General features: G+C 61.3%; 102 protein-coding genes, 1 tRNA gene and 1 riboswitch (2 of these 104 only partly in view). Of the genes, 33 read left to right on the forward strand and 70 right to left on the reverse strand.

Annotated features, from left to right (window positions below; all coding sequences use genetic code 11):
• Window positions 1–574, reverse strand: the 5' portion of a protein-coding gene (locus JOE65_RS03630) for a Cof-type HAD-IIB family hydrolase (protein ID WP_239536606.1). The gene continues 323 nt to the left of window position 1, outside the view; only the first 574 of its 897 coding nucleotides appear in the window; its start codon is at window positions 572–574; its stop codon lies off the left edge, out of view.
• Window positions 575–675: 101 nt separating this feature from the next.
• On the opposite strand from JOE65_RS03630, the gene JOE65_RS03635 reads away from it, so the two are divergent.
• Both JOE65_RS03635 and JOE65_RS03640 read left to right on the forward strand, forming a co-directional pair.
• Window positions 676–975 carry a type II toxin-antitoxin system VapB family antitoxin gene (locus tag JOE65_RS03635; RefSeq protein ID WP_205161958.1) on the forward strand — a complete coding sequence of 100 codons (300 nt, stop codon included), beginning with the start codon at window positions 676–678 and terminating at the stop codon, window positions 973–975.
• Complete coding sequence (locus tag JOE65_RS03640) at window positions 968–1,663, forward strand: LytR C-terminal domain-containing protein (RefSeq protein ID WP_205161959.1); 696 nt, start codon at window positions 968–970, stop codon at window positions 1,661–1,663. Before JOE65_RS03635 ends, JOE65_RS03640 begins: the two co-directional genes overlap by 8 nt.
• Before the next feature lie 117 nt (window positions 1,664–1,780).
• Here JOE65_RS03640 and aceB read toward each other — a convergent pair whose 3' ends face one another.
• Window positions 1,781–3,403, reverse strand: a complete 1,623-nt coding sequence (aceB, locus tag JOE65_RS03645; protein WP_205161960.1) for a malate synthase A — start codon at window positions 3,401–3,403, stop codon at window positions 1,781–1,783.
• A 44-nt stretch (window positions 3,404–3,447) separates the two neighbouring features.
• Window positions 3,448–4,752: an isocitrate lyase gene (aceA, locus tag JOE65_RS03650; RefSeq protein ID WP_205161961.1), complete on the reverse strand. Its 1,305-nt coding sequence runs from the start codon at window positions 4,750–4,752 to the stop codon at window positions 3,448–3,450.
• Window positions 4,753–4,860: 108 nt separating this feature from the next.
• Here aceA and JOE65_RS03655 point away from each other — a divergent pair, with 108 nt between their 5' ends.
• A complete protein-coding gene (locus tag JOE65_RS03655; RefSeq protein WP_205161962.1) occupies window positions 4,861–6,384 on the forward strand; it encodes a helix-turn-helix domain-containing protein in 1,524 nt (507 codons plus the stop codon).
• A 3-nt stretch (window positions 6,385–6,387) separates the two neighbouring features.
• Here JOE65_RS03655 and JOE65_RS03660 read toward each other — a convergent pair whose 3' ends face one another.
• The 6 genes from JOE65_RS03660 to JOE65_RS03685 all read right to left on the reverse strand — a co-directional run bounded on the left by JOE65_RS03660 (window position 6,388) and on the right by JOE65_RS03685 (window position 12,231).
• Window positions 6,388–7,308 (reverse strand): universal stress protein, encoded by a 921-nt coding sequence (locus JOE65_RS03660; RefSeq protein ID WP_205161963.1) that lies wholly within the window; start codon window positions 7,306–7,308, stop codon window positions 6,388–6,390.
• A 264-nt stretch (window positions 7,309–7,572) separates the two neighbouring features.
• Window positions 7,573–8,757, reverse strand: a complete 1,185-nt coding sequence (locus JOE65_RS03665) for a dihydrolipoamide acetyltransferase family protein (RefSeq protein WP_205161964.1) — start codon at window positions 8,755–8,757, stop codon at window positions 7,573–7,575.
• Window positions 8,758–8,768: 11 nt separating this feature from the next.
• Entirely contained in the window at window positions 8,769–9,761 is a 993-nt protein-coding gene (locus tag JOE65_RS03670) for an alpha-ketoacid dehydrogenase subunit beta (protein WP_205161965.1), read from the reverse strand.
• A 34-nt stretch (window positions 9,762–9,795) separates the two neighbouring features.
• A complete protein-coding gene (gene pdhA / locus JOE65_RS03675; RefSeq protein ID WP_420827483.1) occupies window positions 9,796–10,890 on the reverse strand; it encodes a pyruvate dehydrogenase (acetyl-transferring) E1 component subunit alpha in 1,095 nt (364 codons plus the stop codon).
• Window positions 10,891–10,937: 47 nt separating this feature from the next.
• Window positions 10,938–11,477: a CBS domain-containing protein gene (locus JOE65_RS03680; RefSeq protein ID WP_205161966.1), complete on the reverse strand. Its 540-nt coding sequence runs from the start codon at window positions 11,475–11,477 to the stop codon at window positions 10,938–10,940.
• A 181-nt stretch (window positions 11,478–11,658) separates the two neighbouring features.
• The gene (locus JOE65_RS03685; protein WP_205161967.1) at window positions 11,659–12,231 is read right to left on the reverse strand and encodes a class I SAM-dependent methyltransferase; all 573 of its coding nucleotides are present in this window, start codon (window positions 12,229–12,231) and stop codon (window positions 11,659–11,661) included.
• A gap of 286 nt (window positions 12,232–12,517) precedes the next feature.
• Here JOE65_RS03685 and JOE65_RS03690 point away from each other — a divergent pair, with 286 nt between their 5' ends.
• The gene (locus JOE65_RS03690) at window positions 12,518–12,745 is read left to right on the forward strand and encodes a hypothetical protein (protein ID WP_205161968.1); all 228 of its coding nucleotides are present in this window, start codon (window positions 12,518–12,520) and stop codon (window positions 12,743–12,745) included.
• Between the two features lie 523 nt (window positions 12,746–13,268).
• Here JOE65_RS03690 and JOE65_RS03695 read toward each other — a convergent pair.
• Window positions 13,269–13,658: a hypothetical protein gene (locus tag JOE65_RS03695; RefSeq protein ID WP_205161969.1), complete on the reverse strand. Its 390-nt coding sequence runs from the start codon at window positions 13,656–13,658 to the stop codon at window positions 13,269–13,271.
• Window positions 13,659–13,862: 204 nt separating this feature from the next.
• Here JOE65_RS03695 and JOE65_RS03700 point away from each other — a divergent pair, with 204 nt between their 5' ends.
• A complete protein-coding gene (locus JOE65_RS03700; RefSeq protein WP_205161970.1) occupies window positions 13,863–14,195 on the forward strand; it encodes a cupin domain-containing protein in 333 nt (110 codons plus the stop codon).
• An 818-nt stretch (window positions 14,196–15,013) separates the two neighbouring features.
• Here the strand turns inward: JOE65_RS03700 and JOE65_RS03705 are convergent.
• From JOE65_RS03705 to thiD, 5 genes are all read right to left on the reverse strand, one after another.
• Window positions 15,014–17,734: a cation-translocating P-type ATPase gene (locus JOE65_RS03705; protein WP_205161971.1), complete on the reverse strand. Its 2,721-nt coding sequence runs from the start codon at window positions 17,732–17,734 to the stop codon at window positions 15,014–15,016.
• A gap of 452 nt (window positions 17,735–18,186) precedes the next feature.
• Complete coding sequence (locus JOE65_RS03710) at window positions 18,187–22,095, reverse strand: S8 family serine peptidase (RefSeq protein WP_205161972.1); 3,909 nt, start codon at window positions 22,093–22,095, stop codon at window positions 18,187–18,189.
• Window positions 22,096–22,340: 245 nt separating this feature from the next.
• A complete protein-coding gene (locus JOE65_RS03715) occupies window positions 22,341–23,330 on the reverse strand; it encodes a glycosyltransferase (RefSeq protein WP_205161973.1) in 990 nt (329 codons plus the stop codon).
• Window positions 23,327–24,778 carry a polysaccharide pyruvyl transferase family protein gene (locus JOE65_RS03720; protein ID WP_205161974.1) on the reverse strand — a complete coding sequence of 484 codons (1,452 nt, stop codon included), beginning with the start codon at window positions 24,776–24,778 and terminating at the stop codon, window positions 23,327–23,329. The genes JOE65_RS03715 and JOE65_RS03720 overlap by 4 nt, the downstream gene beginning before the upstream one ends.
• Before the next feature lie 33 nt (window positions 24,779–24,811).
• Window positions 24,812–25,642 (reverse strand): bifunctional hydroxymethylpyrimidine kinase/phosphomethylpyrimidine kinase, encoded by an 831-nt coding sequence (thiD, locus tag JOE65_RS03725; RefSeq protein WP_205161975.1) that lies wholly within the window; start codon window positions 25,640–25,642, stop codon window positions 24,812–24,814.
• A 179-nt stretch (window positions 25,643–25,821) separates the two neighbouring features.
• Here thiD and JOE65_RS03730 point away from each other — a divergent pair, with 179 nt between their 5' ends.
• On the forward strand, window positions 25,822–26,418 hold the full coding sequence (locus JOE65_RS03730; protein ID WP_205161976.1) for a TetR/AcrR family transcriptional regulator: 597 nt from the start codon (window positions 25,822–25,824) through the stop codon (window positions 26,416–26,418).
• Here the strand turns inward: JOE65_RS03730 and JOE65_RS03735 are convergent.
• From JOE65_RS03735 to JOE65_RS03780, 10 genes are all read right to left on the reverse strand, one after another.
• Window positions 26,415–27,338 carry an aminoglycoside phosphotransferase family protein gene (locus JOE65_RS03735; RefSeq protein WP_239536609.1) on the reverse strand — a complete coding sequence of 308 codons (924 nt, stop codon included), beginning with the start codon at window positions 27,336–27,338 and terminating at the stop codon, window positions 26,415–26,417. The two genes, JOE65_RS03730 and JOE65_RS03735, sit on opposite strands and share 4 nt — an antisense overlap.
• An 81-nt stretch (window positions 27,339–27,419) precedes the next feature.
• Window positions 27,420–28,379 (reverse strand): DNA-3-methyladenine glycosylase 2 family protein, encoded by a 960-nt coding sequence (locus JOE65_RS03740; protein WP_205161977.1) that lies wholly within the window; start codon window positions 28,377–28,379, stop codon window positions 27,420–27,422.
• Between the two features lie 30 nt (window positions 28,380–28,409).
• Window positions 28,410–28,850, reverse strand: coding sequence for a VOC family protein (locus JOE65_RS03745; protein ID WP_205161978.1), 441 nt, complete (start codon window positions 28,848–28,850; stop codon window positions 28,410–28,412).
• Window positions 28,851–29,012: 162 nt separating this feature from the next.
• On the reverse strand, window positions 29,013–29,399 hold the full coding sequence (locus tag JOE65_RS03750; RefSeq protein WP_205161979.1) for a VOC family protein: 387 nt from the start codon (window positions 29,397–29,399) through the stop codon (window positions 29,013–29,015).
• A 162-nt stretch (window positions 29,400–29,561) separates the two neighbouring features.
• Window positions 29,562–30,239 carry a GntR family transcriptional regulator gene (locus JOE65_RS03755; protein WP_205161980.1) on the reverse strand — a complete coding sequence of 226 codons (678 nt, stop codon included), beginning with the start codon at window positions 30,237–30,239 and terminating at the stop codon, window positions 29,562–29,564.
• A 9-nt stretch (window positions 30,240–30,248) separates the two neighbouring features.
• Entirely contained in the window at window positions 30,249–32,000 is a 1,752-nt protein-coding gene (locus JOE65_RS03760) for an acetyl/propionyl/methylcrotonyl-CoA carboxylase subunit alpha (protein WP_205161981.1), read from the reverse strand.
• Window positions 31,997–33,607, reverse strand: a complete 1,611-nt coding sequence (locus JOE65_RS03765; protein WP_205161982.1) for a 5-oxoprolinase subunit B/C family protein — start codon at window positions 33,605–33,607, stop codon at window positions 31,997–31,999. The genes JOE65_RS03760 and JOE65_RS03765 overlap by 4 nt, the downstream gene beginning before the upstream one ends.
• The gene (locus JOE65_RS03770) at window positions 33,604–34,362 is read right to left on the reverse strand and encodes a LamB/YcsF family protein (RefSeq protein WP_205164004.1); all 759 of its coding nucleotides are present in this window, start codon (window positions 34,360–34,362) and stop codon (window positions 33,604–33,606) included. The genes JOE65_RS03765 and JOE65_RS03770 overlap by 4 nt, the downstream gene beginning before the upstream one ends.
• Window positions 34,363–34,433: 71 nt before the next feature.
• Window positions 34,434–35,342: a TIGR01777 family oxidoreductase gene (locus JOE65_RS03775; protein WP_205161983.1), complete on the reverse strand. Its 909-nt coding sequence runs from the start codon at window positions 35,340–35,342 to the stop codon at window positions 34,434–34,436.
• Complete coding sequence (locus tag JOE65_RS03780) at window positions 35,339–35,995, reverse strand: TetR/AcrR family transcriptional regulator (protein WP_205161984.1); 657 nt, start codon at window positions 35,993–35,995, stop codon at window positions 35,339–35,341. Before JOE65_RS03780 ends, JOE65_RS03775 begins: the two co-directional genes overlap by 4 nt.
• 177 nt (window positions 35,996–36,172) lie before the next feature.
• Between JOE65_RS03780 and JOE65_RS03785 the strand changes: the two genes are divergently transcribed.
• Window positions 36,173–36,871 (forward strand): queuosine precursor transporter, encoded by a 699-nt coding sequence (locus tag JOE65_RS03785; RefSeq protein WP_205161985.1) that lies wholly within the window; start codon window positions 36,173–36,175, stop codon window positions 36,869–36,871.
• A gap of 123 nt (window positions 36,872–36,994) precedes the next feature.
• On the opposite strand, the gene JOE65_RS03790 is transcribed toward JOE65_RS03785, so the two are convergent.
• The 8 genes from JOE65_RS03790 to JOE65_RS03825 all read right to left on the reverse strand — a co-directional run bounded on the left by JOE65_RS03790 (window position 36,995) and on the right by JOE65_RS03825 (window position 45,264).
• On the reverse strand, window positions 36,995–37,843 hold the full coding sequence (locus JOE65_RS03790; RefSeq protein ID WP_205161986.1) for a hypothetical protein: 849 nt from the start codon (window positions 37,841–37,843) through the stop codon (window positions 36,995–36,997).
• A gap of 86 nt (window positions 37,844–37,929) precedes the next feature.
• Window positions 37,930–39,183, reverse strand: coding sequence for a tRNA guanosine(34) transglycosylase Tgt (gene tgt, locus JOE65_RS03795; RefSeq protein ID WP_205161987.1), 1,254 nt, complete (start codon window positions 39,181–39,183; stop codon window positions 37,930–37,932).
• Window positions 39,184–39,222: 39 nt separating this feature from the next.
• Window positions 39,223–39,942 (reverse strand): SRPBCC domain-containing protein, encoded by a 720-nt coding sequence (locus tag JOE65_RS03800; RefSeq protein WP_205161988.1) that lies wholly within the window; start codon window positions 39,940–39,942, stop codon window positions 39,223–39,225.
• A gap of 44 nt (window positions 39,943–39,986) precedes the next feature.
• Window positions 39,987–40,841, reverse strand: a complete 855-nt coding sequence (locus tag JOE65_RS03805) for a DUF6707 family protein (protein WP_205161989.1) — start codon at window positions 40,839–40,841, stop codon at window positions 39,987–39,989.
• Window positions 40,842–40,843: 2 nt separating this feature from the next.
• Complete coding sequence (locus JOE65_RS03810) at window positions 40,844–41,383, reverse strand: NUDIX hydrolase family protein (RefSeq protein WP_205161990.1); 540 nt, start codon at window positions 41,381–41,383, stop codon at window positions 40,844–40,846.
• Between the two features lie 98 nt (window positions 41,384–41,481).
• Window positions 41,482–42,570 carry an ATP-binding cassette domain-containing protein gene (locus JOE65_RS03815; protein WP_205161991.1) on the reverse strand — a complete coding sequence of 363 codons (1,089 nt, stop codon included), beginning with the start codon at window positions 42,568–42,570 and terminating at the stop codon, window positions 41,482–41,484.
• Window positions 42,571–42,586: 16 nt separating this feature from the next.
• The gene (locus JOE65_RS03820) at window positions 42,587–44,170 is read right to left on the reverse strand and encodes an ABC transporter permease (RefSeq protein ID WP_420827484.1); all 1,584 of its coding nucleotides are present in this window, start codon (window positions 44,168–44,170) and stop codon (window positions 42,587–42,589) included.
• A 44-nt stretch (window positions 44,171–44,214) separates the two neighbouring features.
• Window positions 44,215–45,264 carry an iron ABC transporter substrate-binding protein gene (locus JOE65_RS03825; protein WP_205164006.1) on the reverse strand — a complete coding sequence of 350 codons (1,050 nt, stop codon included), beginning with the start codon at window positions 45,262–45,264 and terminating at the stop codon, window positions 44,215–44,217.
• 227 nt (window positions 45,265–45,491) lie between these two features.
• On the opposite strand from JOE65_RS03825, the gene JOE65_RS03830 reads away from it, so the two are divergent.
• The gene (locus JOE65_RS03830) at window positions 45,492–46,682 is read left to right on the forward strand and encodes an aminotransferase class V-fold PLP-dependent enzyme (protein WP_205161992.1); all 1,191 of its coding nucleotides are present in this window, start codon (window positions 45,492–45,494) and stop codon (window positions 46,680–46,682) included.
• On the opposite strand, the gene JOE65_RS03835 is transcribed toward JOE65_RS03830, so the two are convergent.
• Window positions 46,675–47,832, reverse strand: a complete 1,158-nt coding sequence (locus tag JOE65_RS03835) for a glycoside hydrolase family 76 protein (RefSeq protein WP_205161993.1) — start codon at window positions 47,830–47,832, stop codon at window positions 46,675–46,677. The genes JOE65_RS03830 and JOE65_RS03835 overlap by 8 nt on opposite strands.
• Window positions 47,833–47,962: 130 nt before the next feature.
• Between JOE65_RS03835 and JOE65_RS03840 the strand changes: the two genes are divergently transcribed.
• The 3 genes from JOE65_RS03840 (at window position 47,963) to JOE65_RS03850 (ending at window position 50,827) form a co-directional block, all read left to right on the forward strand.
• Window positions 47,963–48,736, forward strand: a complete 774-nt coding sequence (locus tag JOE65_RS03840; RefSeq protein ID WP_205161994.1) for a 3-hydroxyacyl-CoA dehydrogenase — start codon at window positions 47,963–47,965, stop codon at window positions 48,734–48,736.
• A 20-nt stretch (window positions 48,737–48,756) separates the two neighbouring features.
• A complete protein-coding gene (locus JOE65_RS03845; protein WP_205161995.1) occupies window positions 48,757–49,971 on the forward strand; it encodes an acyl-CoA dehydrogenase family protein in 1,215 nt (404 codons plus the stop codon).
• Window positions 49,972–50,215: 244 nt separating this feature from the next.
• Window positions 50,216–50,827: a hypothetical protein gene (locus JOE65_RS03850; RefSeq protein ID WP_205161996.1), complete on the forward strand. Its 612-nt coding sequence runs from the start codon at window positions 50,216–50,218 to the stop codon at window positions 50,825–50,827.
• Here JOE65_RS03850 and JOE65_RS03855 read toward each other — a convergent pair.
• From JOE65_RS03855 to JOE65_RS03870, 4 genes are all read right to left on the reverse strand, one after another.
• Window positions 50,807–51,670 carry a F510_1955 family glycosylhydrolase gene (locus JOE65_RS03855; RefSeq protein WP_239536610.1) on the reverse strand — a complete coding sequence of 288 codons (864 nt, stop codon included), beginning with the start codon at window positions 51,668–51,670 and terminating at the stop codon, window positions 50,807–50,809. The two genes, JOE65_RS03850 and JOE65_RS03855, sit on opposite strands and share 21 nt — an antisense overlap.
• A gap of 90 nt (window positions 51,671–51,760) precedes the next feature.
• The gene (locus tag JOE65_RS03860; RefSeq protein WP_205161997.1) at window positions 51,761–52,387 is read right to left on the reverse strand and encodes a DUF305 domain-containing protein; all 627 of its coding nucleotides are present in this window, start codon (window positions 52,385–52,387) and stop codon (window positions 51,761–51,763) included.
• Window positions 52,388–52,444: 57 nt separating this feature from the next.
• Complete coding sequence (locus tag JOE65_RS03865; protein ID WP_205161998.1) at window positions 52,445–52,894, reverse strand: DUF6153 family protein; 450 nt, start codon at window positions 52,892–52,894, stop codon at window positions 52,445–52,447.
• Window positions 52,869–54,926, reverse strand: a complete 2,058-nt coding sequence (locus JOE65_RS03870) for a copper-translocating P-type ATPase (protein ID WP_205161999.1) — start codon at window positions 54,924–54,926, stop codon at window positions 52,869–52,871. The genes JOE65_RS03865 and JOE65_RS03870 overlap by 26 nt, the downstream gene beginning before the upstream one ends.
• Before the next feature lie 329 nt (window positions 54,927–55,255).
• Between JOE65_RS03870 and JOE65_RS03875 the strand changes: the two genes are divergently transcribed.
• Window positions 55,256–56,545, forward strand: a complete 1,290-nt coding sequence (locus JOE65_RS03875; protein ID WP_205162000.1) for an AI-2E family transporter — start codon at window positions 55,256–55,258, stop codon at window positions 56,543–56,545.
• Window positions 56,546–56,584: 39 nt separating this feature from the next.
• Here JOE65_RS03875 and JOE65_RS03880 read toward each other — a convergent pair whose 3' ends face one another.
• From JOE65_RS03880 to JOE65_RS03895, 4 genes are read right to left on the reverse strand one after another with little or no spacing between them, the layout of a single operon-like run.
• Window positions 56,585–57,895, reverse strand: coding sequence for a guanine deaminase (locus JOE65_RS03880; RefSeq protein WP_205162001.1), 1,311 nt, complete (start codon window positions 57,893–57,895; stop codon window positions 56,585–56,587).
• Window positions 57,892–58,695, reverse strand: a complete 804-nt coding sequence (gene xdhC / locus JOE65_RS03885; protein WP_205162002.1) for a xanthine dehydrogenase accessory protein XdhC — start codon at window positions 58,693–58,695, stop codon at window positions 57,892–57,894. The genes JOE65_RS03880 and xdhC overlap by 4 nt, the downstream gene beginning before the upstream one ends.
• Window positions 58,696–58,710: 15 nt before the next feature.
• Window positions 58,711–61,080 carry a xanthine dehydrogenase molybdopterin binding subunit gene (gene xdhB / locus JOE65_RS03890; RefSeq protein ID WP_205162003.1) on the reverse strand — a complete coding sequence of 790 codons (2,370 nt, stop codon included), beginning with the start codon at window positions 61,078–61,080 and terminating at the stop codon, window positions 58,711–58,713.
• Window positions 61,077–62,732 carry a xanthine dehydrogenase small subunit gene (locus tag JOE65_RS03895; RefSeq protein WP_205162004.1) on the reverse strand — a complete coding sequence of 552 codons (1,656 nt, stop codon included), beginning with the start codon at window positions 62,730–62,732 and terminating at the stop codon, window positions 61,077–61,079. Before JOE65_RS03895 ends, xdhB begins: the two co-directional genes overlap by 4 nt.
• Window positions 62,733–63,010: 278 nt before the next feature.
• Between JOE65_RS03895 and JOE65_RS03900 the strand changes: the two genes are divergently transcribed.
• Window positions 63,011–63,295: a helix-turn-helix domain-containing protein gene (locus JOE65_RS03900; protein WP_205162005.1), complete on the forward strand. Its 285-nt coding sequence runs from the start codon at window positions 63,011–63,013 to the stop codon at window positions 63,293–63,295.
• Entirely contained in the window at window positions 63,292–64,662 is a 1,371-nt protein-coding gene (locus JOE65_RS03905) for a type II toxin-antitoxin system HipA family toxin (RefSeq protein WP_205162006.1), read from the forward strand. Before JOE65_RS03900 ends, JOE65_RS03905 begins: the two co-directional genes overlap by 4 nt.
• An 11-nt stretch (window positions 64,663–64,673) precedes the next feature.
• Here JOE65_RS03905 and JOE65_RS03910 read toward each other — a convergent pair whose 3' ends face one another.
• The 6 genes from JOE65_RS03910 to JOE65_RS03935 all read right to left on the reverse strand — a co-directional run bounded on the left by JOE65_RS03910 (window position 64,674) and on the right by JOE65_RS03935 (window position 73,914).
• A complete protein-coding gene (locus JOE65_RS03910; protein ID WP_205162007.1) occupies window positions 64,674–65,093 on the reverse strand; it encodes a VOC family protein in 420 nt (139 codons plus the stop codon).
• Window positions 65,094–65,161: 68 nt separating this feature from the next.
• Window positions 65,162–65,944 (reverse strand): DUF1684 domain-containing protein, encoded by a 783-nt coding sequence (locus JOE65_RS03915; protein ID WP_205162008.1) that lies wholly within the window; start codon window positions 65,942–65,944, stop codon window positions 65,162–65,164.
• Between the two features lie 83 nt (window positions 65,945–66,027).
• Window positions 66,028–67,353: a tryptophan-rich sensory protein gene (locus JOE65_RS03920; RefSeq protein WP_205162009.1), complete on the reverse strand. Its 1,326-nt coding sequence runs from the start codon at window positions 67,351–67,353 to the stop codon at window positions 66,028–66,030.
• 122 nt (window positions 67,354–67,475) lie between these two features.
• The gene (locus JOE65_RS03925; protein ID WP_205164008.1) at window positions 67,476–68,387 is read right to left on the reverse strand and encodes an RluA family pseudouridine synthase; all 912 of its coding nucleotides are present in this window, start codon (window positions 68,385–68,387) and stop codon (window positions 67,476–67,478) included.
• A 39-nt stretch (window positions 68,388–68,426) separates the two neighbouring features.
• Complete coding sequence (locus tag JOE65_RS03930; protein WP_205162010.1) at window positions 68,427–69,224, reverse strand: DNA-formamidopyrimidine glycosylase family protein; 798 nt, start codon at window positions 69,222–69,224, stop codon at window positions 68,427–68,429.
• A complete protein-coding gene (locus JOE65_RS03935; protein WP_205162011.1) occupies window positions 69,217–73,914 on the reverse strand; it encodes an ATP-dependent helicase in 4,698 nt (1,565 codons plus the stop codon). The genes JOE65_RS03930 and JOE65_RS03935 overlap by 8 nt, the downstream gene beginning before the upstream one ends.
• A 138-nt stretch (window positions 73,915–74,052) precedes the next feature.
• Between JOE65_RS03935 and nhaA the strand changes: the two genes are divergently transcribed.
• Together nhaA and JOE65_RS03945 are read left to right on the forward strand one after the other, a co-directional pair.
• Window positions 74,053–75,399 (forward strand): Na+/H+ antiporter NhaA, encoded by a 1,347-nt coding sequence (nhaA, locus tag JOE65_RS03940; RefSeq protein ID WP_205162012.1) that lies wholly within the window; start codon window positions 74,053–74,055, stop codon window positions 75,397–75,399.
• 24 nt (window positions 75,400–75,423) lie between these two features.
• Window positions 75,424–76,284 (forward strand): uracil-DNA glycosylase, encoded by an 861-nt coding sequence (locus tag JOE65_RS03945; protein WP_205162013.1) that lies wholly within the window; start codon window positions 75,424–75,426, stop codon window positions 76,282–76,284.
• Here the strand turns inward: JOE65_RS03945 and JOE65_RS03950 are convergent, their stop codons facing one another.
• From JOE65_RS03950 to JOE65_RS03980, 7 genes are all read right to left on the reverse strand, one after another.
• Window positions 76,285–76,962, reverse strand: a complete 678-nt coding sequence (locus tag JOE65_RS03950; RefSeq protein WP_205162014.1) for a DUF4232 domain-containing protein — start codon at window positions 76,960–76,962, stop codon at window positions 76,285–76,287.
• A 63-nt stretch (window positions 76,963–77,025) separates the two neighbouring features.
• Window positions 77,026–77,742, reverse strand: a complete 717-nt coding sequence (locus tag JOE65_RS03955; RefSeq protein ID WP_205162015.1) for a YcnI family copper-binding membrane protein — start codon at window positions 77,740–77,742, stop codon at window positions 77,026–77,028.
• A 58-nt stretch (window positions 77,743–77,800) separates the two neighbouring features.
• Window positions 77,801–78,388: a hypothetical protein gene (locus JOE65_RS03960; protein WP_205162016.1), complete on the reverse strand. Its 588-nt coding sequence runs from the start codon at window positions 78,386–78,388 to the stop codon at window positions 77,801–77,803.
• A 112-nt stretch (window positions 78,389–78,500) separates the two neighbouring features.
• Entirely contained in the window at window positions 78,501–78,956 is a 456-nt protein-coding gene (rlmH, locus tag JOE65_RS03965; protein ID WP_205162017.1) for a 23S rRNA (pseudouridine(1915)-N(3))-methyltransferase RlmH, read from the reverse strand.
• Window positions 78,957–79,070: 114 nt separating this feature from the next.
• A complete protein-coding gene (locus JOE65_RS03970) occupies window positions 79,071–79,811 on the reverse strand; it encodes a PKD domain-containing protein (RefSeq protein ID WP_239536611.1) in 741 nt (246 codons plus the stop codon).
• Window positions 79,812–80,035: 224 nt separating this feature from the next.
• Window positions 80,036–80,686: a DUF6318 family protein gene (locus JOE65_RS03975; RefSeq protein ID WP_205162018.1), complete on the reverse strand. Its 651-nt coding sequence runs from the start codon at window positions 80,684–80,686 to the stop codon at window positions 80,036–80,038.
• A gap of 140 nt (window positions 80,687–80,826) precedes the next feature.
• On the reverse strand, window positions 80,827–81,231 hold the full coding sequence (locus JOE65_RS03980) for an ester cyclase (RefSeq protein WP_205162019.1): 405 nt from the start codon (window positions 81,229–81,231) through the stop codon (window positions 80,827–80,829).
• Window positions 81,232–81,384: 153 nt separating this feature from the next.
• Between JOE65_RS03980 and JOE65_RS03985 the strand changes: the two genes are divergently transcribed.
• The 4 genes from JOE65_RS03985 to JOE65_RS04000 all read left to right on the forward strand — a co-directional run bounded on the left by JOE65_RS03985 (window position 81,385) and on the right by JOE65_RS04000 (window position 84,686).
• Window positions 81,385–81,846, forward strand: a complete 462-nt coding sequence (locus JOE65_RS03985) for a DUF3817 domain-containing protein (protein ID WP_205162020.1) — start codon at window positions 81,385–81,387, stop codon at window positions 81,844–81,846.
• 69 nt (window positions 81,847–81,915) lie between these two features.
• Window positions 81,916–82,566, forward strand: coding sequence for an SDR family oxidoreductase (locus tag JOE65_RS03990; protein WP_205162021.1), 651 nt, complete (start codon window positions 81,916–81,918; stop codon window positions 82,564–82,566).
• A 71-nt stretch (window positions 82,567–82,637) separates the two neighbouring features.
• Window positions 82,638–82,736: riboswitch (SAM riboswitch) on the forward strand.
• 10 nt (window positions 82,737–82,746) lie between these two features.
• Window positions 82,747–84,156, forward strand: coding sequence for an LLM class flavin-dependent oxidoreductase (locus JOE65_RS03995; RefSeq protein ID WP_338021541.1), 1,410 nt, complete (start codon window positions 82,747–82,749; stop codon window positions 84,154–84,156).
• A gap of 17 nt (window positions 84,157–84,173) precedes the next feature.
• Window positions 84,174–84,686 (forward strand): flavin reductase family protein, encoded by a 513-nt coding sequence (locus JOE65_RS04000; RefSeq protein ID WP_205162022.1) that lies wholly within the window; start codon window positions 84,174–84,176, stop codon window positions 84,684–84,686.
• Between the two features lie 17 nt (window positions 84,687–84,703).
• Here JOE65_RS04000 and JOE65_RS04005 read toward each other — a convergent pair whose 3' ends face one another.
• Entirely contained in the window at window positions 84,704–85,231 is a 528-nt protein-coding gene (locus JOE65_RS04005; protein ID WP_205162023.1) for a DUF427 domain-containing protein, read from the reverse strand.
• 647 nt (window positions 85,232–85,878) lie between these two features.
• Between JOE65_RS04005 and JOE65_RS04010 the strand changes: the two genes are divergently transcribed.
• Window positions 85,879–86,664 carry a hypothetical protein gene (locus JOE65_RS04010; RefSeq protein WP_205162024.1) on the forward strand — a complete coding sequence of 262 codons (786 nt, stop codon included), beginning with the start codon at window positions 85,879–85,881 and terminating at the stop codon, window positions 86,662–86,664.
• Between the two features lie 674 nt (window positions 86,665–87,338).
• On the opposite strand, the gene JOE65_RS04015 is transcribed toward JOE65_RS04010, so the two are convergent.
• The 3 genes from JOE65_RS04015 to JOE65_RS04025 form a co-directional block, all read right to left on the reverse strand.
• Window positions 87,339–87,734 carry a hypothetical protein gene (locus JOE65_RS04015; RefSeq protein WP_205162025.1) on the reverse strand — a complete coding sequence of 132 codons (396 nt, stop codon included), beginning with the start codon at window positions 87,732–87,734 and terminating at the stop codon, window positions 87,339–87,341.
• A 160-nt stretch (window positions 87,735–87,894) separates the two neighbouring features.
• On the reverse strand, window positions 87,895–88,071 hold the full coding sequence (locus JOE65_RS04020; protein ID WP_205162026.1) for a hypothetical protein: 177 nt from the start codon (window positions 88,069–88,071) through the stop codon (window positions 87,895–87,897).
• A 127-nt stretch (window positions 88,072–88,198) separates the two neighbouring features.
• A complete protein-coding gene (locus tag JOE65_RS04025) occupies window positions 88,199–88,738 on the reverse strand; it encodes a uracil-DNA glycosylase family protein (RefSeq protein WP_205162027.1) in 540 nt (179 codons plus the stop codon).
• An 860-nt stretch (window positions 88,739–89,598) separates the two neighbouring features.
• On the opposite strand from JOE65_RS04025, the gene JOE65_RS15055 reads away from it, so the two are divergent.
• The 9 genes from JOE65_RS15055 to brxL all read left to right on the forward strand — a co-directional run bounded on the left by JOE65_RS15055 (window position 89,599) and on the right by brxL (window position 104,207).
• Complete coding sequence (locus JOE65_RS15055; RefSeq protein WP_239536612.1) at window positions 89,599–89,883, forward strand: hypothetical protein; 285 nt, start codon at window positions 89,599–89,601, stop codon at window positions 89,881–89,883.
• A 178-nt stretch (window positions 89,884–90,061) separates the two neighbouring features.
• Entirely contained in the window at window positions 90,062–90,934 is an 873-nt protein-coding gene (locus JOE65_RS04035; protein ID WP_205162028.1) for a hypothetical protein, read from the forward strand.
• 75 nt (window positions 90,935–91,009) lie between these two features.
• Complete coding sequence (locus JOE65_RS04040) at window positions 91,010–91,198, forward strand: hypothetical protein (RefSeq protein WP_205162029.1); 189 nt, start codon at window positions 91,010–91,012, stop codon at window positions 91,196–91,198.
• A gap of 684 nt (window positions 91,199–91,882) precedes the next feature.
• Window positions 91,883–92,641 carry a hypothetical protein gene (locus tag JOE65_RS04045; RefSeq protein WP_205162030.1) on the forward strand — a complete coding sequence of 253 codons (759 nt, stop codon included), beginning with the start codon at window positions 91,883–91,885 and terminating at the stop codon, window positions 92,639–92,641.
• Complete coding sequence (locus JOE65_RS04050) at window positions 92,638–93,195, forward strand: BREX protein BrxB domain-containing protein (RefSeq protein WP_205162031.1); 558 nt, start codon at window positions 92,638–92,640, stop codon at window positions 93,193–93,195. Before JOE65_RS04045 ends, JOE65_RS04050 begins: the two co-directional genes overlap by 4 nt.
• Window positions 93,192–96,641, forward strand: a complete 3,450-nt coding sequence (brxC, locus tag JOE65_RS04055) for a BREX system P-loop protein BrxC (RefSeq protein ID WP_205162032.1) — start codon at window positions 93,192–93,194, stop codon at window positions 96,639–96,641. Before JOE65_RS04050 ends, brxC begins: the two co-directional genes overlap by 4 nt.
• Entirely contained in the window at window positions 96,641–99,817 is a 3,177-nt protein-coding gene (locus tag JOE65_RS04060) for an Eco57I restriction-modification methylase domain-containing protein (RefSeq protein ID WP_205162033.1), read from the forward strand. Before brxC ends, JOE65_RS04060 begins: the two co-directional genes overlap by 1 nt.
• Window positions 99,814–102,153, forward strand: coding sequence for a BREX-1 system phosphatase PglZ type B (pglZ, locus tag JOE65_RS04065; RefSeq protein ID WP_205162034.1), 2,340 nt, complete (start codon window positions 99,814–99,816; stop codon window positions 102,151–102,153). Before JOE65_RS04060 ends, pglZ begins: the two co-directional genes overlap by 4 nt.
• Window positions 102,150–104,207, forward strand: a complete 2,058-nt coding sequence (gene brxL / locus JOE65_RS04070; protein ID WP_205162035.1) for a protease Lon-related BREX system protein BrxL — start codon at window positions 102,150–102,152, stop codon at window positions 104,205–104,207. Before pglZ ends, brxL begins: the two co-directional genes overlap by 4 nt.
• Window positions 104,208–104,354: 147 nt before the next feature.
• Here the strand turns inward: brxL and JOE65_RS04075 are convergent, their stop codons facing one another.
• The gene (locus JOE65_RS04075) at window positions 104,355–105,227 is read right to left on the reverse strand and encodes a GIY-YIG nuclease family protein (RefSeq protein WP_205162036.1); all 873 of its coding nucleotides are present in this window, start codon (window positions 105,225–105,227) and stop codon (window positions 104,355–104,357) included.
• A gap of 357 nt (window positions 105,228–105,584) precedes the next feature.
• Here JOE65_RS04075 and JOE65_RS15430 point away from each other — a divergent pair, with 357 nt between their 5' ends.
• Window positions 105,585–105,857, forward strand: a complete 273-nt coding sequence (locus JOE65_RS15430) for a hypothetical protein (protein WP_338021542.1) — start codon at window positions 105,585–105,587, stop codon at window positions 105,855–105,857.
• Window positions 105,858–106,391: 534 nt separating this feature from the next.
• Here the strand turns inward: JOE65_RS15430 and JOE65_RS04085 are convergent.
• The 9 genes from JOE65_RS04085 to tadA form a co-directional block, all read right to left on the reverse strand.
• The gene (locus JOE65_RS04085) at window positions 106,392–106,949 is read right to left on the reverse strand and encodes a hypothetical protein (protein WP_205162037.1); all 558 of its coding nucleotides are present in this window, start codon (window positions 106,947–106,949) and stop codon (window positions 106,392–106,394) included.
• Window positions 106,950–107,292: 343 nt separating this feature from the next.
• Window positions 107,293–107,565: a hypothetical protein gene (locus JOE65_RS04090; protein ID WP_205162038.1), complete on the reverse strand. Its 273-nt coding sequence runs from the start codon at window positions 107,563–107,565 to the stop codon at window positions 107,293–107,295.
• Window positions 107,552–108,292, reverse strand: coding sequence for a hypothetical protein (locus tag JOE65_RS04095; RefSeq protein ID WP_205162039.1), 741 nt, complete (start codon window positions 108,290–108,292; stop codon window positions 107,552–107,554). The genes JOE65_RS04090 and JOE65_RS04095 overlap by 14 nt, the downstream gene beginning before the upstream one ends.
• Window positions 108,292–109,251 (reverse strand): hypothetical protein, encoded by a 960-nt coding sequence (locus JOE65_RS04100; protein ID WP_205162040.1) that lies wholly within the window; start codon window positions 109,249–109,251, stop codon window positions 108,292–108,294. The genes JOE65_RS04095 and JOE65_RS04100 overlap by 1 nt, the downstream gene beginning before the upstream one ends.
• A gap of 85 nt (window positions 109,252–109,336) precedes the next feature.
• The gene (locus JOE65_RS04105; RefSeq protein ID WP_205162041.1) at window positions 109,337–109,804 is read right to left on the reverse strand and encodes a hypothetical protein; all 468 of its coding nucleotides are present in this window, start codon (window positions 109,802–109,804) and stop codon (window positions 109,337–109,339) included.
• Complete coding sequence (locus JOE65_RS04110; RefSeq protein ID WP_205162042.1) at window positions 109,801–110,964, reverse strand: hypothetical protein; 1,164 nt, start codon at window positions 110,962–110,964, stop codon at window positions 109,801–109,803. Before JOE65_RS04110 ends, JOE65_RS04105 begins: the two co-directional genes overlap by 4 nt.
• Window positions 110,965–111,182: 218 nt before the next feature.
• Window positions 111,183–111,270 (reverse strand) — tRNA-Ser (locus tag JOE65_RS04115).
• A gap of 43 nt (window positions 111,271–111,313) precedes the next feature.
• Window positions 111,314–111,805, reverse strand: coding sequence for a pyridoxamine 5'-phosphate oxidase family protein (locus tag JOE65_RS04120; RefSeq protein WP_205162043.1), 492 nt, complete (start codon window positions 111,803–111,805; stop codon window positions 111,314–111,316).
• 46 nt (window positions 111,806–111,851) lie between these two features.
• Window positions 111,852–112,331 (reverse strand): tRNA adenosine(34) deaminase TadA, encoded by a 480-nt coding sequence (gene tadA, locus JOE65_RS04125; RefSeq protein WP_205162044.1) that lies wholly within the window; start codon window positions 112,329–112,331, stop codon window positions 111,852–111,854.
• 23 nt (window positions 112,332–112,354) lie between these two features.
• Here tadA and upp point away from each other — a divergent pair, with 23 nt between their 5' ends.
• Window positions 112,355–112,990 (forward strand): uracil phosphoribosyltransferase, encoded by a 636-nt coding sequence (gene upp, locus JOE65_RS04130; protein ID WP_205162045.1) that lies wholly within the window; start codon window positions 112,355–112,357, stop codon window positions 112,988–112,990.
• Between the two features lie 318 nt (window positions 112,991–113,308).
• Complete coding sequence (locus tag JOE65_RS04135) at window positions 113,309–114,121, forward strand: winged helix-turn-helix domain-containing protein (RefSeq protein WP_205162046.1); 813 nt, start codon at window positions 113,309–113,311, stop codon at window positions 114,119–114,121.
• Here JOE65_RS04135 and JOE65_RS04140 read toward each other — a convergent pair.
• Window positions 114,118–114,511 carry the end of a dihydrolipoyl dehydrogenase family protein gene (locus JOE65_RS04140; RefSeq protein ID WP_205162047.1) on the reverse strand. Its footprint extends 1,016 nt past the window's final position, so only the last 394 of its 1,410 coding nucleotides appear in the window; its start codon lies off the right edge, out of view; it ends in the stop codon at window positions 114,118–114,120. The genes JOE65_RS04135 and JOE65_RS04140 overlap by 4 nt on opposite strands.

Below are 114,511 nucleotides of genomic sequence, written 5' to 3' on the forward strand. Positions count from 1 at the left end.
CGATAATGTTCGGGTCAATCCGGTAGTCGACGGCGTCGTCGGAGCCCGCCTCGTGGTGGTCCAGTCGGGACACGCCGTAACCGTACTGACGCATGAGCTGCAGGACCTCCGCGTCGAACGTTTCCTGCTCCGCACGGTAGTCCACGTTCGAAACGTCGATGCGCTGCTCCACGGAAATCATGGCGCGCTTGGTCTCATCGAAGAACATGTGGGACCCGTACTTGTTCTGAACCAGCTGGCGCACTGAATCGCTGAGTTTCTGCGGCATCTTCAGTTCGTGATCGATGGACAGCGGCCCCTCGCCGTCGGACGTGAAGGAGAACCAGGTGGAACCCTTCTCGCAGATCGCGTGGAACGTCACATTAGCCGGAAGCCCAGTAGTGAGTAACGGGGCCATGATCTGCTCCCTGATGAACGAATCTGAGCGACCCGTATTGAAGATTACTGGCCAACCAGTCACCGCGATGGACCGGAGGCTGGCAATGATTTCCGCTGAAACCTTCCGTGTCTCCGGATTCGCTATGGGACCGTCGACGTCGAGGAGCAGGGCCATGGCCGGTGTTGAAGAAGACATACCCACCATTATCCGGCCCGCGGGTAACCATTTGGCTACGAGGCATCGGGCACGCCGAGACGCAAATACCATTGGCGGCCAAAGTTATCTACGCTTGATGAGTGATCTTCAAAGCTGTAGGCGACGCCCGCCCGTACCCGGACCATGGCCATGTCACGCCCAAAGACTGGGCGGCGGTCGCTCCGCGCCAGATGCGGCTGGACGAATTGGTCACCACCAAGACCACCCTTGATCTTGAGGCGCTGCTCGCCGAGGACTCCACCTTTTTTGGTGACCTGTTCCCGCACGTCGTGAAGTGGAAGGGCGTCCTCTACCTTGAGGACGGGCTCCATCGGGCCGTTCGTACCGCCCTGCACCAGCGCACCATCCTCCACGCTCGTGTGCTGGATCTTGATGACTGACAAGCCGCCACCCCGGCATGAAACAGATCCTGCGCCGGAGCATCCAGAGAACTGGCACGGCCGCAAAATCATTACCGAAACGGATCTGGTCTCGGCCTTCCCAGACGAGGACGCAGCCTCCAGCAGACGCAAGATCACGTGGCGTCGGGTGCGCCACGGAATAGTTCTCATCGTCCTGTTGCTCGCATTGGTCACGGCTGTCTTTGTCGCAATGGGGATTTCGCGCGGAGACATCAAAATCGCGGCGCTTCAAACGGAACCCACGCCAACAAGTACCTGCCCACAGGGCCCGTTCTCCTACACGGAGGCCAAGACCATCACCGTCAACGTGTACAACAGCACGGGTCAGAGCGGTCTGGCGTCCTCGACCGCGGAGATCTTGAAGGAGCGCGGATTCACCATTGGCGCGGTGGATAACAAACGAGCCTTCGTCGATGGGTCTACGGCCGTCGTCGTCGCCGGTTCAGAAGGTCTGGATGAAGCGTTCACCGTCCAACGGAATATCCCGAACACCACTTTCAAGGTGGATGCGCGCACGGACGACAGCGTCTCCGTGATCCTGGGGGTCACTTACACGACGCTCGTGGACGTCGAAGCCCTTTCGCTGGAACCGGGAGCGTTGAGCTGCCCGCATCTTGAGCCGGATCCGGATCCGTCAACCTCAACCAAAGCGCCTGCCAAACCGTAGCGGGTCCTGGCTTGGCAAGGCCCTTAGCCAGATAGTTCGCCGCAGCCGGGCCCGTCCGTCCCGGCTTTCGGGATGCCTGTGGCGAACGGCATGGATGGGTCCCGGGCTGCGGGAAAACTAGCCGACGAGCGCCGGCTCGCGGCTTTCGCACAGGAACCGTGCGTACGCCGGGACGGTGAGGAACGTCGGGAACGCCTCGCCGAGGGCAACTTCCTCGAAAACCTCCCGTGCGTCGTCGAACCTGTCGCCGTCGAAGCGTTCCATCGCGTCGAATTCCTCGTCGAGGAGTTCAGCCACCCAGTTCTCGGTGACGATGTCGCCCTCGTCCGTTACCGCATTGAGGTGGATCCACTGCCAGATCTGGGACCGAGAAATCTCGGCGGTAGCGGCGTCCTCCATGAGGTTGTTGATGGCAACGGCGCCGTTTCCACGCAGCCAGGATTCGATGTAGCGGATCCCGACTTCGAGGTTGTTGCGGATGCCGACTTCTGTGATGACGCCGGGTGTAGCTGCAATGTTCAGCAGGGCCTTGTCATCGGGAATCACGTCCTCACGGGTTCGGTCCAGCTGGTGTGGCTTGTCCCCGAGCCCTGAATCGAAGACTTCCATGGCCACCGGAACCAGGTCCGGGTGCGCCACCCATGAGCCGTCGAAACCGTCTGCGGCTTCACGGGTTTTGTCCGCCCGCACCTTTTCCATGGCGACGGCGTTCGCTGCCTCGTCACGGCGGTTGGGGATGAAAGCGGCCATGCCACCGATTGCGTATGCACCCCGGCGGTGGCACGTGCGCACCAGTTGCTCGGTGTAGGCCCGCATGAATGGCGCGGTCATGGTGACCATGCTGCGGTCCGGCAGGACAAAACGTGGGCCACGAGTACGGAAGTTCTTGATGACCGAGAAGATGTAGTCCCAGCGTCCGGCGTTCAGCCCGGCAGCGTGTTCGCGCAGTTCGTACAGGATCTCTTCCATCTCGAAGGCTGCCGTGATTGTTTCGATCAGAACCGTTGCCCGGATGGTTCCGCGGGGGATGCCCATCAGAGCCTGCGCCTGGACGAAGATGTCGTTCCACAGCCGCGCCTCAAGGTGACTCTCGATCTTCGGCAGGTAGAAGTACGGTCCGTGTCCACGATTGATAAGACGGTGGGCGTTGTGGAAGAAGAACAGTCCAAAGTCCACCAGTCCGCCGGCAATCGGGGTGTTGTTCACCAGCATGTGCTTCTCCGGCAGGTGCCAGCCGCGCGGACGCACCACAATGGTGGGATTGTCCTCGCCGAGCTTGTACTCCTTGCCCTCGGGTGAGGTGAAGTCGATCCTGTCCTCCAGAGCGTCCATCAGGTTCAGCTGACCGTTGATGACGTTGGACCACGACGGCGTCGAGGAGTCCTCCATGTCCGCCAGCCACACCTTCGCGCCAGAATTCATGGCGTTGATGGTCATCTTCCGGTCAACCGGACCCGTGATCTCCACACGGCGGTCCTCCAGCCCGGGAGCGGTTGGGGCAACCCGCCACGAATCGTCCTCGCGGATATGTGCGGTTTCCCGGAGGAAGCGCGGATCCTGACCGTTGGAGATGTGCATGCGCCGATTTTGGCGTTCCTGCAGCAGCTCCTGCCGGCGCGTGTACGTGGCCTTGTGGAGCTGGACCAGGAACTCGAGCGCCTGCGGGGTCAGAACTTCGTCCTGCCGCCGTATTGAGGGTGCGGACAAGGTCACGCCGTTCAAGGTAATCAGGTCATTCATGGTGTTCTCCAAATCATGGTGGGCGGTGCGGGGTGCCCGAATCTTTAGTGGAACTGTCCTTCTTCAGTGGAACCAACGAGGGCAAGGGTGCTGCCGCCCGGGTTCAGAGCGGTGGCGACCTGATCGAAGTAGCCGGTTCCTACTTCGCGCTGGTGCCTGGTGGCGGTGTAGCCACGGTCTTCGGATGCGAACTCGCGCTCCTGCAGTTCCACGTACGCGCTCATGCCATTACGTGCGTAGCCGTGAGCGAGATCAAACATCGAGTAGTTCAGAGCGTGGAATCCGGCCAGGGTGATGAACTGGAACTTAAAGCCCATGGCGCCGAGTTCGCGCTGGAACTTCGCGATCGTGTCATCGTCCAGGTGCTTCTTCCAGTTGAATGACGGCGAGCAGTTGTAGGCGAGCATCTGGTCCGGGTGCTCAGCCTTGACGGCCTCGGCAAACTTCTTCGCGAGCTCCAGGTCCGGGGTGCCCGTTTCCATCCAGATGAGATCCGAATACGGGGCGTAGGCCTTGGCCCGGGCGATGCACGGCTCGATGCCATTGCGCACCTTGTAGAAGCCCTCTGCTGTGCGTTCTCCGGTCACGAACTCCTGGTCCCGCTCGTCGACGTCGGACGTGATGAGCGTGGCCGCTTCGGCGTCCGTCCGGGCAATGATGACCGACGGCGTTCCCGAAACGTCCGCAGCCAGGCGGGCCGCGTTGAGGGTACGGATGTGCTGCTGGGTGGGGATGAGCACTTTGCCGCCCAGGTGACCGCACTTCTTCTCGGAGGCGAGCTGATCTTCCCAGTGCACGCCGGCTGCGCCAGCGGCGATCATGGACTTCATGAGTTCAAAGGCGTTCAGCGGGCCGCCAAAGCCAGCCTCGGCATCGGCGACGATCGGCACCAGGTAGTCATCAACGCTCTGGATGCCTTCGGCGAATTCGATCTGGTCAGCACGCATCAGCGCGTTGTTGATGCGGCGCACCACCAGCGGCACCGAGTTCGCGGGGTAGAGGGACTGATCCGGGTAGGTCTGGCCGGCCGCGTTTGCATCTGCCGCTACCTGCCAACCGGAGAGGTAGATTGCCTTGAGGCCAGCCTTGACCTGCTGCACTGCCTGGTTGCCGGTCAGAGCGCCGAGGGCATTGACGTAGCTGCCGTCTTCACGACCCTTGGTGATGGACTCCCACAGCTTCTCCGAACCGCGGCGGGCGAGCGTGAACTCTTCCTGAACGCGGCCCTTGAGGCGTACGACGTCGGCAGCGGAGTAGTCACGGGTGACGCCATCCCAGCGGACGTCGGCCTGCCACTCAAGTTCGAGCTGCTCTGCGGCGGACTGGTTCGGATTCTCGTGCTGTCCCATGATGTTCTCTCCTTCTCATCGACCTGATCGGCAGGATCGACGTTCGCTTCTGTAAGTACAACTTTTATACATTTCCAAGCGGCTGCCCCCACATATTTGTGGAAAGAAATGCACTTCTTCGCGTATCCTCAAGAAATGACAGAGTCAGCGTGGAATCCGCCCACTGGGCCGTCGTCGTCCACCCCTTCAAGCTCCGCAGACGCGGAAATTGACGTTATTAGCCTCGGAAGGCGGGTCCGTCACCTCCGTAAAGGCCGAAATATGACGTTAGATGACCTCGGAGCGGTGGTGGGGACCGCGCCGTCGCAACTGTCCCTCATCGAAAACGGCAAACGTGAGCCAAGACTGGGAATGTTGCAGAAACTTTCCGCCGCACTGGACGTGACCATCGATCAGCTGCTCGGATCCGAGCCGCCCACCCGGCGGGCCGCCCTCGAAATTGAGTTGGAACGGGCACAGCGCGGACCCCTGTATGAATCGCTCGGGCTACCCAAGGTGCGCATCTCCTCACGGCTGCCCATGGAAGTCCTCGAATCCCTGGTGGGACTGCAGGGCGAACTGGAACGTCGGCTCGATGAGCAAGCGGCGACGCCGGAGGAAGCCCGGCGCGCGAACGCGGCACTGCGCTCGCAGATGAAGGAACGCAACAATTACTTTGTCGAGTATGAGGCTGAGGCGCAAAAGGTCCTCGACGCCGTCGGGCACAAAGGTGGCCCCATGTCTGAGAACGTTGTGGCGTCCATTGCGACGCATCTGGGGTTCACGCTGCACCATGTGAGTGACCTGCCGCATTCCACCCGCTCCGTCACGGATCTGAAGAACCACCGCATCTACCTCACGCACTCGCAGCGGACGGACCACAATCCGCGGACGGTGCTCCTGCAGGCGTTGGGGCACTATGTGCTCGGGCATTCGACACCGGAAAATTATGCAGAGTTTTTGCGCCAGCGGGTGGCAACGAACTATTTTGCGGCCGCGCTGCTGCTGCCTGAGAAGGCCACCGTGGAGTTTCTTCAGCGGGCCAAGGCTGCGAAGGAGATAGCAGTCGAGGATGTCCGGGACGCGTTCTCAGTGTCCTATGAGACGGCGGCGCACCGGTTCACGAACCTGGCCACCGAGCATCTGGGCATTCCCACCCATTTCCAGAAGACCCACAAAAGCGGCATTATCTACAAGGCGTATGAGAACGACGGCGTCACCTATCCCCAGGATCACACCGGCGCCATTGAGGGCCAGCCCTCGTGCAGGCAGTGGACGTCCCGGGCTGTGTTTGACGTCCCCGACCGTTTCAGTGCTTACAGCCAATACACCGATACGCCCAGTGGCACCTTCTGGTGTACGGCGCGAACGGAGCGTAGCGCCAGCGGCGAGTTCTCGCTCAGCGTGGGTGTGCCGTATGCGCATGTGAAGTGGTTCCGGGGGAGGGAGACGACGGCGCGTGCCAAGTCCTTCTGCCCGGACCCGGCCTGCTGCAAGCGTCCGCCAGCCTCACTCGCGGAAGATTGGGCCGGCTTCGCTTGGCCGAGCGCGCGGGCACACTCCCACCTGCTGGCAGCGATGCCACCCGGCGCGTTCCCCGGAGTGGACGAGACCGAGGTGTACTCGTTCCTGGCCGCGCATTCGGGGCGTTAACTGCTAAGCCCGCTGGCGGGTGATGATAGTGGGACAGGTGAGGTTCAGGAGTGCTTTGTGGCTCACTGAGCCGAGGGTCATGCGCTTGAGTGCCCCCCGCCCACGGCTTCCGACGACCAGCAGACGGGCGCTGGCTGCGGCATTGAGCAGTGCTTCCGCGGGAGGATCCTTCGTTTCAAGAACTCCCTGTATTGCCACGTCGGGGTACCTCGCGGTCATAGTGGTTACTACCTGGTTGAGGGTGGTTCTCGCGGCAGCGTCCGTCTTTAGCGGCACGGCACTTGAGGTAAGAATGAGCAGATCCTGGCTCGTTCGTTGTGCCTCTGCTGCGGCAAAATCGGCGGCCTGTAATGATTCTGCTGATCCGTCCACGCCAGCCACCACTCCTGCCCTCGTTCGGTTGTCCTGAGCGGGGATGACCGCTACCGGCGAGAGGCTCATGATGGCCACTTGGTGACTCACCGAACCGATGACCTGGCCTGGGCCGAGGTTGCTTTTGTCCATGCCCAGTACCACCATTTGAGCATTTCTGGAAAGGTCACTGAGAGCCTGCACCACGTCGCCGCTGTGTACCCGGGTGTTCAATAGAACGCCCGGGGCGATCTCGCAGGCATGGCGGACACCGGTTTCCAGGAGTTCACGTGCGGCATTGATGACCGTGTCGTAACGAGCGGCGTCCGGGATCATCGAGGACTCGTACACGGCTCGGATGAGGGTCACGGGGCAGCCGAGCTCGGCAGCCCGGTCAACGGCCCATTCAAGCGCAGCGAAACTGGCAGGGGACCCGTCGAATCCAACGAGGATTGGAGCGTCCGCAGAGGAACTAAGCACGCCGGGCATCGACTTCTCTGACAGTTCTTTCCGGCACGCCGCCACTTCCGGTCTTGCCTGCGGGCACACGTTCTCATCCATGGTGTGATTCATCTGCGTCTCCTCGGTGCGGTCCAGCTCACCCTGATGGTACCGCTAGGCGTTCCCCTCATTCTAGGTCGCGGCTTAACTCATCTATAGTGCTCGCGAGATGGGGCGCGTGCCTCATCTGAGAAACGCTCGACGCACTGAGGCGCTGTATTTCTGCCATGGCTCTTCCTTTTCCCGTGGGTTTCTTCCCGGGACTTGCGGCTCCGTGATTGAGCTATCTCCATGGGTGAGCGGTGCTGCAGGACGCGATGGTCACCTGATGACCTTTCAGATGATGATCCTCAGCGGTTCTTCAAGCATGCGTTTGAGATCGCGCAGGAATGCCGCCGCCACGGCACCGTCGAGTACACGGTGATCAGCGGTGAGGGTGATTTTTAGGACGCGGCGGCTGAGCAGCTGCCCGTCCTTCAGATAGGGTTCCTCCGTGGTGTTGCCGACTGCCAGGATGGCCGCTTCGGGTGGGTTGATGACGGCAGTGAAGTTATCTATGCCGAACATGCCGAGATTGCTGAGCGTGAATGTTCCCCCGCTGAACTCTGCCGGTGTCAGCTTGTTATTCCGGGCCCTCTCCGCAAGTGCGCGGGTCTCGGCCGCGATCACTTCAAGTCCCTTGGTGGCTGCGTCGCGTACGACGGGAACGATGAGTCCGTCATCCAGTGCCACCGCGACGCCGATGTGGGCGTGGCGGTACTGCAGGATTTTGTCCCCGGCCCACGATGAATTAACTTTCGGGTGGTCTTCCAGAGTTCGCGCGCAGGCACGGACCAGCAGATCGGTCACGCTGACCTTGATACCGGATTCTGCGAAGCGTTCATTGACTTCGGCGCGGAAGGCAAAGAGCCGGTCAACCTCCACCACGTTGGTGAGGAAGAAGTGCGGTGCACTGGCACTGTCCGCGAGCCTGGCCGCCATCACTTTGCGCATCGTGGTCAGTGGAATCTCCACTGTATCCTGATCAGTCTTCCCGGATTCAGCGGTCGCGGCGGGGACCGTCGCGTCCGGAGGATCTATCAGCGATGGTTTGTGTTCCTGGGCAGTTACTGCTGCTTCAACATCCGCTCTGACAATCCGCCCGCCGGGCCCAGTTCCGGTGATATCTGCAGGATCAAGGCCATGTTCCACAGCGATTCGGCGGGCGAGTGGTGAGGTGAGCGTACGTCGGGTCGTTGTGGCCGCTCCTGTCTCGGGAGGTGTCCCACTTCCGGGTCCGGTTTCTGCTCCGGAGCTAATGATGGCAATCGGCTTCCCAATGGGCACTGTGGTGCCCTCGGGGACCAGGAGCTTCTCTAAAACGCCGCCGTCGAAGACTTCCAAGTCCATGGTGGCTTTGTCTGTGTCGATTTCTGCGATGACATCGCCCTCGCGGACTGTGTCACCTTCATTTTTGAGCCAGCGGCTCAGGACACCTTCTTCCATTGTGTCGGACAGGCGGGGCATTATTACCTCGGGCATCGCAGTCTCTCCTATCGCGTGAAGCTGGTGGCGGTGAGAATCTCGCGGATGACCCGGATCAGGTCATGGGCGTTCGGCAGTGCCGCGAGTTCGAGCGGTTTTGCATACGGGAGAGGAATTTCGGCGGCGGCGACCCGCCGTACTGGGGCATCGAGGTAGTCGAACGCTCCTTCCATGAGGGTCGCGGAAATTTCCGCACCGATACCGTAGCTAAGCCAATCATCTTCGAGCACCACTGCCCGGCTGGTCTTTCGAACCGAGGCGCACACCGTTTCCCTGTCCAGGGGTCGCAGGCTGCGCAAATCCACCACTTCCACGGAGATTCCTTCTTCTTCCAGCTGCCGAGCCACTTCCAGGGCCACCGTGGTCGCCCTGGAATACGTGATGACGCTTACATCCGTACCCTCCTTTACGACGGCGGCCCTGCCAATCTCGGCGATGTGCTCACCATCCGGCACATCACCTTTAGTGTTGTACAGGGCAAGGTTCTCAAGGAAGATAACGGGGTCGTCGTCGCGGATTGCCGCTGTTAACAGTGCCTTGGCGTCCGCGGGTGAGGATGGTGCCACAACCTTGAGCCCGGGTATGTGTGCGTACCAGACCTCCAGGTTCTGGGAGTGGGTGGCAGCAAGCTGCTGGCCTCCCCCGCCTGGCATCCGGATGACCAGGGGTACGGCCGTTTGGCCGCCGAACATGCCGTAGATCTTAGCGGCGTGATTCACAATCTGGTCGATGGCTATCAGGGAGAAGTTCAGGGTCATGATTTCCACCACTGGCCGCATACCGAGCATGGCGGCGCCGATGGCGGCACCGACAAAGCCTTCTTCGGCGATCGGTGTGTCGCGCACCCGTTCAGCACCGAATTCAGTCAATAGTCCTGCCGTGATTTTGTAGGAGCCTTCGAAGATCCCGATCTCCTCGCCGATCAGGATGACATTTTCGTCTCGGCTCAATTCGGCGCGCAGAGCGTCATTCAATGCCTGCCGGTAGGTTGTGACGGTCATTTGTGTTCCTTTTTCACCAGTCATCGGTCATCGGTCATCGGTTCCCGGTCACGGGCTGGCCCGGCAGTGTGTTGGGTGCATTGGCAACTGGGCTGGCGTAGGCGTAATCGAAGAGCTGATCAGGTGTTGGGTCCGGGCTTGCGTCGGCGAAGACGACGGCGGCCTCGACCAGCTCCAGCGCTTCGGCGTCGATGCGCTGAGCCTGGGATTCCTCCAGCAGGCCAGCCTCCAGCAGCTGATGGCGGAAGGCGGGAATCGGGTCTGCTGCCTGTGCCTGTTCGACGTCCCCGTGGGATCGGTACCGTGCAGGGTCAACCACGGAATGTCCGCGGAGGCGGTAACTGGTCAGCTCCAACAAGGACGGTTCCCGTTCAAGGCGTGCGCGCTCCAGCGCTCGTGCCGCCGCGTCGCGCACAGCGACGACGTCGTTGCCGTCCACGCGTTCACCGGGGATGCGGTAGGAACAGCCGCGTTTGTACAAATCGGGTTCACCGGAGGCGGCTTCGACAGTGGTAGCCATGCCGAGCCCGTTGTTGATGATGACGTACACGATCGGCAGGTGCCAAAGTGCTGCCAGGTTCAGGGATTCATGGAAGGCGCCGATGTTGGTCGTTCCGTCGCCGAGCTGGCACATGACGGCTTCCGCTTCGGGGCCCGGGGCGCCGCGGTAGCTCAGGGCCAACGCGGCCCCGGTGGCGGGTGGGATTTGTCCTCCCACAATTCCGTAGCCGCCGAGCATCCGGGTTTTGGTGTCGAACATGTGCATTGAGCCGCCGCGGCCCTTGGAGACTCCGGTGGTTTTTCCGAAGAGTTCGGCCATGACCGCTCCGGCTGCCATCCCGCGGGCCAGTGCATAACCGTGGTCACGGTAGTTGGTGAAAAGATAATCCCGGGGCTCCAATGCCGCCATCAGGCCGACCACACTGGCTTCTTCGCCCAAATTGAGGTGGCAGTACCCTCCGATTTTGGCCCGCTTATACATTTGGTCAGCCATCAGTTCAAATCTGCGGATGAGTGCCATCTGCCGGTAATACCCGATGAGAGTTTCCGGTGTTTCACTGCCGGGAAACGGCACGCCCGTTTGAGTTGTTCGCCCTGCATTTTCCGGTTCATTCCGACCGACCATCATGTTCCTCCCGCTATGCGCTTTCCTCTGTGTTGACTCCACCACGGCTGCTATGGGCCCGGGGGTTGTTCCTGAAGTTTGAAGGTGCCGGTGCCCCCGCATGTGGGGCAGTTCTCGGGAGGATCCAGCGCGCGGGTAGGTTCACCGCAAATTCCGCACGCCCATTCGGTGGTAAGTAATGCCACGACATCGCGGCGGCTGACAATACCTGCGAGTCGTCCGGCCTCAAGGACAGGCAGACGTCCCATCCGCTGATCCACCAGTAGAGACCGAATATCGGATATCCGCGTGTCGGGAGAAATGCTGACCACCCCGGCGCTCATCACCTCAGAGGCAGTACGTCCGGGCTTGGCCAGCACATCGTATTCACTGACCACACCCAGTACATGTCCGGATTCATCTACTACAGGGACAGCACTGATCTGATGCCGTCCCAGCACTCCGGCGATCTCTTCGACCGAAGCACTTGCCGGAACCGTGAAAACCGGCGTGCTCATAATGTCGGCCGCCACTGCGGGGATGTGCGTCGCAGCTGTGCGCAGACGCGCGGACGTATTCCGGGAAGCACCATCGCCTGTTAGCTCGCTCATACCATAAGTGTGCCCCCTGCGCGGCTGTACAAGCTGTAGAAGGAGAGCGAACACACGAAAAAGAGGGAAATAAAACCATCACTGCAGAACCAGTTCGGCCCACACCAACAGTCTGAGTGCGGACCGTCATTGCACCGTTCCAGCGCAGCGACGTTCCCCTCTGAGTCGACTGCGACAGTGTTCACAGCTTGTGAACGGTGAACGACATGATGTGCTTGAATTTCGAATACTGGACCGATGGCACGTCGACACCCGCTTGCTCGGCTACTTTCTCGAACTCACCTTGGGCGATCAGCCTGTGGGGCGAACGGTCGAGTTTGTGCAACAACGACGACGCCTTCGTGCGGGTCAGGTCGTAACCGCTGAAGGTTCCACCGGGACGCAGAACCCGACTGGCTTCGGTCACCGCAGCCTCCCAGTCGATGACATGGTGAAGCATCAGGAAACTCAACACCGTATCGTAGGCAGCGTCTTCGAACGGCAGCTTCGTGGCATCAGCGCTCTGTACGGATACGTTGGGAAGTGCGGTGAGCCGCTGCCGAGCGGCGGCAACCATCACTGGATCAAAATCGATGACGGTGAGCTGGCAGCCGGGATGATCAAGGACGATCGATTCAGCCATCGCCCCGCTGCCGCCACCTATTTCAAGAACGTCTTTGAATACCTCCGTCCCGCCGAGTGCCGCGTACGCGATCCGGCGGGCAATGACATTCCAGAGACCACTGCGGCACAGGACTTGCTCCATACGAGACATAGTGGGCACTCTCGACCTCCAATCATGAAAAGACTCTCAGGCTATCTATCCACTTTTTTCGGGCCAAGTCCAGGACCGATTTCTAAGTTGCTGTTGACACGACGATCCTCTCGAACCACGAAGAACTGCCGGTGCCACCAGGCCTGCCCTGAAGCGGCAGCCCCTCAAGGTGATTCTGACGACCTTCCGCCTCCGGTGTTTCCTTCAGGTGAGATACTTGAAACAAGCCACCGTCCCCGATGGCTATCTTTGATGCCGGTACCGGCATCATCAGATGGAGGAAACCATGGTTGATCCTAAAACGCTCCCTGAAAGTGACCCATACCGGCACACCATGCAGGTTCGTGCACGCTTAACGGAGCTTGCCGAGCATCTGCGTGAAGACGTGCAGAAGGTCGATGAACCGGGCTTTAAGGCGTTGTTTGAAACTGCGGCCGAGGTCCTCACAGGGTTGGAGACTGCGGTGGCGGGCTACGAGAAGAAAACCGGCCTCGATGCAGGCCTCCTCGAATAGTTCGACTGCCGCGACATTCCAGTGTGGTCTGACCCAGTTCCCCTAGCCAGGGGAGCTGGGTCTAACCACGCGGCGGCGGAACGACTTTTGCCGCGCCGGCACAGAGCGTCAGTAGTAGGTGTAGTAGATACGGCGTGGCTCCAAGACCACCCACCCTTGCTCTCCCAAGAAACTCACCCCGGTCACTGCAACTCCAATACGCAGATAAGGTCGTGGCGGATACTAGGATATTCTTGGCCTGTCAGGATCGATGCTTTTTCCGACGTTTGCCTGCGCGCGCTGATGCTGATGGCAACGACTTCGGACGCCGCGCCTCCGCGAGGTGGCTTTTGCGCCAACCCGACGGCCGCATGGACCTAGCGGACTGTGAAACCCCCGGGGCAACTCGACTGAACCATCAGTGCGGTCTGCGGACAGCTCTGCACGGTGCACGGGAGGCCTTTTACGTCGAACTGGACGACGTAGTCATTTCAAGCCTGTCGAACAACCGGTGGCAGATGAGCCCCGTCTTCGTGACGTTAGCCTAACCAGAAGAACGGCTCCAACAACAGGTGTCACCAGGGTCGAGACGGTGCTTCTCACCGCCAACAATTCCTTCACCGGGGCGGCTGACAAAGCTCAAGACTTGATCGGTGCCCTGACCGAGCTGACCTGCAGCTGTTACCAGATTTGTCGAGGAAATGAGCGTGGCGCCCAGCGATTCAACGAGCCGGCGCTTGCTTTCGCTGCCCGTACCGATCACGTTGAAGCCATGAACCCGCCCAATTTGTGCGGATGTGACACCCACATCGCCGCCAATGCCGAGGATCAGCAGTGTCTGACCTTTCTGTAGGTCCAGCTGGTGTAACCGTCGTACGCCGTTGCCCCAGCAACGGAACCCCAGCGGGGCCGATAGTTCGCGATCTGTGCCCATACATCCGTGTCATGGTGTTGTCCTTTTTGCCGATGACGTTCTCGATCTTCTTGCCGCAGGACGGGCAGGCGAAGTAGGGGCAGGAAAACCCTGTACTCCCTTTACGGATCATCGAGGTCGATGCCGCCTTGACACAGATCAAATAGTGGAGGCCTTGCTACCATGGGCCTCCACAACCCATCGTTCAATGGAAAGAGACTGATCGTGCAAAAAATATCTTTGACTGCACTTGCACGTCATCAGCTGGAGATCGCCCGCAACGCCTCCAGCGGTCGTAGTGCCGATACAGTGTTTGGTGGACACGAACATGTCATGCGCCAGACAATGATCGCTCTGCACGCGGGTTTCATCCTTAACGAACACGAAAACCCTGGCGAGGCCACCATATATGTCCTCAGCGGCCGGGTTTCAATGACCGCGGAAGGTGAAGCGTGGAACGGCTCACCAGGAGACCTACTCGTCGTGCCGGACGCCCGGCACGCACTCGAAGCCGTAGAAGATTCCGTGGTCCTGCTGACAGTAGCCAAACACCAATGAATCTCATACATCAACCATGAACACTCTATGATCGTCGGCAGGCTGCGGAAGATCGCCCATCCTGACGAGGCCGGGCTGCAGAAGAGCCGAGAGCCCGCAATACGTACTGGTAGGGATTCTCTCGTGCGGTTGAAAATGAGCACCAATCCGCTCCAGCAAGACAGCTTCCCGTTTTCTCACTCTTGGAAGTGAGCCAACCATAGATCGGGACCGAAAACTTCGTAGTGAATGTCCCTGACGGGAACGCCCCGTTGACGTCCATGAACCCGGCGAGTTACCCGTTAAACAGCTCTCCGGTCTCCAGCTTCTCGACAAGCCGGGTGGTCATAGACGCATCGGGGAGTTTCCCAACATCTTCTGTTATCTACTCACGAAGGGCGAAGCAAACGAAGGAGTTGCCCGCGTGGAGCGGCATCATTTTTCGTTGTGAACCGGACTGAACTAAATGTGAGAGCATTTCGGCCGTGGGAGTGATACCGATTCCCACGCTGGCGAAAACGACCGGTCGGTCGACATTTCACCGTCAGGTTCGTGGAGGCGGCCGTTGACCGGTTTGACGGAGAACTGACGATGCAGGCCGTCGTCGGCCCGGTTCAGGCTCTACTGTCGTGGCTGATAAAACGTGACGACGTCCGGACACTCAGGGATATTGCCGTGAGATCCTGCCGCTGCCGGCACCAACCGGTGCTGCCCTCACTATCGAAACCCTTGAAGACCTCGTAGAGGAACTGGTGGGCGAAATTTACGCCTGCGCATCGGCCGTGTCCGCGTACTGCCGGTGAACGGGACGAAGGAGAACAGGCCGGCACGGAATCTGGCTAGCGGCGTCGGGACCGCATTATTGCCTTGCGGATCTCCTCAACCCACAGAACGGAGGATCCAACGAGCAACGCCAGTCCCCACTGCGCGGAACTAAGTGCGGTGGTGTCGAAGAACCCCTGCAGCATGTCGAGGTTTACCACCAGGACCTGCAGCACCACCACCGCCAGCAGGGCAACCCAGATGCTGTAGTTGGTGAACGTCTGCAGCGAAAACACAGAACCCAATTCCGAGCGCACGTTGAGCAGATTGAAGACCTGGAAGAAAACGAAGGTGGTGAACGCCAGCGTGGTCGGAAGCAGTGGATCGCTCGAACTTTTAGGGAACAGACCGGGCGCCAGGACGAGAACGGCGGTGGTGCCTGCCGCCATGACGACGCCGAGTCCCAGGATCCGCAGCAGCCGGCCGCGTGTCAGCAACGGCTCATCGGCAGGACGTGGCTTTTGTTTCATGATGTCCGGCTCGGCCGGATCCACACCCAGGGCGAGGGCGGGCGGACCATCCATAATGATGTTCACCCATAGGATCTGCAACGCTGTAAATGGCGCCCCGCCGGCCAGCCCGAGTACACCTGCGGTGACGAATATGAGAACGAAACCCCACGCCGTCGTCAGCTGAAACTTCACGAACTTGATGATGTTCGCGTAGATCCCGCGGCCTTCCTCGACAGCGGAGATGATGGTGGCGAAGTTGTCATCGGTTAAGATCATTTTCGCGGCGCCCTTGGAGACATCCGTGCCCGTGATGCCCATGGCGATTCCAATGTTCGCCTGCTTCAGCGCCGGAGCATCATTCACGCCGTCGCCGGTCATCGCCACAATATTGCCCTCCTGCTGCAGCGCCTTGACTACCCGGATCTTGTGCTCGGGCGCCACTCGCGCGAGCACACCGAATCCTGCCACGCGTCGGTTGAGCTCATCGTCGTCCAGGTCATCCAGCTCCGTACCCGAGGCGGCCTCGCCGGGGATGCCCAGCTGTCTCGCGATGGAGGACGCAGTAACCAGATGGTCGCCGGTGATCATATGCACGGCGATTCCTGCGGCTCGTGCGGTGGCGATGGCGTCTGCGGCCTCGGTCCGCGGCGGGTCCACGATGCCGACGATGGCGTAGATGGTCAGGTTGTCGGCGACAGCGCGGAGTTCATCGCCGTCTGTGGGAAGTTCACTGTCCAGCCGGCGTCCGGCAATCATCAATGTGCGTAGACCTTCGGCCGCCATCGCTTGGATATCGTGATGGACCATCGTCCGGCCCTTTTCGGTCAGCGGCAGGATGCCTTCGGGGGTGAGGATCGAATTCGCCCGTTCCAGAAGCACGCCCGGGGCACCCTTGACGAAGCAGCGGAACCTAGCCGGCGTGCTGTCTCCCTTGGTGAAGTTCTGTTCGTGGAAGGTGACCATGAACTTGTAATCGGAATCGAACGGCACTTCCGCCACCCTAGGGTGGTTGGCACGGACACCTTCGACGTCGATCCCACCTTTTTCTGCCAGCGCCACCAGCGCGCCTTCAGTCGGATCGCCCACGAGCTTGCCGTCCCGGATCCAGGCGTCGTTGCAGAGAGCCATGGATACGAGGGCATCCGACATGGCGGGCACCGGCTCACCGTCACTACTGAGGATTTTCCCGTCCGTGGCGTACCCCTCACCGGTGATGCGGAATGAACGGCCCGTCGCGTGCAGACGACGAGCTGTCATTTCGTTCAGGGTCAATGTGCCGGTCTTGTCCGTCGCAATGTGCGTTGTGCTGCCGAGCGTTTCGACGGCCGAGAGCTGTTTGATGATGGCGCCTCGGCGAGCCATGCGGGAGGCACCCATGGCGAGGGTGAAAGCGACCACGGCCGTCAGACCTTCCGGAATAGTGGCCACGGCGAGGGAAACAGCGGTGATGAGCAGCTCAGACCAGGATTGCCCGCGAAGGAGGCCAAGTATGAATACGACGGCGACTACCGCGAGTGCGACGGCGGTCAGCAGTTGTGCGAGCTGGTCGATTCTTCTTTGCAGCGGAGTTTTCTCATTACCTGCTCCTTCGAGCAGGGTGGCTATGCCTCCGATTTGGGTGTCCATGCCGGTGCCGGTGACCACCATGAGTGCCCGTCCCCGGCTAACATTCGTGTTCATGAAGAGCATGTTCGTGCGGTCGCCGAGTGGTAGGGCAGGATCGTCTAGGGCGTCATTGGTCTTGATCGCAGGCTGCGATTCGCCGGTCAGGGATGCCTCTGCCACCTGCAACCGTGCCGCCTCCAGAATCCGGCCGTCGGCGGGAACGGTCTCGCCTGCTTCGAGCAAGACAATATCCCCGGGCACCAGTTCTTCGTTGGAGACTTCAACTTCTCGGCCGTTTCGGCGGACCCGTGAGGTGTCCACCGACATTTTGCGCAGGGCTGCGAGGCTGTTTTCCGCACGGCTCTCCTGCACATAGTTCAGGACCGTGTTCAGGGTTATCACCGCAAGGATGACTACTGGTGTCTCCCACTCCCGCGACACGATGGCGCTCACGATCGCGGCCATGACGAGCACGAGGATCATCTTGTCCGCGAGTAGGCCCAGGATCTTCTTCCAGGCTGGCGCCTTCGCTTCATCCACCAGAACGTTCGGTCCGGACTTCTCCCGCCGGGCGCCCACTGCCGAGGCGGTGAGCCCGACGGAGGGGTCTACGTCTAGTGCGGCTGCGGTATCGGCAGCTGATTGGGTGTGCCAGTCCATTTCTGTTGTACCAAGAACCATCGGAAGTTCTCCTTCGTTGGGCTAGTCAGCCCGGGTTGCTTGGTCAATTGCCGCAGGGCACCGCCTAGGGCGTCGAGCTTGGGCTCCGGACAGAGCGCCTCCGGTGAACCGGCTCCGCCTTCCAGAAGTAGCCGTTCCAGTTCGTCCAGGTCCGTCAAATGACGATTGCGTCGCAGCCGCTGAGTAGTTGCGTGGTTCACCTTGTTTATCGTCAATGCTCATGCTGTAAGTCTCGCAGGCATCACAGCCATGGTCACAGACTCCAGTGTCCCGGTATGAAGCGGATTAATCGCCATCGGGTTCGCCCGGAAACTGACCGGCTGCAAGCGACCGTTATTAAGTGGTGGCCAGAGATCCAAACACGAGGCATCTTCTGCCATTCCACAGCAAAGAATCGGCGGGCCCCGGTTTCCCTAGGACCCGCCAATTTCTTATGTGGTTACTGCAGTCGGTTAGCGACCGCCGCAGTCACCCGTTACGTCGTCAACCAGTCGGTTGATGAACGCCGCCATAGCATCACGCTTGACGGATTCAACCGGGTGGTAGGAACCATCCGGGTAACCGGTGGAAACGCCGGTCTCCTTCATCCAGGAGATCTCGCGCTGGAACAGGTTGTTCACCTCAACGTCCGTGAACGGCTTGGTGTTCGGCGCCTCATAATCCGCCGCCGCATCAATGGAGCAGATTTCAGCAGCAAACCGGTTCATGAAGGCAGCCATTGCGTCACGATTGACCGGAGCCAACGGACGGTAGGTGCCATTCGGGTAGCCGTCAGACAACCCCGTTGCCTCCATCCAGGCCATCTCCTTGTAGAACTTGGTGTCAAGGGTGATGTCCGTGAACGGTGAGGTGGTCGGTGCATCGAAGGCGGGTTCGCCGGCAAGCCGGTACATGAACGCAGCCATCGCGTCTCGGTTGACCGTGCCGAACGGGCGGTACGTGCCATCCGGGTAACCGGTGGTCAAGCCTTCGTCGGCCATCCAGTTGATGTTCTGAGAGAACTTCAGGCTGTCCGGAACGTCGGAGAAGCGAAGCTTCCCGTCTTCAGCAACAACGATCTCGTCCTTGACGCCCTCGGCGTTGTGGTGGTGCAGGAAGAGAAGCTTGCCCGCGACGTCGTCCGCACTGCGGTGAACCAACAGTGTGGAAGCGTTCAGGTCAGCGAAAAGGGTGCTTTCCGATGAACCTTCTGCGCCCTCAAACCACATGGCAGGCTGGGTCAAGTTGAAACCGATCCAGTCAGTGGCGTCAATCGGAACATTGTTACCTTCGTCGTCAACGTTCAGCGGGTGCTCAGTGATGACGCGGTAGCTGATGTCCTGCGACTTTGTCAGATCCAGGCCAAGCGCGCTGGCGTAGATCGGCATGGTCACAACGTTGGTGTCGAAGGTGTTCGTGTCCACATCGCCAGCGAAATTGTTGACGAAGTTCAAGGAACCTTCAACAGGCTCGCTGGAGCCGTCTTCCTTGAGCTTGACGACCTCGAAGACAGACATATCCAGTCCCGCAATACGGGTTGTCGTAGCACTGAAGTCCGCCTTGTCATCGCCGGTGGTCTCGATCTCAACGGTGACGTAGCTGTTCTCGCCCAGCGAGTTCCAGTTCTGCCACGTGCTGATACCAACATTGAAGAGTCCGTCGTTGACGTCGCCCTCAGCAGCCGCAATGGCGGGAACGGTCGAAGCAGCACCAACCGCACGTAGATCCAGCTGATGTAGCGAGTCAAGCGACAGGCTCTCGGAGCGTGGGCTTTCAGCGCCGAGTACCAGCGGTGAAACCTTCGACAGGTACGCTGTGGAGCCTTCGCCCTGGTTCAGGTCGCGGCCCTTGAACGTTACGGGGACAGAGTCCGCGTTCGGGTCAAAGGTTACCTTCGCGCCAGCGGACATTTCCGACGTCGGCTGGGGGGCCGAGTAAACGGGAACGCGCAGCGCCGGAACGCCCTCGCTGGTGAACTGCACGCGGCCCGAAACATCGGCCAGGTACTGACGCGGCACGCCGAGCTGTGTTTTCTCAGCCGCCGGGTCAATCGTCTTGGCCAGCGCAGTGGGATCAGCGATCGTCAGGGTGACGACCGCTGTTGTGGACGCATTCCCCGGAACCAGAATGGTTGCAGAACCATCCTTCGCGGAACCAACGGTTACCTCAACGCCCGGCATGGTTGTTGCAGCCAGGTATTCGGCGGTGTAGGTGCGCACAGTCTCGGACTTGTTCTCGATCGTGATGTTCTTGGTGATCGAGACGGCTTTACTACCCAGTTCCACGATGCCGAAGTTGACCGAGGTCAGTTCTACGTTGTCCGCGGCAAAGGCAAAGACCGATGTTTCCAAAGCCTGCATGGCATCAACCCGGCCGGAGCCAACGCGGTTGGGCCCGTAAGCGATTTTGTCATCAGTGAGGATGTCGTGCGTTGCCGTATTCATGACAATGCTCTTGACTTCATAGGGGTTGAGCGTTGTTGCGCCGTAAACCAGGGCTGCGATGCCCGCGACGTTTGGCGTGGCCATTGACGTACCGCTCTTGACGGAAGCGCCATTGCCAGTGCCGACCGCGGCGGAACCGATGAGGGTACCGGGAGCAGCAATATCTGGTTTCACCACACCGTTAGAACCGTGGACGCCTCGCGATGAGCTGGCGTTCAGCGTATCCAAGGCACCGGTTTCAGCGGTTCCGGTTGCAATGTAACTGGCATCCAGCTGAACTTCGAGCGTGCCATCCTCAGCGGAAGGACGCAGCTTGTCCGAGAACGTATTGGTGAACTGAATGCCCGGGATGGTTGCGTTGCCGCCGATACCGGACTCGAAGACCGAGCGCGGCGAATCGAGGACTACACCTTCCGCGCCAGCAGCTTCAGCGTTATCAAAACGCTGCTTCGAACCGCAAGGGAAAGCACCGCCTTCTTCCCACTGGATCCAGACCCATTTGCCTGCGAGGGAATCTGCGGCAAATGCATCACAACCGAATTTGTTGGCTGCAGGCGCCATGACAACGGTGCCGTTGAGCTCTTCCTCGGTGGCTTTCGTGTAATCGAAGTTAGCGCTGTACTGGCCTGAAGCGGAACCCGCGACGCCGGACGGAGCAAGAACCTCTGCGCGGTCCAGGGTGACCTGAGAACCGACGGAGTTAGCAACGGTCAGCGCGGAAGCCGCGCTGCCCGGTGTGCCACCGACATCGTAGATGTCGCCGTCGTTACCGGAAGCGACCACGGAGAGCACGCCCTGCGCCGTCAGCGCGTTGACGATGTCCACCTCGGGGTCATCTGGCAGACCGAAGTTGGATCCCAGGGACATGTTGACAACCTGAGCACGGTCGCTGAAGTCGCCGTCCTTGTTGGGGTCCAGCACGTAATCGAGTGCCTGACCGACAACGCTGGAGGAGCCTTCGCAACCAAAGACGCGAATGGCGACCAGCTTGGCGTCCGGCGCGGAGCCTGGGCCGATCTTCATGTCGTTGACTTGCTCAGCTGTCAGGGTTGAGTAGTCACCGTCGAAAGTGGTGCCGTCGGCAGCGACTCCGTAGCCTGCAGCAGAACCGGCAACGTGGCTACCATGGCTCTGGCAGTCCAACGGATTGGCATCCGGCTGAGGGATCCGGTTTGCTGCGACCGCTGAGCCGGCGTCGTAGTCATCACCAACGAGGTCCCAGCCGCCTGCGTACTTCTCGGCGTCGAACAGGCTTGGATCCGGGGCTGTAGCCTCGGCTGCCTGAGCCTTTTCAAAGGCTTCGACCGTACCCGGACCACCGAAATCGGCGTGGGTGTAATCAAGGCCGGTGTCGAGAACGGCGATGGTGACATCTTTACCGGTCTGATCCCGCTCAACCCATGAAGAAAGGGCGTTGGTATCAGCTACCGCGCCCTTGTTTTCATACGTTTTGGGGATGATGCCGCTGATCTTGACGACGTCGCTTCGCTTCGCGATTTCGCGGATTGCTTCTGCATCACCGGTGATAGCAACACCGGGAATGGTGTTGGTGGTGGTGTAGATGTGGGTGGCGGCGGCGGCCTTGGTGACTTCCTGCGCCTTGGCCTCGATGTCAGCCCTGATGGACTTGACCTTAGCTACCTTGTCGACTGGATCTGCGCCCTCAAGGCGAACCTCCAGCGGCTGCGTCTGCTCAAAGGCGCCCTTGCCCTCGAACTGAATAAACACGGAAACAGGACCCTGTTTGGTGCGCAGGTCCTGGGTGATTTTGAGATCCGGACGTTTCTGGTTTTGATTCTGAATGCCTGTGGCCGTAGCTTCGCCCTGCGACGAATTGTCTACAGCCAAAGCAGGCGTCCACATGCTGCCGGCGAGCGCAAGGCCTGTTAGCGATGCCAACACGGCCTTTCCGGCTCCCCGGTGGTGTGACTTGCTCATACTGCTCCTTAAAGAAGGTCAGTCAGGACCGATTTGCCGAGTCTTCTGTTAAGTGTCCCCGAACCGCTGTTGACGTGGCCATGACAGGTGTGAGTGATGTTGCTGCGTTACAAGATGCGTGTCAACAGACAGGTATAGCCCTCCAACCGAATGGTTTACCCAAAGAACAGCTTCATGTGGTTGCCGTCACAAGTCAACAGCTGTCCACCAATTTGAGACACAATAAATGGCGCGTCCGAGGAACGCTATGCGCGCGGCGCCAACCGATCCTTCAACCGGCGGTAACGACGGCGCAGCAAACTCACCAGAGAAGCGTCGCTGACTGCTTCCTCGAGCCGCCCCAGGCGCTCGGACAGCTGGCGGTTCTGCTCCAACGACTGTAGGAGTAGATCCTCCGCGTAGTTCTTGCGCTGATGCAGGTGATCGGCGAGCTGGGACTCGTGTTTGGTCAGGTAGAGCAGCGCACCGAGGCCGTTGTCCTTGACGTGTTCCTTGAGGTGCCGCTCCCTCACCAGCAGGTCCAGCCGTTGATGCTCGTCACTTTTGGCGATGACACTGTTCCCCAGGGCACCGGTAGCCTCCCTGCGGTGATGCCAGAAAGCTAGCGGCTCCTCACCGATGAAACTCATGGTGTGAGCGGACAATACGCGCAGCAGGAACTCCCAGTCGCCCACGGCCGAGAGGTCCTCGTCGAAGTAGCCGACGTCGTCGTGCAGGGTCCTGCGGTACAGCACCGAAATTGGAACGAAACGGTTGACGCGGAGGATGTCGAACAGGGTCACGGAGGTGACGTCGGGCTCGAAAATCTCACGTGCCACTTCCACGATGCGGGTCCCGAGAACCCGCTCGAAGACCATCTCCGTGCGCACTGCAACACCGGCGTCATTACTGCCCCTCAGCCGGTCTACGGTCCGGGTGAGGAAATCCGGGTGCCAGGTGTCATCGTCGTCGTGGACGACGATGAATTCTGATTCGCTGGACCGGATGCCGTGATTCGCGGCGGCCTCCATGCCGACTGACTCGTCGTGGTGGATCACCTGTACCCTGTCACCCAGGGCCGACGAGTGTTGCTCGACGACGTCGTCGACTTCGGCAACCGAACCGCCGTCGTTCACAATGACCAGCGTCCAGTCCTGAAGGGATTGCCCCAGGACATCGCTGACGGCTCGCTCCAGTAGTAGGCCCCGGTCCGTCGTTCTCATAACGATGGCGACGGCGGGTTGGGCCTTGTTCACTGGTGTTCCTTTCGGTGCAGCACACGCGCCTTGGCGGATGCCACAGTTCGGATTGCTTTGAAACTGCGGGAGTTGAACCAGCCTTCGAGTTCGGCACGGGCGTCGTCGGCCCGTCTGCGCTGTCCCTCAAGCTGCGACTCGAGGTGTTCGCGCTCGGCCCGCAGATGGGCGAGCTCGGCGGACTGGGCCAAAAATATGCACGTTCCGACGTCCGAGAACCAAGCACCCTGCGGCGCAAGTTCCGGAATGGTCGGCAGCTGAGGTGGCTCAGGCGCGTTCCCGTTGAGACCGCGCACGACGGCGTCCCACCAGCGATCGTGGTGTTCTCGAAGAGCCGGATGTGCGGCTTTCAAATGATCGCGGATCTCTGTTCGCCGGTTCCACGCCTCGGTGATGGCCTCCTTGAAGGCAGACCCGACGAGGTCGGGAAGCGAGAGCGCGAAGCCGCCCAATCCCCAGTTCGCCAGTGTTCCGCGCAGCCGTATCTCGCTGTAGTCCTCGACGGCGAGGGCGACGCACGGCAAAAGGGCATCCGTTGCGAAAACCGCAGGATGGTAGCGCGAGGTGATGACCATGGAGGCTCCAGCGGTGAGCGCTGCTGTCGATGCTGCGTCAGTGATGGGCCGCAACTCCACGTTCTCCGACTTCATTTCCTGCGCGATCCGGGCGTGCATTGCTTCGTCGCCGTCGCCCGCGCCCTCGATTGCCATGTGAGGCAGGAAAACAATGGGCAGCCCGGTAATGCGCGACGCATGGTCCAGGGACGCGGCCACGTGTTTGATGAACATTTCCGGCGGCATGGACCCCGTGCCGGAGGCAAAAGTTGCAGCGATATACGCTCCGGCAAGCTGACCCTGTACGTTCTGGGACGCAGTTGCATAGAAAGAGGCATCATCCAAGCACGGAACCACGTTGTTGTTGTCCGTCAGTTCCCTGCCCAGAGCCAGAGTCGATGCCTCGCGGGCGCCAAAAACGACGGCGTTGTGCACCAGCTCTGCGGCGACGTCGCGGTCACGGCGTACCAGTGTTGGCCCCAGTGTCTGGCCGGAGATCACCACTGGCAGGCCGAGTTTGCGAGCAGTCGCGGCCACGGCCGCCCGCTCAAACAGCAGCCATCCGTACATGGAGTTCAGGTTGCCACCGCCTGCAATGAGAAGGGCGTCGCAGGTTCGCAGCGTACCGGCAAGCCGTCGTGCGTCCTCCTGGCCGTCGTCGTCGGTCACCACCGCGTCGAAATACGATTCCCGTTCCAGCGGAGACCAGGGGAACGGCAGGCTTGGGGCGGATGCGCATCCGAAACGCTGCTGCGAGTCTGCCGGATTCCGGCTCAGCACAACAACATCGCTCAGGCCTCGCTGCTCCAGTTCGTGGACGGCGGCATGAGTCATGGCTTCATCGCCAACATGGTAAATGGGCTGGCCTACGTCCCCGAGTACTGCAATTCTCATCTGCTTGTGACCTTATTACTCCGCACGTCCCGCCTAGCCAGCCTGAACGGCTGCGCCACCCTGCCAGAGTGCGTCGAAAGGGGCATTGGAGGACACTCGATTGCGGATGCCCTCGGTCACGAATGCTTTCGCTGTCCGCGCGGCATCAAGAGGAGTTGTGCCCTTGGCCAGCTCGGCGGCTACGGCTGCTGCCAGCGAACAGCCAGCTCCGCTGACGGCAACTTCACCGATCTTCGGTGCGCTGAGCACCTCGAGCTGATCGCCATCGTAGTAGATGTCGATGGCGTCCTTGCCTTCTAATCTCACGCCACCCTTGGCCAGGACGATGGCACCGCTCTCGTCGTGAATCTTGCGGGCGGCGGTTTTGAGGTCCTCGACAGTGGTGATTTTCATACCGGACAGGGATTCGGCTTCGAAGTGATTGGGCGTGACAAAAGTGGCCAGCGGAAAGAGATTGGCCTTGAGAGCCTGGTCCGTATCCAGTGCAGCGCCGGGTTCCTGACCCTTGCAGATCAGCACTGGGTCCAGGACCACGTTTTTCCAGTCCTGCTTCTTCAGTGCTGCCGCAACGGTGTCGATGGTGGCAGGGGTGCCCATCATGCCCAGTTTCACGGTGTCCAGCTGCCCGGAGTAGCACTGCTGGATCGCTTCGAGCTGGTCCGAGATGACCTGGGCTTCAACCGGAACGAACCGATGATTCCAGTTATCCTTCGGGTCAAAGGACACAATGCACGTCAGAGCCGTGATGCCGAAAACGCCGAGCTCTTGAAAGGTCTTGAGGTCCGCTTGGGCACCAGCGCCGCCAGTTGCTTCCGAACCGGCGATCGTCAGTGTGATGGCAGGAGACGATGTGTTGTGGGACATACCCCTATCTTGCTACGTCAGGGGCCGTGATGGCGAGCCCGTAATCAGCTTGATAGCAATCTGCCCCCTCCGCCGAGCCCGGGAGGTCATATGGCACAGTGGACCGTGTGAGCCCAGCAAAGCCGACAGCGCATGGCGTAAACACACCCGATCGGGGCACCGACAGGCTGTGGCGGGGGATGTCTCGCGCAGAGCGCGACGCCGGACGTCGGCAACGACTGCTCGACGCCGGACTGCAACTTTTTGCGACGACAGGCTACATGGCCACGACCGTTCAAGGCCTCTGCCGCGAAGCCGGAGTATCGTCCCGCTCGTTCTACGATTACTTTTCGTCACGCCAGGAACTACTGGAAGCCCTCTACGTCCTGTCGGCCCAAGACATAGAAACACGACTCAAGGGGTTGCAGATAGCCAGCGGAGACACTGTGGAGGATGTGATCCTGCGTGGTGTTCACGCCAGCGTCGGGCCCATGCTCGAGGATGAGCGGCTGGGCCGCGTCGTCGAAATCGAATCCGTCGGCGTCTCACCGGCCCTCGAAACCCGGCGGCGCGAGATGAACGCCCGCATTGCCGGCGCCATTGATGCGATGCTGCTCGAGCTGATGCGCCGGGGCCTCATCCGCGAATTTCCTATCGGGCTGGTGGGACTCATGATCGTGGGCGGGATGACAGAAGCCCTCATCGCGCACCTGAGCAAACCCGAATCCGAGAGGCCCCAGTCACTGGACTTCGTCACGGACATGGCGCACGTCATCGTCCGTATCGCTGTTGCTTAGCGCAGTCCTTCGCATAAGGCCAAAATCTCTGGATCACTGGTCAGCCTATCCAGAGTGCTCCGACCCAGCGCACTCATTCCAGGGTTCGAGTCTCGGTAGTACCAGACGAGACCCATGGCCTGTTGGAATGCCCAGGCAGCGCCAGGTAGCCACTCAACGACACTGCAGTTAAGACCGGCGCGGAGCTTTGACCGCGCACCAGCATCCAACAAGTGCCACGCGGCAACAAGATCAAGCGCCGGATCAGCGGCCCCGAACCCACCCCCATCGAGAATGCCAACCAACCGTTCGCCGCTGATCAGAAGGTTGCCCGGGATCAGATCTCCGTGAGTCATGACATCGGAACCCGCAGGCGGCAAAGCCCGGAACCGCGCCCAGAGACCGCGAAGCAGACCGACGTCGAGTAAGCCTGCACTTTCACGAAAGCAGAGTTCCATCCACTCATCGGAATCAGACAAGCGTCCGCCTCGACCGGGTCCCGAGAAGTGGCGGCCTCCCGTGTCAGCTGCGCGAAAAGTACTGATGAGCACCACCAGGTCCTCGACGAACTTCGTAGAGCCGGCCAAGCCCGTCGGTGTGGCAACCTCGCCCGGTAGCCAGGTCTGAACAGACCACGGCAGTGGGTACATGGCGGCCGGCCTACCGATGGCGACAGGCTCGGTAACTGGGAATGGGCAGCACAGGGCCAGCTCACCCTGGGCTGCCGCTTCACGACGCACATCTGTGAGCACCTGGTCTGGATTTCCTCCACGTAATGGGAGGCGCGCCGCGAAGTCATCGCCAATGCGGAAGATCGCATTGACCGTGCCCTCCGTTGCGATGCGGCGGACGGGCTCGCGTCGCCATTCCGGAAACTGCTCCACAATTAACTGACGAACCATGTCATCGTCGAGGTGGAGCTCGTCGTCGTGCATTGGCATCTGACAAAAGTATCCCACGGCGGCTTGCTGCTGTGGCGTCGGGCTGCGGCTCCGGCTTTGGTGCTGGGGCGCTAACCGCTTTCAGCCTCGAGCGCTCGCCGCCTGCCACAGGTGCATTGCCGCGTAGGAACGCCATGGCGTCCACGCTGTTGCATGAGTTGCCAGGGCGCGGTGATTCGCTGCTTTGGAGGCGTCGTCGTCGAGTAGGCCGAGGGCTTTCGCGCCGGCAACCAGTGCGACGTCGCCGGTCAGCCACGAGTCGGGATCGCCGATGACGCGCATCGCGATGTACGAGGCTGTCCAGGGCCCAATTCGTGGACGTGAAACAAGATCCGCGCGCAAACGCTCGGGCTCAGAGTCAACGCGAACGTCCAGTTCGCCGTTGGCCAGAGCACGCGCAGTACTCACGATGGCGCGGATGGACTGACCGGGAAGTCGCATCGGACGGTCCGGATCAAGGGGTGCGTCCTTGGGTGGATCAGGGATTCTGTCCGCTATCTGCGCGGGCGTCGGAAAGAGACGGTTTAGCCCGTCGAAGTGCGAAACATAGGGCGACCCTGCCCAGGCAGCCATTCGAGTGAGGTGCGTTCTTGCGGCAGCAACAGAGATCTGCTGCCCGACGATCGCCCACACAACGAGCTCATGCGGATCCACCGTGCCCGGAACTCTGATTCCCGGAGTGCGTTCAACAAGCGGGGCAAGAACTGGATCTGTTGCAAGCGCAGCGTCGATGGCCGCGGGGTCGGCGTCGAGGTCAAATAGGCGGCGGACACGCGCCACAGCAGGGCCGACGTCGTCCATGTCAGTGAGCTCCAACCGCAGGTTGAGATGCCAACCGGTGGCGGCCGTTTCAGTCGCGGTCACCTGAAAGGCCGCGGGTCCATGGGGCAGCGCGAGCGTGCGAGCGTACGTCAACGGACCACCCGGGGTGAGACTGGCTACGTCAACATCCTTGATGGCATGGACCGCCAGAAAGTGGAAGACCCCTGGTGCATTGAAGGGCTGCCGCACCGGCAGGTCGAGGTCCAGTCGAGCAGTCACTGTGAGCGCCCCGGCGACAGGTTGGCCATGCTAGTCAAGGCAGAATTCGTTACCTTCTGGGTCCTGCATCGTGATGAACCCCGCCTCCATCGTCGCGTTGTCGGGCTCGACTCGATAGGACCGGGTGGCACCGAGTAACCCAAGGCGGCTTGCCTCGACCTCGAATGCTTTCATCCGCTCGGCGCCGTCGAGGCCTGGTGCTGCACGGACGTCCAGGTGGAGCCGGTTCTTGGCCGATTTACCTTCGGGCACCTGCTGGAAGAAGATGCGTGGATGGGGACCCTCGAGAGGCAGTATGGCCGCGCGAGAATTCCACTGATCCCGAGGCACTCCGAACGATCCGAGCGCAACGTCCCACGAATCGAAGCCAGCCGGTGGCGGTTGCATCTGATACCCAAGAGCTTCCGCCCAGAAGGAGGCGAGCCTCGCTGGATCAGCACAATCGAAGGTGATCTGGAGTTCTCTGGTCATGGGCTCACTCTTCCACGAAAGCTTCCCTGCATCTACGCACAAACGTGGCCCAGGTGCAGGTGCGTGGTTTCGGCACCGCGTACCTGCACCTCCGCCACGTGTTTGTGCCTTGGGCGGGGAAAAGGCCCAGCCGGGTCAGGCGTAGCGGGGGAGCCCTGCCGCTTAGAGCGAGGCGAGGATCTCGACGCGATTCCCGTGGCCGTCGCGGGTGTGCAGCCTCTCGTAGCCGTCGAAGGAGTATCGCTCGCGCCAGTCGACGTCGAAGCCGAGACTCGACAACCGTTCACCGAGCTCGTCCAGGGCAGGAACGTCATTGAGCACGAGAGCGGGGTGGGCCTTCCGTGCTGGGGCGAACGGGCCCTCGACTCCCACGTGAATCTCGGCGTCGACCTCTCCCGAAGCGTTGCGGGCACGGAACCACGCGCCTCCCCGCCCCTTGAGGGCGGCAGGCTTATCGATCTCCGTCAGCCCGAGCCCGTCGCCGTAGAACTTCCGGGCAACGTCCTCCCCTCCTGGCGGGCAAGCAACCTGAACGTGGTGCAACTTCATAGTTTCTCCTTCTCGTTTTCCGATGGTGGGCTCCTGCAGTCCGAGGCTCCTCACCCTTTATCTGGGCTGGAGCAACTCCTCACAAACGCGTGGCCCAGGGTCAGGTGCGTGGTTTCGGCACCGCGTACCTGCACCTCCGCCACGTTTCTGCGTAGAGCGGCGTCAAGCATCGAGGTGGCCAAGTAGCTCGGTTTCGGCCGCGTTCAGGTATCTGCGCAGCCCCTCGGCCGCCTCGGTGCGTTGTCCAGCCCGAAGCTGGTCCACCAGAGCAACGTTTCGGTGTACATAGTGGGTGTGGAAGTCCGGGGCGGAGGCCATGCCATGAAACACCAACCGCATCTGCGCCAGCACCCGGGTCATCAGAGTATCCAGTGATGCGCTGCCGCTCATCGCAATCACTGCGCGGTGCAGTACCTGGTTCGCGGTGGCCATCCGGGAAACCGATCCGGCTTCCCGGGCGGCGGTCGCCTCCACTACGATCGCGTCCATGGCATCAAGGGCCGACGGCGATACCTCGCCCCACAGGACGGCGGCCGGCTCGATCATGCGGCGGACCCGGTAGATCTCCCGGACGTCGTCGGATGTAGGGGACGCGACGAAAACTCCACGGTTCGCGATTCGCTTAACCATCCCCTCACTGACCAGCGTGCTGAAAGCTTCCCGGAGCGTGTTCCGCGAGACTCCGAGCGAGACCGACAACGCCTGCTCCGATAGTTTGGTGCCCGGAGTCAGCTGCCCGTCGGCAATGCGGCTGCGCAGTACCGTGGCAATCCACGCCCCAGTGTGCGCATGTTCGGCGGTCTGGCCGGTGGGATTTCCCAGCAGCGCATTCATCGGCATGCCCTCCATCTAACGGTGCTCGCCCTCACGAATGGTCCCCAGAGATTCACCGCGTACGACGGCGGATCCCGGCTCCTGCTGGCCCCTGGACAGAGTGCCCGAACAGTGGGCGGACACAGTGGTTTCCATTTTCATGGCCTCCAGAATCACGATGGGGTCGCCCGCGGAAACGTCCGCCCCGTCGTCGGCCATCCACTTGACCAGGTTGCCGTTCATGGGAGCGGTGAAGGCGGCGTCATCTGGTGCAGTGTCAGCGCCGACAGCAGACCCAGTGCCCGCACCCCCGCCGCTCATCAGCGCGTCCCACAGCCCGGCCGGTATACCAAGGCGAACAGCCTTGCCCTCAATGTCCACCGTCAGCCGTTTGCGTTCTGCGCTGGGTTCGGCCGCTGTGAGTTCCGGCGACGCAACCAGTTCATCCGCGAACTCCGTCTCAATCCACGTCGTGTACACGCCGAGCGCATCCGGGTTGGTGAACGCCGGGTTGCGCACTACCGCGCGGTGGAAGGGGATGACGGTGGGAAGCCCGCGGATCACGAGCTCGTCCAGAGCAGCGCGAGCGCGGCGCAACGCCTGCTGCCTATCGGCGCCCCACACGATGAGTTTGGCGAGCAGGGAATCGTATTCGGCTGGAACGATGCCTCCGCTGCGCACACCCGTATCCATGCGCAGTCCCGCTCCCGTGGGTGGCTCGAATGCCTCGACAGTTCCCGGCGAAGGCAGGAACCCACGCGCTGGATCTTCGGCGTTCAGCCGGAACTCGAACGCGTGCCCGCGCGGTTCCGGATCTTCCGTGAGGGAGAGCTCCAAGCCGTCCGCAATACGGAATTGCTCGCGGACCAGGTCCACGCCGGTGGTTTCCTCGGTGACAGGGTGCTCCACCTGAAGACGTGTATTCACCTCAAGGAAGGAAATGATCCCGTCTGGTGACACCAGATACTCGACCGTGCCAGCACCCGTGTACCCGGCCTCGCGGCAAATGGCCCTTGCGGATTCGTGGATCCGCTTGCGCTGATCGTCCGTGAGGAAGGGGGCCGGGGCTTCTTCCACCAGTTTCTGGTTACGTCGCTGAAGCGAACAATCCCGGGTGCCAACCACCACTACGTTCCCGTGCGTATCGGCCAGGATTTGCGCCTCCACGTGTCGCGGTTTGTCCAGGAAACGCTCCACGAAGCACTCTCCCCGCCCGAACGCCGCCGTCGACTCCCTGACCGCAGATTCGAAGGCATCCTCGATGTCTTCTATCCGGCGCGCGATCTTCATCCCGCGTCCACCACCGCCAAACGCAGCCTTGATGGCAACCGGCAGCCCATGTTCCTCCGCGAAAGCCCTGACCTCGGCGCCGTTCTCCACCGTGCCCTCCGAACCCGGCACTAGCGGCGCACCAGCACGGACCGCGATCTCACGCGCTGTGACCTTGTTCCCCAGGTCGCGGATAGCTTGCGGCGACGGCCCAATCCACGTCAGCCCTGCATCCATCACTGTTTGCGCGAAATCAGCATTCTCCGACAGGAAACCGTAGCCCGGATGGACAGCATCCGCCCCAGAGAGGGCCGCGGCGTCGAGCAGCTTGGCCATGTTTAGATACGTGTCCGTACCCGTGCTGCCCTCCAGCGGGACCGCCTCATCTGCGAGCCGTGCGTGCAGCGCATCGGCGTCCGGATCCGAATACACGGCAACGGAGGCAAGCCCTGCATCCAGACACGCTCGAATCACGCGGACAGCGATTTCGCCACGGTTGGCGATCAGGACCTTCTTCATGAACGGCCTCCTTGCATCAATTCGGGTTGCAGCGTGTCTGGATCGACGACGACGAAACGGATGGCAGCACCCGGCGCCAGTTGCGCTGCCACCGGAAGATCCTCCGGTACGACGACGGCAATCACCGGGTAGCCCCCCGTTACCGGATGGTCGGCGAGAAACAGGACGGGAAGGCCCGACGGCGGCACCTGAAGCGCACCGGCGACGGCACCTTCACTGGCCAGCTCACCCTCGCGCGTACGCTGCAGCGGGGCCACTCCGTCGAGCGTCAACCGCACGCCCACCCGGTTCGATTCGGCGCTCGCAGCCCAGCCAGACCCGGTCAGTGTTTGCAGAGCATCGCGGTCAAACCAGTCTGCCCGTGGGCCTGTGGTGATGCGCAGGATCGCGGCGCCGTCGTCGGCGAGCGGTTTCTGTGTGGTCGGCTCCGGGTGGCCGACTATATGGGAGGCTTCGACGCGACCGATGGGAAGCATTGTGCCCGCGCTCAGGGGTGCCGGCCCGACGCCGGACAGGGTGTCGGTGGAACGGCTTCCCAGAATCTTGGGCAGACTCAGCCCGCCGCGGACGCCGAGGTAGGTGCGCAGCCCCTCGACGGGTGTTTCGAGGGTGAGGGTCTCGCCGTCGAGCAGGGCAAACGGGGACCGCATTGGGGCAGTGTGCGTACCACGAGCGCCGCTGACGGAAGTGGGGGTCTCCGCACCGGCCAGTGCCACCACGACGTCGCCGCGTGCCCTCATGACCAGCCCGCCGAATACCGTTTCGATCACAGCATCGGTAGGCGAATTACCCACCAGTCGGTTGGCCTGCCGTGCAGCGGGGACATCAAGGGCACCAGAGGCAGATACACCGAGATCGCCGTACCCCGGACGTCCCAGATCCTGAATCAGCGACTGCATCCCCGGTGCCACGACCTCGAGAGCGCGGGCCGGCGCGACGGCCGGTGCGTCGCCAGACGCCGCGTCGTCGTCGTCCGCTTGTTGCGTCAGCTCCGCAACCGCGACAAAGCGCACGCTGTCGCCCGGGCGCACCAGCGCCGGCTCGTCCCGGCCCAACTCCCACATGCGCGCCGACGTCCGTCCGATCAACTGCCACCCACCCGGCGACTTACCTGGATAGACGGCCGAGAAATGCCCCGCCAGAGCAACCGATCCAGCAGGAACCGCCGTGCGCGGAGTATCGCGCCGCGGCACATCGAGCACATTGTTTTCACCGTGCAGATACGCGAAACCTGGTGCAAAACCACCGAAAGCCGCCGTCCACGTCTGCGCTGTGTGTGCCTCCACAACGCCGTCCGGCCCCAGCCCGGTGAGCTTACCGACCTCAGCCAGATCCTCGCCGTCGTACACCACCTCAATGGTGACAGTCCGGCCGGCAACGTCAACAGGTTCAGCAAAATCGAGATGCTCGACGGCGGCATGTCCCGCCAGCGCGCTGACCCGTGTTTCGAACCGCAGCAACACAGTTTCGGCAGCGGCGAGCACGTCTCTCTGGCCCGGCAACGGATGCTCGAGGAGCTGGGCGTGGAGTGAGAGGACGGCGTCGAGCGCGTCAAGCTCCACCAGAAAAGCCCGCGTTCCGGCCCAGCGGATGGAGGGAATGCTCATACGAAACTCTGGATGGTGACTCCAGCGTTTTCCAGCCCGGTCCGCACTGCGGCTGCCATGGCCACGGCGCCGGGAGTGTCCCCGTGAACGCAGATGCTTTCCGCATTCATTGTCAGTTTCGATCCGTCGCGCGCAATCATGATTCCCTCGGTGGCCAGACGGATCATGTTCTCGGTGACAACGGCGGGATCGTGCAGGACGGCGTCTGCCTCGCGGCGCGAGACGAGAGTGCCGTCGGGGTTATAGCTGCGGTCCGCGAAGGCTTCGGCAACCGCGCGCATCCCCGCCTGCTCGGCTTTGGCCAGAGCAACGGATCCGGGCAGTAGTAAGAGGGGTAGTTCAGGGTTGAAAGCATGAACGGCATCGACCACGGCCTGCGCGTGAACTGCGTGGTGGACGATGGTGTTGTAGAGCGCGCCGTGGGGTTTGACGTAGCTGATTTCACCGCCGGCAGCCCGCGCCAGAGCCTGAAGGGCGCCCATCTGGTAGAGGACGTCGTCGGCAAGTTCGGTGGGGGAGCAGTCCAGAAAGCGGCGGCCAAACCCGGCGAGATCTCGGTAACCCACGTGGGCACCGATGGTGACATTACCGGCGACGGCGTCACGACAGGTCTGCGCAATCGTCGATGGGTCCCCTGCATGGAAGCCGCAGGCCACATTGGCGCTGGAAACGGAGCGCAGGACGGCCGCGTCGTCGCCCATGGTCCAGTTTCCAAAGGATTCGCCGACGTCGCTGTTCAAATCGATGGTGCGCATGGTGACCTCCGTCTCATGGTGCCGTGGTTCAAGCATGCATCAACGGAATGGATTGTTCAACAATCTAGTGGTTATGCGTCGCGTCCCGTGATGTCCGTCAGCGCTTCCTTCAATGTGCCGTGCTGGAACGTGAAGCCACTGTCTACCAGCTTCCGCGGCTCCACCCATCGGCTCTTGAGCACCAGCTCGGTCTCAGTGCGAATCACCACAGCACCAAACTCCAGCAGCCAACGTGGCGACGGCACGCCAACGCGCATACCGAGTGCCTCCCGCACGCTGCTCATGAGCGCCTGATTGGTTACCGCCTCAGGAGCCGCAGCGTTAATGGGACCGTGCAGCGAAGTGTCCCCGTAGATGTGCAGTACCGAACGGAACAAGTCCTCAACATGGATCCAACTGAACATCTGGCTACCCAACCCCATGGGACCACCCAGTCCTAGCTTGGCCAAGGTGACGAATGGGCGCATTACGCCACCGCCGGGACCCAGAACAATCGCGATCCGCAAGGCCACCTGCCGTACGCCGTCGACCACTGACTGCGACTGCGCCGCCTCCCACGCTTTCGCCACGGCAACCGAAAAGCCAGACCCAAGTTCGCCGTCGTCCTCCGTCTGTGGACGGTCCTGCGCATGCCGGTAAATGGTGCCGGTGCTGGAATTGATCCACAACGACGGCGGCCTGCCGCCCGACTTTCGACAAGCCGCCAGCGCCCTGCCGAGCTCGGCGGTGGTCTCCGTGCGCGAAGAAAAAATGGCGTCCGCGTTGGTCTTGTAGTAGCGGCAGTTCACGGTTCGACCGGCGAGATTGATCAGCATGTCGGCGTCGTCCAGCAACCCCGCTATACCTTCGGTGTCTCCCCAGGTGACTGCCGTGCCACGGCCGATGATGCGCACCTCCGTGCCCATCTCCCTGAATCGCCGTTGGAAATACGTGCCGATGAAACCCGATGCTCCGGCGATGACAACAACTTTGAGGTTCATGGCTTTGCGCTCCTGATCAGATTGACAACATCTTCAACGATTCTTCGCACAACAGGCAGGCGCGACAGGATGACGAGCCGGGCAACCAACGGTGCGGCGTTATCGATCAAGGTCCTGGTGCGGCGTTGGTTGGGCGAGCGGTCATACACCCAGAACAGGGTGACAGCCATGTAGCCCAGCCACAACAGCTCCGGCATATCCTCCCGAATCGCATGCGGCGGCTGCGGGCGGGACACGGTGACGGCTTGCTTGAACAGGGCAATCGACTTTCCGCGAGCCACCGCTGCTTCGTCACCGAAGGGGCTAACGGTCGACGACGGCCTGATGGCTACCTGCAGAAAGTTGGCACCGAAGTCGTGGTACGGCCCCATGACGTCCACGCCGGTCTGCAAAATGACCCGCAGTTGCTCGCCCAGATTTACGCCGTCGCGCAGTTGCGGAAGAGCGCGAGATCGGTGCTCATCCTGGATCGATTTGTAGAGCTCGTGGACCAGATCGTCCTTCGACTCAAAGTAGTAGTACGCGTTCCCGGTGGAAACCCCGGCGTCCGCTGCGATGCCGCGCATGGTGGTTTTGCTATAGCCCTGCTCGCGGAAAAGACGCAGTGCTGTAGTGATGAGCAGCTCGCGGGTGGCTTCGCGCTTGGTTGCCAAAATTTCTCCTTTTTGAACAGGTTCAATCCTAAGTAAAGCACTATTCTGAACGCGTTCAAAATCTCTTTTGAGGGCCTCTGCAGGTGCGTGAGAGAATTGATGCTTGGCCCACCCAGGGCCCTCCAGTGTTAATACAGCAGGCCATCCGCCAGCGAACCACTAGATTGCGATAATCCCATGACAGATACCCAGGCCCTGAAACCCAGTGCCCGCTTTGCCTCCATCGGCAGCCCCTACTTCGGCATCATGCTTGCTGCACTCGCCGTCGTTCTGATCCTCTCAAATATTGGTGCGTCCAAAGGCGTCGTTATTGGGCCGTTCATCACTGATGGCGGGTTTTTCCTCTTCCCGCTCGCGTACATCCTCGGAGATGTCATCAGTGAGGTGTACGGATTCCGGGTAGCCCGCAAAGCGATCATCACCACCTTTCTCCTGTCCGTCTTCGCGTCCCTGTGCTACTGGATCATCATCGCCCTGCCCGGATTCGACGACGACTTCAGCACCGCAAAACAGTCAGCCCTCGAGCTCGCGCTCGGTCCTGTGCCGCTGATTGTGCTAGCCAGCCTGCTCGGATTTGTTGTTGGCCAAACGCTGAACTCGTTGGTCCTGGTCCGCATGAAGGAACGCTTCGGCGAGGGACGGCTGTGGGCCCGGCTGATGGGCTCCACCGGGGTCGGCGAGTTCGCGGACACCCTCATCTTCTGTTCCATCGCGGCCCCGGTCATCGGCATCACGGACTTCCCCACCTTCACGAATTACGTCCTCGTCGGGTTCGTCTACAAGACCCTCGTCGAGTTCGCCTTCGTGCCCGTCACGTCCATGGCCATCGGGTGGGTCAAGCGGCGCGAGCCCAGCTACGGCGTCGCACCCTTCTAACCCGTCGTCGTTCACCACCCGCAAAAACGTGGCGGAGGTGCAGCTGCGTTGTTTCGTCACCACGCGTCTGCTCCTCCGCCACGTTTCTGTCTGGTCTAGTGGACCCAGCGTAAGCAGCGTGGCCTAACGACGTCGGCTCTCGGCAGCAGTGATGGCCGCTAGGACCCGAGCCTTGAGTTCGGCTGCGCGAAAAAGGTCGGCCCACTCGATGCGGAGAAACTGCCACCCCATTTCGGTGAGTGCCTTCTCCCGTCGTCGTTCCTGGAAAAGCGCATCGCTCGTTGGTTGGTAGTCGAAGTACTTGGTCTTTCCATCGAACTCGAACGCGAGTTCGAGCTCCGGCAAGGCAAAATCGAGCCGGTGACTGCCGAGGCGGGTCTGAACAACGAACTGCTCGATTGGCGTGGGCAGATTCGTGCTGATGAAGAAGTGCCGCGTGAGAGTTTCGCCAGGAGATTCAGAGAGCCCACTCGCTTTCTCCATGACCTCTCGGGCACGACTGATCCCTCGGTGGCCGGCCAGAGACTTGAGAATGTGCGCAATGTTCTCCCGATCTGCCCCTCTCCGCAGGGCATGATCGGCGACAATCAGGCCCTGTTGATGCGACAGAATCCGACCGCAGTCCACAACCGTGCGCTCCACACTCGTTGTCCTGAAACCGTCAATCACCACTATCTGGTCTGGTGGAAGGACAAAGCAGTGGCTTTGCACGTCGAGGCCGTGGCCATGGGCGGATATCGCGAAACCCTGCGTTGCGTGAATCTGCTGGTTGACCCGCCACAGGTTGAGTTCCTGCAGGCACGCGGCTGAGGTGTGGCTGTACACCATCCTCCCTTTCGACGTCGAGAGGATGCCGTGTTGATGGGCCTCCAACCGCCGTCGTTGGAGAGTGTCTTCGGAAGGAGGTTCCTCTGACTTGTCGGCGATACGAAAGCAGCCGCGACGAACCCTTTCGAGAGATTTGTCTGTCACCAGGGTCTGGATGTGCCGTTCGGTGAGGCCGTGCTCCAGTAATTTCTGCGGAAGGGAAGAGAAGGACGCAGTAGAGAAAGTAGCGCCTACCGCGGAGCGTAGTAGCGGCCCAGCACCTCGGCCTTGAGGTCAAAGAAGGTGCCGTCCTCGATCGCAAGCCGTGCATCGTCCACGAGTTTCACAATGAACCGTTCGTTGTGGATCGAGACGAGGGTGGAGGCCACCATTTCCTTGGCCCGGAACAGGTGGTGGATGTACGCGCGGCTGTAGTGGGCGCACGCGTAGCAGTCGCAGCGCTCCATCAGAGGGCTGAAGTCGCGTTTGAACCGGGCGTTGGAGAGGTTCCAACGGCCGTCCGGGGTGTAGAACGCGGAGGTTCGGGCAACACGGGTGGGGGAGACGCAGTCGAACGTGTCCGCACCGTTCTCGATGGCGGTGAAGAGGTCGTCTGGTTCGGAGATGCCCAGTAGGTGCCGGGGTTTGTCCTCGGGCAGCTCTTCGGAGCACCAGCGCACAATGGTGCCGAGGTTCTCCTTCTCGAGGGCACCGCCGATTCCAAAACCGTCAAAGTCCATGGCGCCAAGGTCTTGGCAGGCTTTCCGCCGCAGATCCTCATACTGCGCCCCCTGGATGACGCCGAACAGTGCTTGGTACGGACGGTGGGCCCGGGCCGCGGTCAACAGATCATGCTCAGTCACGCACCGCTCTGCCCACAGGCGCGTCCGCTCCAGGGACTGCTCCTGGTAGCCGCGTGAGTTCATCAGCGTGGTCAGCTCGTCGAACGCGAACATGATGTCCGCCCCGAGCTGGTGCTGGATCTGCATGGAGATCTCGGGTGTGAACCGGTGGCGATCACCGTTGACGTGGCTTTTGAACCACACCCCGTCGTCGTCAACGTGTGCCAGCCGTTCCTTGCCGGCGGCGACGTCGTCGTCCGCACCACCGGAGGTCACGGCGTCCATGTTGATGACTTTCTTGAACCCCGCGCCGAGGCTCATCACCTGGAATCCACCGGAATCGGTGAAGGTGGGACCGTCCCAGTTCATGAACTTTCCCAAGCCGCCGGCCTCGTCGAGAATGTCCGCGCCGGGCTGCAGGTACAGGTGGTAGGCATTGGCGAGCAGGGCTTGCGCACCGAGCTCCTTCATGGATTCGGGGAGCACCGCCTTGACGGTCGCTTTGGTTCCGACGGCGATGAAGGCGGGCGTCTTGATCTCGCCGTGTGGGGTGGTGATTGTCCCGGTGCGTCCCTGAAAGTCAGCGGCAGGCAGCGACGTGCTGTCCCGGAGGCGGGTTTCGACGGCGAATGAGAATGAGGGTTTCTGCGATTGAGGATGCACCCATCTATTTTGCCAGCAGATAGCGGACCTACGGCGCCCCTACTCCAGTGTCGATGTCACAATCGGCTCCGAATCGGGGTAGTGCACGCCACGGAACTCGTCCCAGCGTTCCCACACATCGTGCAGTTGCTTCGCGCCGAGTTCGTAGGTGGAGGCAATCGCGATGGATTCCCCGCCGGGCAGATCCCCAAGGATCAGCAGTCCATCGCCGCGCTCGGCGTAGGCGTGAACGGTTAGTCCGAGCTGGTTGGCGCTGCGGAACCACACCTTGCCGGTGATGTCGATGCCGGTGGGCAGGCTGGCCGAATAGTCTTCGCCCGGGGCGCGAACGTCGTCGAGCCCCAGCGTGGAAATAATGGATCGACCATCCTTGGAGGCGCCTGAGAAGTACAGGGTGCGACGGGTTGAGTTGGGGTGTCGTTCGAGGGCGAAACGCAGCTGCTGCAGGAACGTGACCCACCCTTCGGTCACGGTGGGATCGTCATTGGCGCGTTCAACACTGATGCTGATGCCGCCCTGTTCGGGGTGCAGCTGGAACGTGTCTCCGCCGTCAACTGTCAGACTCCGATGATCAGCGTCTTCCACAGCATTAGTGAAGTAGATGGTGTCGACTTCGTCTTTGAGTGAGTCCGAATCCCAGCCATGCCACTGAAGCAGCTTCGCAGGCTCGCGGAGCATGATCCAAGCCTGCTGGGCATCCGCGTTTACATGGACCGTGAGCGCTTCGGTGCTGGTTGCGGGAGCTGGAGTGTCCGTCATGACTTGACTCTACTCTGGCCGGTCAGGCCCGGCCAGAGGCGAATTTAGTCAACGCGGATGCCTCGGATCGCGATGAGTTCATTATTGATGCGGCGGTCGATCTCCTGTGGGGTCAGCGTTTCTGACCCGCCATGCGTGCGCAAATACATCAGGGTGTATAGCCGCAGGACGCGCCATTCCTTCTCGGTGACGTCGTCGCCGGCAGCCGATGCGCGTTGAATCTCGCGGTCGTACAGGTGCGGTTCGTTCAGCTGGCGTTGTCTGACGGTCGCGGCCACCTTCGCTTTCAGCGGGTCCGTTTCGACGTCGTCGATGGTCCGCAGCCGTGTGGTGAACTCTTCGGATGCTGTGAAGTCGCCGTTTTCGTAGGTGATGTATGCCGCCATGGCTAGGCAGCTTTCAATCCACTTCCAACGTGCAAAGTTGCCGTCAAAATCTTGGCCGGTAACGAGCGAGGTGACCATTAACGCGTTATCGGTATCCAATAGCTCGACGAACAACACATGGGCGAGGTCTCGCACGTCCTGCAGGTTGCTGCCGGATTTTATGTTCAGTCCCTTGCCCAGCCTGGCCGCGAGTTCCTGAACCGCTGGGCTTTCCGGGTGGACTGCAGCGGCGTGCGCGACGACGGCCTCCGGGGTTCCGTCCTCAGCCGGGATGACATCCACTGGTCCTGTGGCTGGTGCGGTGTCCGCTTCCACTCCGACACGAACGGTCGACGACGCTGCCATCCGCACTGTGGAGCCGTCGTCGAGCGTGGCGGTCACCAGTGCGGGAACGCCGTAGTCGTCTTGTTCCACGGTGATCTCGCGGACGTGCTGCGCCGTGCCACTGGGGGTGAGGAGGCGTTGACCAGCGGAGACGGCACTGGCCCGGGTTGGACGCGTCTCGGCTGCCATGGTTACCTCCCCCAGCAGACGTGAGCCATGGCTTGACGGAGCAGGTTCCCACGACCGCCGGTGAATTCATTGAGCAGTCCGGGGCTGAGGGCTTCCTGCGGTGACACCCAGGTGAGTTCCAGGGCGTCCTGGCGCGGATTGCACTCCCCGGTGACGGGGATGATGTAGGCCAGTGCGACGGCGTGTTGACGGTCATCTGTCAGCTCGGTTTCCGACGGCGCGGGGAAGTATTCAGCGATGGTGAACGGCACGGGGCTTGCGGGGAGCTGCGGCATCGCGAACGGACCGAGGTCTTTTTCCAGATGCCGGATGAGCGCCGCCCGGACAGTCTCTCTGTACATCACGCGTCCGCTGACGAAGGTACGGATCATCTCGGCTTGGTCGTTGGCCTGGAGCAGCAACCCGACCTCCGTGACATACCCGAGCCCGTCGAGTCGCACGGGAATGGCCTCCACATAAACCATGGGTAGGTGGCTGCGGGCCTGGGCAAGGTCCTCTTCCGAGAGCCAGCCGGGGGTGGGGTCAGGAGTGCGAACATTCATAATCAAGTTCTACCCCACATGGTCGCGGAGAGTCATCCGCGACTCCCCGGACGGTCCTTTTGACTCGGTATTTTCCCCACGCAGAAAGGGCCATGCCGCTACGAGGGGAACGCCACGCCTTCGCCGACGACGCGCAGGTGCAGCCTGGTTCCTATCCGGGCGAGGCCGATGTTCCAGTGCCGGATCGAAATGATTTCCTGGTGTGGGCAATCCTCTTCATCTGGGTGCGCGTCCAATTGGATTTTCACGGTGATCTCGGGTCCAAAGAAGTCTGTTTCGAGCACGATGCCGTGGATGGGGCCGCCGTCCGCGATGCGGATTTGTTCGGGGCGGAGCATGAGTTTCACGCGGCCCTGGCACGTGGGCCGGCGGACGGGGATGCCGCCAAGGGCGCAGGTGGCCAGGGAGCCTTGAAGTTCGGCGTCGAGGACCACTGCCTCGCCCAGGAATTCGGCGGTCTGCCGGTCTGCGGGGCGGGTGTAAACCACGAACGGGTTTCCCACCTGGGCCAGAATGCCGTCCCGCATGACGGCGACTTGATCGGCGAAGGAGAGGGCTTCTGCCTGGTCGTGGGTGACAAGAATTGCTGTGCAGTCTGCCTCGGCCAGGACGTTCGCAACGGCTTTTCGAGTGGAGATGCGCAGTCCGGCGTCGAGCGCGGAGAACGGTTCGTCCAAAAGCATGAGGTCCGGTTCGCGGGCTAGCGCGCGGGCCAGTGCTACGCGTTGCTGTTGACCCCCGGAGAGCTCGTCGGGCCGGCGATTGTAGAAGTCGGCTGTGAGGGAGACCATGTCCAGGAGCTCTGCCACACGGTCCTTGGCAGTGGCGCGGTTGAAGCGTTTCCGGTCCAACCCGAACGCCACGTTTTCTCCGACGGACAGGTGCGGGAAGATGGCTCCGTCCTGGGCCACGTATCCCACGTTTCGGCGGTGTGCCGGGACGAGCTTGGGGCCGCCCGCCACCATTTCATCATGCAGGAGGACGGTGCCTGTCTCTGGTGCTTCGAAGCCCGCGATGATTCGCAGCAGCGTGGTTTTGCCGGATCCGGAGGGCCCCACGATGGCGGTGGTCACGCCCTGCTGTACGTCCAGGCTCACTCCACGCAGCACTTGGGTGGTGCCGAAGTTTTTGGTGACGTCGCGGATCGTCAGATGGTTGGTGGTCTGCAGTCTGTTGTCTGCGGTCACGCCGCTCCTTCAGTGTTCATAGTCCAGCGGCCTTTTGCGACTGTGAGTACAGCAGGTAGGTCATCGGCAGGGAGAGCACGATCATGGCGAGCGCGTAGGGTGCGGCGCCGGCGTAGTCGATTTCGGAGGTGAGCGACCAGAACTGGGTGGCGAGGGTATGTACCCCGGTGGGTGCCAACAGCAGCGTGGCGGTGAGTTCGGTGCTGACGGCAAGGAACACCAGGGCTGCGCCACCGGCAGCGGCGGGCGCCGTGAGTCGAAGCGTAACCCGAAAGAACGATGACAGTGGTGAATGGCCAAGTGCCCGGGACGCTTCTTCGAGTTCGCGCGGTGCCTGCGACAGGCCGGTTCGTAGGGTGACCAGTGCGCGTGGCATGAACAGCAGCACGTAGGCGGCGATGACAACCGGCGCGGTTTGGTACAGGGGGAACGCAAAGTTGATGGTCACGGTGATCAGGGCCAGACCGACCACAATCCCTGGCATGGAACTGGTGACGTAGTTCAGTCCTTCAATGAAGCGCGTTGCTGGTCCGCTGTACCGGACGGCGAGCCAGGCAATGGGGAACGCGAGGATTGTGGTTGCGATGGCGCCGGTCAGCCCATACCCGAGTGTCTGGAGGACCGCCGTCGTGAGCTCAGGGGTGTTCCAGATGCGACTCCCACCGGCCAGTAACCAGCGAAATACGTTCACCAGAGGGACCCCGAGGGCTAGGACGGTGATGACGACGACGACGGCGATTGCCGGAATTCTCCAGCGGCCAAGGGGCAAGATGGTGGGGGTGGAGGCTACGCCGGAGCCGATCCGTGCGTAGCGGGCGTTTCCACGGATGCTTGTCTCGGTGAGAAGGAGCAGCAGGCAGAGAAACACCAGGACGCTGGCCAGCATGTTTGCGGCGGAGCTGTTGAAGGTGGATTGGTACTGGACCATGATCGCGGTGGTGAACGTTTCGAAGCGGATCATGGCGAAGGCGCCGTATTCGGACAGGAGGTGCAGCCCCACCAGGAGTGCGCCGCCGATGATCGGGATCCACAGCTGTGGCAGGACCACGCGCCGGAAGACGTTCCAGGGGCCGAGCCCCAGAGAGGCCGCGGACTGTTCGATGGCCGGGTCCATCCGGCGCAGCATCGCGGCGGTGGGGATGTAGACCAGCGGGTAGTAGGACAGTACGGAGATCAGGACGCCGGACCACAGCCCTGAGAGTGAGGGGATGGTGCTGACCCAGGCATAGCTATTGACGAACGCCGGGACAGCCAGTGGAGCTGCGAGGATCAGCGCCCACGCCTTGGCGCCCGGCAACGACGTGCGTTCCACCAGCCAAGCGCCCAACACACCGATCGCGATGCAGAGCGGCACTGTGACAAGGGTGAGGAGCACGGTATTGAGCAGCAGGTGAGCAACGCGTGGCCTGACGATCAGGTTATAGGCGGTTTCCCAGCCGGTGTTGACCGTCATGACGGCAACGAATCCAAGGGGGATGAGCGTGCCGAGGCTGATGAGGATTCCGACGGTGAGTACGCCCACAGGGGGACCGGAGCGTTTGCTCCAGCCCCCCTTCGGGTGACGCGCCGTCGTCGTGCCGGCCCCTGGTTTATTGCTCACAGGGGCCGATCCGGTGTGGTGCTGTGGTGTTTAGTGGCACCGTTCTAGATTAGGCCTGCCGCCGTCATGAGTTCGACGACCTTTTCGCTGTTGAGCTTGGACGGGTCAACCTTGGGTGCTTCAAGCTCTTCGAGCGGGACGAGTCCTTCGCGCGGTTCAACGTCCTTGCCCACTGGGTACTCCCAGTCGGTGCCTTCGCTGAGCATGTTCTGGCCCTCTGTGGAGGTGATGTACTCAACGAACTTGTGGGCAGCTTCCTTGTTCTCCGATGACTTCAGAACGCCAGCGCCGGAGACGGAGACAAACGCACCCGGATCTTCGTTCTTGAAGTAGTGCTGAACTACGTTGCCGGAGTTCTCACCAGTCTTGGCCTGGTCGCCGAAGTAGTAGTAGTGGTAGATCACGCCGCCGGCGATTTCTCCGGCGTTGACGGCCTTCATGACAGCGCTGTTGCCCTTGTATGCTTTTGAGTTTTCCTTCATGCCTTCGAGCCATTTGGCCGTGGCTTCTTCGCCTTCGAGTTCCAGCATGGCGGAGACGATGGCCTGGTAGTCAGCACCTGAGGGTGAGGCACCCCATTTGCCTTTCCACTCCGGCTTGGCCAAGTCCATGATGGACTTCGGCAGGTCCGCTTCTTTGAGCATGTCCTTGTTGTAGACAAACACGGTGGAGCGGGCGGCGACGCCGGTCCAGGCATCGGTGGATGGTCGGTACTGTTCGGGGACCTGTTCCGTGACGGTGTCTGAGATGGGATCGAAGAGGTCCTCGTTGGCGAGCTGCGCCATGGCTGGGGAGTTCTCCGTGATGAAGACGTCTGCCGGAGACTTCTCACCTTCGGCAATGATCTGGTTGCTCATCTCGGTGTCGCTGCCCTTGCGCAGTGTGACCTTGATCCCGGTTTCCTCGGTGAAGGCATCGGCCCATGCTTTGGTCATGGATTCGTGCTGGGCGTTGTAGACGGTGATTTCGCCGGCGCTCTCAGCGGAGCTGTTGGGATTCTCGGTGGCGGTCTCTCCGGACCCACAGGCGCTGAGCCCAAGGACGGCGGCTGCTGCGATGGCAACAAGCGAAGCTGACTTGAAACGGAAGTTCATCGATACCCTTTCGAATGGCATGAGGGGAGGTTCGGCGGCGCTGCCGAACCTGCTCGATTCACTGTAGGTTAGGCAACCCTTAAGAAACCACCAAAAATGGCCGCATGTGAGGAGAATCACATGACTTAGGAAATCATTGTATGACCTAATTACAGCTCCGGACGCCGATCACCTAGAGATCATTGTGATTGACTAGCTTGTACTCGAAGGAGAGGTTCACTACGTATATGTCTATGAATCACGACAGCGTTGCCCGCGGCTTCGATATCAACGCCGTCCGTTCCCGGTTCACTTCGCTCCGAGAGGGAGGGTTCACCTTTTTCGACGCCCCTGCCGGTAGCCAGGTTCCCGATGAGGTCGGGGACGCGATGGCAAGGCTGATGCGGGAAGCCAGTGGTAACACCGGCGGCTACGACCCTACTGCGCAAACACTCACCGACCTGGTGACGAAGTCGCGGGAACGCGCCGCCGAATTCTTCGGAGGCGACGCCGACAATATTGCTTTCGGCGGTAGCATGACAGCGCTTACCTTCATCCTCAGCCGTGCAGCTACGCGTCACTTTGAACCCGGCGACGAAATCATCGTCACGCGACTCGACCACGAAGGTAACGTCGCTCCCTGGAGAGAGCTCGCGATTGATCGGGACTTCGTGGTCCGGACGTGCAACCTGACCGAAGATTTTCGGATCGACGTGGACCACCTGGGGTCGCTGGTGACCGATCGAACGAAGATTATTGCGTTCCCGTGGGCTGCAAATACTGTTGGTTCAATCGCCGATATTGCTGAAATCTGCGAAATAGCACACTCAGTTGGGGCTATCGCGTGGGTCGACGCCGTGCATTATGCCGCTCATCAAAAGATGGACGTTCGTGCCGTCGGTGCGGATGTTGTCCTGGCGTCTCCTTACAAGCTCTGCGGCCCCCATATGGGCATGGCGCACCTTGAACCCCGGGTTGCCGATCAATGGCGTGCCTATAAAGTCCAAGCCCGAGAAGAGCACCCGTTGGGCGGCCGATTCGAAAATGGCACCCGACCGTTTGAACTTCTAGCCGGGCTGTGCGCTTCGCTCGATTACATCGACTCCATCGGCGGATTTGAAGCGATTGAACCCTACGAAAGGAGTCTTGCACACCATTTTTTGAATACTCTTTCAACGGACTTCACCGTATATGGCCCGCCTCTAGAGCAACGAGTACCGACCTTCTTGCTGACGGCTCCTGGCATAGATGCGGAGACGATTTCTCGGAAGCTCGTTGAAGAAAGAATCTCTGTCTGGAAGCACAATTTTAATTATGAGGTTGGGCTTCCTGAGGTACTTCCCTTTAAGGGGGAAGCCGTCCGGGTGGGGATCGCCCATTACAACACGTTCGAAGAGATTGATCATCTCTGCTCTGCGCTGGCTAAAATCGCTAAGTAGCGCTGGTGGCCGCAGCCTCCAGCGTCATCCAGGCCTGCAACTGCGTGGACAGCTCGACGGCGGCTTCCGGCGGATAAATTTCCTCGGCCGGTTTCTCTGGCGCGGAGGAAAAGATGGTGACAGTCCGACGTCGGCCCAGCAGTCCTTTGCGGATGGTCCGTTCGCGCCGGCCCTCCCACAGGGCGTCCGCCGTGGCTTGAACCATACGGATGGCGGCGCCGCGGACTTCTTCAGGCAGCCGGTGGTCAGTGGCGGCGACGGCCAGATACCGGACGAGAATTCCCGTGAAGAGCCCTCCGTCGCCATGTCCGTGAGTCAAGAGAACGCCGTCGACGGACAGGTGCTGTTCCACGGCGATCACGAGTGCAGCAGCCCGGTCTAGGTTGTCGACACCCCCTAATTCCAACAACGCACCGAGCACAGGTCCCTGGTTATAGGAATAGACCGCCGACTCCAGCACTGTCTCCGTTCCGCGGATCTTCAGGCCGTCCAGATACAGACCGCGTTGTCCGTCGAGCAACGAATTGTTGAGCCAGTCGATCAGTTCCTGCGCACGCTTCCGCTGTCCCTGCCGCGCAAAGAACAACGCGGCTGGCGCGGTTGCCGGAGTGTTCTTGAAGTCGCGTTTGGTATTCCAGAAGATCCCGCCGCCGAGCTGATGAGTGTGCGCGGACTCCAGCGCCCGCCGCAGAGCGTTAGTTGCCTGCTGATTGCGCTCGCGCCCACCACTGTTGGTGGCTTTGGCGAGGTTATCCAGGCGTTCTGCTGCAAGAGCCAGCCATGCCATATCGTCATAGAACCAGTTGGTGTACCGGAGGAAATTCCGCAGGCGAATGGTCCTTACCAGATGCGATGCAAGCGCTCCTGCGCTCGGGCGGTGCTCCCCGTCGAACCTGGTTCCTGTTGCCAGCTCGCGCAGTCCGGTGTCCACCAGGCAATCGACGTAGTGGGCCTGCCACCAGTAGTGCCATTCGGCCACGGATTCTAACCGGGTAGCGGGGTGTTTGATGGATCCAAGGTGGGTGCCCGGGATACCGAGGAATCGGTGGCCGAAGTGATCCACCACGGATCGTGCGGCAACGTCTGCGCGGAATGCTGCTACCGACAGGTCCGGTTGATTGGCGCTGCTGGCGGGCTGAGAGTTGAGCATGTCATCACCCTAGCTGTGGGGTCGTAGAGTCGATACCGAGCAGTCTGCACAATTTTGTGGGCGGTGCGTGCTTGGTGGTCGCCGTCACAGTAGGCTCGATATGGATTTGGAACTCTTCCGAGGAGGACTCATGGACATCTCAGGCAGCGTAGCGCTCATCACTGGTGGCGCATCTGGACTTGGTGCGGCAACGGCCCGCAGGCTGTACGACGCCGGCGCGTCCGTTGTGCTCGTGGACCTGCCCCAGTCGAAGGGCCAGGATTTTGCCAGCGAACTGGGTGAGCGTGCGCGCTTTGCCCCGGCCGATGTCACGAACGAAGACGAGGTCCGCGAAGCTGTCCGCGTGGCTACTGAGCTCGGGCAACTGCGGATCGTGGTGAACTGCGCAGGCGTTGCAACGCCGGGTAAGGTCCTGGGTCGTGACGGCGTGCTTCCGCTGGAACAGTTCAACAAGGTCATCCAGATCAACCTCGTGGGTACGTTTAATGTCATCCGTCTCGCAGCCGAGGCCATCGCCGCCACAGAACCGGTCGAGGTCAACGGGACACAGGAACGCGGAGTCATCATCAATACCGCATCGGTCGCCGCTTTCGACGGACAGATCGGCCAGCCCGCGTACGCCGCGTCCAAGGGCGCCGTAGCCGCTATGACACTGCCATTGGCCCGCGAGTTTGCCCGCTCCCTGATCCGCGTGGTCACCGTCGCCCCCGGAATCTTCGAAACCCCGATGATGGCTGGTCTTCCGCAAGAAGCGCAGGATTCATTGGGCAACCAGGTCCCGCACCCTTCCCGGTTGGGTAAGCCCAGCGAATACGCGCAGCTCGCCCAACACATTATCGAAAACCAGATGCTCAACGGTGAAACCATCCGTCTGGATGGAGCTATCCGCATGGCGCCGAAATAAGAGGAGCGTCTCGCACCTCTATGACAGTGACAGAAAGGGTGGGCTCATTGCCGAGCGCCGCTGATACCTTGCCGAGCGCTGACTTCTTCGATTTTGAAGCGCTGCTCTCCGATCGGGAGCAACGCAAACTTGTGGAGGTTCGGGAGTTTCTCGCTGCGGAGGTGACTCCTCATGCAGCGGACTGGTGGAACCGTGAGCATTTCCCCGCTGACCTGCTGCCTAAACTGGGTGCGCTGGGGTTGAGTACGCCCGTCCAGCAGGGGTACAGCCACCTTTTCGCTGGGCTGGTCATTGCCGAGATGACGCGAGCTGACACCTCCATTGCCACGTTCTTCATGGTTCACCATGACCTGTTCGTTGAATCTCTGCATCGCTTTGGCACGGAGGAACAGAAGGACCGCCTGCTCGATGACGCCATGAATCTGCGCATCACCGGCGCCTTTGCCCTCACTGAACCTGATCACGGGTCCGACGTCGCCGGCGGCATGACGACGACGGCCACCAGAGATGGCGACAGTTGGATCCTGAACGGGGCCAAACGCTGGATCGGCAACGGCACGTTCTGCGATTACATGCTCGTGTGGGCGCGGGACACAGACACGGGCGAGGTTCGCGGGTTTATTGTCGATGCGCGGCTCGATGGGTTCAACGCTCGGAAGATCGAGAACAAGACCGCGCTGCGTACTGTGCAGAACGCGGACGTCGTCTTCGATGATGTGCGTATTGCCGAGACGGACCGCTTTGTCGGCATCAACAGCTTCAAGGACACAAATCATCTGCTGCGTGGCTCGCGCATCATGGTGGGATGGCAGACCGTTGGTCAGCAGCTGGCTGCATTCGACACTGCACGGTCTTATGCCCTTGAGCGTTTACAGTTTGGCCGTCCCATTGCCTCCTTCCAGTTGATTCAGAGCCAATTGGTGCAGATATTGGGTAACACGGTGGCCAGCATGGGGATGATGGCCCGCGTGGCTCAGCTTCAGGAAGCAGGGGACGACGACGGCGCTGGTGCGGGTATGCCGCAGGCGGCGCTCGCGAAGTCTTATACCTCGGCCCGAATGCGTGAGTCTGTGGCCCATGGCCGTTCCATTCTGGGCGGGAACGGGATTGTCACCGACTACCGCATGGCGAAGATCTTTGCCGATGCGGAGGCCATTTACACCTACGAGGGCTCGTTCGAAATCAACACCCTCATTGTGGGCCGGGACATTACGGGGATTTCCGCCATCGTGTGACGGCTCCTCCCGCGAGCTGATCGGACGGCTGCCAGGACAAGGTAGTAGCTGTCGCTGAGGTATCTCCGCGGCCGCGTGCTAGACAGCGTCCCAGCGGATCCTATCGAGGAAACACATTGTACGTAGGCCAATCAAGTGGTGTACTTCACTCATGTCTCATCCGAGACGGGGGTATGAGACATGGTCTGGCACGCCTCTCTTTGCCGTCTAAACCTCACCAAGAGCACGCTCAGTGAAGGTCGACATGAACAGATCTGCCAAACTCATCACAATGCTGTTCGCACTGGCTGCTCTTACCTCTGATTGTTTGGTTGTGGGGACAGACGGACCAATGCGGGCAGGCGGGGATTCGTCGACGCTCTGTACTCCGGCCCTAGCCAAAGGCTTCGCCGCCATCGGCGACGTGGTCCACAATGACGGTGACGGCAACCTATCAATCACCGAGGTGGAATTAGTCCGGGCCACGGGGCTGACGCATGAAGATAGCTACATCATGCTGATCGAACGGATGGAAGATGAGGTTCTGGGATCAGCCAGCACCGTATCGGATGACCCGCGTGACATAGCAAACTGGGAACGCCGGATAAAACTGGACAACTTCACCTTGGCCCCAGGCGACGTGGCGAATGTGATCGTCACGCTATCCCTTCCCGCGACGGGCACCGATGGCCAAGCCGACGCAATGAGAATCACCTATACCGACGGTGCCCGCGACTTCACAGCTGAAACAACGATGAAGATCGTACTGGCCGGCGAGGAAGGTTTGCGTCTAAACACCGGAGCAGGGAGTCCCGAAAACGAATCGCTCACTAGTGTTGACGCTGGCTTCTTCGATTCACGGTTCCAGCCTGGTTAAGGTGTCGCCGCCATCACGTGAAACTCGTACGTCGACGTCAGCGGCAACCCAGATCTCCAGAACTCCGCCAACGGAGTGGGCAGCGAGCGCAGTGGGGCTCTCCTGGATAGAGCTCTTTGCTTCCCAGGTAAGTCCTGCGTCTTCACTAGTGTAGATTTCGCCAGCGGGTGTAACCCCAGCCGCAAGGTTTCCGTCCATTGCCGTCAACAACAAGCGCGGGCTTCCATCAACGCCGCTCCACGAACCACCGGCATCCGTTGATCGGTACAGCCCTTCTGCAGATGTTGCCAGGACGACACCGCTTGAGTGAGTGCCGGATAGGTCAAAGGCTTGAAATTGCGTCGCAGAAGGTTTCCACTGGCGGCCGTCCACACTGCTCAATACGTCCCCGTCGAAGCCAACAAATTTGTTGCCTGCAGCAGCGAGGGCGTGGAAATCGGTCTCGCCTTGCCGTGACATCGGTTGCCAACTACGGCCCTTATCCGTAGATCTGATCAACCCGACCGGGTTGGGCATATCGGTACCAGGACCGGGGTGTCCGGATGCGTAGAGCGTTCCCTCCTCGTTGGCGGTGAAGCCCATCAGATCGATGACGGGACCTATCCGCTCCGCAGGACGGGACGAAACGTTGTACAGCCCGTCGTGAGTGGCAAGCAGGATTTGATCAGCAGCGGGATCGACGCTCATTCCGTGGACATGTCCGGTGGGATAGCCATCAGGGACTGTGTCTTTGTCCGGCGCGGAGGACGGTGTCCCACATGCGGACAGGACCAGTGCGGACAGGACAGCAGCGACGGTTACCACGTAGAAACTTTTGCGCTGTGGAGCTAATTTTTTAGACATTGTTGAGTCCCTGACTTGTTGGAATGTTAGGGGCGGTGCGCTGGCGGGAAGGCTCCTGGAGTAGTGCGCCTTCCGGCCAGCAACCGAGTCCTAGAGGTCGGCCAGAAGGGCTTCCATTTCCTCAATTTCGGCCTGCTGAGATTCCATGATGGTCTCCGCCAGGGCGATAGCGTCAGGGTACTGACCATCCTCGATCTCGTCCTGTGCCATCTCAACGGCGCCGTTGTGGTGGGCGGTCATTGAGGTGAGGAATATCTTTGCTGCTGCTTCGCCTTCGGCGGCTTTCAATTCAGCGACTTGGTCCTCCGTCATCATGCCCTGCATATCGCTGGAACCGCCCATATCGTGGCCTTCCATGCTTCCTGACATTTCAGCCTGTTCGCCCCAAGAATCGAGCCAGCCGGTCATCGTTTCAATTTCTGGTGCCTGAGCATCCTTGATCCTGGTCGCGAGGGCGCTGACTTCGGGACTGATGGAGTCCTTCGCTAGAACGATCTCGCTCATCTCAACCGCCTGACGGTGGTGCGGAATCATCATTTGGGCGAACATGACGTCCACATCGTTATGTTGCTCGGAGGCGTTTTGGTTGGGACCAGCTGTGGAACTGGCGTCAGTTCCAGGCGATGGCGCAGTGCTCGGATTGTCGTTGGAGCCGCAACCGGCTAAAGCGATCGTTGCAGCAACGGCGAGGGCTGAGATGGAAAGATAACGCGTCATATCGGTGTCCATTGCAGAGGTTCTTGAGAGTTTGCATCGTCGAGGGCACAGCGATTTTTATGTCCGACTGATGCAGAGCTGAACCAGTGACGGCGTGTACGGCCGGGTTCGATGAGGAAGCGTTATTCGTGGAAGCACACGGTAGTGAGCCACGCGGTAGTTCGAGCGGCTTCTCAGGGCCAGCGCAACCACGATGCTGATGACCAGGAACATCATGGCGCAGGCGCCAGCGATCATCTCGCCGCCACAGTCCATAGCGAATACCGCGCCAGCGGGGGAGGGCATCTCGTGCGCCGTCGGCGGTGCCATCAAGTGGTTTTGGCCGGTGTGGAATGGACTCGTGACTACCGCCGACGTGGCGTGATTAGGCGTCTCCTGACCGCCCATTCCCGCGCCCATCCACATATGCATTGCCAGTATCCCGATGACGACGGCGGCCACCCTGGCCATGGTGAGGGCGGTGGTCGGAAGAGACGAGGAATCAGCGCGTGAGCGACGTACTTTCACTATCCGTCCCTTCCTTGGTGATGCTTGATGGATCCAGATTTGTGCGGCGCAGCAGCTGCGCATTCAATGCAACAACGATAGTGGAAATCGACATGAGGACAGCCCCCACGGCGGGCGAGAGGACAAACCCGGCGAAAGCCAGAACGCCGGCTGCCAGCGGGACGGCCACGACGTTGTAGCCGGCGGCCCAAATGAGATTTTGGATCATTTTGCGGTAGCTGGCCCGGGAGAGGTCAATCATGGACAACACCGAGCGGGGGTCATTGCCAATGAGGACGACGCCGGCAGATTCCATAGCGACATCGGTGCCCGCACCGATCGCGATACCCACCTCGGCTCGTGCCAATGCCGGAGAATCGTTGACCCCGTCTCCGACCATGGCCACTTTTAGACCGCGTTGTTGAAGCTCCGTGACCTTCTTGTCCTTGTCTTCGGGCAGCACGTCGGCGAAGACCTCGTCGATTCCAAGGTCCTTGGCCACAGCTTGCGCCACTTGGTCGGCGTCGCCGGTGATCATCGCTACTTTGACGCCGCGTTGCTGCAGTGCGCTCACGGCTGCACGTGACTCGTCGCGAACGCGGTCTTCTAGCCGGAGGGCTCCAACAATTCTGCCGTCCTGAATCACATGTAATACGCTGGCGCCCCGGGAGACCCATTCTTCGGTGCTGGCGGTGATCTCATCAGGGGAGGGGAGTTCGAGGTCTCGAAGCATATTTGGTCCACCAACGGCTATATCCGTGCCGTTCACGCGGGCGCGTACTCCACGGCCTGTCAGCGAGGTAAATTCGGTTCCCGCGTAGGCCAGTGCAGCAGCATCGGTATCGTCTTCCGCGGCCCGGACTATCGCTCGGGCAACAGGATGTTCACTCGCTGATTCAGCCGCTGCGGCCAATGCGAGCAGGTCGGCGATGCTGACGCCATTGGCTGTCGACGTGCCGGTCACAGCGTGCTGGCCTTCCGTCAACGTGCCGGTCTTGTCGAAGAGCACCACATCGATAGTGCGCATCCGTTCCAGTGCCATCCGATTCTTGATCAGGACACCTGCCTTGGAGGCACGCTCCGTCGAGATGGCGATGACCAACGGTATGGCCAAGCCCAGGGCATGGGGGCAGGCGATGACCAGAACGGTGACGGTGCGGATCACCGCGTCATCTGCACTTCCCAGAAGGAGCCAAACGATGAACGTGATGATGCCCGCACCGAGAGCGAAGTAGAACAGTAGCGCCGCAGCACGATCAGCCAGCGCCTGCGCCTTCGAAGAAGATTCCTGGGCAGCGGAGACTAGTCGCTGGATGCCTGCCAGCGTGGTATCTGCGTCCACCGCGGTGACTTTCATCCTGACGGAATTATCGGTCGCGACCGTCCCCGCGACCACGGTTTCGCCAACAGCCCGGCTCACAGTCCGCGACTCACCGGTAATCATGGATTCGTCCAATTCGGCTTCGCCTGCAACGATTTCCCCGTCCGCGGGAACCCTCGCCCCTGAGCGGACCAGGACGACGTCGTCAACCGCAAGTGAGCTTGCGAGAACCGTTTCGACGCCGTTGGAGGTAACGCGGTCCGCCTCGTCAGGCAGTAGCGCGGCGAGGGCGTCAAGGGCTCCGGTCGCTGAGCCCAGTGCCCGCATTTCCATCCAATGGCCCAGCAACATGATGACGACAAGTAGGGCAAGTTCCCACCAGAAGTCCAGATTGAACGCTCCGATGCCCAGTGTGGTCACCCAGGACGCGCCAAACGCTACCGTTATAGCCATCGCAATCAGCAGCATCATTCCGGGCTGACGCGATTTTAGCTCCGCCATCCCGCCTCTCAGGAACGGTGCACCGCCGTAGACGAAGATGACCGTGCCCAGAACCGGGGAAATCCAAGATGCGCCTGGAAATTCGGCCACCGTGTAGCCGAGGAATGAGGCAAACATTTGGCTGAACAGAACAACCGGGATGGCCAGAACCAGGCTCAGCCAGAACTTGTTTTTGAACATCGCGGCGCTGTGGCCAGCGTGCTGACCGGACTCATGCTTCTCATGTTCCATTGCGATGTCCTTCCTTGTCCGAGCTGAATTCACCTAGGCGGTGGTCCTTTGGTCCGCCCCTCCACTGCGACGGGGTCGACGTCGGGCTCGGGTGTGCGGCAAGCACACCCCTCCGGCTCCTCTGCTGTGAGAGCTGGTTCGGGCGTTGTTGTGTCGCACATATGGATTCCTTAGGTGTGGAGAGAGTAAATACTGTAGTGAGCTCCACTTTATACCCCTAGGGGGTATAGGGGAAAGTGTGTTGCATCTGCGTGATGCCGACTAACGGCACGCTATCGCCATTTCCTCTGACGCCGCGCATCAGCCCGCGAGTGGGGCAGGATAAGAAGATGGATACGACACGCGACGTCGGCCCGGAAGCCAACCCGGCGCATGGGGATTCGGTAAACAGACGTAGGGGCTTAACCGCAGGCTTTGCCAGCACTGTCCGCTGGGTGGCAGGGGGCATAGTCATCGTCGTCGGACTCGTGGTCCTCTGGTACACCATCGGGTATCTCTGGTCGGTAGCTTTCCCGATACTGCTTGCGTTGTTACTCAGCAGCATTCTGTGGCCAGTTAACCGGGCGTTTCGGCGCTTTCTACCGAAGCCGTTGGCGGCGCTGCTGACCGTAGTTCTGGTCCTTACCTCTCTGTACGCCATCATCCGGTGGATGGTTCCGGCGCTGATTTCAGAATCAGCGGAGCTGGCGGAGCACGCACAGGTGACTTTGACCGAATTGAGTCGGACGTTTACTCAACCGCCTTTCAACCTGCAGGATGCGGACCTGAATAACCTCCTGGACACGGCGGTAGAGCAGGTCCGGGAAAACACTACCGCCATCGTTTCCGGTGTGACCTCGGGCATCTACACGAGCCTGGGGCTGCTGACCTCGGCGGTCGTAACCACCCTGCTGGTTCTTGTTTTCGTGTTCTTCTGTCTCAAGGACGGGGATCGCGTGTTGCCATGGGCAGCACATTGGACCAATGCCGCCGCATACAAGCACATACGGGCTATCTCAACTCAAGCGTGGAGTACTCTCTCTGGCTATATCGGAGCTCAAGCTGCTGTGGCCCTGGTCGACGCCGTTTTTATTGGACTCGGTCTGTGGATCCTGGACATTCCGCTGGCGATGCCGCTGACGGTGCTCATCTTCTTTGCCGCATTCATCCCCATCGTGGGCGCCGTCACCACCGGTCTGCTGGCAGCGTTGATTGCTCTCATCTCCGACGGCTGGGTAACGGGGCTCATAGTCCTCGGCATAGTGGTCCTTGTCCAGCAACTAGAGAGTAATTTACTCCAACCGGTTCTCGTGGGCCGTACGCTCAAGATCCACCCCGCCGTAGTGCTCGCGTCAGTCACGGTGGCAGGGACTCTGTTCGGTATCGCAGGGGCCTTCCTCGCCGTACCCATCGCTGCTGTCGCCATTGTGGTGCTGCGCTACGTGCGGGACCAGTCGTTCACCCCTGCCCACCCGTGCGCCGCGGACGCAGGCATGGCGGATGCTGGAACGGAACACGACGACGGGGATGCAATGGGCGACGGCGATGCTGACGGTACCGCCCCCGCGGACCGCGACATCCAGCCCGATGGGCATGGCGCTAGCCGACTTGAAGGCACTAGCGATCGAGCTCGAGACTGACCCGCTTATCAACGGAGAGGTGCTCATTACTTTCCCCGGTCACTTTTGTGCACGGCTATGAGCCAACACTCCACTCATCCAAACGCGGTTGATGTCTGCGCTTGTGCCGTTGGCGAAGACTGCGGCGAGGGCGCGCTCAGCGCTTTCAGCGTGCCGCAAAATGGCGTTGAGGGGTGATCCGGATGGCGGGTGGACTTCGATCGCGTCGAAGACAGCACCGACGCTGAGGTGTCCGACGTCGGCATAGCCGAGCGCCCGGGCACCGGACCGCGTGGCGAGGTGGAGGAGGTGCGCGGGGGTCAGTGGTACGCCGTCCGGTTGCAGCTGCTGATGGAAGTAGGCCTGTAGGCCCTCCTTGAACTGGCTGAATCCGGTGCCGGCACCGACGTCGGACCCCAGGGAGACTCGCACGCCGGCTTGCAGGTGCCGCCGCAGCGGGAACAGGCCACTACCCAGGGCGGAGTTTGAGGAGGGGCAGTGGGAAACCGCTGTACCGGTCTCGCTGAGCCGCGCCAGCTCGACGTCGGTCGGGTGCACGTTGTGGGCGAGTAGGCTGCGCGGCCCGAGCAGGCCGTGCTGGTCGTAGACGTCACTGTAATTCGACGAGGTCGGGAACAGTCCGGCCACGGCGGCCATCTCTGCCTTGTTCTCATTCACGTGGGAGGTGAAGAACAGATCCGGTGAACTCGTCAGGGTGTCCCGGCAGGAGTCGAGCAGATTCGCGCTCGCCGAGAGTGCGAACCGCGGCGTGACGGCGTACCGCAGCTTCCCCTTTCCGTGCCAGGTTTCAATCAGCCCAGCTGCCTCGCTGGCGGCCCGTTCCGGGGTGGTGAGAAGGTCCTCCCGTAGCTCTTGGTCGGCGACGACCAGGCCCGCGGTCATCCGCATACCGGTCTCGTGCGCGGCGCGGAACAGGGCATCAGTGGCGGGGGCGTAGTGGGCGCCGAAGGACAGGGCCGTGGTGGTGCCGGCGCTGATCAGCCCGCCCACGAACTCACCGGCGACCACCTCGGCATAGGCCAGATCGGCCATGCGTGCCTCTTCCGGCAGTGCGCAGCGTTCGAGCCATTCCAGCAGCGGCATCCCGAGTCCACCAATGATCCGCAGCTGAGGGTAGTGCACATGGGTGTCGACCAGCCCAGGCAGCAACACTCCGTCCACACCGGTGACCGGCGCGGAAGGATTCTGTTGTTGCGCTTTCGCGAGAGAGCCGCGGAAGGTGATGACGCCGTCGGAGACGACGAGCGCACACTCCTCGGCGCGGAGCTCGCCGCCATCGAAGGGGTCCTCGGGTGTGTCGAGGATTCGGCCATGGAAGATCGTCGGCGCTGCAAGTTCGTCGGTGGTCATGGCGCAACTTTCTGAAAGGCGCGCATGAGGTCGGCAGCGACACTGATGGCGATGACGGCAGGGTGTTTCCCGGTGACATCGGGGACACCGATGGGGCACTGGATACGTTCGATGGCCGATTCGGGGTGTCCCTCGGCCGCGAGTTTCAGGCGAAACCGGGCCCATTTAGCGCCGGATCCAATGACCCCGATGCTCCCGAGTCCTTCGCGTCGGAGGGCTGCGTCGCAGAGCAACAGGTCTTCGGCGTGGTCGTGGGTGAGGATGAGAACATGCGAGGCATTCGGGAGGCTCACAATGAGTGTCTCGGGGGCAGGAAGGGTATGGAGGTGCACTGTCGCCGGTCCCGTCTCGAGCGTGGCGGCGAGAGCCTCGTCGACTATACCCTGCCGGGAGTCGGCAAGGTGGAGGATGATCTCGTTCCGGCTGAGGATACGTGCCAGTTCTTTGCCGACGTGGCCGGCGCCGAAGATCGCAACGGTGGGGCGCCGCCCGATCGGTTCAAGGAGTACCCGCACAATGCCCCCGCAACACTGGGTTCCATAGGCCACCCGTGCGTGTTCATTGAGGCCGAACTCGACTTCCACCACCGCCTCCGCTCCGTCAGTCAGCAGCGTGCGCGCACGGTGGGTGACAGTGGCCTCCATATTGCCGCCGCCAATGCTTCCCGACGCCGTGTCGGCTGCAATGAACATCTTCGCGCCGACCTCGCGGGGTGAGTGCCCGCGGACCTCGACGATGGTCGCTAGCACACCTGCCGTCCCGGCAGCGCGAGCGCGAGTCAGACCGCTGATCCAGTCCATGATGCTTCGCCCGTATCATTCAGCCGCGAGGGCCGGCGAGGGGACGGGCTGGCGCGCCTGGTCGAGGGCCCAGTACACAGCCTCCGGGGTGGCCGGGGAAGGCAACTCGACCTGGCGTCCCGGCTCACCGAAGGCCGCGGCGGCGGCCCGCAGCGCCTCCCGCACCGCGATTGCGAGCATGAGGGGTGGCTCACCCACGGCCTTCGAACCGTACACGCTGCCATCGTCGGTGGGGTGCACGTACAGGTCGACGTTGAACACCTGCGGCAACTCTGAGAACGACGGCAGTTTGTAGGTGCTCGCTGCCTGCGTCAGCAGCTTGCCGCGGTGTGGCCCATCGCTGGTGTCCCAGCGCAGGTCCTCCTGGGTGAGCCAGCCGACGCCCTGAACGAATGCGCCCTCGACCTGTCCGAGGTCGATCAAGGGAGAGAGTGAACTGCCGACGTCGTGAAGCAGGTCCACCTGCCGCGTGGTGTAGGCGCCGGTGTACCCATCGACCTCGACCTCGGCGACCGCGGCCCCACGGGCGTAGTACTTGAACGCGTTGCCCTTGTAAGTCTTCGAATCGAAGTAGAGCCCCTCCGTGCGGAAATAGCCGGTCGCCGACAAGGACACTCGCTGGAAGTACGCCGCCTCGACGAGCTCGCCCCAGGTCATGCTCTTGTCCGATCCCAAACCGCTGACGACCTCGCCTGTGATGCGTACGTCGTTTGCGTGGACGCCGAGCATGCCGCCCGCTACCGGTGCAAGCCGGTCGAGGATGATCTCGCAGGCGTTCTTGACCGCACCACCGTTGAGGTCGGAGCCGGTCGAAGCAGACGTGGCCGAGGTGTTCGGCACCTTGTCGGTCCGGGTCGGAGCGAGGCGGACCCGCCGCAGCGGGAGGCCGAGCGCGGTCGCAGCAACTTGCAACATCTTCGTGTGCAGACCCTGGCCCATTTCGGTGCCGCCGTGGTTGATGAGCACCGACCCGTCCCGGTAGACGAGCACGAGAGCGCCGGCCTGGTTCAGAAACGGCTTGTTGAACGAGACGCCGAACTTCACCGGAGTGATGGCCAGGGCCCGCTTGACGTGCTCGTGCCGGGCGTTGAATTCGGCGACGTCGAGAAGTCGGGCCTCATAATCGCTCGTCTTCTTCAGCTTGTGCCAGATGTCGTCCATGCGCTCGGCCTGGCTGACCACCTGTTCGTAGGGGGTGGTCTGGCCTGGGGCATAGAAGTTCCGACGGCGGATCTCCTCCTCGCCGATACCCAGCTTCGTGGCCGCCTGACCCAGAAGATCCTCGGTCACGATCATTCCGGCTGGGGCGCCGAAACCACGGAATGCCGTGTGCGAGGTTTTGTTCGTCCGCGCGACCCGGCCGACCACGTGGACGTTGGGCAGATAGTAGGCGTTGTCGACGTGGCACAGCGCGCGGCTAACCACGGCAGGAGAGAGATCGAGGCTGAAACCGCCATCGGCGGTCAGCACGGCCTTGTACGCGAGGATGTGTCCCTCGTCGTCCAGGCCAGCCTCCCACGTGGCATGGAAGCCGCCGCGCTTGCCGGTCATGGTCAGATCCTGGGTCCGGTTGAGGCGCACGCTCACGGGACGGCCGGTCATTACGGCGCCCAGAGCCGCGACGGATGCGAACGCGTTCGCGTTCGTCTCCTTGCCACCGAAACCACCTCCCATGCGCAGGCACTGCACGGTGACCTGACTCGACGAGACGCCGAGGACCCGTGCAGCGACCTCCTGCGTGTGGCTTGGGGCCTGGGTCGAGGACTGGATGAAGACCTGGCCACTCTCGTCGACTGTCGCGAACGATGCCTGGGTCTCGAGATAGAAGTGCTCCTGGCCCTGGATGTCGATCCCACCGCTGAGGCGGTGTGGAGCAGTCGCGAGAGCAGCGTCCGCGTCGCCGCGGTGGAGAGTTCCAGTCGGCCCCTGGAACTGCCCGGCGGCGATGGCCTCCTGAGTTGTGATGATGGACGGTAGCTCCGTGTAGGAGATCTTGATGGCTTCGCTGGCCAGGCGCGCTTCCTCGAGGGTCTCAGCGAGCACCCAGGCCACGGGTTGCCCGTGGTACTGGACCTCATCGGGGAAGAGGGTCTCGTCGCCGATGTCACCGTAATCGTTGATGCCGGGCACATCCTCGGCGGTGAGCACACGGACAACCCCTCGCATGGTCGTGGCCGTGGACGTATCGAGGGAGTCAATGCGGGCGTGTGCGACGAACACCTGTAGCGGCCACGCGTGAAGGACATTGGTTGATCGGTGGGGAAGGTCGTCGGTGTATAGCGCCCGACCTGTGACGTGTTCCCAGGCGGCCTCGTGCGGCACGATGAGCCCGACGGCGCTACCGTCTGGGATCTCGGCCAGGGGGCGGGACGAGAACGGATTCATGATGCGGCCTCCGCGTAGAAGCGACGGATGGATTGGGCGAGCGTCGCACTGCGGTACGCGGCGCTGGCCCGGTGGTCGGACATTGGTGTCCCTTCTGCTTTCATGACGTCGGCGGCGGCCTCGAAAGTCTCGGCCGCCCAGGGCTTGCCAATCAGTGCTGCCTCGGTGCGCTGAGCGCGGAGCGTCGTGGCCGCGGCGCCGCCCACCCCGATGCGGATGTGTTCGATCGTGTCGTCAGTGGCAGTAGCGGCAATGGCCACCGCCACTGAGGAGATGTCGTCGAACTTACGTTTGGCAACCTTATAGAACCGGCTTAGCGTTGCGACCGGCGTCGGGATGCGCACTGCGCGGATGAGTTCATCGGCGGCTCGCACGCTCTCTCGGTAACCGGTGAAGTAGTCGGCCAGCGCCACCGTCCGATCGCCACGCGGTGAGCTGAGCACGAGTTCGGCGTCGAGGGCGAGGAGCGCGGGGGCAATATCACCAATAGGGGATCCAGTGCCCAGGTTCCCACCGATCGTCGCAGCATTTCGGATCAGCTGGGAGGCGAAAAGCGGAAAGACCTGGGCGAGCAGGGGCACCGAACCACCGAGGAGGCGTTCGACCTCCGACAGGGTGAGCGCCGCGCCGATCTCGATGTGGTCGTCAGCGACCTTGAACTGGCGCAATTCGGGTAGCTGGTCAATTGCGATCGTCAGCGGGGCGCGCCGATGTTTGATCGTCAGCTCGACACCCCAGTCCGTCGAGCCTGCGAGCAGGACGGCCTCCGGTGTTCCGGCGAGAAGGCCAAGGGCCTCATCGAGATCCGCCGGACGCACGAAGATGCTGCCCGGGGTTTCGATGCGCAGTGGTCGGCTCGTTGGCGCTGGCCGGTCACGGCGCTGGGCGATCGGATCATCGGGATCGATCTCACCGAGGGCGAAAGCCGCGTCGCGGATCGGCCGGTATCCGGTGCACCGGCACAGGTTGCCAGAGAGTGCGTGCAGATCGAATCCATTGGGTCCCACCTCCGGTTCGTGCTTCGAAGTCGATTCGTACCTCGTGGCCGGTTCGGTCTTGGCGTCCTGGTCCGCCTCGATCCGCGGAGGCAGCCCGGACTCGAGGCGCTGGGCAGCGTCGTCCACGACGAGCGGCCAGGGAAGTCCGTTCCCGGAGGGAACGGAGCGTGCGGTGGAGACGATGTCGGATGTCGTGGGGGCCGAACCGCAACCACCCGAGCCGCACGCGCACCCGGCGCGGTCTTCACGGTAGTATTCAGCGGCCATCGAGGAGACGAAACCAGGCGTGCAATAACCGCACTGGGAGCCGCCCCGCTGGATCATCTCTTGTTGAACCGGGTGCAGCGCGTCGGAGGAGGCCAGCCCTTCCGCCGTGTAGATCTCCTGACCGGCGAGCACCGCGGCGGGCACGAGGCACGAGTTGATCGAGGTCCAGCGGGTGCCACCGTCTCCGTCGGGGCGGGAGATCATCACCGCGCAGGCTCCGCACTCTCCTTCCGCGCATCCCTCTTTGGGGCCCGTGATCCCACTGGCCCGCAGCCACTGCAAGGTGGTCGTGTGCGGAGCGACACCCGCGACGGACATTTCGCCGCCGTTGACGGTCAACGCTGTGGCAGCCGCGTCCGGTTCGGCTTGATCAACGGTTCCGGTCATGGCAACCCACCTTCGTCCTATCCAGCAACGGTGTAGACCCAATGCGTAACAGCACTGGTTCTAGCATGGTTGAGGCCGACGACGTCGGGACAGCCGCACCAGGTTATCCATGCGAACAGGTGATGGCTACTGTGACGTATCTTACACTCTCGAGGAAAGGAACGGAATGTGCTGTTCTTGACCGAGTCTTCTTGCTTGAAACCCCGGGCGATAATGCCATTATTCTTTCACCTACCCTCCTTAAATGATAACCTGATGGCATTATCTAAGGAAAGTTCATGGCATACAACATCGAAAAGCAGCAGGCGACGTTCGGTGAGCACCTGCGGTCTTGGCGCATGGTGCAAGGGCTCACTGCTCAGCAGGTGTGCGAACGCGCCGATATCTCCTTGCCGACCCTACGCAACTTGGAACGCGGTGAGGGCAACGTTGGTTTGGAAAACGCGTTGCGAGTAGCACGGGCACTCGGAATTCTCGAAAGCATCGTCAACGCAGCCGACCCATTGCACACTGACCTCGGCCGCGCGCGTGCCAATCTCCTACATCGAAAGCGCGCGCGATGACCGACGTGCAAGTACATGTGAACCGCGACGGCCGCCAAATTCTCGTCGGCGTCGCGCATTTCACGCGCGAGCGACAGAAGGTCACGACGACGTTCACGTACGAATCCGGCTACCTCGCAGACCGAAAGAACCAGCAGATCGACCCAGGACTTCCTCTATTCTCAGGCAACCAATATGTGGCGACGATGCCGGGGGTATTCGGAGATAGTACGCCCGACAGATGGGGCCGTAACCTTCTGACGCGGAGGGAACGCCAACTGGCGGCGGAAGAGGGCAGAACGGCCCGGACATTCGACGCTGTGGACTTCCTTCTCGGCGTGAACGATGAGACTCGGCAGGGGGCGCTGCAGTTCTCGATGGTCGGAAGCACCGAGATGCTCTCACCTCGAGCCGGCGTGCCGAGACTAGTTGAGCTGCCAGCGTTGCTCCGGGCCAGCGACAACGTCGCCACGGACAGGGACGGCGCCGAGGCGTATAAGGTCCTTCTCGCCGCAGGGACCGCGTCGCTCGGTGGCGCACGCCCTAAAGCCTCAGTCCGCCTGGCGGACGGCGCGCTCGCTATTGCGAAGTTTCCGCACGCTCAGGACGAGTGGGATGTGATGGCCTGGGAGGCTCTCTCCCTCGACCTCGCTGAGCGCGCTGGCATCGCCGTTCCACGCCGCCAACTTGTGAAGGTAGGTGACCGGCATGTGCTTCTCGTGGAGCGATTCGACCGCGCCGACACCTCCCGTATCGGATACATGAGCGCCATGACGATGATGGAGGCGAAAGATGGAGAGTCGGGTGACTATATCGATTTAGCAGAGAAGCTCGCCGACCACTCAGCGTCGCTCGTCGAGGACCGGAGGGAACTGTTCGACCGAGCAGTGTTGAACGTCGCCCTGCACAACACCGACGATCACCTCCGAAATCACGGGCTGGTCGACGACGTCGGAGGGTGGAGGCTGAGCCCCATATTCGACGTGAACCCAAACCCCGTAATAGGCGAGGAGCGAGCAACCTCGATCGCGGGCGCAACTGCAGCTGCCGATGAGTGGGCAGGTCTGGTCGAACTCGCGTCCGCGTCCGGCATCAGTACGTTGGAGAGCTGCGAACGTATCGCCCGCATTGTGACGGCCGCCGAATCGTGGAGAGAGGTAGCGATCAAGCACCACATTCCTGCCTCGGAGCAGCAGAAGATGGCCACAGCACTCGACGACCGCATCAATATGCTCCGCACCTCCGCCGAGAGCCAGAGCCAGACTCACTCAGGACGCCCTGAGACGGTCCGCCCTCCGCGCCGGAAGACCACACGCAAATCGAACACCGGCTCGTTCGCATCGCGGGAGCGACCGGCCCCGAAGGGCGACCTGTCGGGGGAGTACTGAGTTTTTAGCAACTACGCGCCGGATCCGCTGATATTCACCATCCAGCTCACACCGAACTTGTCCACACACATCCCGAAACTGTCGTCCCACGGTGACTGCTCTAGTGGCATGGTGACCTGGCCTCCGTCGGACAGTTTGTCCCAGTACCCGCGCAACTCGGCGTCGTCGTCGCCAAACAGAGCCACCGGGTAGCCATCGCCGGAGGGTTCGCCCATGCTTTTGGGAGTATCCGAGCCCATCAGCACTAGTCCGCTCTCTGTCGCCAGCTGCGAGTGCATGACCATGTCTTGCTCGGACGGGTCCTCACTGGCCTGAAAATCGCCGAATGTGCTTACGTCCAACTGCCCACCAAAGACAGACTGATAAAACTCCATCGCTTCGCGCGCGTTGTCGCGGAAAGATAGATACGGATTCAATCGGGTGGCGCCCATGGGAGATCTCCTCGGTAGTGGACAGTACGTACCGATTATGGGCCGAGATGTGCAGGAGCGTAAGGGGTCTAGACTGGTTTTTTCTCGCCTGCCGGGACCGATAGCGCCAGCCGGTTTGCATTCATCGGCGCAGGGCACGCACCGAAGTCCGTGAACGCAAATGGATAATTCAGGGTGCGGTTGAAGTCGAGGACGACACTGCCGTCCTCCTCCGGTGCTGATGTCTGGACAAAGCGCCACGCAGCGGTTGCGTCGCCGTTGGTGGCATCGTGGAAGTTCAGTGTCAGACCGCCGTCGTCCTTGGCCTCCGCGCGAAGGCGGTGCTCTGCGCCGTCGACCTCAAACACCACCTCACCAACAGCCTCAGCAATGAGCGGTATGTCCTCACGCACAGACTTGATGTTCTCCATTTGCGGAGCCGGGTATGCCTGGAACCGAGCATTGAGTACCCAGTCATCGCTGTAGTCAAAAGTAGGAACGCCTTCGAACCGCGTGCGGGTTTCAGCGTTGTTGTCGCGAGTGCGAATAGCGTAGGCCTGGTTCCGCACTGCCAGTTCTGCCGCTATGTCGCCGCGGCGGACCCACATCAGCGACTGTCCCTCGCGCAGGCTCGACGTTACCGTTCCGTCCACGGGCTGACCGTCGTCGAACATCAGCAGACCAAAGGACTCGTCGACGGTGATGTCAGCGGAGGAACCGTTCGTGGACCACTGGCCGGGCAGGCCCTCAATGCGTGCGGGATTGTGGCTCAACCACTGGAATGACGTCAGTGTGAGCCAACCAAAATCAGCTGCCAGCTCCTGCTCTCGCGCCTCGTGCCATTCTTTCCATGCCTGCTCACCCGTAGTCATGGCACCAGTCTGCCATTAGATCAGGGACACAGGGGCACGACGGGAAAGACTTTTCCATGCCCTGATCGGAGGGTATAAGGCCGTTAGTCTGCGGACGGATCGATGACGAAGACGGTATTCTGCTGCCCCGTCCACTGCCTACGCACGGCCAGCCGCTCGGCATGTGCCACCCGGTGTCGTTGAGAACCAGCGGAAATAAGCACCGCAAACATGGCGACGCCAGCAACAAAAGCAATAAGGCCCGACGTCGGCTCTCCCCAGAGCCGTTGCACGATCAGCCAGGCCAGACCCCACGAAATCGCTATCGCGACGGAGAGACGCCCCCGTTTGCCGGTAGAGGCGGCAACACTCCCGCCAAACAGCAACACAGTCAGGGCGATGACGGACCACACAGTGGCTCCCCAATCGAAAAGATTCCATCCCGTGGTCGACAGCCAGGTGGCCATATTTCCTGCCGATGCCACGATGATCCAGCCCAGGTACAGTCCGAACGGCACATCCACAGCCCACGTTTGAAGCCTAGAGAACGATGGATACACGTTCATCTGCCGCAACACCACGATGAGGACCGTCAGCAGCGCTCCCATGACTACTAGGGAAAAACCAATCCAACCTGCCTGCGCACTCAGAATCCACCCACAGTTCAGGATCATCGACGCTGCCACCCACCAACCGATGCCGCGGTGCCGTTTACTGGTGCGCTGCGACGGCAACCACTGATGCACCGTGTAGACAATGAGGCCTATGTAAATCACGGACCAGATACTGAAAGCGCTCGACGCCGGTGCCAGCAACGTTGCATCCGGAGCAAAAGCACCATCGGCTGCCTCAGCAATCCCCGGTCCACCGAAAACCCCGACGCCGATCATGGAACCCACAATGCACACCAGTAGGCAGATCGTGACCGTCCAGCGGCGCCAAGCATCCAGTGGAACTTCGGCGCCCACCGGATAGGCAGTGGGTTCCGCAGCCGCGGCTGACCGCGGCCGCGCACGGCTCGTCAGCGGAATCGGAGCCGAGTGCAAAACTTCCGGAGCGCGTCCTGCCGGCCGCATCGGCGGGACCGGGTTTTTTCGTGCATCTTTTTCGGCGCGGATTTCCTCTCGGAACTTCAGTCGGCGGCGAAGCTGCCTGGCACCCAAGATGGTCTTCCTATACGCGTTGTCTTCAGCGCTTCGCCAATCGGGTTCGCCTAGGCGGTCCAACCAATCGCTGAGCCGCTTCGGGCGCCGCTGACTAATTGCGGTGCTGTCGGGCCGCTGCGCTGTTGACTGCTGTACCGGAGTTGGCTGTGAGTCTGCCGAATCTGCGGATGACGGCGTTGTCCCTGGTGCGGTGACCTCATCTGGAGCCATGGCGAATCTTTCCCTCTCGACGGCGTCCGTGGACGATGTGGCAGCGTAACCCAAGCCCCTAGCCTACAGAACGCCCCCTGCGTCTTGCGTCGCGGGCCGATCGGCCTCTGGCCCGGTGACCGATGGTCAGTAGTTGTGGGTATCCGGGCTTTGGGGCAACCACGAGTGACCTTTGGTCACTCAGGAGTGGGCGGGAAAAGACCCAGCTCGAGCTTGCTCGTGTACTCAACGTGTTCGCCCGTCAACGGATCTCTAAACGCAACGCTCCGAGCCAGAAGCTGCAGCGGTTTGGCGTAATCATCAGGCGCTTTGGGCAGTAGCTCGGGGTAGAACGAGTCGTTCAGGATCCCGATGCCGAGCTTGGCCATGTGCAGCCGTAGCTGGTGGGTCTTGCCCGTATGCGGCTCCAGCAGGTATCGGCCGAGCCCCTTGCGCGTCTCAATCAGGCTGATGAGTGACTCCGCGTTCGGTTCGCCGTCGACCTCCTGAGCCAGCAGATAGGTACGGGATTTCACCATCCGGTTACGCACGACGACAGGAAGCTCCAGTTCTTGACGGAACGGTGCGATTGCCTCGTACCTTTTGGAGATCTGTCGCCGTTCGAAGAGTGTCTGGTAGTTTCCGCGGGTCGCCGGGTTGACCGAGAACAGCAGCACCCCAGCTGTCATCCGGTCGAGGCGGTGCATGGGGATCAGATCGGGCAGCTCCAGCTGCACCCGCAAACGCACCAGAGTAGATTCGGAAATGTACGTACCGCCAGGTGTCGTGGGCAGAAAATGGGGTTTGTCCACGACGAGGAGGTCATTGTCCTGATGGATGATGCCGATCTCCACTGGCATGCGCGTCTCTTCAGGCAGTTCCCGGTAGTACCAGATGAAGGTGTGCTCCGTCAGGGGTGTCGTCGGGCTTAAAGGGGTTCCGCCGAGGCCCACCACTTCACCGCGCTCAAACCTGTTCTTGATTCCCGTTGGGTCTACGTGGCCAAAACGATCGAGAACGTAGTCCATGGCGGTCTCCCAGGGGCCCTCGATGGGTAACCTCAGCCGGGTGGCATTGACGCCGTTGCGCACGGGGAGCGGAGACTGCATCACCCGAATAGCGTACCGGCCTCCGGCACGGCCAGAGAGCTATACCAGCGGTTGGCAGTTCGGGCAGTAGTAGACGTCTCGTAGAGCGAGCTCATTGGCGCCGAGCATGTCCTTGACCACCGCCGTCCGGCACCGCAGGCAGCGGTTGCGGCCGTAGACCCAGAAACGATCGCCGTGGCGTCCGACGGCGGTCCCGGTCGTCGAGCGATTACTGCGGTCCTTATTGGCCTCGAGGAGCGCCTTCGACAGGGTGACGATCCGCTCCAGATTGGGTACATCCGCCATGGGGGTAAAAGGGTTGACCCGTGCCAGGAAGCACACTTCGCACCGGTAGATGTTCCCGAGTCCGGCGAGATTGCGCTGGTCCAGAAGTGCGACACCGACGGGTTCCTCCGGGTGGGAACGCAAGCGTCGGAGTGCTTCAGCCTCATCCCAACCCGGACCGAGTACGTCCGGTCCCAGGTAGCCGACGGCGTCGTCCTCATTGCGCCGGGACAGGACTTCCAGGATGCCTAATTCGAAACCAACGACGACGGCGCTATCCACCTCGAGCACGCAGCGCGCCTTGTGGGTTGGGCGTCTCCATCGCTCACCGCGCCCGTACACGTGCCAGGTGCCCTCCATTTTCAGGTGGGAATGGATGATGCTCCCATTCTCGGGGTCACCGATGCGGATCAGGAGGTGCTTTCCGCGGGACGCAACGTTCTCTACGATCAGCCCGGACAGATCCACTGTGGCGTATTTGGGCACCCGGACATCGCACCTGATCAAAACCTTGCCCGCGAGTACGGCGTCCAGTTGCCGGGCTATCCGCCAGACGTTATCTCCCTCAGGCACGGATTCTTAACCCCCTTGGAGTGGTGTAGAAACCGGCGTGGATGAGTGCTGATGCCATGGGTGTGTCCAGTATGGATTCGCCGTTGACTTTTTCGACCGCCATTTTGTCTGCGGCACCACGGCGGATGATGCTGACGAGGGCGGCCGCCGCAATGCTTAGCTCTACCGGGTCCTCGCTGAAAGACAGCAGTGTTTTACCGCCGCGTTCAACGTAGAGCGACAACTTCCCGTCCACGAGAACCACGAGCGCGCCGGCTTTGCGCCCAGGTCTGTGTCCGTTCTCGAGACTCGGCCAGGACAGGGCTGCACCGTACGGGTTGGCGGGGTCTGTCGCCGCGAGTGCCACAGCCGACGGCGTAACGTCACCGAGCTGGTTGTCGTGAGAAAACGATCTGAGCCGGTCAACGGTTGCGGGCACGGCGAACTGTGCAGCCCCCAACTGTTCGATGAAGTAACCACGGCGGGACCTGCCCATTTCCTCCAGCCGAGCCAGTACTTTGTACATCAACCCGAAGCCGCCCGGCGTCCCCTCATTGGCTACTGCGCCGCGCGTGACCACTCCATAGCGGTCCATGAGTAGTTCCGCGGTTGCGTGCGCGTGCACGGTGACGTCCGGTTCGACGCCGGGCAGCACGCTCCAACGGCCAGCGACCATGGGCGGGGCGTTGCGTGGTTGGCGGTGGTCGCCGTCGACCGAGAGCTTCATCGACGCGCCGGTGAGTGACGCACCTGGAGCACGGCCAGGGCGGCTCAGCCTGGCGGATCGTGCCCGGCCGGGGGAGGCCTTACGTTTGTGTGCCGTTTTGCCTCCGCTGAGCAGCGACCGAACCGGCGTGAAGGTGTCGTTACTGATCCTGCCCGCCCACACGAGCTCCCAGAGCGCCTGGATGACGGCATCATCAGCGGAACCGGTGGGGCCCAGCGTTTGAACCAGCTGTCGGAAGAAGTAGGCACCGCCACCCTCCAACGTTGTGAGCAACTGGGATTGCAACTCTGAGGGTTCAAAATTGGCCGCGGGGTTCAGCGTCAACGGAGCGTTCTCGGTCAGGTGCAGGGCGATCCAACCGTCGTTGCCCGGAAGCGCACCTGCGCCGGACCATTGCACTTCGCCGGTGGCTGTGAGCTCGTCGAGCATCGACGGCGCGTAGTTGGCCACCCGTGATCCGAGAATCAGCGGCTCCCAGGCGGAGGCCGGGATGGGAACACCTGAGAGCTGGTCCACCACGGTCGCAACGCCGTCGAGCCCTCTCAGCGTAGAGCCGACATGCTGCCATACAGGCAGGAACCTGCCGTACGTTGGTGGGTCCACTGGCTCCACCTCGTGCCGAAGGGCAGCCAGGGAACGACGGCGCAGCCGCCGCAGGACCTCGACGTCGCACCACTCGGAGGAGGCCGGGCGGTGGGAATCGTCTGTTGCTGGCAGCGCTTCCGTGGGTCGGAATTCGCCTTCAACGACACGGTTTTCATGGCTTAGTCGCTGAAGGGTGGCGGTGACCACGGCAACGCCGAGCCCCAGCCGGGCAGCCGCTTCGCCCGCTGTGAATGGTCCGTGGGTGCGCGCGTAGCGTCCTACCAGGTCACCCAGCGGATCGGCGACCGGCTCAATGAAGGCCAGGGGAATCCCCATGGGCAGCGGAACTCCAACGGCGTCTCGCAACCGGGCAGCATCTTCTACGGCAGCGATGCGTTGGATGCTCGCCATGCCAACGGTGAACGCACGGTTGGCACGGGTCAGTTCGGCGACGTGTTGATCGACCAGTTCGCAATCTTCCAGGCGGGCTGATATCTCGGCGGTCGAAAGCGGCCCGAGGAGCCGGAGCAGGTCGGCTATGCCCTCTGCGCCACGAGCTTTCCGGTCTGGCGCCAGACGCTGCAGTTCCTCTTCCGTCTGGGCAATGACCTTTGCATCCAGCAGTTCCCGCAATTCGGCTCTGCCGAGGAGTTCGTTCAGCAGCGTCGGGTCCAGTGACAAAGCTGCTGCTCGGCGTTCAGCCAAGGGGGAGTCGCCTTCATAGAGGAAGGACGCAACATAGCCGAAGAGGATAGACCGTGCGAAGGGCGAGGGCTGGGACGTGGTTGTTTCCACAACCCGTATTTCACGGCGCTCGATGGAGGCAGCAATGCCTTTCAGTGCTGGGAGATCGTAGACATCCTGCAAGCATTCACGCACTGTTTCAAGAACTATCGGAAACGTGGGGTACTTACGGGCGACGTCCAGCAACTGGGCCGAACGTTGCCGCTGCTGCCAGAGAGGGGAGCGCTTTCCCGGATGTTGCCGAGGCAGAAGTAGCGCCCTGGCTGCGCATTCACGGAAACGAGAAGCGAACAACGCTGATCCGCCCACCTCCGCCGTCACGATCCGGTCCAGATCGTCGGCGTCGAACAGGAAGAGGTCCGCTCCCGGCGGTTCATCGTCCATGAGTGGTACCCGCAGCACAATGCCGTCGTCGGACGCCATCGCTGAACCGTCCAAACCGTACCGCGCATGAAGCCTGGCACCCACGGCCAGCGCCCACGGCGCATGGACCGGCATCCCGAAGGGGCTGTGCAGGATGACGCGCCAGTCACCGAGTTCATCGTGGAAGCGTTCAACCACCAGATTGCGATCGCTGGGGATCACTTCTGTAGCAACCTGTTGCTCGGAAATATAACTGACCAGGTTACCCGCAGCCCACGCGTCCAGGCCGATGGCGGCGCACCGTTCCAGCGCAGACTCCCGTGAAGATCCGCTGATTTCGCGGACAAAAGCGCCCAGTGCCCGGCCCAGATCTACTGGACGTCCGAGTGAATCGCCTTTCCAGAACGGCAGTTTTCCAGGCTGCCCGAATGCCGGTGATACCAAGACGCGATCGTGGGTGATGTCCTCGATCCGCCAACTGGTGGCGCCGAGAGCGAAGACATCGCCCACCCGCGACTCGTAAACCATCTCCTCATCGAGCTCGCCCACACGCCGGCCGCCCTTGTTGGCAGATTCCTCCGAACCAACAATGTAGACACCGAAGAGGCCGCGGTCCGGGATAGTACCCCCGGAGATGACAGCCAAACGCTGGGCGCCGGGACGTCCGGTGATGGTTCCCTCGGTCCGGTCCCACACAATGCGCGGCCTTAATTCCGAGAACTCATCCGATGGGTAGCGGCCAGACAGCAGATCCAGGGTGGCATCAAAGGCGGAGCGGGGAAGCGTGGTGAACGGAGCGGAACGGCGCACGACGTCGAACCATTCCTCCACATCGATGGATTCAAGCGCTGTGGCAGCGACGGTCTGCTGAGCGAGGATGTCCAACGGGTTGGTGGGGATGTTGAGCGGCTCGATCTGGCCGGAGAGCATGCGTTCCACGGTGACAGCGGTGTTGACCAGGTCTCCGCGGTGCTTGGGGAACAGGACGCCCTGGGATACCTCGCCCACCTGGTGACCGGCACGGCCTACGCGCTGAAGTCCACTCGCTACCGAGTGCGGTGATTCAACCTGAACCACCAGATCCACGGCGCCCATATCGATTCCGAGTTCCAGCGATGAGGTTGCGACGACGCAGCGTAGTCTCCCAGCCTTGAGATCGTCTTCGATCAGCGCACGTTGATCCTTGGACACGGAACCATGGTGTGCGCGAGCAAGGACCGGATCCGCTCCCTGCGACAGTCCCGCCTGCGCCACGATCTGGGCCGGCGGGTTGCGGTGCTCGGCAACCTCGGCAACCCCGCCGTCGCGCATATTGTCCCCGGCAACTCGGCCCTCATGGATCTCGTTCAGCCGCGCCGTTAGTCGTTCCGCTAGACGCCGAGAGTTTGCGAACACGATCGTGGACCGATTTGCCTCAACGAGGTCAACGATCTTCTCCTCAACGTGCGGCCAGATGCTGGCCTGCGGTGAGTAGCCGCCGTCGTTCGTTGCGCTGTCTGAGCCTGAGTCTGCGCCTGAGTCTGAGCCTGAGGGGGAGGGGGCCGAACCCAGTTCCGTCATGTCCTCCACAGGTACAGTCACGGTGATGTCCCAGGTTTTGCGCGACGGCGGTGCCACGATCTCCACGGGCGCGTTCCCACCGAGGAACCGGGCCACAGTTTCTTTGGGTTCCACCGTGGCCGAGAGACCAATCCGTTGGATCGGCCGTTCGAGCATGGCATCAAGGCGCGCCAACGAGACGGCCAGATGCGCGCCCCTTTTGGTGCCAGCAACGGCATGGACCTCGTCGATGATGACAGTGTCCACCTCCGAGAGGGTTTCCCGGGACTTCGAGGTGAGCATCAGAAACAGGGACTCTGGCGTGGTGATCAGGATGTCCGGGGGCCTGCTGAGCAACTGTCGCCGTTCCGACTGTGGGGTGTCCCCGCTCCGGACGCCTACCGTGATCTCCGGTGTGGGCAGGTCCAGCCGGCGGGCGGTTTGGGTGATTCCGATGAGCGGTGCCCGAAGGTTGCGTTCCACATCTACGCCGAGAGCCTTCAATGGCGATATATACAGCACGCGCGTTGAACGCCGACCCTTCTCCGCCGAAGGTGGCGTCACCAACAACCGGTCCAACGCCCAGAGAAACGCCGCGAGTGTTTTACCAGAGCCAGTCGGCGCAACAACGAGCGCGTTAGCCCCGCGGGATACGGCCTCCCAGGCACCCACCTGCGCGGGTGTGGGCTCGGCGAAGGCACCGGCGAACCACTCTCTGGTGGCCGGGGTGAACTTCTCCAGCACCTGCGTCATGGCTTTATCATCCAACACTGGACGGACATTTTTCGAAATGGGCTACAGAACCGAGTCCCCAACACCGGTAGAGTGGGTCACGGTGAGCCGGGAAGTCTGGTCGGCGTGTATTTTGCGCGCTCTCAATCCAAGGACTTTATGACAAAACATAGGAATCCCGCCCAGAAAAGCAGCATCTTCAGCCGGGGAAGTTACCCCGAGCACCTGCGCATTACCGCGATCCTCCGCAAGGAAACTGTTGGCGGAGTACTTCTCCTCGCAGCGACCGTCGTAGCCCTCATCCTTGCCAACGGCCCCGCAGCAGACGCCTACTTTGCCCTGCGTGAGTACAAGATCGGCTACGAACCGTGGCACTTGAAGCTGAGCCTGGGAACGTGGGCCGCAGACGGGTTGCTCGCGATCTTCTTCTTCCTGGCCGGCCTCGAACTGAAACGCGAGTTCATCGCCGGGGACCTCCGCACGCCCAGCCGGGCTATAGTCCCGGTCGCTGCGGCGATGGGCGGCGTCATCGTACCAGCGTTGGTTTTCGTTGCCATTGCGGCCACCGCGGGCCCGGAAGTCCTCCGAGGGTGGGCCATCCCGACGGCAACTGACATTGCGTTCGCCGTCGCCGTGCTCGCCGTCGTTGGCACCCACCTGCCCAGCGCGCTGCGTATTTTTCTCCTGACGCTCGCCGTAGTCGATGACCTGCTCGCCATCGCGATTATCGCGTTCTTCTATTCCGGTGAAATTCAGGTGCTCCCACTACTGCTGGCGCTCCTCCCGCTGGCTCTCTACGCTTTCCTCGCCCACCGCTTCTCCGGTTTCTTCGGCCGGAAATCGTCGGCGGCTTGGCTGTTCCTCCTGCCTCTGGGGCTTCTGGTGTGGGCGCTGGTGCACGCCTCCGGGGTCCACGCGACGGTTGCCGGTGTCCTGCTTGGCTTCGCGGTTCCGGTGTTGGCTGCCCGGGCCAAGGGACAACCACGGCCCGACGACGGCGCCCACGATGGGCTGGCGGCCATCCTTGAGCATCGGTTGCGGCCCCTTTCCGCGGGAGTCGCGGTTCCGATCTTCGCGTTTTTCTCGGCCGGCGTTGCCATTGGCGGTTGGGACGGTTTTGTCACCGCCGTCTCCGACCCACTCGCAGTGGGGATCGTCGTCGCACTGGTCGTGGGCAAACCCGTGGGTATCCTGCTCGCCGCGTGGGGCGTCACGAAGGCCACCCGGGCAGAACTGGACCCGGACCTGTCGTGGACAGACTTGTTGGGTGTTGCAATGCTTGCGGGCGTCGGCTTCACGGTGTCTCTGCTGATCAGCGAGCTCGCGTTCGGTTCCGGCAGTATCCATGATGACCACGGCAAGGTCGCCATCCTCGTTGGCTCGCTCCTCGCAGCGCTGTTAGCCAGCATTGTCCTGCGGATGCGTAACCGCCATTACCGGCGGCTGGAGTTGAAGGAAAAGGTCGATGCCGATCACGATGGAACCCCGGATGTCTTCGAGCACTGACGGTCCGGCGATAAACTTCCCGGTATGAGCACTGGGCCTGTTGATCTGCCGCATCCGATCACACGGCAGTTGTTCCCCAGCCCCGTTCTACCCGGAACAGGGTGGCCGGGAGACCCTGCTTCGCCCACAACTCCGGTGGCTGAAAACGCGGACGACGTCGTAGCCCGGGCGGCCAGCACCCGGCACCTTGAATTACTGGACGCGCAGGTTTCCGTGTGCAGGGCCTGTCCCCGGCTCGTGAACTGGCGGGAACAGATTGCCCGCGACAAACGTAAGGCTTCAGCCGCTGAACCGTACTGGGGCCGGCCGATCCCCGGGTACGGCAGCTCCCATCCGAGGGTTCTCATTGTGGGACTGGCCCCGGCGGCAACGGGCAGCAACCGGACGGGGCGTGCCTTCACGGGAGATATGGCTGGCGTCTGGTTGTTTGGCGCACTATACCGGGCAGGCTTGGCGGTTCAGGAAACCAGTGTTTCGGCGGGGGATGGTCAGGAACTCATCGATACCCGTATGGTTTCCACCGTCCGCTGCGCGCCGCCGGACAACAAGCCCACGATCGCCGAACGCGATACCTGCGCGCCATGGCTCGACGCTGAGCTGAAATTCGTCCTGCCCAGCGTGAAAGTGATCGTTTGCCTGGGTTCCTACGGGTGGTCAGCTGCCTTCCGCGCCCTGAAACGCTGCGGCTACACCGTTCCCCGACCGCTGCCGAAGTTTGGGCACGCTGCGCGCGTGGAAGTCCAACCACCGGAGGGGGACGCCGGACGCGCCGTCGTCGTTCTGGGCTGTTTCCATCCCAGCCAGCGCAATACGTTCACGGGAAAGTTGACCGTTCCCATGATTGACGCCGTTATTGGCGACGCAGCGGCCATCGCCGGCAGGTGACTACTTAGCAGGTGTGAAGGGCTGGAACGTGCCGATGGTCAGCAGCTTGATGTCCGCGTTGGCGCAGCCCGTGCTTTCGAATGGAACCAGTAGGGAGCTGGTGTTCTCGGGCGGGTAGACGCGGATCGCGGTGGTCTTGACCTGCTCGCACTCAGTGTATTTACCGGCGCGAGTCTCCATCAGCTCTGCCGCCGCCGATGCACCAGGCTTTAGTTCATTGGCAACTGGGGCCTTCTCCGACGCACGTTCCGCCGCAGCGCCCACCTGGTCGCCATTGGCAACGAACGAGACGCCGGCCCAACCGTGCAGGACACAGTTTTTGCTGCCTGTATTCGTCAAGACCAACTCACGCAACACACCGCTTGCTGCGCCAGCACCGGGATTTGTGACAATTTCCCCGCTCAGCATTCCCGCCGTGCAGCGGTTCTGGATGGGATCGGTCGGGGTGGGCGAAGGTGTTGCCGTTTCACTCGGCACCGCGGTGGTGGTGGCGGTGTAGGTGGGGTCCGACGACGGCGTCGCGATCGCCGGTTTGGTGGACGGCGACGCGGTGGTCGTCGTCGGTGAGGTGTCGCCTGAAGCCTCTGGCGTTGAAGTGCCACAGCCCCCGAGGAACAGCAGCGAACTGAGCGCCGCGGCAACGACAAGGGTGGGGGACTTACTACGCACAATATTCATAGCAACACCTCACCGCAACGACATGGCCGAGTCAACTATGACGCGGCCAGTGTTGCAGAGACTTTACTTGGTGGACGTGCGCGTACGGGCCAGCGCAATGCCGCCCACGATCAGCCCGAGAACCACTGCACCCAGGCCAAGGTAGCCGGGAACCGGCGAGGCGTCGTCGTCTGCTGACACACGCTCGGTGCTGTTACCGGTGGCTTCTGCGTCCTCCTCAGTGCCGGACGCCGCGTGGTGGTCTTCCTCGGTGGCTTCGGTCAGGGTGTAAGAGGGGGCAGGAGCCTCCAACTCGTGGGGATCCTGGCCTTCAGCCGGCATCTCGGACCAGTCCGTCTCGCCCTCGGCGCACTTCTGCAGCACCGGGAACGCCAGGGTTTCACCGGATTTGTCCGGATTCTGGATCTGGACTTCGAGTGCCATCCGGTAGCCATCCTCAAGAGGGGTCTTGGGGGTGTAAACAATTTTCCCGACATGCTTGGTGATGGAGCTGCCATCTTCAAGCGTCAGTGGTTCGTCCAGCTTTTCCTCCACCTTCTTCACGTCCCAGCCCGCGTAAACGGTGGGCTTCGCGTCTGCAATGGTGTCTGGAATGTCGATAGTGAAACTTGTGGTGGGGGAGTCCTCACACCCGTGGGAGGCGGCGAAGGTGAGGACGGAGTAGGCGCCGGCGTCGGTGGAATCTGGTGTCACGGTGACGTGGGCACTGGCCGAAGCGACGCCCGCGGTCATGAGACCCAGGGTTGCAACGGAAGCAAGGAGGGTACGGCGAATCTGCATGGGAAAACCTTTCACTGTGCGCGGCGCTGTGGCCTGCGCGGGAATAATTGGATACGGGTCAGTGAGAGGTTATGGGTGGTCCGCGGGACGGGGGCGCCACGAGGTACGGCGAGGTTACAGGCTTTGGCGTCGCTACCGGTACGAGTAGTCGGATCGGCAGTTGTGGCTGTGTCAGTTGAGGTGGGCTGAAGAGCGGCCTCAGCCACGCAGCGGTAGCATGAATGGCTTCCTCGCCGCGGGTGATGACGACGGCGGTTGCCACCGTTGCCAGGGCATGGGCGATGAACATCGCGCTGCCAAGGCCTGCGTCGACTGGCTGGTGATGAAGCCCTGCGCCCGCCGTGGTGCAGGTAGTTATTGCGTGGTGGGCGTGGGATCCCGGTTCGCAGTGGACTGCGGCTGAGAGCGTGCCGAAGAGGTGGTGCAGCCCGCCCTGTGCAGCGGACAGGATCAGCGTGAGAACCGGTAGGGACAGGGTTCGCTTGGCGGCTGTAGTCACAGCGAGCATGGTCAGGGCTGTCAGCCCGACGACGACGGCCGGATCCGGCAACGATCCACCACCGGCAAGGTGGGCAATGGATGAGAGCGCAATAATGACTGCCGTGATGACACTCGCACGGAGCAGCCTGGCGTGATGCTGGCGCACGACTACTCCTTTTCTATCGCTTGTAGAACTCGCGCTTCAGTCTAGGGTAGTTCGTTGCAGCGCTCGAGTTGGCTGGGTTACCGTACCCAAGCGTTCGGCACGAATTCTCAGCCTACTCGTGGTGATAGGGGCGTCCGCCCGCGATTTCTTGGGCGCGGTAGAGCTGTTCGATCACGATCAAGCGGACCAGCTGATGCGGGAACACTAGGGGTGAGAGTGACCAGATGAAGTCGGCACGCTGGTGCACGGTGTCGTCTACACCGTAGGCACCGCCGATGATGAGGGTGACGTTCTTGGATGAGTCGAGTGGCTGCTGAAGGGTTTGCGCGAGTTTCGGCGAGGTGATGGCTTTGCCTCGCTCGTCGAGGAGGATCACAAAGTCCGTTCCGGTTTTGGCCAAGAGCCGTTCCGATTCCTCTTTGCGGGCTGAGTCTCCTTCGCGTGAGGAGTGGGGGATGGGCTGCCAACTGACGTCGAAGGGCTTCTTCATGCGCTTTTCATAGCGGCCGATCCCTTCCGCCACCCAGGATTCGTGTTTCTTGCCGACGGTGAGGATGCGCAGTGCCATGAGTCTATTGTCCGTTACCTGGACGAAGCCATGATTACTGTGGCCATCGCAGATCGGCGACGATCCAGCCATTGTCGACCGGTTTGAGGATTATTTGGTAGCTCGCTCCTAGAGTCAGCAGCCCCAGCCTTCTGGATTTTCTGCGCAGGTTTCGGAGACGTTTCGGGATTCGGATCGCCAGACGCTTAGGGTCACTGGTTCTGAGGCCACTTGCGCTTGTCCTCGGATGGCTTGCCAGGGGCCGCCCTCAACGGAGAATTCACCGCGGAAGAACGTGGTGAGTTGGACGTTGTAGTCGCCGGTTTCCAGGTACGCGTAGCTCGTCGCGGTTTCTTCGCCCCAGTGCGTTTCGTGAACCGGGGTCCCTGCCTCGGTGATCGGACCTCGTGTTGTCCCATCGCCGTAGTTCCAGGTGTAGCTGCCCGGTGTCGCCCGGACTTTTACAGCTTTTCCTATCAAGGTGATATCAAAGTTCTGGGTTTCCGCAGTGGCGTAGAAGTTGTTGTGGGCTCGGATGAGCGTATGCGGTCGTGGCTGGATGCTGACCTTGGACGAGATGATGCCGAGCCTTTGGAAGTCCTTGAGAGTGACGACGGGGTCTTCGTCAGCGCGTGGCAATTGAGGATCATCCGGAGCAGCGCAGCGGGGAGCACCAATTTTTGTCGCTGTACGGGGGTCTTGGTCTGGCCTATTGAGGATGCGCCAGGTCTGAAGGCGGGCGGTCCCGTCGTCGCAAGTAGAGGCAGTCCCGAGACATACCGGATTGAGATCCCCGTTCGCGTCCGAGCACTCGATGGCTTCCCAGTATCGGTATTTTGAGTCCGGCTCAGTGGGGATAGCGGGCGGTAAAGGCACCGGGGCCGGATTTACCTCACCCGTGGGAGGTCCTGACGTCCCAGGGGGCTTGGGCGCACAATACTGGCCGCCGGTATCAAATCCGCCGCCGTTTGCACGACCACCGATGTCATCGCAATCGCCATCTGACGCGTAAGCAGGTGCGATCTGGGTAAGAGCGCCCAGTAGTAGGACTACGGCTACAAGAATTGCGACGGCAGAAGCGCTGGGGTTAAAACGCAGAATCACTTACCTGCGCCCATGTCCACGACGATCCAGCCATTCTCAACCGGCTTGAGCGACATTTGCCACCGAATGTCGCTACTCAATTCAAATTCTTCATCAACTTCTTGGGGGCCCTTGTAGTCCGTCGAAGCGGATTGATGGAACTTTATGTTCGCGTACTTGTAACCCAAAGGCCGATTCGACAAGTCCGCGTATATGAGGTCAATGGAGTACTCACCGCCTACCATCCACATGCCGTCCGCCTTATAGTTATTGACGTTTCGCACGATCCGGCTACACGACGCGCACTTGAGATTTGTGGATGGAGCAATGGCGTCGGTGCTTTGAGACTCATTCGTGTAATTAATGAGCTCGAAGTAGTACTCAATGAACGCCTTGAGCCCCTCCTCGGTATGCTCTTTCGCCACTGCTGGCATTTCCGGAACGGGCACGTTCTCAGCCGGGCCGTCTTCGGAGGCGGGCTTGTACGACGGCGTTGGAGTGGGCGTCGCCGTCGGGGTCGGCGAGACGGATTCGCTGCTCGAGCCGGACGCGGAGCTGCTGGGATCAGCCGACGGACTTCCTGCACACCCCGCTATGAGGAGCAGCGCGGACAAGGCCAAGGCGCTGGTTCGGAGCAGACGGGAGTTCTTCAAGGAGAGGCGAGACATAGGGCATCCTGAGTAGAGGAGAACGAGCGTTATCAAGTCGATTCAACTCAAGAGTACCCAACAGCTATGTCTTGTGAAAAAGTTATCCACATGTTGGTAGGCACGGAGCTTAGTCCCGTGCCTACCAACAGACTGGATGTCTACTGACCCAGTTGGTTCAGAATTCCAGCTACATCGGTTGCGCCCCAGCGCTCCACGATCTTGCCGTTGGCAAAACGGCCCACCTGGATGCCACGGGCGGTAAAGCGCTTTCCGGTGGGTTCAATACCCTGGAACGTGCCCTGATGTGTGCCGGTTACTGTGAGGACCACGGTCACGTGTTCTTCATCGGCGACCTGGGCCTCTGGCTGGATCTTAAGGTCTGGGAATGCGCTGAGGAACTGATTCCAGAAGTCCTTGATGCCCTGGCCACCTGGCGCTTGCTCGGGTGCGGGATCGTGATCGACTACGTTGTTGTCGAAGACTTCGTCCAACCGGTCAACCTCGTGGTTGTTCAACAGCTCGCCGAGCTTCTTCTGGGCGTCGAGGTTTACTTCACGTGACATGAGCATCTCCTATATGGGTAGTCAGCACACTTATTTTCTCTACTGTTTCGACGCTAACAGAAGGTCAACACCCTGTCACTGTCCGCACAGGGAACCTGCGTACCCCGTGGGATAGTTGCAGGTACACCATCTCTTCAACCGAGGACCTTCTATATGTCTCCCCGCAAACTGTTCCGCGCCGTCGCCTTCGCTGAGGCGGTGACGTGGACTCTGCTGATCATCGGGTTGATTCTTAAGTACGTCACTGAGACCACGGAGATTGGGGTCCGCATCGGCGGTGGCATTCACGGGTTCGTATTCCTTTGCTACGTCGTCGTCACTGTGTTCCTTTGGGTGAACCAGAAGTGGCCGGCGAAAACTGGCGCGCTCGCCGTCGTATCCGCCATCGTCCCGTATGCCACCATCCCGGTGGAGAAGTCGCTCGACCACCGGGGAATGCTCGATGGCGGGTGGAGACTGGCCGAAGGTGGCGAGGAACCGCACGGATTTATCGAGACACTGCAGGCGTGGGTGCTGGGTCATCTGTTACTGGCTGTTGTTATCGCCGTGGTTGCCGTGGCCGTAGTCTTCAGCGTCCTGCTGCTGCTGGGCCCGCCCGGAGAGTGGTTCAACTAACAGCGAAATTGGGTAGAAACCCGTAGGTCAGTGTGCTTACGGTGGTGGTTAACGACGAAAGGATTCCCCATGTCCCGCATCGCTATTATCGGAGGCCACGGAAAAGTTGGCCTGAAACTCGCCCCCATCCTGGCCGGGCAAGGGCACGAGGTCAGCGCCGTCATCCGCAATCCTGATCAGACCAAGGACGTGGAGTCCGCCGGAGCAAGCGCTCTGGTGGCCGACGTTGAAAAGTCGGACGCCGCAGAAATCGCTGACGCACTCCGCGGACACGACGCCGTCGTCTGGGCAGCTGGAGCCGGTGGCGGTAGCCCTGAGCGGACCTGGTCGGTAGACCGCGACGCCGCGATCCGCACCATAGATGCAGCCGTCGAGGCCGGGGTGAAACGCTTCGTCATGGTCTCCTACTTCGGGGCCAGCAAGGACCACGGTGTGCCCGAGGATGACGACTTCTACGCCTACGCAGAGTCCAAAGCTGAGGCTGATGAGCATCTGCGAGGCACCAAACTGGACTGGACCATCCTTGGGCCAAGCGGGCTCTCAGATGACAAGGGAACAGGGCTTATTGAAATAGGCGACGGCGTCGAGGCCAGTAAGGTCTCGCGCGACGACGTGGCAGAAGTAGCTGCGGCAGCACTCGCTGAGCCGAAAACAATCGGAAAGTTCCTCGAGTTCAACAACGGTGGAGCGCCCATTGCGAAGGCTCTGGCGTCCATCTAAGAGGGGGCGGCGTTACGTCTTGTGACGCCCGCTATTTACCCATCGGCAGGATGTGTTGTGAACTGGGTTCGTAACCATCCCGAGCGGCTGAGAGATCTGGCTCCGTGACGCCGCAGCAACCCTGACCGGAATTTTCCGGCGCAGGGTGCTACTGCCAGGACCGATGGAGAGGATTTCCCTGTGTCTGCCGCAACCCCAAAAATCACTGAGCGCCGTATCCGTTTCAACGCCTTCGACATGAATTGTGTTGGCCACCAGTCTCCCGGGCTGTGGCGGCATCCGGACGATCAGTCGTGGAGGTACAAGGACCTGCGTTACTGGGCGGATCTGGCGCAGACGTTGGAGAAGGGCTTCTTTGATGGGCTTTTCATCGCCGACGTTCTGGGCACGTATGACACGTTTGGTGGAACGCCCGACGCCGCCATCCGCCAGGGCGCGCAGGTGCCAGTGAATGACCCCTTCCTTCTGGTGTCGGCGATGGCGCTGGTCACAGAGAATCTGGGCTTTGGCGTAACCGCGGGCACCGCGTATGAGCATCCGTACCCCTTCGCGCGCAGGCTCTCCACACTGGATCACCTGACCAATGGGCGGGTGGGTTGGAACGTCGTCACCGGCTACTTGCCCTCGGCCGCGCGAAACATGGGCAATCAGGACCAGCTCGAACACGATGAGCGCTACGACCACGCCGATGAATATCTGGAAGTGGTTTACAAGCTGCTTGAGGGATCGTGGGAAGACGACGCCGTCGTGCGTGACCGCGAAGCTGGAGTGTTTGCCGATCCTGCCAAAGTTCATGGCATCAATCATGAGGGCCGTTTCTTCAAGGTTCCGGGAATCCACCTGAGTGAGCCTTCTCCGCAGCGAACTCCAGTTATTTTCCAGGCGGGTGCATCGCCTCGTGGGGTTGCTTTTGCAGCGGGGAATGCTGAGGCAATTTTCGTTGCGTCGCCCACGAAATCGATTCTCAAGGACACCGTCGTCAAGATTCGCGACGCGGTGGAAGCCGAGGGCCGGGATCGCTATTCGGTGCGCATCTACACGCTGTTGACGATCATCACCGATGCGACTCCTGAGGCAGCGCAGGCCAAGCATGAGGACTACCAGAAATACGCCAGCCATGAGGGTGCTCTGGTGCTGCTTTCGGGCTGGATGGGAACGGACCTTTCGCAGTACAACCTCGATGATCCCATTGGCGATGTGAAGTCCAACGCCATCCAGTCCGTCGTCGCGAACCTGCAGAAAAAGAACGACGACGGCCAGCCGTGGACCCTGCGCGACATTGCCGAGCGGGCATCCATTGGCGGGCTGGGACCCCGCCTGGTCGGCTCCGGGTCTGAGGTTGCGGAGGAGCTGATCTCGTGGGTTGAAGACACCGATGTTGACGGGTTCAACCTTGCCTATGCGATCACGCCGGGCACGTTCGAAGATATCGTGGAGTTCGTGATTCCCGAGTTGCAGAAGCGGAACGCCTACCCAGATTCTTATGAGCCGGGGACGCTGAGAAACAAGCTCTTCGGCGCCGGCGACAAACTGCCACAGGAGCATCGCGGAAGCCGTTTTCGGTTGAGCGATGCCCATGTGGTTTCCTGAGAGTGTGAGGACAAGTCATGACTACCACTTTTGCTTCCGGCGCCCGGTCACAAGTGATTGACCAGCGCACCTTCCGCGACGTCGTCGGCCACTTTGGCACCGGCGTTACGGTCATCACCGCTATGGGGCCCGATGGTCCCGTGGGGTTTACCTGTCAGTCTTTCTCATCGCTGTCGCTGGATCCGCCCCTGATCACTTTCAGCACGGCTCGATCGTCGACGTCCTGGCCGCACATTCGGTCCGTGGGACGCTTTACGGTGAACATTCTGTCGGCGGGGAACGAGTCCCTGTCCAATCAATTTGCCCGTTCGGGTACGGACAAATTCGCGGGCGTTCAGTGGGCCGTTGGGCCCAACGGTTCTCCGCGGTTGCCGGGCAGTCTTGCCTCGATCGACTGTGAGCTGCAGGCGGAGTACGACGGCGGCGACCACACCATCGTCGTCGGCGCCGTTCAGGACCTGGAGGTCCACTATTCCGGCGAGCCACTCCTGTTCTACCGGGGTCAGTACTTACGCCTAGACGATCGGTAGCGTCACGATTGCGTGGGTCACCAGCCGGTGGTGCCCGGGCCACCCTTGAACGGACCAACAATCTGCTTGGTGATCCACCCGCCGTAGAAGTCACCATCTTGGGTGGTCACTTGTTCGCCGTTGACCTCGCAGGAATCCATGAGACCCGGGTAGAGGGCTACCCGGGTACCGAGTGCCTCGAAACCCGATGTGGGATCCGGGTAGGTCCAACCGGCACGAGGAGCGGTGACGCCGCCAGCAATGACGTCGAAGTAGTGGGCGGGTCCCTTGAACTCGCAGAAGCTGGTGCCCTCGACTGCAACGAGCACACCGTCAGTGAACGAATCCATTGGTAGGTAATAAACAGGTGGATGACTCGTCTCCAGGACGCGCACGGCGTCGGTGGTGTCGGCAATGACCTGCCCGCCCAGTCGCACGATGACTCGTTCCGATCGTGGGTCGACCGCAGGTGGCCGCGGGTAGTCCCAGACTGATTCTTCAGACGCCGTGGGCTTGATGGGCTGAGGACGTTGGAACGATCCGAAAAAACCTTTTGCAGGGGTCATAACCTCATGGTGCCACTAATTCCTGAAACGCGGTCGTGTACGCGGCAGATGTTTGCGGCCAAGGCCGTGCTGGCTTCTTCTTTCATAGCGGCCACACGAGTAGAACCAAGAGTCCTGTCAGAGCGATAAATCCTCCAACGGGGAGTAATCACACTGTGTTGTTCGCCGTGGTTCAATAACTCATGGCTCTTTCTAGAAATACCGTGAACGCTACGTTGGGGCTTCTGCTAACTCTTATTGGCGCTGTGGGTAGCGTGGTCTTTTTTCTGCAGCCGTGGCGCTCTTGCGCCGAGGACGACAGTTCTGCGGGGTGCCCTGCGACATCGACTGATCAAGCTCTGCTCGGTTTGGCTCTCTTCATTTTGGTCGTAGGAGTAATTTTTCTCGCGAAGTCACTGAGGATGGAGCGGATTCCGTCACACGCAGCGGGGCCGTTCGGGAAATTCGACTAGCTGCTGGGTGCAAACTCTTCCTCTACAGAGAATGAGACTCCGCGGCCTCCTGTGCCTTAAGCCCCTCGAATTCAGAACACGTTCTGCGTTAGTGTTCGAGCATGAGCTCACCAACTAGTCTCCGGACTACGTTTCATTCTTATGAACTGAGCCGCGCTTCCGTGCGATTTACCCACGTGACGGGGACATGCTCTGATGAGCGACAAATCTGAGGCGTATTACGATCACATCAAATGCCGTGTACCCGATCTTGAAGGGTGGAGGCTCCGTGCGAGGCGGCGCGAGAATCCACAGGACGGCAGCGAGCTTCATAAGGACGATACCGTCTTCGAGGCCCATCCCATCAGCGAGGCCGCACGTATTTGCCTGATCTCTGCTGGTGAGCATCTTCGCCTAGCCTGGACAGCCGTCAAAGCAGAAGAGGTTTACCCCATAGCGCATTACACCACTCTGCGGGGCGCTTTACTGGCAGCATCCCAAGCCGTCTACATCCTAGGACCCGACGAAGCTGAGATCCGCAGAGGTCGTGGGCTGGCTGCGATCGCTGAATCGTACAAACGTTCAAGACAGTTTCACAAAGAAACTCTGAAATCTCCAGGCCTTACAGAGGTTGAAAAGCAGCAGACCCGAGCGCAAATGGAATGGCTGACGAGTCGGATGAACGAAGCACGGAAGGCTGGGGGAGACGTACTTCTGAACATTTCAGATGTTGTAATCCCGTATGCCGCCGAAGTGACCTACAGAACGAACGCAAACCTGCAGAACGAGGTGAACCTTCTGTGGCGACAAATGAGCGGAGACGCGCACGCCTTAACCTGGGCTCTGGCTCAGCGAGTTGTATTCCAACCCGCGGTAAAGGGGCAGCCGCTTAGCACAGGCATCGCAGGAGGATCCTTGGAAGAAATCGCGCAGCCTTTCGAGGCGTCATTCCAAATCTTGAAACGAGGTTGGGCACTCTACGACCGCCGCTGCGAGATGTAGTGACAAAGAGGAGTTCCTAATACCGAACCCAATCCAGACAACATCTACCCATCCCTGTGACCTGACGGTCTATCCGCTAGCGTCGCCGGAGTACCTGCACGCGGAATGATCCCTGATCTCGGATCCGGGGCGGATCCCACCGATGATTACCATCGACAAGGACGACCCTGCTGTCACGAAGCTGAACCGCAACGGGACCAAGTGCCCAGTCGAACCAACACATGGCCCAAGCAATCGAAGGCAAAAGACCCAGTGCCCTGCTTGTGGACGGGGCTCGACGAAAACCATGCCATCGCCAGCTGCGCGCAGAGGTGTGAAGGAGCAGCTAACGACAGCGGTCGTGCTCATCAAGCACGGTGCTGCCGCCGTGCCATTTACAACCGCACGTCGGGCATTCGATCTTCCAATCGTCTGAGCCGGGGATCTCGATCATCCTCCCGACGTTTTTGCCGCTTGATGGGCATCGAAGCCCTGATTCGTTACTGCTCGCATCATTCATCGGCCTGTCCTTCGTCGATTATTGATTAGCACTTCTCTGTCGTCAGGTCTACCTCTGGGAACTGTTATTGCAACATCTCGCTGAGTAGATCGGCAAACTCTGCGCGAAGTTCTGGAAGAGCGTCGGCCGAGTCTCGGTTGAGGAGCTCGTCCATGCTCCAGACCGCAACGAACGGCTACCGGGGGAGCAGGATGCCGACTCTACGGATGCCCAACGCATCGTCAAGGCCGAGGAGCGCATAGCCAAGGAGCTGGAACAGGGTGTCCTTGAGCCAGGGGTTAGTGATCTTCTCCGTTGTCTTGAGATCCACGAGGAGGTCTCCGATAGCGCAATCCCCGTCGGCTCCACCCACTGCTGGGCTTCCAAGGAAGCTCGGATTCGGCACGTAGTGATCTCCTGCCGCGATGACTCGATTCCATTTCCCCATGAGTGAGACCACGCGGTCGCGCATTGTTGCTATGTCGACTAGCAGCGGCTCATCGATGCCCATCATGAGATCGGTAGCGTCTTTTGCTCGTTTGATCTGCCGACTGAGATTGTCCGAAAGCGCAACCGTGGGGCCGGCACGCATGATGCTCTCGCACCAAGCGAGAGGTACAGATGCTCTGGCGATGCTCAAAGGATGGTCGCTTTTCTTATGAAGAGTGAAATAGGCGAAACCTAGGGCCGTCTCGAGTACCTCGTGGATATGCTTTGCCCTGTGAACGACAGAGGGTTCTCCGACGCGATGATCAAGCCCTCCCTGCGCGGCGTGTTTGCGAAATCGAGACCCGGTAGATCCCGAGGAACGAGGCCATCGCTTTGCCATTGCGTCCGGAAGTCCCGGCAAGCGCGAGCTCTGTGGCGCTTGCATGGATGAACTGCCGAATGGACGACTGCGCGCTATTGAGGTAGCTCGTTAGGGACATGGGGCAACCCAACCGGGGCGTCCGACACGTTATGGGAATGCCGAGTCGCGAGATGCTCTACGCGACGGCGTCCAGAACCTCGGTGCAAGGCTATACCCATGGATGCCAATCGCGAACCTATTTCCCATTAGTTCAAGTTGAGTTTTGCCATGACCTCGGCCGCCAATTCCGCTTTCAAGTAAGGACGCGGGAGGTTGAATACGCGCGCACCCCACGATGTCAGCTCGCTCTGGTAGCCAGGTTGGGCCTTTGTTCTCATTAGTGCCTCCACCGGCGGGGCATAAATGGCGATGACGAGCGGAACCTCACGTGCAGCCATCTTCGTTTCGAAGAGTTCTTTGCCGTACTCAATCTCGTAGTCAGGCAGGTCAGCTGCGCTTGGTGTCGGTCGCCGGACCAGATCGGCGAAACCAACGTTGGCTTCGAGCGCGGCTCGTTCGAAGTGACGCTCACCGTCATTGAGCTCCATGAGCCCGGCCTTGACCAGCTTCATGATCCGACCGCGTGCGCCCTGCCCTTGGAAATAGTGCCCGGCGGCAACGCTCGTCAGCGAGGGATTAACTCCGACGATCACAGCCCGCGGACGCGTGGGCCATACTTCGGCGAGAGTGAGTACCTCACTGCCCATCCACTCGACGCGCTCCTGATAGTCGATGAGGTCGGTCATTCCGTGGGAATTCCGTTCGAACGTTCAAACTTCGCCCCTTCTATGCCCACACGCATATTGAACTTCACCTTGGTGAGTCCTGGCTCTGGCACCCTCATAAAGTCTGCGAACCGAATCAAATTATCCTCCTGAATTTGGCTGTGACAACGGTGTAAGGCTACTGGATACTTCAGCCGAGAGGCATTGAAATGATTTCTCGTCCCGACCGCTCGCCGAACCGGGCTATGCAATCCTCCTGAGGCATTTCAAAATGGCTTCTACAAAAGACTGAGGTCGAGGTGGGCAACGAAAAGGCGGCGGACCTGTTCGTTCAAGCCCAGGTCTCAATCAGCCTGTTCTTGTCGGCCAGTCACAATCAGGGGTCGCTCGCCGCTACGGTGTCTCGCAAGATCGGATCTCGAAACTCATGGTTCGCTGGCGTCTCGACGGAGATGCGGCATCCGAACCATCCTCGCGGCGCCCCAAAACCAGTCCCATCGCGACGCCACCTTAGATCATCGAGCTCGTTACTGCCCTGCGACAGAGACTATGAACGGAAGGTTGGGGTGCCGCTGCTGACACCATTGAATCGCATCTGACTCACTCTCAGCAGGTCTCTTTGAGCCGGGCCGCTGGCCACCGGATCCTCATCTGGGGCTGATCGAGGCAGAACCACAGAAGTGTCCGGAAAGTACTTACCTTCGCTTTGCTGCCGATCAATCTAACGAGTGCTGGCAGTCAGGCTTCACCCACTACCGGCGGAGCACCTCGACGGGAACCCAAGCGCCGACACTGAGATCATTACTTTCCTCGATGACCACTTCCGCCACTCGCTGCACGTCTCGGCACACCGTTCACTGCCTCATCGCGCGACACCAGCGATGGCTTACACAACTAGCATCAATGCCACACCTTCCACGAGGCCAAGCGGTGACGCGCACCATTGCGTCCGCCAAGACCGCATCGACAAATCTGGCACCGTCAGCCTTCGCGTCGCTAGGCAACTTCGTCACATCGGCGTCGGCCGAACCTACGCCGGAACCCACGTCACCTTACTCATCCAAGAACTCGACGTCACTGTCACCAACGCCACAACCGGAGAGATCCTGCGGGAGCTCACTATCAACCTCAACCACGACTACCAACCCGCCGGCACAAAAAAATAGTCCGAACCCACAAACCGTGGGTTCGAACTATTCCAATGTCTTGCGACATCGGGACTGCTGAAGGTTTGGTTGACTCCTGTATCCATATATCGCCACTACTTAGGTTGGCAGCCGCTTCTTTGACTCTCAGCGGCGCGGCAGCATGCCATGTGACAACGAACCACCGTACGTTTGATAGGTGGAAAAACTTCATGGCGGCGTTGAGTGGCTGGGCCGTTGGTGGAAGACCGTTCTTACCGTCGTCGGAGCCGCGATGGCCTTTGCTGGAGCTTTTTGGGGTGCTCTTGTGGAGAGTGACGACACTCTGCGCAGCTGGTTGTTCTTGGCGGGTCTGTTAGGCGCGCTCACCGCGGTTGTCATGCCGATCAATGAAACAAGAGCGACCCATCGCAAGATCGCTGCCTTAAAAGCTGACCTCGAGACGGAGAGAACAACCGGGGTGCAGGCCGTAGACGATGCGAAGCGGGAAGGGCGCGAAGAGTTCCTGCTGGTTGTGGACTTCGCGATCAGACCACTGTTAGAGAAGCTCGGCCCATTGGTGCGGTCTCGCTGGGCCGCGACAAGGAATGATCTCGCAACTCAGCTGAAACTTACCGCCCTCTCGGCGCTTAAAGAAGTGATCGACCCGTCGATCCCACGACTCCGGGCGAACTATTTCAAGTTGAAATATCCGTCGGCGGAGGGCCAAGGGCCTTATCTCCAAGATCCTGCTTCAACAGCCACGGCTCCAAGGGATCGTTTCGACCTGGGTGACAAATCGTCAGAGTCTGATGCCATACTCGAAATGCTCGCAAAGAACGACTACATCTTCACCCCCGATTGGGTTACAGACCCTCCGCCAGGCTTCGGCAAAGCTCGGAAACGTAACTATCGAACCTTCATCTCGGCCGCGGCCTATGACGGCATGGATGTCGATGGAATGATCTCGGTGGACTCGCCGGAGGCTGGAAGCTTGACCGACGCCGATGCGGTGGTGGTTCAGTTGGTAGCCACTATTATCGCCATATCGGAGGCCGTAAGGGATAACAAGAGGAACGACACAGAGGTGTAGGTGGTCCTCATATGGGCAGGCCACCGCTTGGACATATACAGTACGATTGATAAACAACGTGAGGGAGCGTGGCATATGGCAGAAGCACTGAAAGTGACCTCTAGTCGCGTCGAAGAGATGCAAAAAAATCCTCAGGAATACTTCCGAAAGGCGAGAGAAATAGCGCGCCAGCGTGCAGCCGCCCAGTTGAAAGCAGAGCAGCAACAGCGAGCAAATCGTAGTCGCCAGCAAAGTGGCCAGCGCCTAGCAGCCGGCCAAATATAGGATTCGACAACAAAGCCCCCGCCATGTAGCGGTGGCTTTGTTGTGTTCCAATATGATCGGTGGCTCCCGGCCCCGTCACCGGTTTTTCAGTTCTTCGAAGCCGGCCCGACTGTGCTTGATACCGAAAGTGACGAGATCCGTCAGGGCAATAGGAATATTCCGATCTCGTGCTCATTGAGGTTTCGAAAGGCGATCAAGCCGTCCTCCTCCCGTTCTTGTTAGCCGAAGAAGGGCAAGAGTGGGTAGTGCAAGTCCATTGGCTGGGCCTGCGGCATGTTCTGGTTCTCCTTCAAATGATGCGGATGGTGAGGTTTCCCCAATGGGGTGTTCATAATCTGAGATCCATCATGGGCTTCTAACGTTGCAACTGTGCGCTCCGAAAGCCTCGGTTGCTGAGACTCCCGCTATGTGGTTGAGGCAGTGATGTGCTGGATGTTTGTTCTTCGAAGAGCTTCGGTAAAAACTCGGCTCGTGGACGTCGTCGGGGGTACCGTGGATGGGGCCGGCGTTGCTTCGGTTCTATCGGTGGTTGCAGCACTTAGCGGATGGGTAGCGCCATGGCGCACGGTGGTGTTAGAGAACTACGACCGCTTCCACTAACCTTGGGAAGTATTCCGCATATTCGCGTTGGTGGTGTTGAGGAATCTTCGCACCCCCCCCATAGGACACGGGAGTTTCCGCCGCATGACCCTTTCCGCTGCTCACGAGGGCAACTTTGCCCTGGGGTCACTGCGTACGACGGCGAGCCATACGATTGGCGTCTCGCATCTGGTCGAACTCTTGCGGGTCGTTCCGGCGGACGCACCCCATGAGCGTTACCGCGGAGCAGTCGTCGAGGAGAACGTGCTCGGGCGCCCTACTCACACTGGCCGCCAACGCTCGTTCCGACATCTGCGTGAGCTCTACTTCTTGGACCCTACGCGACCTGAGTTCGCGGCGATGCGCCGTCTGTGGGACATCGGCCCAGAGGCGCGGCCACTGCTGGCAGGAATCCTCGCCTTCACACGGGATGGCATCTTGCGCGCCTCATTTCCAGCGATCCACCAAGCGCCTGTCGGCTCTATCGTCACCTCCCGCGACCTCACAGAGGCGGTCACGACTGTCTACGGGGCCGATTTATCTGAAGAGACCCTGGGCAAGACGGGGCGCAACACGGGCGCCTGCTGGACGCAGACCGGTCATCTCGTCGGGAGGACGAAGAAAGTGCGGCAGGCGGTTGAGCCGTTTCCGGCGGCCGTCGCGTTCGCGGCCTTCCTGGGGTACCTTTCAGGCAACCGTGGCGTGAGCGTGCTCGACACGCCGTGGGCGGCGTTGCTTGACCTTCCACCCGGAACCGGGCTAAATGCCCTGAGGAAGGCCCACACGCACGGTTTGATCGATCTTCTGGTGGCCGGCAATGTGGTCGACCTCAGCTTTCCGCTCTTCGACGGGACTCGCGGATGAGTCGCGTTTCCGACCTCACTGATGCGTACGCCGCAGAGTTAGATCTCCCGTGGCGGGCTGGTCTGTCCGGAGGCGAGCGAGTCTGGATGCTCGTCTACCCGCCGGACTTCGAGCGTTCGATGCGTGCGGCGCTCCCCCGACTCGAACTGGCTACCGGCGAAGCTGGCCACGGCTGGCACGAGATTGACATCACTGACAAACTGGGTCGTTGGCTCGCCGGGCATCGCTATGCCGAGGCGTTCTTCGAGGATCCAAGTGATCTCACGGCTGCCATTATCGACCAGTTCGAGTCCGATCTCGTCTCCGAGGTTCGCGAGCGACTCACGGCAGCCTCATCCAACGACGTCGCTGTTCTGGTGGGGATCGGGTCGATCTTTCCGTTCCTCCGGGCGTCGGGCGTGATCAAGGCGATCGATGAGGAAGTGGACGGACGACTCCTTGTCCTCTTCCCAGGTCTGCACGATCCCGACACACATTCCTTCCGCTTGCTCGATGCCCGCGACGGATTCAACTATCGCGCCCGCGTCATCGACCCCCAGAAAGACACCACGTGACCATCAACAACGAGCTCTTCACTCGCCGTCCGCTCGACTTCGAGATCCCGAACGACGGAGTCACCAACGTTGATCGGCCCGATGGGTCAAACCAGTGGAAGGTTCTTGAGTACGAGCTCACAAGCTTCGTTTGTGAAGGCGAGTACGAGCACGGGCTTGAGCGCATCCTCGGCTCCTATATCCGTCACCGAGGAAGCACGACCCAGCCAGCGGTGTGGGTCTCGGGCTTCTACGGCAGCGGCAAGTCGCACCTCGTCCGAGTGCTCCAGCACCTGTGGGCCGACACCGTCTTTCCGACCGGAGCCTCAGCTCGGGGCCTGGCTACCATTCCTCAAGGGTTCAAGGACCAACTCCTCGAACTTACGACCATTGGCAAGCGCGACGGGATTGCACCCTGGTCTGCAGCGGGCGCACTGGATCGGAGCGGCGACAGCCTCAACGCGGTGTTCTTGTCGATCGTCCTTGGTGCTGCCGGTCTGCCGACTCGTGTCGCACCCGCACAGGTAGCTCTCTGGCTTGCCGGCAAAGACGATCTCGATGCGGTCCGCGCACGGGTCGAAGCCGGTGGCGGGGACTTCATCGAGGAACTGAGCGAGTACAACCTCAGCACCCAGCTTGCCGACGCCATCCTCGCTGTCGATCCTGGATTCGCGGCAACGGGCGCGGACGTGAGAAAAGCCCTGCGCAGTCAGTTCCCACCCGACGCGCGCTCACTGTCGACCGACGAGACGATAGTCCTGTTTCGGAAGGTCCTCAAGCACGTTGGTGGCGGCGTCATCCCGCCGACTTTGATCGTGCTCGACGAGGTCCAGCAGTACATCAGTGGGGACGGTGGTCGAGCGATGGAAGTGCAGAACCTTGTTGAGTCTGTCTCGCGCGAGCTCGATGGACGGGTGCTCTTCGTCGCGACCGGTCAGCAAGAGCTCACCGCTGACGCTACTCTGCAGAAGATCCAGGACCGTTTCACCGTCAAGGTTGTCCTTAAGAACCAGGACGTTGATGCCGTTGTTCGGCGTGTGCTGCTCAACAAGGAGCCTGCCGAGCGGCCGGGGCTGGACAAGGTTCTGGCCGATGCTGCAGGCCCAATCTCTCGACAGCTCGTCGGCAGCAAGATTCAGCACACGGCTCAGGACAACAAGGATCTGTCTGAGGATTACCCGCTCCTTCCCAGCCGCCGCCGTTTCTGGGAGAGCGTTCTTCGCCAGGCCGATGCGGGCCGCGCTGGACAGCTCAGGTCCCAACTTCGCATCGTGCATGACGCGAATCGTCTGGTTGCGCTGAAGCCCGTCGGCACGGTCGTTGGGGCGGATTTCCTCTATTCAGCGAAGCATGAAGATCTCAACGGCGCTGGCCTGCTCCTGAAGGAGACCCAACGTCTAATTCACGAGCAGGATCAAAAGGACCCGCTTCGAGGACGCATCCTCGGCCTGGTCCACCTCGTCAGCCTGCTTCCGTCGTCCGGACACGCTGACATCGGTGTTCGGGCAACGACAGACCACCTTGTAGACCTCCTTGTAGAGGACCTCGCAAACGACGGCCCACGCCTGCGGCAAGACATCCCTGCCGCACTTGAGGCACTCACTGAGGAGGGAATCCTCCAGCAGGACGGTAACGAGTACCGGCTCCAGACCATGGCCGGCAGAACCTGGGACGAGGCGTTCCGCCGTCACTCCGCGCAACTGACCGATAGTGAGATCAGCACAGAGCGGGACTCCATGTTGCGCTCGGAAGTCGAGAAGGCCCTGCCCGCCTCGATCCTTCAGGGCAGGGCCAAGGTGGCACGAAAGATCAGCCTCCACGCCGACTCCTCCCAGCCATCTGCCACCGGCAACATTCCTGTCTGGCTGCGCTCGGAGTGGGACGACGGGACCACCACCAAGCAGTTTGAGGACCTTGCCCGTGGCCTCGGCTCCAACTCTCCGATCGTGCTCGCTCATCTGCCCAGGGTCCAGGCCACGGCCTTCGCCTCGGCCTTGCGCAACCAGATGGCTGCACAGCGAACGCTCGACCAGCAGGGCTTCCCGCAGGACGACGAGGGTAAGCAGGCTCGGCGTGCGGTGGAGTCCCGCCACGCCCGAGCCCAAGCGCAGGCCCGAGAGCACGTCCGAGACATCCTCAGCAAGGCTGGCGCCACGCTTGGCGGTGGGTCTGCCCCCGCGGGCATCGCTCTGCGCGACCGCATTGAGAACGGTACGCTGTCGGCAGCGACGCGGCTCTTCCACAAGTTCGACGTCGCTGACGACTCCCGCTGGCCGCAGGTGCTCGACCGAATCAAGAAGGGTTCGGGCGCAGATGCGCTCAAGGCCGTCGGCTACGACGCCGACCCCGAGCAGCATCCAGTCGTGAAGGAAGTCCTCGGCAGGATCGGAGGCGCCGGCACGCCCGCCATTGGGGTCGAGAAGGACCTCTTGTCTGCACCGTTTGGCTGGCCGCGGGACGCCCTTATGGCAGCGATCGGGGTACTGCTCGACAACGGACTGATCAGAGCCACCATCAACGGCTCCGACGCGACCAGGAGCCAAGTCTTGTCCCAGACCAGACTCGGCACAGTGCACTTGAGGCGAGAGTCGACGGTCCTCAAAGCGGCGGAGAAGATTGCAGCTCGGAGCCTGCTGAGCAAGCTCGGGGTGCAGGCTGACAACGAAACGCTGGTCCCGGCGGCCGAGGAAGCAGTCAGGGGCCTCGTACAGCGGGCGACCACCCTCACTGGACCAGCCCCGTTGCCTGACATCGCCCTTCCTGTTGGCTTCGAGGCGGTGCGAAGAGCATCCGGCAACGACCGCGTACACGCGCTCCTCGCGATAAAGGACGAACTGGCGGACTTCGCCGAGCGATTGCAGATGCTGGAGCGGCGTCGCGCATCTAGGCTGGAAGCTCTGTCAACTGCCCGATCTCTCTCGGACGCCGCTGAAGACCTCAACAGTGCATCCGAGGTGCGCGCGCGGCTTGAGGCCTTCGAAAGCACGCGGGAGCTACTCGGGGACACCGACCAGATCAGTCCCATCGTGACCGACCTCGCCGGTGCCGTGCGTGATGCGGTCTACCGGGCTGCCGAGTCTCTGGAACAGGCCCGCCAGTTGGCGGTTGACGGCCTACTGCCCCAGGAGGCCTGGTCGGCACTCGATCCGGGGAAGCAGGAGCAGCTCCTCGCCGAGCACAGCCTAGCGCCTGAGGCGAAGCCAGAACTCGGCGACGCTCAGGCTGTGCTGAAAGCGGTTCAGCACCGTCCGCTCCCGTCCTGGGCCGCGGTTCTCGACGCGGTGCCCACACGAGCATCGAAGGCGCTTGAGGCGGCAGTCCGACTGAGTTCCCCCAAGGCTGGCACCGTCACTGTTCCTGCAGCCAGCCTAAGTAGCGCAGGCGAGGTCGACGCATACCTCGCCGACCTTCGCGTACGCCTCACCAAGGCCCTCGCCGACCACGACACAGTGTTGGTGAAGGGCTGATGGGAGACGTTCTCAACGCTGACCAGCGTCGTCACCTCGACGCAACCGTCCAGCAAGCCCGGACGGCGGGCGAGAAGGCGGCCGCAGATGCGCTGTACGCTCTCGCGGTGGCTGAGCCGAGCCGCCCGGCCTACCTGAGCGACGATGGCAATGCTTTGCGGCTCGCCCTGCGCGAGAAAGCCCGACAACTTGGGGACGACACTGCACGAAGCGGTGCGAGTCTGACCAATCTGGTCCGCGAGGTTGCCTACGAGCAATGGCATCGCCTCCTGTTCGCACGCTTCCTCGAAGTCAACGGCCTTCTGCGTCACCCCGAGTTTCGCGACACCTCGCTCACGCTCGAAGACTGCGCGGACCTCGCGGACGACCTCGGCGAGCCCGACGGCTGGTCAGTCGCCGCACGCTTCGCGTCGGAGGTTCTCCCTGGTGTCTTCCGGCTGGATGATCCGGCAGTCCAGGTTCGGTCCGCTACCGAGCATCGGCTTGAACTTGAACGGATCCTCCTTAGCCTTCCCGATGAGGTATTCGTTACCGAGGACGCCCTCGGGTGGGTCTACCAGTTCTGGCAGACGGCGGAGAAGAAGCGCGTCAACGAGTCAGGTGTCAAGATCGGTGGCGCGGACCTCTCGCCGGTGACTCAATTGTTCACCGAGAACTACATGGTCCGCTTCCTGCTCGAGAACTCCCTCGGAGCATGGTGGGCTGCGCGCCACCCCGACTCACCGCTCATCGGCACGTGGGAGTACCTCCGCCGCCTCGACGACGGCACACCCGCCGCCGGCACGTTTGACGAATGGCCGGTGACGGTGGCGGATGTCACCGTCATGGACCCGTGCTGCGGCTCCGGACACTTTTTGGTCGCGATGTTCGGGATGCTCTGGCGCATGAGGGCCGAGGAGGAGGGTCTTTCTCCGGCCGATGCGCAGGACGCGGTACTGCGGAATAACCTTCACGGGCTTGAGCTCGATCCCCGTTGCACGCAGATCGCCACCTTCAATGTCGCTCTCGAAGCATGGAAGCAGGGCGGTTTCCGTGACCTTCCGGCACCGCAGATTACTTGTTCCGGGGTTCCGGTTCGTGCGACCCGGAGTGATTGGGAGGCACTCGCCGGCGACGACGATGAGCTTCGCAAGGTCATGAAACGCCTTCACTCGCTCTTTCGGAATGCCGACTCGTTGGGTTCGTTGATTGATCCTCAGCCTCCAAACAATGGCGATGGATTGTTCGGTCGCGACATGAGCATCGGTGTTTCATGGGACCGCGTGCGCGGACTGGTGACTGAGGCGCAGCGTCAGGAGCGCCGGGAGGGTACGGTACTGGGACACGCGGCTGACGATGTCGTTCACGCGGCCGGGCTTCTCAGTCGTATGTACACATTTGTCGCGACGAACCCGCCATACCTTTCGCGCAATCGGCAGGGCGAGGTTCTGCGGGACCACTTGACCGACCAATTTGGCAACTCAAAGTCCGAGATTGCCACCTCCTTTCTTGAGCGATACTGCCGCAGAGCACGTTCCGTTGCGATGGTGTTGCCGCAGGCGTGGACGACCCTCACTTCGTACGAGTCGTTGCGGAAGGACCTTCTACGTTCCAGTCGAATAGACGTTGTTGCACAACTGGGGAGCGGTGCCTTCTCGTCGATTTCTGGCCAAGTCGTGAACGTTGCCCTGTGCGTGCTTTCCGATTGCCCACTAGTCGAGGGCAATCTGCTCGCGATAGATGTATCAAAGTCAACTGACAAGGCAATTGATCTGCGTCAGGGCACGTTCTTGAAGATCTCGCAATCCGCGCAACTTTCTAATCCGGACGCACGCATTATTCTTCGGGAGTCGGGCGAGCGTGTGACGCATCTCTCGGAGTTTGCAGCTAGTTACACGGGATCCCAAACCGGTGATTTTTCTCGCTTTGGACGGACATTCTGGGAGTTCTCATCTATTCCAGATCGGTGGGCGCGTCAGATGACTACGGTTGAGGAGCCCACCCTCTGGGGAGGGCGAAAGCACGTGATCTTGTGGGAGGACGGCCAAGGTGCGCTTGCTAAATTTCCAGGCGCGTACATTCGAGGGCGTTCGGCTTGGGGAAAGGATGGCATCCTGGTGTCCCGTATGGGGCGACTGCCAGCGACTCTGTACCGAGGAGAGTTCTTCGACGATAACGCGGCGGTGGTAGTGCCACACCAAGGAGTGCAAGTCGAAGTCATTTGGCATTTCATAAACTCTCATGAATTTCTCAACGAAATTCGGGCTATCGATCCGTCGATCAAGGTCACCAACGGAACGCTGGTAAAGGTTCCGTTCGATCATGCGCGATGGAAGGAGGTCGCAGGCGAGATGAAAGTCCTGCCAGAACCCCACTCGGACAATCCGACGCAGTGGCTCTACAAGGGCGACGTGGGTGGTTCCTCGCAGCCGCTTCAGGTGGCCGTTGCCCGCCTTCTCGGCTTCCGGTGGCCCGAGCAGGAGCCTGACGAACTCGATCAGTTCGCAGACGCCGACGGCGTCGCTGCACTGCAATCGCTGCCGGGTGAACCTGACCTCACGACGCGTCTCCGAGAACTGCTTGCGGCCGGATACGGCGATCAGTGGTCGAGCACTCTTGAACGCTCCCTTGTCACCGAATCCGGCGGGAAGAACGGACGGCTTGAGGACTGGCTGCGCGACACTTTCTTCGCACAACACGTGAAGGTCTTCGACAACCGTCCCTTCCTGTGGCACATCTGGGACGGACGCAAGGACGGCTTCTCCGCGATCGTCAACTATCATCGGCTCGACCACCGCACACTCGAGAAGCTCACGTTCACTTCGCTGGGGGCGTGGATCGAGCGGCAGAAACATGAAGCGGCTGCGGGTCGCGCGGGTGCTGACGCGCGCCTTGCCGCTGCCGAGGACTTGCAGGAGCGTCTCAAGCTCATCCTCGACGGCGCCCCGCCATATGACGTGTACGTGCGGTGGAAGAAGATGCACGAGCAACCGATCGGTTGGCACCCCGACCTAGACGACGGCGTGCGCCTCAACATCCGCCCCTTTTTCACAGCGGGTGTGCTGCGGTCCAAGGTCAACGTGCATTGGAAGAAGGACCGCGGTACGAACTCTGACGGGTCGGAGCGCATCAACGATCTTCACCCGACGCTGGAGGAGCGTCGTGGGGCACGACGGCTGGCAGGTGTGAAACTGTGACCGCGGTGCGGGCCGTCGTTGCGCACGCTCTGCGCGAGGCAGCGAAGTACAACGTGGATTCGAGTGCCCCTCCCGTAGCCGTGTTCTGGCCTGATCCGGATCGTGCGTGGGAGCCGGTCATCGGCCTTCTCCAAGAGGCCGTCCCGATCCTCGTGCTCGGCGACTACGACTCCGCGAAAGCCCAAGGGCCCGCGATATGGGTTCGCGCGGTCCTGGCAGTCCCGGAATCCGTGGACCTCCCAGCACATTTAGCCGAGCACAGCGACAAGAACCCGTGGGTGATCTACCTGCCGGGCCTCGGTCGAAGTTCACTCTCGGACGTCACCAGCCCCGACCCGGCAGTGTCGCCCCTTGTTGAAGTGGCACTACGCTCCAGCTGGTGGCCGTCCGCGCACGGGCAGACCCCGTGGACCCCACACTCCTTCCTAAGCTCGAAGAGCGGCGCCGGCCTGGATCTTGCGGGGGATGCAAAGACGAGGTCGGCGCTCAAAGGCGTGCTCGACCGTCTGTTCGCCGACGACGTCGACGAGCTGCGCCGCATGGGCCGCCTTGACGCCGCACGGTTGCACTCACTCGTCATGTCCGACAGCGTCCGCACCTTGCTGGAGTGGCTGGACGATCCCGACGGCACTCGCAACGCACTTCAGGGAGCTCGTTGGAACGCCTTCGTCGAGGCGTGTCGCACGACGTACAACTTTGATCCAGCCAAGGATGGTGCGCTCACCGCTGCCGCACGTTTCGGGACTCGGAAAGGCGCTTGGGGTGATGCGTGGGCTCGGTTTGCAGACAACCCTCGCCGGTACCCCAACATCCCCGCCGCGCTCGATCAGGCCCGTCCCCAAGGTGATCTCTTCGGCAGCACCGATCCGCATCCAGACTCTTGGCCATCGTGGAACCTTGAGCAAGAGGATGGCCTCCGCAAGTCTTTCTCTGGCCTGGTCGACAGCAACGACCCCGATAAGGCACGCGAGTCGGTGCGCGAGTTGGCTGCCATCCACCTGCGCCGCGAGGAGAGCGTCTGGGACGAGCTCGGGCAAGCCCCGCTAGCGCGGGCGATAGGCTTGTTGGCCGAGCTTGTAGGTCTGACTGCCGCGGGCGCGTCGGGGACCGACCTGCCCTCCCTGGCGACTTGGTACGCGGTTGACGGCTGTAAGGTCGATGATTTGGCGCTTCGCGCCATCGCCACCTCGCCGACCTCGGCGGACCGTGGCGCTGTACGCAAGGCGCTCCAAATCATCTACGACCCCTGGCTGGAACAAGTTGCTCGCACGTTCCAGTCTGCGGCGACTTCCGGCTACAAGGGCCAGGTTGGCCTCGATGTCCAAGCTGGCACTTGCGTCGTCTTCGTTGATGCCCTCCGATTCGACCTCGCACAGCGGCTTGCGAAGCGGCTCGCATCCCTAAACACCACCATCTCCCCGCGTCTTGCAGCGTTCCCCACCGTTACCCCGACCGGCCAGCCGGCCGTTGCACCCGTGATAGCCACATTCGGGGCGGGCCCAGCGTTCGACGCGGCCGATGTCCAAGGTCGCTCGGTGAAGGGGCAGGTTTTCCGGGCAGCCCTGTCCGACGCGGGAGTCCAGTATCTCGACTGGAAGTCCTCTGAGACTGGACAGGCCAGCGGCATCGGTTGGACCCAGACCAACACCATCGATGCGCTCGGCCACGACCACGGGCATGCGCTGTCCGACATGGTCGATCAGCAGCTCGATCTCGTTGCAGAACGAATCCTGGGTCTACTCGCGGCAGGCTGGCGACACGTCGTCGTCGTGACCGACCACGGCTTTCTCCTCCCAGCGGGTCCTGCGCTGAAGGTGACGCTGCCCCTCGCGGTCACAGAAGGCGACTCCGCCCGCAAGCCGCGAGTCGCTCGACTGAAGGCCGGGTCGGCGCGGCCAGACTTCCCGATCATCCCGTGGACCTGGGATGCGTCAGTCGACATGATCAGCGCGCCTGGTGCCGCTGCCTTCGAGGCTGGAACCTACTACGAGCACGGCGGCCTGAGCCCGCAGGAGTGCGTCATCCCGGTCATCGAAGTTTCTGCCCGAAAGGGTGCAACCGGGCCCGCACAGATCGAGGGAATCCGTTGGACGGGGCAGCGCTGTCGCATTGATTTCGAGCCCGCGGAGGCCGATGTCATGGCAGAGGTTCGGCTTTCCCCCGGGGACCCAAGCAGCACAGTCGGTGGCCCGAAGCCGCCATCCGAGCCAGGGGAGATCAAAGTGCTCGTCGACGAGGACCAGGCTGCTGATGGCACTGCGGCATACATTGTGCTGATCGGGCCAGACGGTGCCGTTATTGCACAGCGCCAGACAACGGTGGGAGGTGCCGAATGACCGAAGCGATCATCCTTGACCCAATCGACGAGCTGGCGGCCTCTGCCTTTGAGGGGTACGTGGTCCGCAAGGACCTTGCTCAGCAATTCAAGGGCGCCTACCCCGTACCGACCTACGTCGGTGAGTTTCTCATCGGCCGCTATTGCGCCACCACCGACCCCGACGAGATTGAGGAGGGGTTGCAGATCGTGCGCCGGCTCCTCGCCGACCGCACCGTTCGGGCCGGGGAGGAAGAGCTTTTCAAGTCCCGCGCGCGCGAACGTATGACGATCAAACTCATCGATATAGTCAAGGCACGGCTGGACGCGAAAGCGAACGCATACCTCGCAGAGCTGCCGAGTCTCGGCCTCAAGGACGTCCGCATCGACGACGCCGTAGTCCGTGACAACGAGCGAATGCTGACCGGGGGTTTCTACGCCGAAGTGGATCTCTACTACGACGCCGTCATCGCCGATGAGAACAACGGCAAGCCCTTCGCCATTGGGTCGCTTCGTCCGATCCAACTCTCGACCCGCGATTCATTGGCTCGGTTGGCTGAAGGCCGCTCACGCTTCACGACTGAGCAGTGGAAGCACCTCCTGCTCCGGTCGGTGGGGTTTGAACCGGAGCAACTCACGGAGCGCCAGCAGGACGTTCTCTTGCTACGGATGGTCCCGTTCGTCCAGCGCAACTTCAACATGGTCGAGTTGGGGCCTCGCGGTACCGGCAAGTCGCACCTGTTCCAGCAGGTCTCGCCATACGCCCATCTCATCAGCGGTGGCAAGGCGACTGTCGCCCGAATGTTCGTAAACAATGCGACCGGCCAACGCGGGCTGGTTGCCCAGTACGACGTTGTGTGCTTTGACGAGGTCTCAGGCGTCTCCTTTGACCAGAAGGACGGCGTCAACATCATGAAGGGCTACATGGAGTCGGGTGAGTTCTCCCGTGGCCGAGAGTCGATCCGGGCTGATGGGTCGATTGTACTTGTTGGAAACTTCGACGTAGACGTTGCTCACCAGCAGAGGATCGGCCATTTGCTCTCGCCCCTTCCGCCGGAGATGCGGGATGACACGGCGTTCATGGACCGAATTCACGCATACCTACCGGGGTGGGATGTCCCGAAACTCAGCCCCTCGTACTTTACCCACCACTTCGGTCTAGTGAGCGACTTCCTCTCGGAGTGCTGGTCCCGCCTCCGCGACCAATCGAGACTGGCATCCGTCCAAGGACGGGTTAACTATTCCGATGCGCTCTCCGGGCGCGACCTGTCTGCGGTCAACAAGACGGTCGACGGCCTACTGAAGCTGGTCTATCCGGATGCCGAAGCGCAAATCCCCGACGAGGACCTGGAGTGGGCAGTCCGCATGGCGCTCGAATGTCGGCGACGTGTCAAGGAACAGCAGCGACGCATCGGGACAGCGGAATTCCGCAACACCCAGTTCGGCTATCGGATCGGCGAAGGAGTTGAACAGTTCGTCTCAACCCCGGAGCTCGCAAGCCCTGACTCGATCGGTTTGGACCCACTCCCGCCAGGTCAGGTGTGGGCCATCGCCGAGGATGGCGGAGGGACCGGCCCAGGTCTTTACCGCATCGAGGCGGCGGACACTCTAGGAGCTGGGGCATCAGGATTGCTCAACCAGGCAGCCCCAGCTCCACTCCGCGAAAGTTTCAAAGTCGCAGAGCAGAACCTTATTGCCCAAGCGCGCACTCTTGTCGGCGAACGCAATCCCCGCGAACACAACCTCACAGCGCAGGTCCGGGCACTTGACGCGGCGAAGTCGGGAGCTGGGCTTGGCTTGCCGATCCTTCTTGCGCTCACGTCCTCCATGCTTCAGCGATCCGTTCGTGGCGGCCTGATCACGGTCGGTAATCTCTCGCTGGGCGGTGGCGTCGAGACTGTGCTCAACGCGGCCGCTCTCGCCGAGCATGCAATGGAGAAGGGCGCGTCGGCGCTTCTGCTCCCCGTGTCGGCCCGCCGACAACTGCTTGACGTCAGCGACGAAGTGGCCACCAAGGTTTCGTTCCTGTTCTACAGCGACGCCCGCGACGCGCTCGTGAAAGCACTAGACGAGTAACGCAATGCTTAGCAGTGCTTGGCGTTCCTAACCGGCAAGACGAACAAACCTGCCTGGTCGACGTGCGGAGAGGGCCGAAAAGCGAGCCGTTGTTTATGGTTTCCGCTGCGCTCCGGCATAGGCGTTTCCTTGGAGACCGGGGCAGTGTCAGCTCAGAGCTTGGTCTTCAAGTTGTTGGAAGGTTCGACCCGTAGCTGTCTTCCATGCGATTCTGCCGTTGATGCTGCCGCCCAAAATTACTGCACCGGCGGTGCTGGGACTGTTGAAGAGCTGGTCCTTGAGGAAGACGAAGTCATTGCCGCGAACTTCGACAACGCCTTGCTCAATAAGGTCACCGCGGCGGCGTAGGAGGGATGCTGAAAGAGAAGGCCGGGCGGTTACGTTGCCGACAGATCCGGCTAGAACCAAGAGGCCTTCGGTCGTCGGCCTTGCTCTGGCTTCGGTTCCGCCCTCTCTGAAGACCAGGGTCCCGGCACCATCGCTGGTGCCCGGCAGCGGTACCGCCTTCAGCGGCTCCAGGATTGGATAACCCAGAGTCGTCAGGAGGATTGAGATGGTTTCCAAGTACTCTCGGCAGTCGGATTCCAGGGGTGCCGGGGTGTGGGGATTCGAGGCATCGTTGCCGTTGTGCAATTCATAGCGGGCAGCTTCGGTTGCCCGCTTGATGGCCTGCCATTCCATGTATCCGGTGTGAGTGTTGGTCCAGGCGTTTGTCAGGGACACTGCGACCAGTGCATGGTCCCAGAAGTCCTTTTTATCGGAGTGTTGTTTCAGCCTGTCTCCGATGGCGCCGCTCTGTCCGATGTAGCAGGAAGGACGGCCTGATGACGAGGAACCGAACAGGAAGTAGACGCCCACCTGCTTGGATTCGGGCATGTCCCTGAATTCCCGAAGCAGCGGGCGGGGAACTTCGAAGACGCGAACGGTCCGTGTGGTGATTTCGGCCATTCGGATACCGGCGGGGTCACCCTGCGGCAGGTATATCTGAATGGTTTGGGGGAGTGCCGTGTTCCGAAGCATGCATCGATCCTTCCACAGCGGAGGTTAGGACTGGGCCATGAGGTGCACGAAACTTGACGATCTTCGGTGAGTTCACGGTAGAGGTTTTGTCGGTGAGTAGCCGGCGCTAACGCCAGCGGAAGGATTCCAGCGCGCGAAGCAGGGTAGCGGAGTCGGCCTTCAGATGATCAACCGGGCGGGCCGGCGGGTCATGGCGCCGATACCAATCAGATGGCTCGGCCCTTGCCTGGCCATGAATATGTAATAAATCCACACCATAATGTCAGTTATGTTGTGGGCGTTGAAGTCAGGGGCGGCTCGACGCAGAATCAAACGGTCGACCAAACTTCAGAACACGTTCTGAGTTACTGCTGTTACATGAGCGCACCAGGCAGTTCCCGAAAGACGTTTCAGTCTTCTGAACTGAGCCGTGCTTCAGCTGAAGTTTTTGCTGCCGCGGCGGACCACCCTGTTTGGATGACCCGCCGCGACGGCGAGTCCTGGGTGCTGATGTCCGAGAGCGCAGATAAGGCACGCGCATCACTGCTGGAATTAGCGGCACAGCTTGTCGCTCACAATCAGCACCGATGGAACGCTGGCTGGTCGCATGAGCGATCGCTTCCCGTGGATGCTGGCACTGAGCTCAGCTGATCAGGATGCCTGTGCGAAGGCTGTCCTGGCGTCCGCGCGCGCGTCTTTCGCCACCATGCAACCCATCTGGCCATTGCAGAACTCACGGCCTGGCGCGAGACTGCGACGGCCATCGCCGCCGGTCTCGGAAAGGCGTATGTTGAATGGCTTGAGGACGCTGAAACCATCGAGCGCCCTTGGAGCATGGCGACAAGCAATAGGGTGAACGAACACGATCCGCAGTAGGGGCCGCCTCGGCGGAGCTGAGCTCTGATTTATGCGCGTGGCATTCTGCGCTTGCGGGAGGTCTGCCGGGCAACTCATCGTCCAGATGATTGCTGTTTCAGCCGGGCCTGGCGGGAGGAATCTCTTGACAAGCAAAAAGCCACGCTCGACCGTGCTCAGCTGGATCTACAGAAGATGAACACACAGCCCTTGCAGGCGTTCCTTGAGGGCCGTGACATGACGCTTTCGCCTCATATCGGATCAGAGGTGCATTTGGGCGCAATCTTCGTAGAAGGAAGAGCCGGCCCACATTGGACTGGGCCCTACCCGTTAGCCGTCGCCTATGTTTAGCGCCCGGAAGGTGACCTTCGTTTCTCGGTAGCGCCGTTCATGGTCGCGCCAGGCCACGGTCAGGCTGGCGGATGAGTTGGGGAGCGCCGAAGTTAGGGAAAACGGTTCGTGCTGCTTGGGGGACATTTTGTCCCAGTACACAGGCCCATCCAACTCAAAATCGTCCTGGTCGGATGTGATTGACACCTTGCTGGCGACAGTTATGCCGGTATTCACAAGACTGTACACATTGGGGGAGTAACTCGGTTCGATACGCCAGAGACCACGCTTTTCAGCGCGTTGCAGGCCGCTGTTTGCGCTGTAAGCACGGAGCGGCCGTTGCGGCGCTGCAATCGACGAGTCTGGTTCTGCCTTTGCCGGGGGGCTAGGCACCTTTTTGGGTGCTTCCAGTCTCTTCCGGATGAAGTACCAGAGGACGACGCTCACGCCGCCCAAAACGGCTAGGAAAATGCCCTGCCCGAACGTTTCTGTCGTTAGGAACTTCCAGATGTCGCCAGACATCCCCACGATGCCGTTCCAGCAGTTGCCAATATCCACGTCCCGACAATAGCTGATGACAAGGTATGGTTCGCCATCGCGCCGCCGTTGGTTCGGAAGTTTGCGTCCAGGCCCGAATGGCCCACCGGGCTGGACGACCCTCCGGATCCCCTCTACGGCCTGTGGTATCTGGGCGAGATTTTCCAACGGAATCCTCGCACCCACTCCCCGCTCGGCCCTAAGCAGGACCCAGGACAGCACCAGCTACGGCGCATCCGTCACCAACGAGCTCGCGCACGGACTGGCCCGGTGTGGGATACGCATCCCTCAAGAGGCTCGCGTACAGGATTGATGCCCACAGCCGGGTCGGCCTGGATCAGGTTGCCGTACAACCTGCTCATGCCTAGCGCGTGCGCCGTCGGGCATTGGCCTGAGTCAGTCCTGCCGCGCTCCCTGGATCATGGCCAGCAGCCCTCCGGGGCAACTTCTGGATGAGCACGACCTTCCCGGAGCTCGGGGGATCCTGCTCCACCTCGAAAGGCACCTGTGCCAGAGTGTGCAAGGCCGCCGTGTCCTGGCACAGCGAATGCTCCCAGACGCAGCGGGCACTCAGCACGAAGGCGGCCATCCTCTCCAGATGGCGGCCCTCCAGCTCCTCAGGGCTAGGCCGGGCCATCAGGCCTGCTCCTCGGTAATATGGCGTCCGGCTGGCCCCAGAGCGCGCTCAACCGCTCAGGAACGACCCCGACGGTCAGTGCCTCCTTGGGCAGCGAGACCAGGCCCAGTTTCTGGGCAACATTCACCAGCACCAGCGTCGTCATGGTGAGCCAGACCGCGTTGGCAACCGTGGAGACGGCCGCCCGGTAGCGTTCAGTGATCCCGACGCGGGCGGCCTTGGCCTGGCTTTCTCGCTTGGCGTGCACCAGGTCACCGTAGAACCAGCTTTCCGCCATGGTGCTGTCCGTCAGGGGCGGGGAATCCTTGGGGTCGACCGGGCCTACCAGCATCAGGCTGTAGCCGAGTGGTTTCCCGTCCTTGGGCATGATCTTTTGCCATTCACCTCGGAGGTTCTTCACATCTGCCATCAGGCCTGCGTGCTCGTGGACAAAGTACTCCAGAGCCTTCAAGACCTTGCCCCAGTGCACGTCGTCTTGGTTGAGCAGGACGGGTCGGACCAGGGCCGCAGCCGATTCGACCATCTCTTGGGGCGGCAGCGCCTTAATCTCCGTGACGGTGCCGTCAGGATGCGCACTGATCATGCCGCCGATCATGTACTTCAGGGCACATAGGGCATCCTGGTCCTGGGTGAGGGAATGGGTCTGGATGCGGCGGGCGCGCTGTACGAACGCCACCAGCGTGGCGGTTTTGCCGGCGGCGATCTCGTCGGGGGAGAGGGCGGCCATCAGCGCTGCTCCCCGGCAGCGTAGACGGCTGGCCGGCCCCAGAGCGCGCCTACCCGCTCATCGACCACGACTTCGGTGGTTAGGACATCATCCGGCAGATCCACCAGGCCCCGGTCCCGGGCCTGGCGCACCAGGTTCAGGGTCGCCACCGTGAGCATGACCGCGCCGGCAACCATGACGGCAGCGGCCCGGTAGCGTTCGGTGATCCCGGCATGGACGGCCTCGGCTTGGCGTTCCGGATCCGCATGCACCACGTCGCCGTAGAACCAACTGGCCGCCATGATGCTGTCCGGCAGGGTTTGGGAGACCTCAGACGGGCCCGAGCCGGCGACGATCAGGCTGTACCCTCGCACCGACCCGTCCCGGGGCATGAGCTTCCGCCATTCCCCCCGCAGTACCTTCACCTTTGCCATCAGATCGGCGTCGTCCTGAACGAAGTAGCCCAGCGCGGCCAGGGTCTTTCCCCAGTGCACCGGGTCGCCGTCGAGCAGGACGGGCCGGACCCGGGCGGCGGCCGACTCGACCAGCTCCTCCGGCGGCAGGACGTGGACGAGTTCGGCGGTGCCGTCCGCGTGCCGGTGCAGGCTGATGACTATGTGCGCCAGGGCGGCCAGGGCGTCCTTGTCCCGATTCAGTGAGTGGGCCTCGACGCGGCGGGCACGCAGTACGAACTTGGACAGGTTGGAGGCATGGCGGGCGGACAGCTCAGGGAAGGCTGGGTTGACTGTGACCATGCCTTCCAGCATAGGGACCACCGGGGCCGTTGCCCGAGCGTGTCCGCCCGGTATCGTCCAGAACCCGATGTTCACCGGCGTGCGCACATTCACGCTTGAACCCCACGGCGACAGGCCCTCACCGACTTCGTCGACGCCGTCGAGGAACGCGCCGAAATCCTGGACGCACACTTCAACCCGGGAGATGAGGGACGCCGGAATTCTCGTCTTCCAGGTGCCAGACACGGGTTGCCGGGACCACTTTGTCTACCGGGCATAAGCGGCAATATAGGTCGTCGGGTTGGGGTCGCGTTTGTGCGTCACAGGGTGACTAAGCGAAGAGCTGACCGTCCGGAGTTGTAGCCATAGTAGGGAGCTCACCGCGGGCGATCGCATAGAAATACAACTGCGCACGCAGTTCTCGTTTCTGCGGTTTCGATAGCTCGCGGAAGTCGACGAAGCAATGCCCTGGTGCTCTCTTCTGCCCGTCGTCGAGCGAACACTGCGAGTCGTCGACGACGTAACGACCCGAATCGATTACCTCGCCGACGGTGATGCCCCACACTCCGAGTGAAGGGCTCTTAGCATTCTGCGTGTGCCAGTCTCGGGAATCCTGGGCCGTTACCACGGTCGAGCGGGAGTAGGACGGCATGTCCCGGTCGGCGGTGCTGGGCCCGAACGCCGTGGTTGCGATCAGGTCGCCGTCAAACATGTGCTGGGTCACCTGCCTAAACACGACTTCACTTTCGGAACTCATTAACTGCTCACCGTCGCCGAGCTCAACGTGTGTAGCCGTCATGCTTTCTCCGCCTCGATAAAAGCGATGGCCTGGGTCAGGTCGGCACTCTCCGAGTGCTCGCTTACTCGCTCAGCACGCTGCAGTGAGAACATCTCAAAGGTGCCGTCCGCCGTGATCTCAACACTTCTAACTCTGTCTGAGTTTGCCCATTCGATGAGCACGCCGCCTTCCGGGTTCGGGAAGACGCCCGGTCGCTCGACGTTGGCCCCTTCCGCAGCTCTGAGGAGCATCTGAGCTGCATCCAATGCCACGAAGGAAACCTGGTCTCCTTCACCGTCATCCCAGCCGGTCCGAAGCGAAGCGAACTCCGTCAGCCTCGCACCCCACGGTGTGTTGTCGAATTCCACCCTCTCGATTGAGTTGGCGTCCCTGAATCGGAACGGCTTACCAGCTTTGTGCTGAAGCATGCCCGAAATACGGGTCAACGGCCCCTCCGCAGTTGAGTTGACCAACTTACGGAAGTCCTCAAGGAGATCGGGGTTCTGGCGGTACCAGCCGTGAATCTTGGTTCCGTCAGCGAGCACGAGCACGAATTTCATGTCGTCTGCATCCAGCACCGTGACCCGACCAACCAGGCTTTCATCGAAGGATTGCAACCCCTCCGTCGTCGGAGTGAGGTCGGGCGAGAGGAGGAAGTTCTCGATCGGCAACAATTGCTCGATCGCGTGCTCTCGTGTTTCGATCGTAATGGTGACTGGCGGTGAATCCGGAGAGGCTGTGTAGACCTCGATGCTCTGTCCATGGGTGAGGGTGATACCGAGCTGCGAGACTGCCTCACGCAGCTCCCGGTCAAGGTCGGTCGATTGGTCCGGAAGCGCTCCTGGCGACGAGACGTCTGAGTATGCAGCCGCGATAATAGTGTCGACGGCCTCCTGGGCCTCGACCTGATACTGCGCGTACACGGCATGCTGCTCGAAGAGCATGAACACATCAGCGCTGCCCTCGTCGATGCGCTCAATCGCGAGACTCACAGATTTGTCAAGGTCCGAGGGGAGTTCCTCGCCCGGGTGCTCACGACGCCACTCGGCCCTCGCCGCAATCCGGACGACCTCTTGGTACTTCTGAAGTTCGACGAGCGAGTCGATCGGGAGGTGACCACCTTTGAAGCGGGCACCCGTAAGCCGGAGGCGTTTGCCTCCTGATTCCCCCTCATGATCCATGCGCTCATACTAGCGGCTGAAAGTCGCCAGGTTTTCGCAGACAAACGGGGACCGGGCTGTTTGGGTGGCCTTCAACAGGCGGCTCGGCTCCGCCGTAATTCGGCCATGCGTTGATGTTCTCCAAGTTTCTGTTACCGCTACGTTACTGCAGAGCAGAAATGGGCAAAGCAAAAGACCCTACTTCCCTTTGTTTACAAGGGAACCAGGGCCTTTTTCATTGGCGGTGACGGTGGGATTTGAACCCACGTTGGCTTTCACCAAACAACATTTCGAGTGTTGCACCTTCGGCCGCTCGGACACGTCACCAACGGCACTACGTTACCGGTTGAGGTGTCCTAGCCCCAAAACGCTAGAGGTCGACGACGTCGTTCTTACCAACGTTGGGCCTGTCGCTCGTAACGGCTGCCTTGGCGATCTTGAACATGTTGACCGCTTTGGGTGCATCGCTGGTCCAGTATTCGGCTGTGTGCGCGTCCACGCGGATAAGAGACACAGTGGGGTCGTCCTTGCCGTTTTCAAACCATGCTGCCACCGAGGAGCTCCACAGTTCGTCGATCTTCGCCCGGTCGTGAACAAGCTCGGCAGAGCCAGCTATGGAGACCCAGCCGTCCTTGCTGTGAACGGCCACGTTGACCTCCGGGTTGCCCCGGATCTCGTCTGCTTTGGGGGAGGGGTCCTGCGTGAAGAACCACAGTTCGCCGTCGAATTCTGTTTCCTGCAGGGCCAACGGCCGGCTGACCAGGTGCCCCTCCGCCGATGTCGTTGTGAGTACTCCAATTTTGGCGTCCTCCAGCAGATCGGCAACTTCCTTGAGCCCGTTGGGCGATGAATCGTTGGCCACTGGCACCACATCCTTACATTGTCGGTACACCTATTGTAAGCGAGCTTCATTCATCCGGTGAAGCCCGGCGCCCCACAAAGAAGTCAGTCAGCAGCCGGGAGCACTCGTCGGCGCGCACGTCTGGGAAAACCTCTACCCAATGATTCAGCCGTGGTTCGCGCAGCACCTCGAACACGGAGCCCGCAGCGCCCGCCTTGGGATCCCAGGCCCCAAACACGACCCGCGGCACGCGCGCGAGCACAATAGCCCCGGCACACATGGCACACGGCTCCAGCGTCACCAACAGCGTGCAGCCCTCCAGCCGCCAACTTCCCAGCGCCTCCGCGGCTCGTCGGATAGCAACGACCTCGGCGTGCGCCGTCGGATCATGGGTAGCTTCACGTTCGTTGCGGCCCGTCCCCAAGATCACCCCATCGGTTCCGACGACGACGGCGCCAATCGGCACGTCCCCGGAGTCCAGTGCACGTTCGGCCGCCGACAGAGCGAAGCCCATCCAGCGTTCGTGATCCTGACCTCGGCGACTCATAACCTCAATGGTACTTTTGACCTATGCGCGTACTGGTTGTTGACCATCCCCTTGTTGCCCATAAGCTCACAGTCCTCCGGGACAAAGACACATCGTCGCCGGTGTTCCGGCTATTGACGGAGGAACTGGTCACGCTTCTGGCGTACGAGGCAACCCGCAATGTCCGGGTGGAAAGTGTCCGCGTGACCACGCCCGTCACGGCAACTGACGGCATCGGGTTATTGAAGCCGACGCCGCTGGTCGTTCCGATTCTGCGTGCAGGTCTTGGAATGCTGGAGGGCATGACACGGCTGGTCCCGACGGCGGAGGTCGGGTTCCTGGGGATGGAACGCAACGAGGAGACGCTCGAGGCCATTACCTATGCGGAGCGGCTGCCCGATGACCTAACGGGCCGGCAGGTGTTTGTGCTGGACCCGATGCTCGCCACGGGCGGCACGCTGCGGGAAGCAATCAAGTTCCTTTTCCAGCGTGGAGCCGACGACGTCACGTGCATCTGCCTGCTGGCGGCCCCTGAGGGTCTCAAGGCACTCGAGGAAGAGCTGGACGGGCAGAACGTCACGATCGTCCTGGCCTCCATCGACGAGAAGCTCAACGAGAACGCCTACATTGTGCCTGGTCTAGGCGACGCCGGCGACCGCCTGTATGGCGTCGTCCACTAGGCGTTTGGCGCCCAAAACCCCCGCGATAGCGGAGCGGATCGATGATGTGATGCACATTACGTTGCGAATAGTTAACCGTTCCGTGTAATAATTCTTTATGTGAACACCAACTCGACAGCATCTGCAGCCGCAGCGACTCTGATCAGCCACATGGCCGATTCGATCATGTGCTGTTTTCGAATGCATGCCTGAAGCACCACCCTCAGCTTCTCGGTAATTTTTAACGGGCCCAACGGCGGGCACACCCGCTTCATCGCGATTCGGCTTACCCTTAGCATTCGAGCCGCGATGACGGCCATTCACATTGAGGTTTCAAAAATGTCAGTTGCATCCGGATACGTCCACATCTCCCTCCGCCCACAGCGACGCGATAATTCGCCGAGCTTTCAGCACTCTCGTTCCGCGGAGGCTTACTCCGAGGGACAGGGTTACCGGCAGCTTCATGCGGTTCCGCCCTATGGAGACACCGCCCATCCGGAAACAGCACCCACTCCCGTGATCACGCCCAACGGCGTCCCAGGCCCCCAGCCGGTCAGCAGTGACACTGCGGCCCGCGGTTTTGTGGTCTACGTCGGTCTCGACGAAGAAGCGGCGACGGCCAATGGGACCACGCTGACCAAGCTCGCGCAGAATATCCGCGCCTATGTTCAGGAACTGGTACCCGGCGCTCAGAGCCATGCCGCCGTCGCCCTTGCTCCTGCTGGCGCGCAGGGCGCAGATATCGACGTCGTCAGGCGGGCACTGGGCGATCCCACGGCCAATCGTCGGCCACGCGCCGAAGCGCGAAACCATGCCTCGGGGCAACGCGCTACCGGCGTACTGATTGATCTGGCCCGCCGGGAAGTTCAACTCGATGGCGACATCCTGAACCTGACCTTCAAAGAGTTCGAACTGCTGAACTACCTGGTGGAGAACGGCACCCGCACGGTGAGCCGTGAGGAGCTTCTGGAGTCCCTCTGGAAGAACGCTGAGGAAGTCCCGAACGTCAGGACCATTGATGTTCACATTCGGCGTCTGCGCGCAAAGTTGTCGAGGCTGGCGAATACCGTTCGCACCGTGCGCGGTCAGGGGTACCGTTTCTACGAGCACCCCGAAGTCGTCGTCTGGGCAGCTCCTGAATACTCCATCTAGAGTCCGTACTTCTCCAGCAGTCGTAGCCATACTTCGCTGATCGTGGGATAGGCAGGCACCGCGTGCCACAGCCGTTCCAGAGGCACCTCTCCCACGATCGCGATGGTTGCGGAGTGCAAGAGCTCGGAAACTCCGGGACCGGCGAACAACATGCCGAGCAGCACCTTCCGGTCCTCGTCCACCACCATCTGCGCCCAGCCCTTGTAATCATCGGCAAAGAGAGCCGATCCGGCGACGGCGATGTCCAGTGACGTCTCCGAAACGTTCAGTCCGGCGTCCTGCGCTTGTTGGAGGGTCATGCCGACCATGGCGATCTCGGGGTCTGTGAACACCACTTGCGGGACAGCGTGATGGTCCGCCGTCGCGCAGTATGTGCTCCAGGGCTCTGGA

The organism is Arthrobacter roseus, assembly GCF_016907875.1.
Taxonomy (GTDB): domain Bacteria; phylum Actinomycetota; class Actinomycetes; order Actinomycetales; family Micrococcaceae; genus Arthrobacter_J; species Arthrobacter_J roseus.

Excerpts from the sequence above, each read along its gene's own strand:
- JOE65_RS03640 (WP_205161959.1), top strand. The coding sequence starts at position 968 with ATGACTGACAAGCCGCCACCCCGGCATGAAACAGATCCTGCGCCGGAG.
- aceB (WP_205161960.1), bottom strand. The coding sequence starts at position 3,403 with ATGAATGACCTGATTACCTTGAACGGCGTGACCTTGTCCGCACCCTCA.
- aceA (WP_205161961.1), bottom strand. The coding sequence starts at position 4,752 with ATGGGACAGCACGAGAATCCGAACCAGTCCGCCGCAGAGCAGCTCGAA.
- JOE65_RS03655 (WP_205161962.1), top strand. The coding sequence starts at position 4,861 with ATGCACTTCTTCGCGTATCCTCAAGAAATGACAGAGTCAGCGTGGAAT.
- JOE65_RS03660 (WP_205161963.1), bottom strand. The coding sequence starts at position 7,308 with ATGAATCACACCATGGATGAGAACGTGTGCCCGCAGGCAAGACCGGAA.
- JOE65_RS03665 (WP_205161964.1), bottom strand. The coding sequence starts at position 8,757 with ATGCCCGAGGTAATAATGCCCCGCCTGTCCGACACAATGGAAGAAGGT.
- JOE65_RS03670 (WP_205161965.1), bottom strand. The coding sequence starts at position 9,761 with ATGACCGTCACAACCTACCGGCAGGCATTGAATGACGCTCTGCGCGCC.
- pdhA (WP_420827483.1), bottom strand. The coding sequence starts at position 10,890 with ATGATGGTCGGTCGGAATGAACCGGAAAATGCAGGGCGAACAACTCAA.
- JOE65_RS03680 (WP_205161966.1), bottom strand. The coding sequence starts at position 11,477 with ATGAGCGAGCTAACAGGCGATGGTGCTTCCCGGAATACGTCCGCGCGT.
- JOE65_RS03685 (WP_205161967.1), bottom strand. The coding sequence starts at position 12,231 with ATGTCTCGTATGGAGCAAGTCCTGTGCCGCAGTGGTCTCTGGAATGTC.
- JOE65_RS03690 (WP_205161968.1), top strand. The coding sequence starts at position 12,518 with ATGGTTGATCCTAAAACGCTCCCTGAAAGTGACCCATACCGGCACACC.
- JOE65_RS03695 (WP_205161969.1), bottom strand. The coding sequence starts at position 13,658 with ATGGGCACAGATCGCGAACTATCGGCCCCGCTGGGGTTCCGTTGCTGG.
- JOE65_RS03705 (WP_205161971.1), bottom strand. The coding sequence starts at position 17,734 with ATGGTTCTTGGTACAACAGAAATGGACTGGCACACCCAATCAGCTGCC.
- JOE65_RS03710 (WP_205161972.1), bottom strand. The coding sequence starts at position 22,095 with ATGAGCAAGTCACACCACCGGGGAGCCGGAAAGGCCGTGTTGGCATCG.
- JOE65_RS03720 (WP_205161974.1), bottom strand. The coding sequence starts at position 24,778 with ATGAGAATTGCAGTACTCGGGGACGTAGGCCAGCCCATTTACCATGTT.
- thiD (WP_205161975.1), bottom strand. The coding sequence starts at position 25,642 with ATGTCCCACAACACATCGTCTCCTGCCATCACACTGACGATCGCCGGT.
- JOE65_RS03730 (WP_205161976.1), top strand. The coding sequence starts at position 25,822 with ATGTCTCGCGCAGAGCGCGACGCCGGACGTCGGCAACGACTGCTCGAC.
- JOE65_RS03735 (WP_239536609.1), bottom strand. The coding sequence starts at position 27,338 with ATGCCAATGCACGACGACGAGCTCCACCTCGACGATGACATGGTTCGT.
- JOE65_RS03745 (WP_205161978.1), bottom strand. The coding sequence starts at position 28,850 with ATGACCAGAGAACTCCAGATCACCTTCGATTGTGCTGATCCAGCGAGG.
- JOE65_RS03750 (WP_205161979.1), bottom strand. The coding sequence starts at position 29,399 with ATGAAGTTGCACCACGTTCAGGTTGCTTGCCCGCCAGGAGGGGAGGAC.
- JOE65_RS03755 (WP_205161980.1), bottom strand. The coding sequence starts at position 30,239 with ATGCCGATGAATGCGCTGCTGGGAAATCCCACCGGCCAGACCGCCGAA.
- JOE65_RS03760 (WP_205161981.1), bottom strand. The coding sequence starts at position 32,000 with ATGAAGAAGGTCCTGATCGCCAACCGTGGCGAAATCGCTGTCCGCGTG.
- JOE65_RS03765 (WP_205161982.1), bottom strand. The coding sequence starts at position 33,607 with ATGAGCATTCCCTCCATCCGCTGGGCCGGAACGCGGGCTTTTCTGGTG.
- JOE65_RS03770 (WP_205164004.1), bottom strand. The coding sequence starts at position 34,362 with ATGCGCACCATCGATTTGAACAGCGACGTCGGCGAATCCTTTGGAAAC.
- JOE65_RS03775 (WP_205161983.1), bottom strand. The coding sequence starts at position 35,342 with ATGAACCTCAAAGTTGTTGTCATCGCCGGAGCATCGGGTTTCATCGGC.
- JOE65_RS03785 (WP_205161985.1), top strand. The coding sequence starts at position 36,173 with ATGACAGATACCCAGGCCCTGAAACCCAGTGCCCGCTTTGCCTCCATC.
- JOE65_RS03800 (WP_205161988.1), bottom strand. The coding sequence starts at position 39,942 with ATGACGGACACTCCAGCTCCCGCAACCAGCACCGAAGCGCTCACGGTC.
- JOE65_RS03805 (WP_205161989.1), bottom strand. The coding sequence starts at position 40,841 with ATGGCAGCCGAGACGCGTCCAACCCGGGCCAGTGCCGTCTCCGCTGGT.
- JOE65_RS03810 (WP_205161990.1), bottom strand. The coding sequence starts at position 41,383 with ATGAATGTTCGCACTCCTGACCCCACCCCCGGCTGGCTCTCGGAAGAG.
- JOE65_RS03825 (WP_205164006.1), bottom strand. The coding sequence starts at position 45,264 with ATGAACTTCCGTTTCAAGTCAGCTTCGCTTGTTGCCATCGCAGCAGCC.
- JOE65_RS03830 (WP_205161992.1), top strand. The coding sequence starts at position 45,492 with ATGTCTATGAATCACGACAGCGTTGCCCGCGGCTTCGATATCAACGCC.
- JOE65_RS03835 (WP_205161993.1), bottom strand. The coding sequence starts at position 47,832 with ATGCTCAACTCTCAGCCCGCCAGCAGCGCCAATCAACCGGACCTGTCG.
- JOE65_RS03840 (WP_205161994.1), top strand. The coding sequence starts at position 47,963 with ATGGACATCTCAGGCAGCGTAGCGCTCATCACTGGTGGCGCATCTGGA.
- JOE65_RS03845 (WP_205161995.1), top strand. The coding sequence starts at position 48,757 with ATGACAGTGACAGAAAGGGTGGGCTCATTGCCGAGCGCCGCTGATACC.
- JOE65_RS03850 (WP_205161996.1), top strand. The coding sequence starts at position 50,216 with ATGAACAGATCTGCCAAACTCATCACAATGCTGTTCGCACTGGCTGCT.
- JOE65_RS03855 (WP_239536610.1), bottom strand. The coding sequence starts at position 51,670 with ATGTCTAAAAAATTAGCTCCACAGCGCAAAAGTTTCTACGTGGTAACC.
- JOE65_RS03860 (WP_205161997.1), bottom strand. The coding sequence starts at position 52,387 with ATGACGCGTTATCTTTCCATCTCAGCCCTCGCCGTTGCTGCAACGATC.
- JOE65_RS03870 (WP_205161999.1), bottom strand. The coding sequence starts at position 54,926 with ATGGAACATGAGAAGCATGAGTCCGGTCAGCACGCTGGCCACAGCGCC.
- JOE65_RS03875 (WP_205162000.1), top strand. The coding sequence starts at position 55,256 with ATGGATACGACACGCGACGTCGGCCCGGAAGCCAACCCGGCGCATGGG.
- JOE65_RS03880 (WP_205162001.1), bottom strand. The coding sequence starts at position 57,895 with ATGACCACCGACGAACTTGCAGCGCCGACGATCTTCCATGGCCGAATC.
- xdhC (WP_205162002.1), bottom strand. The coding sequence starts at position 58,695 with ATGGACTGGATCAGCGGTCTGACTCGCGCTCGCGCTGCCGGGACGGCA.
- xdhB (WP_205162003.1), bottom strand. The coding sequence starts at position 61,080 with ATGAATCCGTTCTCGTCCCGCCCCCTGGCCGAGATCCCAGACGGTAGC.
- JOE65_RS03895 (WP_205162004.1), bottom strand. The coding sequence starts at position 62,732 with ATGACCGGAACCGTTGATCAAGCCGAACCGGACGCGGCTGCCACAGCG.
- JOE65_RS03900 (WP_205162005.1), top strand. The coding sequence starts at position 63,011 with ATGGCATACAACATCGAAAAGCAGCAGGCGACGTTCGGTGAGCACCTG.
- JOE65_RS03905 (WP_205162006.1), top strand. The coding sequence starts at position 63,292 with ATGACCGACGTGCAAGTACATGTGAACCGCGACGGCCGCCAAATTCTC.
- JOE65_RS03910 (WP_205162007.1), bottom strand. The coding sequence starts at position 65,093 with ATGGGCGCCACCCGATTGAATCCGTATCTATCTTTCCGCGACAACGCG.
- JOE65_RS03915 (WP_205162008.1), bottom strand. The coding sequence starts at position 65,944 with ATGACTACGGGTGAGCAGGCATGGAAAGAATGGCACGAGGCGCGAGAG.
- JOE65_RS03925 (WP_205164008.1), bottom strand. The coding sequence starts at position 68,387 with ATGCAGTCTCCGCTCCCCGTGCGCAACGGCGTCAATGCCACCCGGCTG.
- JOE65_RS03935 (WP_205162011.1), bottom strand. The coding sequence starts at position 73,914 with ATGACGCAGGTGCTGGAGAAGTTCACCCCGGCCACCAGAGAGTGGTTC.
- nhaA (WP_205162012.1), top strand. The coding sequence starts at position 74,053 with ATGACAAAACATAGGAATCCCGCCCAGAAAAGCAGCATCTTCAGCCGG.
- JOE65_RS03945 (WP_205162013.1), top strand. The coding sequence starts at position 75,424 with ATGAGCACTGGGCCTGTTGATCTGCCGCATCCGATCACACGGCAGTTG.
- JOE65_RS03950 (WP_205162014.1), bottom strand. The coding sequence starts at position 76,962 with ATGAATATTGTGCGTAGTAAGTCCCCCACCCTTGTCGTTGCCGCGGCG.
- JOE65_RS03955 (WP_205162015.1), bottom strand. The coding sequence starts at position 77,742 with ATGCAGATTCGCCGTACCCTCCTTGCTTCCGTTGCAACCCTGGGTCTC.
- rlmH (WP_205162017.1), bottom strand. The coding sequence starts at position 78,956 with ATGGCACTGCGCATCCTCACCGTCGGCAAGAAACACGAATCCTGGGTG.
- JOE65_RS03975 (WP_205162018.1), bottom strand. The coding sequence starts at position 80,686 with ATGTCTCGCCTCTCCTTGAAGAACTCCCGTCTGCTCCGAACCAGCGCC.
- JOE65_RS03980 (WP_205162019.1), bottom strand. The coding sequence starts at position 81,231 with ATGTCACGTGAAGTAAACCTCGACGCCCAGAAGAAGCTCGGCGAGCTG.
- JOE65_RS03985 (WP_205162020.1), top strand. The coding sequence starts at position 81,385 with ATGTCTCCCCGCAAACTGTTCCGCGCCGTCGCCTTCGCTGAGGCGGTG.
- JOE65_RS03990 (WP_205162021.1), top strand. The coding sequence starts at position 81,916 with ATGTCCCGCATCGCTATTATCGGAGGCCACGGAAAAGTTGGCCTGAAA.
- JOE65_RS04000 (WP_205162022.1), top strand. The coding sequence starts at position 84,174 with ATGACTACCACTTTTGCTTCCGGCGCCCGGTCACAAGTGATTGACCAG.
- JOE65_RS04005 (WP_205162023.1), bottom strand. The coding sequence starts at position 85,231 with ATGACCCCTGCAAAAGGTTTTTTCGGATCGTTCCAACGTCCTCAGCCC.
- JOE65_RS04010 (WP_205162024.1), top strand. The coding sequence starts at position 85,879 with ATGAGCGACAAATCTGAGGCGTATTACGATCACATCAAATGCCGTGTA.
- JOE65_RS04015 (WP_205162025.1), bottom strand. The coding sequence starts at position 87,734 with ATGCGTGCCGGCCCCACGGTTGCGCTTTCGGACAATCTCAGTCGGCAG.
- JOE65_RS04020 (WP_205162026.1), bottom strand. The coding sequence starts at position 88,071 with ATGTCCCTAACGAGCTACCTCAATAGCGCGCAGTCGTCCATTCGGCAG.
- JOE65_RS04025 (WP_205162027.1), bottom strand. The coding sequence starts at position 88,738 with ATGACCGACCTCATCGACTATCAGGAGCGCGTCGAGTGGATGGGCAGT.
- JOE65_RS15055 (WP_239536612.1), top strand. The coding sequence starts at position 89,599 with ATGGCTTACACAACTAGCATCAATGCCACACCTTCCACGAGGCCAAGC.
- JOE65_RS04040 (WP_205162029.1), top strand. The coding sequence starts at position 91,010 with ATGGCAGAAGCACTGAAAGTGACCTCTAGTCGCGTCGAAGAGATGCAA.
- JOE65_RS04045 (WP_205162030.1), top strand. The coding sequence starts at position 91,883 with ATGACCCTTTCCGCTGCTCACGAGGGCAACTTTGCCCTGGGGTCACTG.
- JOE65_RS04050 (WP_205162031.1), top strand. The coding sequence starts at position 92,638 with ATGAGTCGCGTTTCCGACCTCACTGATGCGTACGCCGCAGAGTTAGAT.
- JOE65_RS04060 (WP_205162033.1), top strand. The coding sequence starts at position 96,641 with ATGGGAGACGTTCTCAACGCTGACCAGCGTCGTCACCTCGACGCAACC.
- brxL (WP_205162035.1), top strand. The coding sequence starts at position 102,150 with ATGACCGAAGCGATCATCCTTGACCCAATCGACGAGCTGGCGGCCTCT.
- JOE65_RS04075 (WP_205162036.1), bottom strand. The coding sequence starts at position 105,227 with ATGCTTCGGAACACGGCACTCCCCCAAACCATTCAGATATACCTGCCG.
- JOE65_RS15430 (WP_338021542.1), top strand. The coding sequence starts at position 105,585 with ATGAGCGCACCAGGCAGTTCCCGAAAGACGTTTCAGTCTTCTGAACTG.
- JOE65_RS04090 (WP_205162038.1), bottom strand. The coding sequence starts at position 107,565 with ATGGCCCGGCCTAGCCCTGAGGAGCTGGAGGGCCGCCATCTGGAGAGG.
- JOE65_RS04095 (WP_205162039.1), bottom strand. The coding sequence starts at position 108,292 with ATGGCCGCCCTCTCCCCCGACGAGATCGCCGCCGGCAAAACCGCCACG.
- JOE65_RS04105 (WP_205162041.1), bottom strand. The coding sequence starts at position 109,804 with ATGACGGCTACACACGTTGAGCTCGGCGACGGTGAGCAGTTAATGAGT.
- JOE65_RS04110 (WP_205162042.1), bottom strand. The coding sequence starts at position 110,964 with ATGGATCATGAGGGGGAATCAGGAGGCAAACGCCTCCGGCTTACGGGT.
- tadA (WP_205162044.1), bottom strand. The coding sequence starts at position 112,331 with ATGAGTCGCCGAGGTCAGGATCACGAACGCTGGATGGGCTTCGCTCTG.
- upp (WP_205162045.1), top strand. The coding sequence starts at position 112,355 with ATGCGCGTACTGGTTGTTGACCATCCCCTTGTTGCCCATAAGCTCACA.
- JOE65_RS04135 (WP_205162046.1), top strand. The coding sequence starts at position 113,309 with ATGTCAGTTGCATCCGGATACGTCCACATCTCCCTCCGCCCACAGCGA.